The 114,133-nt window shown below is 69.2% G+C and carries 105 protein-coding genes, 2 pseudogenes and 1 riboswitch (2 of these 108 running past the window's edge); of the genes and pseudogenes, 63 read left to right on the top strand and 44 right to left on the bottom strand.

Annotation, left to right across the window (positions count from 1 at the left end):
• Positions 1-432: the 3' end of a L,D-transpeptidase family protein gene (locus tag AS181_RS06255; RefSeq protein ID WP_058250724.1), read on the top strand. It extends 543 nt beyond the left edge of the window; only the last 432 of its 975 coding nucleotides appear in the window; its start codon lies beyond the left edge, outside the window; its stop codon occupies positions 430-432.
• Here the strand turns inward: AS181_RS06255 and AS181_RS06250 are convergent.
• Positions 420-659, bottom strand: a complete 240-nt coding sequence (locus tag AS181_RS06250) for a hypothetical protein (RefSeq protein ID WP_058250723.1) — start codon at positions 657-659, stop codon at positions 420-422. The two genes, AS181_RS06255 and AS181_RS06250, sit on opposite strands and share 13 nt — an antisense overlap.
• Positions 660-827: 168 nt before the next feature.
• Positions 828-1,475 (bottom strand): response regulator, encoded by a 648-nt coding sequence (locus AS181_RS06245; RefSeq protein WP_058250890.1) that lies wholly within the window; start codon positions 1,473-1,475, stop codon positions 828-830.
• A gap of 171 nt (positions 1,476-1,646) precedes the next feature.
• Here AS181_RS06245 and AS181_RS06240 point away from each other — a divergent pair, with 171 nt between their 5' ends.
• A complete protein-coding gene (locus tag AS181_RS06240; RefSeq protein ID WP_058250889.1) occupies positions 1,647-3,365 on the top strand; it encodes a sensor histidine kinase in 1,719 nt (572 codons plus the stop codon).
• A gap of 367 nt (positions 3,366-3,732) precedes the next feature.
• Here AS181_RS06240 and AS181_RS06235 read toward each other — a convergent pair whose 3' ends face one another.
• From AS181_RS06235 to glpX, 4 genes are all read right to left on the bottom strand, one after another.
• Positions 3,733-4,419 carry a PIG-L deacetylase family protein gene (locus tag AS181_RS06235; protein WP_058250722.1) on the bottom strand — a complete coding sequence of 229 codons (687 nt, stop codon included), beginning with the start codon at positions 4,417-4,419 and terminating at the stop codon, positions 3,733-3,735.
• Positions 4,420-4,424: 5 nt separating this feature from the next.
• Positions 4,425-5,849 carry a class II fumarate hydratase gene (locus tag AS181_RS06230; RefSeq protein WP_058250721.1) on the bottom strand — a complete coding sequence of 475 codons (1,425 nt, stop codon included), beginning with the start codon at positions 5,847-5,849 and terminating at the stop codon, positions 4,425-4,427.
• A gap of 8 nt (positions 5,850-5,857) precedes the next feature.
• Entirely contained in the window at positions 5,858-7,555 is a 1,698-nt protein-coding gene (locus tag AS181_RS06225; protein ID WP_058250888.1) for a fumarate hydratase, read from the bottom strand.
• 89 nt (positions 7,556-7,644) lie between these two features.
• Positions 7,645-8,640, bottom strand: a complete 996-nt coding sequence (gene glpX / locus AS181_RS06220) for a class II fructose-bisphosphatase (RefSeq protein ID WP_058250720.1) — start codon at positions 8,638-8,640, stop codon at positions 7,645-7,647.
• 135 nt (positions 8,641-8,775) lie between these two features.
• Here glpX and AS181_RS06215 point away from each other — a divergent pair, with 135 nt between their 5' ends.
• A complete protein-coding gene (locus AS181_RS06215; RefSeq protein WP_058250887.1) occupies positions 8,776-9,357 on the top strand; it encodes a DUF4245 domain-containing protein in 582 nt (193 codons plus the stop codon).
• Between the two features lie 57 nt (positions 9,358-9,414).
• Positions 9,415-9,744, top strand: coding sequence for a hypothetical protein (locus tag AS181_RS06210; RefSeq protein WP_058250719.1), 330 nt, complete (start codon positions 9,415-9,417; stop codon positions 9,742-9,744).
• Between the two features lie 6 nt (positions 9,745-9,750).
• Here AS181_RS06210 and AS181_RS06205 read toward each other — a convergent pair whose 3' ends face one another.
• From AS181_RS06205 to AS181_RS06195, 3 genes are read right to left on the bottom strand one after another with little or no spacing between them, the layout of a single operon-like run.
• Entirely contained in the window at positions 9,751-9,993 is a 243-nt protein-coding gene (locus AS181_RS06205; protein ID WP_058250718.1) for an exodeoxyribonuclease VII small subunit, read from the bottom strand.
• Positions 9,990-11,276 (bottom strand): exodeoxyribonuclease VII large subunit, encoded by a 1,287-nt coding sequence (gene xseA, locus AS181_RS06200; RefSeq protein ID WP_058250717.1) that lies wholly within the window; start codon positions 11,274-11,276, stop codon positions 9,990-9,992. Before xseA ends, AS181_RS06205 begins: the two co-directional genes overlap by 4 nt.
• Complete coding sequence (locus AS181_RS06195) at positions 11,273-11,968, bottom strand: lipid droplet-associated protein (protein WP_058250716.1); 696 nt, start codon at positions 11,966-11,968, stop codon at positions 11,273-11,275. Before AS181_RS06195 ends, xseA begins: the two co-directional genes overlap by 4 nt.
• A gap of 52 nt (positions 11,969-12,020) precedes the next feature.
• Here AS181_RS06195 and AS181_RS06190 point away from each other — a divergent pair, with 52 nt between their 5' ends.
• Complete coding sequence (locus tag AS181_RS06190; RefSeq protein WP_058250715.1) at positions 12,021-12,974, top strand: 4-hydroxy-3-methylbut-2-enyl diphosphate reductase; 954 nt, start codon at positions 12,021-12,023, stop codon at positions 12,972-12,974.
• 28 nt (positions 12,975-13,002) lie between these two features.
• On the opposite strand, the gene mycP is transcribed toward AS181_RS06190, so the two are convergent.
• Positions 13,003-14,400, bottom strand: coding sequence for a type VII secretion-associated serine protease mycosin (gene mycP, locus AS181_RS06185; RefSeq protein WP_058250714.1), 1,398 nt, complete (start codon positions 14,398-14,400; stop codon positions 13,003-13,005).
• Positions 14,400-15,953: a type VII secretion integral membrane protein EccD gene (eccD, locus tag AS181_RS06180; RefSeq protein ID WP_058250713.1), complete on the bottom strand. Its 1,554-nt coding sequence runs from the start codon at positions 15,951-15,953 to the stop codon at positions 14,400-14,402. Before eccD ends, mycP begins: the two co-directional genes overlap by 1 nt.
• A 97-nt stretch (positions 15,954-16,050) precedes the next feature.
• On the opposite strand from eccD, the gene eccCa reads away from it, so the two are divergent.
• The 12 genes from eccCa (at position 16,051) to AS181_RS06120 (ending at position 31,050) form a co-directional block, all read left to right on the top strand.
• Positions 16,051-20,130 carry a type VII secretion protein EccCa gene (eccCa, locus tag AS181_RS06175; RefSeq protein WP_058250712.1) on the top strand — a complete coding sequence of 1,360 codons (4,080 nt, stop codon included), beginning with the start codon at positions 16,051-16,053 and terminating at the stop codon, positions 20,128-20,130.
• A gap of 16 nt (positions 20,131-20,146) precedes the next feature.
• Positions 20,147-21,493, top strand: a complete 1,347-nt coding sequence (locus tag AS181_RS06170) for a type VII secretion-associated protein (protein WP_058250711.1) — start codon at positions 20,147-20,149, stop codon at positions 21,491-21,493.
• Positions 21,494-21,670: 177 nt separating this feature from the next.
• Entirely contained in the window at positions 21,671-22,114 is a 444-nt protein-coding gene (gene rplM / locus AS181_RS06165) for a 50S ribosomal protein L13 (RefSeq protein ID WP_058250710.1), read from the top strand.
• Complete coding sequence (rpsI, locus tag AS181_RS06160) at positions 22,111-22,632, top strand: 30S ribosomal protein S9 (protein WP_065629913.1); 522 nt, start codon at positions 22,111-22,113, stop codon at positions 22,630-22,632. The genes rplM and rpsI overlap by 4 nt, the downstream gene beginning before the upstream one ends.
• A 2-nt stretch (positions 22,633-22,634) precedes the next feature.
• The gene (gene glmM, locus AS181_RS06155; RefSeq protein WP_058250709.1) at positions 22,635-23,981 is read left to right on the top strand and encodes a phosphoglucosamine mutase; all 1,347 of its coding nucleotides are present in this window, start codon (positions 22,635-22,637) and stop codon (positions 23,979-23,981) included.
• Entirely contained in the window at positions 23,978-24,682 is a 705-nt protein-coding gene (locus tag AS181_RS06150; RefSeq protein WP_058250708.1) for an HAD family hydrolase, read from the top strand. Before glmM ends, AS181_RS06150 begins: the two co-directional genes overlap by 4 nt.
• Before the next feature lie 164 nt (positions 24,683-24,846).
• A complete protein-coding gene (locus AS181_RS06145) occupies positions 24,847-25,227 on the top strand; it encodes a hypothetical protein (protein ID WP_058250707.1) in 381 nt (126 codons plus the stop codon).
• On the top strand, positions 25,224-26,351 hold the full coding sequence (locus AS181_RS06140; RefSeq protein ID WP_058250706.1) for a hypothetical protein: 1,128 nt from the start codon (positions 25,224-25,226) through the stop codon (positions 26,349-26,351). Before AS181_RS06145 ends, AS181_RS06140 begins: the two co-directional genes overlap by 4 nt.
• On the top strand, positions 26,348-26,608 hold the full coding sequence (locus tag AS181_RS06135) for a hypothetical protein (RefSeq protein ID WP_058250705.1): 261 nt from the start codon (positions 26,348-26,350) through the stop codon (positions 26,606-26,608). The genes AS181_RS06140 and AS181_RS06135 overlap by 4 nt, the downstream gene beginning before the upstream one ends.
• A 10-nt stretch (positions 26,609-26,618) precedes the next feature.
• Entirely contained in the window at positions 26,619-27,608 is a 990-nt protein-coding gene (locus AS181_RS06130) for an alpha/beta hydrolase (protein WP_058250704.1), read from the top strand.
• 100 nt (positions 27,609-27,708) lie between these two features.
• Positions 27,709-29,571: a glutamine--fructose-6-phosphate transaminase (isomerizing) gene (gene glmS / locus AS181_RS06125; protein WP_058250703.1), complete on the top strand. Its 1,863-nt coding sequence runs from the start codon at positions 27,709-27,711 to the stop codon at positions 29,569-29,571.
• 9 nt (positions 29,572-29,580) lie between these two features.
• Positions 29,581-31,050, top strand: coding sequence for an NAD(P)H-hydrate dehydratase (locus tag AS181_RS06120; RefSeq protein ID WP_058250702.1), 1,470 nt, complete (start codon positions 29,581-29,583; stop codon positions 31,048-31,050).
• Here the strand turns inward: AS181_RS06120 and AS181_RS06115 are convergent.
• Positions 30,998-31,537 (bottom strand): hypothetical protein, encoded by a 540-nt coding sequence (locus tag AS181_RS06115; protein WP_231742303.1) that lies wholly within the window; start codon positions 31,535-31,537, stop codon positions 30,998-31,000. The genes AS181_RS06120 and AS181_RS06115 overlap by 53 nt on opposite strands.
• 126 nt (positions 31,538-31,663) lie before the next feature.
• Here AS181_RS06115 and alr point away from each other — a divergent pair, with 126 nt between their 5' ends.
• From alr to groL, 8 genes are all read left to right on the top strand, one after another.
• The gene (gene alr, locus AS181_RS06110; RefSeq protein WP_058250701.1) at positions 31,664-32,830 is read left to right on the top strand and encodes an alanine racemase; all 1,167 of its coding nucleotides are present in this window, start codon (positions 31,664-31,666) and stop codon (positions 32,828-32,830) included.
• Positions 32,827-33,963: an alpha/beta fold hydrolase gene (locus AS181_RS06105; RefSeq protein ID WP_058250700.1), complete on the top strand. Its 1,137-nt coding sequence runs from the start codon at positions 32,827-32,829 to the stop codon at positions 33,961-33,963. Before alr ends, AS181_RS06105 begins: the two co-directional genes overlap by 4 nt.
• The gene (gene tsaE / locus AS181_RS06100) at positions 33,960-34,436 is read left to right on the top strand and encodes a tRNA (adenosine(37)-N6)-threonylcarbamoyltransferase complex ATPase subunit type 1 TsaE (protein ID WP_058250699.1); all 477 of its coding nucleotides are present in this window, start codon (positions 33,960-33,962) and stop codon (positions 34,434-34,436) included. The genes AS181_RS06105 and tsaE overlap by 4 nt, the downstream gene beginning before the upstream one ends.
• A complete protein-coding gene (gene tsaB / locus AS181_RS06095) occupies positions 34,433-35,137 on the top strand; it encodes a tRNA (adenosine(37)-N6)-threonylcarbamoyltransferase complex dimerization subunit type 1 TsaB (RefSeq protein WP_058250884.1) in 705 nt (234 codons plus the stop codon). Before tsaE ends, tsaB begins: the two co-directional genes overlap by 4 nt.
• Positions 35,134-35,643 carry a ribosomal protein S18-alanine N-acetyltransferase gene (rimI, locus tag AS181_RS06090; protein WP_058250698.1) on the top strand — a complete coding sequence of 170 codons (510 nt, stop codon included), beginning with the start codon at positions 35,134-35,136 and terminating at the stop codon, positions 35,641-35,643. Before tsaB ends, rimI begins: the two co-directional genes overlap by 4 nt.
• Positions 35,640-36,686 (top strand): tRNA (adenosine(37)-N6)-threonylcarbamoyltransferase complex transferase subunit TsaD, encoded by a 1,047-nt coding sequence (gene tsaD, locus AS181_RS06085; RefSeq protein WP_058250697.1) that lies wholly within the window; start codon positions 35,640-35,642, stop codon positions 36,684-36,686. Before rimI ends, tsaD begins: the two co-directional genes overlap by 4 nt.
• 195 nt (positions 36,687-36,881) lie before the next feature.
• On the top strand, positions 36,882-37,181 hold the full coding sequence (groES, locus tag AS181_RS06080; protein WP_004019185.1) for a co-chaperone GroES: 300 nt from the start codon (positions 36,882-36,884) through the stop codon (positions 37,179-37,181).
• Between the two features lie 132 nt (positions 37,182-37,313).
• Positions 37,314-38,930 carry a chaperonin GroEL gene (groL, locus tag AS181_RS06075; RefSeq protein WP_058250696.1) on the top strand — a complete coding sequence of 539 codons (1,617 nt, stop codon included), beginning with the start codon at positions 37,314-37,316 and terminating at the stop codon, positions 38,928-38,930.
• 99 nt (positions 38,931-39,029) lie between these two features.
• Here the strand turns inward: groL and AS181_RS06070 are convergent, their stop codons facing one another.
• A complete protein-coding gene (locus tag AS181_RS06070; RefSeq protein WP_010841865.1) occupies positions 39,030-39,326 on the bottom strand; it encodes a WhiB family transcriptional regulator in 297 nt (98 codons plus the stop codon).
• A 416-nt stretch (positions 39,327-39,742) separates the two neighbouring features.
• Between AS181_RS06070 and AS181_RS06065 the strand changes: the two genes are divergently transcribed.
• The 3 genes from AS181_RS06065 to AS181_RS06055 all read left to right on the top strand — a co-directional run bounded on the left by AS181_RS06065 (position 39,743) and on the right by AS181_RS06055 (position 42,522).
• Positions 39,743-40,702 carry a hypothetical protein gene (locus tag AS181_RS06065; RefSeq protein ID WP_058250695.1) on the top strand — a complete coding sequence of 320 codons (960 nt, stop codon included), beginning with the start codon at positions 39,743-39,745 and terminating at the stop codon, positions 40,700-40,702.
• Positions 40,703-40,877: 175 nt separating this feature from the next.
• Positions 40,878-41,465, top strand: coding sequence for a sigma-70 family RNA polymerase sigma factor (locus AS181_RS06060; protein ID WP_010841867.1), 588 nt, complete (start codon positions 40,878-40,880; stop codon positions 41,463-41,465).
• Entirely contained in the window at positions 41,449-42,522 is a 1,074-nt protein-coding gene (locus AS181_RS06055; protein WP_058250694.1) for an anti-sigma-D factor RsdA, read from the top strand. Before AS181_RS06060 ends, AS181_RS06055 begins: the two co-directional genes overlap by 17 nt.
• A gap of 136 nt (positions 42,523-42,658) precedes the next feature.
• On the opposite strand, the gene AS181_RS06050 is transcribed toward AS181_RS06055, so the two are convergent.
• Positions 42,659-43,048: a DUF5319 domain-containing protein gene (locus AS181_RS06050; RefSeq protein ID WP_058250883.1), complete on the bottom strand. Its 390-nt coding sequence runs from the start codon at positions 43,046-43,048 to the stop codon at positions 42,659-42,661.
• Between the two features lie 146 nt (positions 43,049-43,194).
• On the opposite strand from AS181_RS06050, the gene guaB reads away from it, so the two are divergent.
• From guaB to AS181_RS06030, 4 genes are all read left to right on the top strand, one after another.
• Entirely contained in the window at positions 43,195-44,706 is a 1,512-nt protein-coding gene (gene guaB / locus AS181_RS06045) for an IMP dehydrogenase (protein ID WP_058250693.1), read from the top strand.
• A gap of 87 nt (positions 44,707-44,793) precedes the next feature.
• Positions 44,794-45,951, top strand: coding sequence for a GuaB3 family IMP dehydrogenase-related protein (locus tag AS181_RS06040; RefSeq protein ID WP_058250882.1), 1,158 nt, complete (start codon positions 44,794-44,796; stop codon positions 45,949-45,951).
• A gap of 226 nt (positions 45,952-46,177) precedes the next feature.
• Complete coding sequence (locus AS181_RS06035; RefSeq protein ID WP_078112082.1) at positions 46,178-47,965, top strand: FAD-dependent oxidoreductase; 1,788 nt, start codon at positions 46,178-46,180, stop codon at positions 47,963-47,965.
• A 95-nt stretch (positions 47,966-48,060) separates the two neighbouring features.
• Positions 48,061-48,996 (top strand): epimerase, encoded by a 936-nt coding sequence (locus tag AS181_RS06030; protein ID WP_058250691.1) that lies wholly within the window; start codon positions 48,061-48,063, stop codon positions 48,994-48,996.
• Positions 48,997-49,005: 9 nt separating this feature from the next.
• Here AS181_RS06030 and AS181_RS06025 read toward each other — a convergent pair whose 3' ends face one another.
• From AS181_RS06025 to AS181_RS06015, 3 genes are read right to left on the bottom strand one after another with little or no spacing between them, the layout of a single operon-like run.
• A complete protein-coding gene (locus AS181_RS06025) occupies positions 49,006-49,608 on the bottom strand; it encodes an energy-coupling factor transporter transmembrane component T family protein (RefSeq protein WP_058250690.1) in 603 nt (200 codons plus the stop codon).
• Positions 49,605-50,279: an energy-coupling factor ABC transporter ATP-binding protein gene (locus AS181_RS06020; protein ID WP_058250689.1), complete on the bottom strand. Its 675-nt coding sequence runs from the start codon at positions 50,277-50,279 to the stop codon at positions 49,605-49,607. The genes AS181_RS06025 and AS181_RS06020 overlap by 4 nt, the downstream gene beginning before the upstream one ends.
• A gap of 23 nt (positions 50,280-50,302) precedes the next feature.
• Positions 50,303-50,941 (bottom strand): biotin transporter BioY, encoded by a 639-nt coding sequence (locus AS181_RS06015; RefSeq protein WP_058250881.1) that lies wholly within the window; start codon positions 50,939-50,941, stop codon positions 50,303-50,305.
• Positions 50,942-51,038: 97 nt separating this feature from the next.
• Between AS181_RS06015 and guaA the strand changes: the two genes are divergently transcribed.
• A complete protein-coding gene (guaA, locus tag AS181_RS06010) occupies positions 51,039-52,649 on the top strand; it encodes a glutamine-hydrolyzing GMP synthase (protein ID WP_442902776.1) in 1,611 nt (536 codons plus the stop codon).
• A gap of 60 nt (positions 52,650-52,709) precedes the next feature.
• Here guaA and AS181_RS06005 read toward each other — a convergent pair whose 3' ends face one another.
• Both AS181_RS06005 and AS181_RS06000 read right to left on the bottom strand, forming a co-directional pair.
• Positions 52,710-52,940 carry a hypothetical protein gene (locus tag AS181_RS06005; protein ID WP_058250687.1) on the bottom strand — a complete coding sequence of 77 codons (231 nt, stop codon included), beginning with the start codon at positions 52,938-52,940 and terminating at the stop codon, positions 52,710-52,712.
• The gene (locus AS181_RS06000) at positions 52,937-54,475 is read right to left on the bottom strand and encodes a PspC domain-containing protein (protein WP_058250686.1); all 1,539 of its coding nucleotides are present in this window, start codon (positions 54,473-54,475) and stop codon (positions 52,937-52,939) included. The genes AS181_RS06005 and AS181_RS06000 overlap by 4 nt, the downstream gene beginning before the upstream one ends.
• 172 nt (positions 54,476-54,647) lie before the next feature.
• Here AS181_RS06000 and AS181_RS05995 point away from each other — a divergent pair, with 172 nt between their 5' ends.
• A complete protein-coding gene (locus AS181_RS05995; protein ID WP_058250685.1) occupies positions 54,648-55,916 on the top strand; it encodes an ATP-binding protein in 1,269 nt (422 codons plus the stop codon).
• Positions 55,913-56,638: a LuxR C-terminal-related transcriptional regulator gene (locus AS181_RS05990; protein ID WP_058250684.1), complete on the top strand. Its 726-nt coding sequence runs from the start codon at positions 55,913-55,915 to the stop codon at positions 56,636-56,638. Before AS181_RS05995 ends, AS181_RS05990 begins: the two co-directional genes overlap by 4 nt.
• Positions 56,639-56,654: 16 nt before the next feature.
• Here AS181_RS05990 and AS181_RS05985 read toward each other — a convergent pair whose 3' ends face one another.
• Positions 56,655-57,914, bottom strand: a complete 1,260-nt coding sequence (locus AS181_RS05985; protein ID WP_058250683.1) for a serine/threonine-protein kinase — start codon at positions 57,912-57,914, stop codon at positions 56,655-56,657.
• 78 nt (positions 57,915-57,992) lie between these two features.
• Between AS181_RS05985 and AS181_RS05980 the strand changes: the two genes are divergently transcribed.
• The 4 genes from AS181_RS05980 to AS181_RS05965 all read left to right on the top strand — a co-directional run bounded on the left by AS181_RS05980 (position 57,993) and on the right by AS181_RS05965 (position 63,109).
• Complete coding sequence (locus tag AS181_RS05980) at positions 57,993-59,018, top strand: Rv2578c family radical SAM protein (RefSeq protein WP_058250682.1); 1,026 nt, start codon at positions 57,993-57,995, stop codon at positions 59,016-59,018.
• A 257-nt stretch (positions 59,019-59,275) separates the two neighbouring features.
• Complete coding sequence (locus AS181_RS05975) at positions 59,276-60,124, top strand: hypothetical protein (protein ID WP_175404281.1); 849 nt, start codon at positions 59,276-59,278, stop codon at positions 60,122-60,124.
• Positions 60,124-61,797: a DNA polymerase Y family protein gene (locus AS181_RS05970; protein ID WP_058250680.1), complete on the top strand. Its 1,674-nt coding sequence runs from the start codon at positions 60,124-60,126 to the stop codon at positions 61,795-61,797. The genes AS181_RS05975 and AS181_RS05970 overlap by 1 nt, the downstream gene beginning before the upstream one ends.
• 82 nt (positions 61,798-61,879) lie before the next feature.
• Positions 61,880-63,109, top strand: a complete 1,230-nt coding sequence (locus AS181_RS05965; RefSeq protein WP_058250679.1) for a UPF0158 family protein — start codon at positions 61,880-61,882, stop codon at positions 63,107-63,109.
• Between the two features lies 1 nt (position 63,110).
• On the opposite strand, the gene AS181_RS05960 is transcribed toward AS181_RS05965, so the two are convergent.
• The 3 genes from AS181_RS05960 to AS181_RS05950 form a co-directional block, all read right to left on the bottom strand.
• Entirely contained in the window at positions 63,111-64,193 is a 1,083-nt protein-coding gene (locus AS181_RS05960) for an alanine racemase (RefSeq protein ID WP_058250678.1), read from the bottom strand.
• Entirely contained in the window at positions 64,190-66,133 is a 1,944-nt protein-coding gene (locus tag AS181_RS05955) for an SDR family oxidoreductase (protein ID WP_058250677.1), read from the bottom strand. Before AS181_RS05955 ends, AS181_RS05960 begins: the two co-directional genes overlap by 4 nt.
• Positions 66,134-66,289: 156 nt before the next feature.
• On the bottom strand, positions 66,290-68,242 hold the full coding sequence (locus tag AS181_RS05950; protein ID WP_058250676.1) for a heavy metal translocating P-type ATPase: 1,953 nt from the start codon (positions 68,240-68,242) through the stop codon (positions 66,290-66,292).
• Between the two features lie 278 nt (positions 68,243-68,520).
• Between AS181_RS05950 and AS181_RS05945 the strand changes: the two genes are divergently transcribed.
• The 4 genes and pseudogenes from AS181_RS05945 to AS181_RS05930 all read left to right on the top strand — a co-directional run bounded on the left by AS181_RS05945 (position 68,521) and on the right by AS181_RS05930 (position 73,333).
• Positions 68,521-68,883 carry an ArsR/SmtB family transcription factor gene (locus AS181_RS05945; protein ID WP_058250675.1) on the top strand — a complete coding sequence of 121 codons (363 nt, stop codon included), beginning with the start codon at positions 68,521-68,523 and terminating at the stop codon, positions 68,881-68,883.
• 24 nt (positions 68,884-68,907) lie between these two features.
• A pseudogene (locus AS181_RS05940) lies at positions 68,908-69,708 on the top strand (enoyl-CoA hydratase).
• 46 nt (positions 69,709-69,754) lie between these two features.
• Complete coding sequence (locus AS181_RS05935) at positions 69,755-73,042, top strand: error-prone DNA polymerase (RefSeq protein WP_058250674.1); 3,288 nt, start codon at positions 69,755-69,757, stop codon at positions 73,040-73,042.
• Between the two features lie 63 nt (positions 73,043-73,105).
• Positions 73,106-73,333, top strand: coding sequence for a DUF167 domain-containing protein (locus AS181_RS05930; RefSeq protein ID WP_058250673.1), 228 nt, complete (start codon positions 73,106-73,108; stop codon positions 73,331-73,333).
• On the opposite strand, the gene AS181_RS05925 is transcribed toward AS181_RS05930, so the two are convergent.
• Both AS181_RS05925 and AS181_RS05920 read right to left on the bottom strand, forming a co-directional pair.
• Positions 73,334-73,798 (bottom strand): tRNA (cytidine(34)-2'-O)-methyltransferase, encoded by a 465-nt coding sequence (locus tag AS181_RS05925; protein WP_058250672.1) that lies wholly within the window; start codon positions 73,796-73,798, stop codon positions 73,334-73,336.
• Positions 73,799-73,853: 55 nt separating this feature from the next.
• A complete protein-coding gene (locus AS181_RS05920; RefSeq protein ID WP_058250880.1) occupies positions 73,854-74,786 on the bottom strand; it encodes a serine/threonine dehydratase in 933 nt (310 codons plus the stop codon).
• A 40-nt stretch (positions 74,787-74,826) separates the two neighbouring features.
• On the opposite strand from AS181_RS05920, the gene AS181_RS05915 reads away from it, so the two are divergent.
• From AS181_RS05915 to AS181_RS05905, 3 genes are all read left to right on the top strand, one after another.
• Positions 74,827-75,702: a bifunctional methylenetetrahydrofolate dehydrogenase/methenyltetrahydrofolate cyclohydrolase gene (locus tag AS181_RS05915; protein ID WP_175404280.1), complete on the top strand. Its 876-nt coding sequence runs from the start codon at positions 74,827-74,829 to the stop codon at positions 75,700-75,702.
• Between the two features lie 101 nt (positions 75,703-75,803).
• Positions 75,804-76,076, top strand: coding sequence for a DUF3017 domain-containing protein (locus tag AS181_RS05910; protein ID WP_058250878.1), 273 nt, complete (start codon positions 75,804-75,806; stop codon positions 76,074-76,076).
• Between the two features lie 168 nt (positions 76,077-76,244).
• Positions 76,245-77,810 carry an Hsp70 family protein gene (locus AS181_RS05905; RefSeq protein ID WP_058250671.1) on the top strand — a complete coding sequence of 522 codons (1,566 nt, stop codon included), beginning with the start codon at positions 76,245-76,247 and terminating at the stop codon, positions 77,808-77,810.
• 32 nt (positions 77,811-77,842) lie between these two features.
• Here the strand turns inward: AS181_RS05905 and metX are convergent, their stop codons facing one another.
• Together metX and AS181_RS05895 are read right to left on the bottom strand one after the other, a co-directional pair.
• Positions 77,843-78,997 (bottom strand): homoserine O-acetyltransferase MetX, encoded by a 1,155-nt coding sequence (gene metX, locus AS181_RS05900; RefSeq protein WP_058250670.1) that lies wholly within the window; start codon positions 78,995-78,997, stop codon positions 77,843-77,845.
• 16 nt (positions 78,998-79,013) lie between these two features.
• Positions 79,014-80,348: a bifunctional o-acetylhomoserine/o-acetylserine sulfhydrylase gene (locus AS181_RS05895; RefSeq protein WP_058250669.1), complete on the bottom strand. Its 1,335-nt coding sequence runs from the start codon at positions 80,346-80,348 to the stop codon at positions 79,014-79,016.
• A gap of 62 nt (positions 80,349-80,410) precedes the next feature.
• Positions 80,411-80,531: riboswitch (SAM riboswitch) on the bottom strand.
• Positions 80,532-80,799: 268 nt separating this feature from the next.
• Here AS181_RS05895 and AS181_RS05890 point away from each other — a divergent pair.
• Both AS181_RS05890 and AS181_RS05885 read left to right on the top strand, forming a co-directional pair.
• On the top strand, positions 80,800-82,500 hold the full coding sequence (locus AS181_RS05890) for a cutinase family protein (protein WP_068971755.1): 1,701 nt from the start codon (positions 80,800-80,802) through the stop codon (positions 82,498-82,500).
• A 91-nt stretch (positions 82,501-82,591) separates the two neighbouring features.
• On the top strand, positions 82,592-83,869 hold the full coding sequence (locus AS181_RS05885) for an MFS transporter (RefSeq protein ID WP_058250668.1): 1,278 nt from the start codon (positions 82,592-82,594) through the stop codon (positions 83,867-83,869).
• 78 nt (positions 83,870-83,947) lie between these two features.
• On the opposite strand, the gene bfr is transcribed toward AS181_RS05885, so the two are convergent.
• Both bfr and AS181_RS05875 read right to left on the bottom strand, forming a co-directional pair.
• On the bottom strand, positions 83,948-84,433 hold the full coding sequence (gene bfr / locus AS181_RS05880; RefSeq protein WP_058250877.1) for a bacterioferritin: 486 nt from the start codon (positions 84,431-84,433) through the stop codon (positions 83,948-83,950).
• Positions 84,434-84,533: 100 nt separating this feature from the next.
• Entirely contained in the window at positions 84,534-84,716 is a 183-nt protein-coding gene (locus tag AS181_RS05875; protein ID WP_058250667.1) for a (2Fe-2S)-binding protein, read from the bottom strand.
• Between the two features lie 149 nt (positions 84,717-84,865).
• Between AS181_RS05875 and AS181_RS05870 the strand changes: the two genes are divergently transcribed.
• The 3 genes from AS181_RS05870 to AS181_RS05860 are packed head-to-tail and all read left to right on the top strand — an operon-like array spanning position 84,866 to position 87,931.
• On the top strand, positions 84,866-85,702 hold the full coding sequence (locus AS181_RS05870) for an exodeoxyribonuclease III (protein ID WP_058250666.1): 837 nt from the start codon (positions 84,866-84,868) through the stop codon (positions 85,700-85,702).
• 23 nt (positions 85,703-85,725) lie between these two features.
• The gene (gene trpS / locus AS181_RS05865) at positions 85,726-86,781 is read left to right on the top strand and encodes a tryptophan--tRNA ligase (protein WP_058250876.1); all 1,056 of its coding nucleotides are present in this window, start codon (positions 85,726-85,728) and stop codon (positions 86,779-86,781) included.
• A gap of 49 nt (positions 86,782-86,830) precedes the next feature.
• Entirely contained in the window at positions 86,831-87,931 is a 1,101-nt protein-coding gene (locus tag AS181_RS05860; RefSeq protein ID WP_058250665.1) for a YhjD/YihY/BrkB family envelope integrity protein, read from the top strand.
• A gap of 21 nt (positions 87,932-87,952) precedes the next feature.
• Here the strand turns inward: AS181_RS05860 and AS181_RS05855 are convergent, their stop codons facing one another.
• The 4 genes from AS181_RS05855 to AS181_RS05840 form a co-directional block, all read right to left on the bottom strand.
• Complete coding sequence (locus AS181_RS05855; RefSeq protein ID WP_058250875.1) at positions 87,953-89,242, bottom strand: D-alanyl-D-alanine carboxypeptidase family protein; 1,290 nt, start codon at positions 89,240-89,242, stop codon at positions 87,953-87,955.
• A 10-nt stretch (positions 89,243-89,252) separates the two neighbouring features.
• Positions 89,253-90,032 carry a type 1 glutamine amidotransferase gene (locus AS181_RS05850; RefSeq protein WP_058250664.1) on the bottom strand — a complete coding sequence of 260 codons (780 nt, stop codon included), beginning with the start codon at positions 90,030-90,032 and terminating at the stop codon, positions 89,253-89,255.
• 73 nt (positions 90,033-90,105) lie between these two features.
• The gene (locus AS181_RS05845) at positions 90,106-90,585 is read right to left on the bottom strand and encodes a hypothetical protein (RefSeq protein WP_223258988.1); all 480 of its coding nucleotides are present in this window, start codon (positions 90,583-90,585) and stop codon (positions 90,106-90,108) included.
• 47 nt (positions 90,586-90,632) lie between these two features.
• Positions 90,633-91,838 carry a cytochrome P450 gene (locus AS181_RS05840; protein WP_058250663.1) on the bottom strand — a complete coding sequence of 402 codons (1,206 nt, stop codon included), beginning with the start codon at positions 91,836-91,838 and terminating at the stop codon, positions 90,633-90,635.
• A 164-nt stretch (positions 91,839-92,002) separates the two neighbouring features.
• On the opposite strand from AS181_RS05840, the gene AS181_RS05835 reads away from it, so the two are divergent.
• Positions 92,003-92,581, top strand: coding sequence for a TetR/AcrR family transcriptional regulator (locus AS181_RS05835; RefSeq protein WP_058250662.1), 579 nt, complete (start codon positions 92,003-92,005; stop codon positions 92,579-92,581).
• Between the two features lie 42 nt (positions 92,582-92,623).
• On the opposite strand, the gene AS181_RS05830 is transcribed toward AS181_RS05835, so the two are convergent.
• From AS181_RS05830 to sdhC, 4 genes are read right to left on the bottom strand one after another with little or no spacing between them, the layout of a single operon-like run.
• The gene (locus tag AS181_RS05830) at positions 92,624-93,412 is read right to left on the bottom strand and encodes a succinate dehydrogenase iron-sulfur subunit (protein ID WP_058250661.1); all 789 of its coding nucleotides are present in this window, start codon (positions 93,410-93,412) and stop codon (positions 92,624-92,626) included.
• On the bottom strand, positions 93,412-95,166 hold the full coding sequence (gene sdhA, locus AS181_RS05825) for a succinate dehydrogenase flavoprotein subunit (RefSeq protein ID WP_058250660.1): 1,755 nt from the start codon (positions 95,164-95,166) through the stop codon (positions 93,412-93,414). The genes AS181_RS05830 and sdhA overlap by 1 nt, the downstream gene beginning before the upstream one ends.
• Before the next feature lie 14 nt (positions 95,167-95,180).
• The gene (locus tag AS181_RS05820) at positions 95,181-95,636 is read right to left on the bottom strand and encodes a succinate dehydrogenase hydrophobic membrane anchor subunit (RefSeq protein WP_058250659.1); all 456 of its coding nucleotides are present in this window, start codon (positions 95,634-95,636) and stop codon (positions 95,181-95,183) included.
• A 12-nt stretch (positions 95,637-95,648) separates the two neighbouring features.
• Complete coding sequence (gene sdhC, locus AS181_RS05815) at positions 95,649-96,053, bottom strand: succinate dehydrogenase, cytochrome b556 subunit (RefSeq protein ID WP_058250873.1); 405 nt, start codon at positions 96,051-96,053, stop codon at positions 95,649-95,651.
• A 224-nt stretch (positions 96,054-96,277) separates the two neighbouring features.
• On the opposite strand from sdhC, the gene AS181_RS05810 reads away from it, so the two are divergent.
• The 3 genes from AS181_RS05810 to AS181_RS05800 are packed head-to-tail and all read left to right on the top strand — an operon-like array spanning position 96,278 to position 99,143.
• Positions 96,278-96,682, top strand: coding sequence for a cytidine deaminase (locus AS181_RS05810; protein WP_058250658.1), 405 nt, complete (start codon positions 96,278-96,280; stop codon positions 96,680-96,682).
• On the top strand, positions 96,679-98,016 hold the full coding sequence (locus AS181_RS05805; protein WP_058250657.1) for a thymidine phosphorylase: 1,338 nt from the start codon (positions 96,679-96,681) through the stop codon (positions 98,014-98,016). Before AS181_RS05810 ends, AS181_RS05805 begins: the two co-directional genes overlap by 4 nt.
• Positions 98,013-99,143 (top strand): adenosine deaminase, encoded by a 1,131-nt coding sequence (locus AS181_RS05800; protein WP_058250656.1) that lies wholly within the window; start codon positions 98,013-98,015, stop codon positions 99,141-99,143. The genes AS181_RS05805 and AS181_RS05800 overlap by 4 nt, the downstream gene beginning before the upstream one ends.
• A gap of 44 nt (positions 99,144-99,187) precedes the next feature.
• Here the strand turns inward: AS181_RS05800 and AS181_RS05795 are convergent, their stop codons facing one another.
• The 3 genes from AS181_RS05795 to AS181_RS05785 form a co-directional block, all read right to left on the bottom strand.
• Positions 99,188-100,465: a hypothetical protein gene (locus AS181_RS05795; protein ID WP_058250655.1), complete on the bottom strand. Its 1,278-nt coding sequence runs from the start codon at positions 100,463-100,465 to the stop codon at positions 99,188-99,190.
• 124 nt (positions 100,466-100,589) lie between these two features.
• Positions 100,590-101,549, bottom strand: a complete 960-nt coding sequence (locus AS181_RS05790; protein ID WP_058250654.1) for a C40 family peptidase — start codon at positions 101,547-101,549, stop codon at positions 100,590-100,592.
• Positions 101,546-101,920, bottom strand: coding sequence for a type VII secretion target (locus AS181_RS05785; RefSeq protein ID WP_058250872.1), 375 nt, complete (start codon positions 101,918-101,920; stop codon positions 101,546-101,548). Before AS181_RS05785 ends, AS181_RS05790 begins: the two co-directional genes overlap by 4 nt.
• A 119-nt stretch (positions 101,921-102,039) precedes the next feature.
• Here AS181_RS05785 and upp point away from each other — a divergent pair, with 119 nt between their 5' ends.
• The 3 genes and pseudogenes from upp to AS181_RS05775 all read left to right on the top strand — a co-directional run bounded on the left by upp (position 102,040) and on the right by AS181_RS05775 (position 105,008).
• The gene (gene upp / locus AS181_RS05780; RefSeq protein WP_058250653.1) at positions 102,040-102,669 is read left to right on the top strand and encodes a uracil phosphoribosyltransferase; all 630 of its coding nucleotides are present in this window, start codon (positions 102,040-102,042) and stop codon (positions 102,667-102,669) included.
• A gap of 254 nt (positions 102,670-102,923) precedes the next feature.
• A pseudogene (locus tag AS181_RS24510) lies at positions 102,924-103,635 on the top strand (integrase core domain-containing protein); the annotation flags it as partial.
• A 113-nt stretch (positions 103,636-103,748) separates the two neighbouring features.
• Positions 103,749-105,008 carry an HNH endonuclease signature motif containing protein gene (locus AS181_RS05775; protein WP_058250652.1) on the top strand — a complete coding sequence of 420 codons (1,260 nt, stop codon included), beginning with the start codon at positions 103,749-103,751 and terminating at the stop codon, positions 105,006-105,008.
• A 364-nt stretch (positions 105,009-105,372) separates the two neighbouring features.
• Here AS181_RS05775 and AS181_RS05770 read toward each other — a convergent pair whose 3' ends face one another.
• Both AS181_RS05770 and AS181_RS05765 read right to left on the bottom strand, forming a co-directional pair.
• A complete protein-coding gene (locus AS181_RS05770) occupies positions 105,373-106,038 on the bottom strand; it encodes a hypothetical protein (RefSeq protein WP_058250651.1) in 666 nt (221 codons plus the stop codon).
• Between the two features lie 40 nt (positions 106,039-106,078).
• Entirely contained in the window at positions 106,079-106,882 is an 804-nt protein-coding gene (locus AS181_RS05765) for a purine-nucleoside phosphorylase (RefSeq protein ID WP_058250650.1), read from the bottom strand.
• A 101-nt stretch (positions 106,883-106,983) separates the two neighbouring features.
• Between AS181_RS05765 and AS181_RS05760 the strand changes: the two genes are divergently transcribed.
• Both AS181_RS05760 and AS181_RS05755 read left to right on the top strand, forming a co-directional pair.
• Entirely contained in the window at positions 106,984-107,682 is a 699-nt protein-coding gene (locus tag AS181_RS05760; protein WP_058250649.1) for an enoyl-CoA hydratase/isomerase family protein, read from the top strand.
• The gene (locus tag AS181_RS05755; protein WP_058250648.1) at positions 107,682-108,881 is read left to right on the top strand and encodes an amidohydrolase; all 1,200 of its coding nucleotides are present in this window, start codon (positions 107,682-107,684) and stop codon (positions 108,879-108,881) included. Before AS181_RS05760 ends, AS181_RS05755 begins: the two co-directional genes overlap by 1 nt.
• Positions 108,882-108,892: 11 nt before the next feature.
• On the opposite strand, the gene AS181_RS05750 is transcribed toward AS181_RS05755, so the two are convergent.
• Positions 108,893-109,372, bottom strand: a complete 480-nt coding sequence (locus AS181_RS05750; RefSeq protein WP_004021668.1) for a gamma-glutamylcyclotransferase — start codon at positions 109,370-109,372, stop codon at positions 108,893-108,895.
• A gap of 243 nt (positions 109,373-109,615) precedes the next feature.
• Between AS181_RS05750 and AS181_RS05745 the strand changes: the two genes are divergently transcribed.
• From AS181_RS05745 to AS181_RS05735, 3 genes are all read left to right on the top strand, one after another.
• On the top strand, positions 109,616-111,019 hold the full coding sequence (locus AS181_RS05745) for an NAD(P)H-quinone dehydrogenase (protein ID WP_058250647.1): 1,404 nt from the start codon (positions 109,616-109,618) through the stop codon (positions 111,017-111,019).
• A gap of 109 nt (positions 111,020-111,128) precedes the next feature.
• Positions 111,129-112,532, top strand: coding sequence for a hypothetical protein (locus AS181_RS05740; RefSeq protein WP_058250646.1), 1,404 nt, complete (start codon positions 111,129-111,131; stop codon positions 112,530-112,532).
• Positions 112,529-112,978 carry a hypothetical protein gene (locus AS181_RS05735; RefSeq protein ID WP_231742301.1) on the top strand — a complete coding sequence of 150 codons (450 nt, stop codon included), beginning with the start codon at positions 112,529-112,531 and terminating at the stop codon, positions 112,976-112,978. The genes AS181_RS05740 and AS181_RS05735 overlap by 4 nt, the downstream gene beginning before the upstream one ends.
• Positions 112,979-113,000: 22 nt before the next feature.
• Here AS181_RS05735 and glpK read toward each other — a convergent pair whose 3' ends face one another.
• Positions 113,001-114,133: the 3' portion of a glycerol kinase GlpK gene (gene glpK, locus AS181_RS05730; protein WP_058250645.1), read on the bottom strand. It continues 355 nt past the right edge of the window; the window shows 1,133 of its 1,488 coding nt (coding positions 356-1,488); its start codon lies beyond the right edge, outside the window — the gene reads right to left on this strand; the stop codon is at positions 113,001-113,003.

The following is a 114,133-nucleotide window of genomic DNA, read 5'->3' as shown; positions in this document are numbered from 1 at the left end:
ACGCACGTGCGTCAGCCGCAGAGCCCCGGCGGGGACAGTGAGAACCTCTACAACTCCGGCCCGGTCTACGACTACGCGGTCAACATCGCGCACAACCCGCAACGCACCCCGGGGCGGGCGTCGGCGATGTTCCTCCACGTGACCAACGGTGAACCGACCATGGGCTGCGTCGCGATCGAACGCGAGCTGATGAAACAGATCCTCGTGTGGCTCGATCCGGCCAAGAACCCGAAGATCACCATCGGTGTCAACCAGGGTGCACCCGCAGGCGACGCGCCCGGAGCAACCCCTCAAACCGCTCCGGGCACGACGCCGGGGACGACGCCTCCCACCACCTCGGGCGTTCCGGGTGCCGACGTCCTGACCGGTCTGCTCTCGCAGCTCGTCGGCGTGGTTCCGGCCCTGTTCGGGCTCGGCGGTCAGGCGGGCTGATCGGTCCGGCCGGGCCGGGCGCGAACGTCGGACAAACTCATCCGGGCACATCGGCAGCCGGGGCACCACGTGGCCTCGGTGCTGATGTGCCACCCGTTGACCCGGGCGAGATCGTCCAGATCGGACTGGCGGAGCGGCGTACGGATCGCGAACGCGCGTCCGCAACTGCCGCAGTGCCGGTCGGAGGGGGAAGTCCCGGTTTCCACGAATGCGGAAACAACTGTCATCTCGATGGACCTTCTCTGTCACTTGTTCGGGCGTCGGGCCGCACTCGTCCGAGAGCCCTCCCTGTTCGGACGAGCGACCATTTCAGTGTCAGCTTATGTGATGTAGATCTCAAGAGTCGAATGACACATCGTTCGATCGACCCCCCGCGTGGCCCCCCGCGCGGCGCGTCAGCGTCGTCGGTCGCGGTTCGCGGTCTTCGCCGCGTACACCGCCGCCTGGGTCCGGCGCTCCATGCCGAGCCTGCCGAGCAGTCGCGAGACGTAGTTCTTGACGGTCTTCTCGGCGAGATGCATCCGCGCGGCGATCTGCCTGTTGGTCAGGCCCTCGCCGAGTAGGGCCAGCAGCGTCCGATCCTGCTCGCTGAGTCCGTCGTCCGCCGGTTCCGCGGCGTCCTGCCGGGCGCGTAACCGATCCATCAAGGCTGCCGCGGCGCGATTGTCGAGCAGAGACCGGCCGGCGCCCACCTCGGCGATCGCCTGCGCCAGTTCCATCCCGGTGATGTCCTTGATCACGTAACCGCTGGCCCCGGCCAGGATGGCGTCCATCATCGCCTCGTCGTCGGTCAGTGAGGTCAGCATGAGGCAACGCAGGCCGTCCACTCTGCTGAGGAGCTCACGGCACAATTCGATGCCGTTGCCGTCCGGAAGCCGGACGTCGAGCACGGCGACATCCGGAGACACCGCGGGAATGCGCGCGAGCGCCTGCGCGACGGTGGCGGCCTCGCCGACGACCTCCACGTCGGAAACGGAGTCGAGCAACTCGACGAGTCCCCGTCGGACGACTTCGTGGTCGTCCACCAGGAAAACCCTGATCATGCCGTCTCCCTCCGGATCGGACACCTGAATCGGATTGTAGGACGGGCCGGACGAATTAGACGAATGTGTGCAGGTCTAATTAAATGTCATCGCTCGTGTCCCACCCCGAGCGAAACCGCGTTCGAACCCGAAGTGCAGCACCCGGAAATGAACCTGACTATGATCCGGTACATGGTTTCCGAATTCTCGGAACTGGATCCGAGATCGCTCGAATTGCAGAAAGCGCTGTCGCAGATGCGTTTGCGCGAACTGCTCGACGAGGTCTCCGACCGGATCAGCCTGATCGCCGACGTACGCGATCAGACCGACGGGCTCCTGCAGGCGATGTTGGTCGTCAGTTCCGGACTCGATCTGGAAACCACTCTCGAATCGATCGTGGCGTCGGCGATCCGTCTCGTCGACGCCGAGTACGGGGCGCTGGGCGTGCTCGGGAGCGGGCATCACCTGTCCGCGTTCCTCTCCCAGGGCATCGACGCCGAGACCCGGGTACTGATCGGCGACCTGCCCACCGGTGGCGGCGTCCTCGGTCAGCTCATCGACCAGCCCGAGCTCCTGCGGTTGTCCGATTTGTCCGAGCACCCCGAATCGGCGGGTTTCCCGGCCAACCACCCGCCGATGACGAGTTTCCTCGGCACGCCGATCCGGGTCCGCGACGAGGTCTTCGGCAATCTCTATCTGACCGAGAAGAAAAACGGCGGCGTCTTCACCGAGGACGACGAGGTGGTCATCCAGGCGCTGGCGTCGGCTGCCGGGATCGCGATCGACAACGCCCGGCTCTACGCGCAGGCGCAGAACCAGCTGGCCTGGATCGAGGCCAACCGGGACGTGATGACCGAGTTGCTGACCGGCGCCGATCATCAAGACGTCCTCGAGCAGATCGCGCGGAAGGTGCTGACCCTGGCCGATGCCGACCTGGTCTTCATCGCCGAGCCCCACGACACCGAAGAACCCGTGGAACTGATCGACGAACTGGTGATCACGGTCGCCGAGGGAGAAGACGGACACGTCTTCCGCGGCCAGAGCATCCCCATCACCGGGTCCACCTCGGGGACGGCGTTCGTCCAGCGCCGGCCCGTGCTCCGGAATCACCTGGAGTACGAGGTCGGCGATTCGACGCGCTACGGGCCGGTCATGGCCGCCCCGCTGCGCACCGTCGATTCCACACGGGGAGTGCTGATCGCCATGCGGGCCGACGGGCGGGAGCCGTTCGCCCGGGATCTGCTGGGACTGAGCGCGGACTTCGCCGACCAGGCCGCACTCGCGATGCAGTTGGCCACCGCGACGATGCAGGCCCACCACATGCGCGTGCTCGAAGACCGCGAGCGTATCGCGCGCGACCTCCACGATCATGTGATCCAGCGGATCTTCGCCGAGGGGCTCAGCCTACAGGCGACGCTGCAGCGCACCCACTCACCCGATATCCGGTCGCGGCTCACCCGCTCGATCAACAACCTCCAGGACATCGTCCAGGAGGTGCGCTCGACCATCTTCGACCTGCAGACGGAGGACATGACCGTCACTCGGTTGCGCCAGCGTGTGCAGGAGGTCATCGACCAGCAGATCGACGACCTGCCGATCCAGATGCACGTGCGGACCTCGGGTCCGCTGTCCGTGGTCGATCGCCCATTGGCCGAGAATGTCGTCGCGGTGATACGCGAGGCGGTCAGCAACGTCGTGAAGCACGCCCGGGCCACGACGGTGACGGTGTCGATCACGGTCGCCGACGAGCTGGTCGTCCAGGTCATCGACAACGGCATCGGGCTGCCGGCGGACGTGACTCCGAGCGGTCTGGCCAACCTCGCGCTCCGGGCCGAGAAGGCCGGCGGAACGTTCACGACGACCCCGCCGCCGGGCGGCGGTCTCGCGCTGCGGTGGTCGGCGCAGCTCTAGTGACACACCACTAGGGGGCGTCCGCCTCGGCCGGTAGTCGCCATGCCGACATGCGTTCGGTCAGCCAGGCGACCGTTTGGAGTCCGGTGAGCACGCCGAAGAGCACGAGCAGCCACACGGACAATCCGATGATCGCGCAGACGGCGAATGCGGCGAGGAAAGCGACGAGAACGGCCGTGAGAGTGATGACGGTCCCCCTGGGAGAGCTTGCTCCGACTGTGTGCGGAGAAATTGACCCTCACACCATCCACCGACGTCGCGCCCGCCGGGAGGGGCCGAAGGTCACCGATCCGAGGGGCCAAGGAAACGTCGGGTCGTCGCCGCTGCCGCTGCCGCCGCTGCTGATGCGCGGTGAGTCGTGCCGGCCTCAGGCGGGCCGACCCCGTTTGAGCTCGAAGCCGGTCACATGACGGGCATCGCCGTCCCGCGGCGCGGTCGCCATCTCGATCTGCGCCCGCGCCTGGTCGAGGACCGGGGTGTCCGGATCGAGGACGGAGAGGTAGCGGTCGTGGGCGGCGAGTGCTCGAACGGCCGCGTCGAGTTGTTCCTCGACCTCGACGCCGTGGGTCGCCGCCGGACCGTTCTCGAACAACCACGACGGCGGGGCTTCCAGGGCGTCGTAGGCCTCGACGACCGCCGCGGCGAACTCCATGTGGTCGCGCTGGTTGGGCATGCCCGGCGCCCACTCGGGCCCACCGAAGAGCGAGACGATCACCTGCGGACGCACCCGTTCGACGGTCTCCGTGATCTTGTCCCGCAACTCCGGCACGTTGCGGATGTCACTGTCGGGGAACCCCCAGAACTCCACCTCGTCGACGCCGACGATCGACGCGGACGCGCGCTGCTCCGCTTCCCGCAGGGGGCCGCACTCGGCGGGTGGCAGACCTTCGATGCCCCGCTCGCCGCTCGAGGCCAGCGCGTAGACGACTCGCTTGCCCTCGCCGGTCCAGCGGGCGACGGCCGCCGCCATCCCGTACTCGGGGTCGTCGGGGTGGGCGACGAGCACGAGTGCGGTCTGCCAGTCGGTGGGGAAGGGGAGCAGCTGCGCCGTCACGGTTCTCAGCGCTCCCGGTCGAGATTGGCCATCTTCAGCACGTCGAGCCGGGCGTCCAGTTCGTCCTCGGTCAGCTTCTCGCCGACCAGGCCACGTTCGAGGACGGTCTCGCGGATGGTCTTGCCCTCCTTCAGTGCCTGCTTGGCGACGGCCGCTGCCTCCTCGTAGCCGATGGCGCTGTTGAGGGGGGTGACGATCGACGGCGAACTCTCCGCGAGCGTGCGCAACCGCTCGGTGTTGGCCTGCAGACCGGTAATACAGCGGTCGGCGAACAACCGCGAGACGTTCGCGAGCAGCTTGAGGGACTCGAGGACGTTGCGCGCCATCATCGGGATGTAGACGTTGAGTTCGAAGGCGCCGTTGCCGCCGCCCCAGGTGACCGCGGCGTCGTTGCCGATGACCTGCGCCGCCACCTGCGTGACAGCTTCGGGCAGAACGGGATTGACCTTGCCCGGCATGATGGAGCTGCCCGGCTGCAGGTCGGGGAGCAGGATCTCGCCGAGCCCGGTGAGCGGACCCGAGCCCATCCAGCGGACGTCGTTGGCGATCTTGGTCAGCGACACCGCGATCGTCTTCAACTGGCCGGAGAGTTCGACGAGCCCGTCACGGGCCGCCTGCGCCTCGAAGTTGTCCTTCGCGAGGGTGAGTGACTCGACGCCGGTGAGCGACACGAGTTCGGCGACCACCTTGGTACCGAAGCCATCTGGCGCATTGAGGCCGGTGCCGACCGCGGTACCGCCGATGGGCAGTTCGCCGACGCGCGGGAGGGCGGCGGTGATGCGCTCGATGCCGGCCTCGACCTGACGCGCGTAACCGCCGAACTCCTGTCCGAGCGTGACCGGTACCGCGTCCATCAGATGCGTGCGCCCGCTCTTGACGACCTCACGCCATTCGGTTGCCTTGTCGGCCAACGTCTTCTGCAGATGTTCGAGCGCCGGGATCAGGTCGGTGACGGCGGCCTCGGTGGCGGCGACGTGCGTCGCCGTCGGGAAGGTGTCGTTGGACGACTGGGACATGTTGACGTGGTCGTTCGGATGCACCTCGACGCCGTTGGACTTGGCGATCGACGCGATGACCTCGTTGGTGTTCATGTTCGAGCTGGTGCCCGAACCGGTCTGGAACACGTCGATCGGGAACTGGTCGTCGTGGCGTCCGTCCGCGATCTCGGTGGCCGCGGCGACGATCGCGTCGGCCTTCTCCTTGTCGAGGAGACCGAGGTCGGCGTTGACGGTGGCGCAGGCCGCCTTCAGCAGTCCCATCGCCCGGATCTGCGTCCGTTCGAGGGGGCGTCCGCTGATCGGGAAGTTCTCCACGGCACGTTGCGTCTGTGCCCGCCACAGGGCGTCGACGGGTACCCGGACCTCGCCCATGGTGTCGTGCTCGATGCGGTACTGCTCGCCCTGCGCGTCGGTCTGTGTTTCCTCGGTCATCGGCGTGCCTACTCCTTCGATCGAATCCTTATGCCGCTCAGCGGGACGTTGACGGCCCCACTCGGGTCGGTGAAAAAGTCGTTGCCCTTGTCGTCAACGACGATGAAGGCGGGAAAATTCTCCACCTCGATCTTCCACACGGCCTCCATGCCGAGTTCGGGATACTCGATGATCTCCTGGCTCTTGATGCAGTCGAGCGCGAGACGTGCCGCGGGCCCGCCGATGGAGCCGAGGTAGAAACCGCCGTGCGCGCCGCACGCCTCGGTGACCTGCTTGGATCGATTCCCCTTGGCCAGCATGACCATCGAGCCCCCGGCGGCCTGGAACTGCTCGACATAGCTGTCCATCCGGCCGGCCGTCGTCGGACCGAACGATCCGGAGGCCATGCCCTCGGGGGTCTTCGCCGGCCCCGCGTAGTAGACCGGGTGGTCGCGCAGGTAGTCGGGCATCGGCTCGCCGGCGTCGAGGCGTTCCTTGATCTTGGCGTGGGCGATGTCGCGCGCGACGACCAGCGGTCCGGTCAGCGACAGGCGCGTCTTGACCGGATACTCCGAGAGCTGCGCGAGGATCTCCGGCATCGGGCGGTTGAGGTCGACCTCGACCACCTCGCCGCCCGAGATGTCCTCGGCCACACCGGCTGCGGGCATATAGCGGGCCGGATCGGTCTCGAGCTGCTCGAGGAAGACGCCGTCGGCGGTGATCTTGCCGAGGGCCTGACGGTCGGCCGAGCACGAGACCGCGATCGCCACCGGGCACGACGCTCCATGGCGGGGCAACCGGACCACGCGCACGTCGTGGCAGAAGTACTTGCCGCCGAACTGCGCCCCGATGCCGAACGACTGGGTGAGCCGGAAGACCTCGTCCTCGAGCTCGAGATCGCGGAAACCGTGCGCCGACATCGATCCCTGCGTGGGCAGGTTGTCGAGGTAGTGCGCCGACGCGTACTTGGCGGTCTTGAGCGCGAATTCGGCTGAGGTGCCGCCGATCACGACGGCCAGGTGGTATGGCGGGCAGGCCGCGGTGCCCAGTGAGCGGATCTTCTCGTCGAGGAACTTCAGGATGCTCGTCGGGTTCAGGATCGCCTTCGTCTCCTGGAACAGGAACGACTTGTTGGCGCTGCCACCGCCCTTGGCCATGAACAGGAACTTGTACTCCGGACCGTTGGGCCCCTGCTCGGTGGCGTAGATCTCGATCTGGGCGGGCAGGTTCGAGCCGGTGTTCTTCTCCTCGTACGTCGTCAGCGGGGCGAGCTGCGAGTACCGCAGGTTGAGCTGCGTGTAGGCGTCGTAGACACCGCGGGAGATGGCTTCGGCGTCGTCGGTGCCGGTCAGGACCCCTTCGCTCTTCTTGCCCATCACGATGGCGGTGCCGGTGTCCTGGCACATCGGCAGCACGCCGCCGGCGGAGATGTTGACGTTCTTCAGCAGGTCAAGGGCGACGAACCGGTCGTTGCCCGAGGCGTCCGGGTCGTCGATGATCTTGCGCAACTGCGCGAGATGAGCCGGGCGGAGATAGTGGCTGATGTCGTGCATGGCCTCCGCGGTGAGCCTCCGGATGGCCTCCGGGTCGACCTTCAGGAAGGTCCGACCGTCGACGGAGAACGTGGACACACCCTCGGTCGTGATCAACCGGTACGGGGTCTCGTCGGCGCCGGTCGGGAGCAGATCGGAGTAGAGAAACTCGGGGGCTGAGGCTGGTTTACTCACGGACCGCATCGTATCGCCCACGACATCGGCCCCACGCCAGAGGTTGACTCGTGAAGTCACCGGTGTTGGTGTGGGGCCGATGTCGTGTCTCAGAGATCGATTCGGGAGTAGCCGCGAAGCTTGGCCGGCTTGTGGACGGCCTCGATGCGGCGGACGGTGCCGGACTTCGAGCGCATCACCAGCGACCGGGTCGTCGCGCCATTGGGCCGGTAGGTGACGCCGCGCAGCATGTCGCCGTTGGTGACCCCGGTGGCGCAGAAGAAGGCGTTCTCGCCGCTGACCAGGATGTCGTTGGTCAGCACCCGGTCCAGGTCGTGGCCGGCATCGATGGCCTTCTGACGCTCGTCGTCGTTGCGCGGCCACAGCTTGCCCTGGATCTCGCCGCCCATGCACTTCATCGCGACGGCGGTGATGATGCCCTCGGGAGTGCCACCGACGCCCATCAGCATGTCGACGGTGGAGTAGTCGTCGGCGGCGGCGACCGCACCGGCGACGTCACCGTCGGAGATGAGGCGGATCTTGGCGCCGGCCTGCCGGATCTCACCGATGAGATCGGCATGACGAGGACGGTCGAGGACGATCACGGTCAGATCGGCGACGTCGATGCCCTTCGCCTTCGCGACCGAGTTGATGTTCCACTCGACGGACTCGTTGATGTTGATGGCGCCCTTGGCCTCGGGTCCGACAGCGATCTTGTCCATGTAGAAGACCGCCGACGGGTCGTACATCGTGCCGCGCTCGCTGACCGCGATCACCGAGATCGAGTTGGGGCGGCCCTCCGCCATCAGCGTGGTGCCGTCGATGGGATCCACGGCGACGTCACAGTCGGGGCCTTCGCCGTTGCCCACCTCTTCGCCGTTGTAGAGCATCGGCGCCTCGTCCTTCTCGCCCTCTCCGATGACCACGACACCGCGCATCGAGACCGACGACAACAGTTCGCGCATCGCGTCGACCGCCGCGCCGTCGCCGCCGTTCTTGTCGCCACGACCGACCCAACGACCGGCCGCGAGTGCAGCCGACTCGGTCACGCGGACCAACTCCATCGCGAGGTTGCGGTCCGGGGCCTGATGGGTGCTGACGGTCATGGGCAATCGACTCCTCTGTTCGGCGCGGGTCGACTCCAGCGGCGCCGAGTGATGGTGGCGGTGGTCTCGACCACCATCCTTGCATGTCACACCGGGCATTCGGTCAGTGACCCTGCTGGTGGGATACTCGGCGCCATGGCTGACAAACCCCGCATTCTGAACAACGGCAAGGACATGTTCTGGTCGTTGGTCCCGTTGCTCGCGCTGTGTGCGCTGGTGGCGATCGCGTCGGGGAACTGCTCGATCGGGGCCTCCAAGGACGTGGCCGACAGCAAGCTGCCGCCGTTCGACGTGGTCAGCGCATTGAACGCCGACGCCGCCCAGCTCCCGTTCCCGATCCGCCGCCCGCCTACGCCGGAGGGCTGGCGGCCCAACTCCGGTTCGTCGGACGCGATCGAGGGGCACCGGGTCAGCACGGTGGGATGGCTCAGCAGCGACGGCGCCTACGTCCAGCTCAGTCAGTCCGATGCGCCCGAGGACGTGTTCGTCCCCTACCTCGGCGGCGGCAGCGGGGGTGATTTCGCCGACATCTCCGGTACCGGTACGCGCCAGGCGGGCGGGCGGCAGTGGGTGACCTACGAGACGTCGGCGGGCAAGCGGTTCTGGATCACGGACCTGGGCAAGGTACGCATCGCGGTCCTGTCACGCGGCAGCGACGCCGACATCGAGACGATCGCGTCGTCGGTCGTCGCCCAGCAGCCGCTGCAATTGGGGTAGCGCACTACTCGTGAGAACCCGGCCCGCGGTTCCTAGCGTCTTCGGCAGGAGGCGCTCATGGATGGGGGATCGGGGTTCGGCTTGCACCTCGTGTGGGCCAGGCTCGTGCTCGTCGCGGTCCTCGTGCTGCTCGTGGTGACCGTTCCGGTGCAACAGGCGGGCGCCATCGATGCGCCGACCGACCCGCGATCCGGGGCCGCGACTGCATCCGGTCTTCCGTACATCGTCGGGCCGCCTCCGGATTCCGCTGTGGGGCGGCCGCTTTCCTCCTCATCGAGGGGTGGGGAGGATCGTCGGCCGGTCCTCGCGCGGGCCGGTGCGCGACCGACCGCCGAGCACACGCGCATCAGTGTTCTCGACCGCGAGGCGCTCACCCGGTTCGACTGATCGGTCTCAGTCGTCCTCGGGGTCGTCGGGATCGGAGCCGGTGCTGATGACCGCCTCGATGCGCTCGCGGGCACCGCGCAGGTGCTCCTCGCAGCGGGTCGCGAGGGCCTCGCCACGCTCCCAGAGCGCCAGCGAGGCGTCGAGGTCGAGTCCGCCGTGCTCGAGGGCGGTGACGATCTCGGCGAGTTCGTCGCGTGCTTCCTCGTATCCGAGTTCCTCGATCGGAGTGGATGATTCGTCGGTGCTCACGCATTTCCTCCGTGTTCCGGCATGGTCGTGGGTTCGTCGACCCGGGCGGTTGCGGCGCCGTCGGCGACCCGGATGCGCAGGGGTGCACCCGGCGGCAGGTCCGCGAGCGTGCCGACCACATGGGGTGGGTCGGTGTCGGTGCGCTGTACCACCGCGTAGCCGCGGGCCAGGGTCTGCGCGGGACCGAGTGTTGACAGGCGCGCACCGAGATGGTCGGTACGTCGTTCCTCGGAGTCGATGTGGCGCAACACATCTCGGCGCAGGGCGCGGACCAGCTCAGCCACCTGCCCGGCTTCGGAGTCCACGAGCACCCCGGGACGGGCGAGCACCGGCCGCGCCCGCAACGCGGCGACGACGCCGGACTCGCGGCGCACCCAGTTGCGCAGGGCCTGCGCGCTGCGTCGCCGCAGATCCGCGATGCCCGCGAGTTCGGCCTCGACGTCGGGAACGACCCGCTTCGCCGCATCCGTCGGAGTGGCGGCGCGCAGATCCGCGACGAGATCGAGCAGTGGATTGTCCGGTTCGTGCCCGATCGCGCTGACGACCGGGGTCCGGCACCGCGACACCGCGCGCAGCAACGCCTCGTCGGAGAACGGGAGCAGGTCTTCGACGCTGCCCCCGCCGCGCGCGATGATGATGACCTCGACATCGGGGTGGGCATCGAGATCGGCGAGGTGGGTCAGGATGCGGGCGACCGCCGTCGGCCCCTGCACGGGGGCCTCGCGGATGTCGAAGCGCACGTTCGACCATCGAGCGGTCGCGACGCTCACGACGTCGTGCTGCGCTGCGCTCGCGCGGCCACTGATCAGGCCGACGGCGCGCGGCAGGAACGGCAGCGGCCGTTTGAGCCGTGAATCGAAGAGGCCCTCGGCGGCCATGAGCTGCCGCAGCCGTTCGATGCGCAGCAACAGCTCGCCGATGCCCACGGCCCGGATCTCGCTGACCCGCAGCGACACCGTGCCGCGCCCGGTGTAGTAACTCGGCCGGCCCAGGACCACCACGGAGCTGCCGTCCGTCAGCGGGACCTCGGTGCGTGCCAGCAGGTCGGGGCTGCACGTCACCGAGATCGAGATGTCGGCAGCGGGATCGCGCAGGGTGAGGAACGCGGTGCGGGTCCCCGGCCGCCGGCTGATCTGGGTGACCTGTCCCTCGACCCAGATCTGTCCGAGCCGATGGATCCAGTCGGCGATCTTGGTGTTCACCGTCCGGACCGGCCAGGGATGCTCGGCCGAGTTCGGTGACGAGGAACGTCGCGGTGTGTCGCTCGTGTCGGCCCCGGTCACGCTTCGGTGGAGCGCTTGTTCTGCGCGGCGATCCGGTTCTCGAGCATCGTCACGAACGGCGCGCGGTCGCGGCGGGATTTCTCATAGTCGACGAGTGCGATCAGGTCCTCGACGGCGACCGACCGCAGGCGGGCCCGGAGTTGCGCGAGGGTGAGGGTGTCGTAGTCGATGAGCTCGACGATCTCGGGCCCCGAGCCGTCGGCGGAACCCACCGCCTCGGTGCCCGGCACCTCGGCCGCGACGACCTCGTCGGGTGTCGAGCTGTACAGCGCGAACCGCCCGGCATCGGCGCGCGGCGGTGCGGCGAGATCGGCGTCGGCGGCCGCCTCCTCGATCTCCTCGTCGATGGTCGTGGGCGACGGGGTCGTCGCGGCGGCCTTCGGCTTCTCGTCCTGCACAGACGTGTCGGTGATCGCCGCGGGCGCGACCGGGTCGGGACCCGCTGCGTCGTCCTCGTCGAAACGTGCCCACTCGGGCTGTTCGTCGGGCCGGTCGAAGAGCATCTCCAGGGCGGCGTCGCCTTTGATGGCCAGTTCGGCGATGTTCTGTTGCGCTCGCATACCGGCCTGGAGGGTCTGGCTGATGGCGGTCATCGGCAACGTGATGAGCAGCGCCGGGAGTTTGCGTGTCTCCTCGAGGGCGGTGACGATCAGACCTGCGGCTATCCGGGCGGGGTACGGTGCGCGATCCATGCCAACACTCTGCCATCACGGGCAACGCCGCGTAACCCGTACCCTGGGAAGCATGTCTGAGACGAAGCGTGTCCTGCTCGCCGAACCCCGCGGCTACTGCGCTGGTGTCGACCGTGCGGTGGAGACGGTCGAGCGTGCCCTCGACAAGCACGGCGCTCCCGTCTACGTGCGCAAGGAGATCGTGCACAACCGGCACGTCGTGGAGACCCTGGCCGAGCGCGGGGCGATCTTCGTCGGCGAGACCGACGAGGTGCCCGAGGGTGCGTTGGTCGTGTTCTCCGCGCACGGGGTGTCCCCGCTGGTGCACCAGACCGCCGCCGAGCGCAACCTGCGCACCATCGACGCCACGTGTCCGCTGGTCACGAAGGTTCACCAGGAGGCGAAGCGGTTCGCGCGCGACGACTACGACATCCTCCTGATCGGCCATGAGGGCCACGAAGAGGTCGAGGGCACCGCCGGCGAGGCCCCACAGCACATCCAGCTCGTCGACGGTCCCGACAGCGTGGACGCGGTCGAGGTCCGTGACGAGTCGAAGCTGGTCTGGTTGTCGCAGACCACCCTGTCCGTCGACGAGACCATGGAGACGGTCCGTCGACTCCGCGAGAAGTTCCCGCTGCTCAACGACCCGCCCAGCGACGACATCTGCTACGCCACCCAGAACCGGCAGGTGGCGGTCAAGGCGATGGCTCCCGAATGCGACCTGGTGATCGTCGTCGGATCGCAGAACTCCTCGAACTCGGTGCGCCTCGTCGAGGTGGCCCTGCAGGCCGGCGCGAAGGCAGGCCACCTGGTCGATTACGCCCGTGAGATCGACGACTCGTGGCTCGACGGTGTGACGACGGTCGGGGTCACCTCTGGCGCGTCGGTGCCCGAGGTGCTGGTCCGCGGGGTTCTCGACTACCTGGCCGAACGCGGCTACGGCACGGTCGAGACGGTCAACACGGCCAACGAGACGCTGACCTTCGCGCTCCCGCGCGAGCTGCGCCCCGCACGTTCGTCCAGCTGACCTCGGGCCACGATCCGGCGTCGACAGATCAGAACTCGTCCGGGTCGAGCTTGCGCACCCGTCGGTGGGGTAGTGCGATCGCGAGGACGGCGGCGATGACGATCGCCGCGACGGCGCTGCCGATGATCGCGACGTTGCGCGCGGAATCGTCCGGTGGCTGCGCCACGGGAGGTGCGGCGATGGGCGCCGAGGCCCGGTCCTGCTGCTGATCGGCCGGCACTTCGGCGGTCAGGGCGGCGACCGGATCGATGACACCGTGTCCGATCCGCTGATCGCGCCCGGTTCCCGGGGAGTGGGCGGTGGCGATGATGCGGTCCATCACCTCGCGCGCGGTCAGATCCGGGAAGCGGGCCCGGATCAGCGCGGCGGTGCCCGCGACGTACGGCGCGGCGAAACTCGTGCCGATCAAGGGCACCGGCCCGCCGTCGCTCTGCTGGGCCGACGCCAGCCGGTTCGAACCGCGCTTGCTGTTCAGGCTCACGATGTCGGTGCCCGGCGCCGCGACGCTCACCCACGGGCCGTGCAGGCTGAAGTCGCTCGGCGAGCCGGTGTCGGCGTCCACCGAGCCGACCGTCAGCACGTACGGCGAGTACCAGGCGGGACTGGCGACGGTCGCGACCGACCGCCATCCGTCGGGGTCGTCGGCGGCGGGAGCCGGATTCTGGTTCTGGCAGGCGCCGTCGCGCGTCAGGTTGCCGGCTGCCACGACGACCACGACGTTCCGGTCGTAGGCGTGCCGGATGGCCGCACCGAGCGCCCGGTCGTCGACCGAATCCGCCGCCGACGCGCACGCCACCTCGGAGATGTTGATGACGGTGGCGCGGAGATCGACCGCGCGCACGATGGCGTGCGCCAGCGTCCGGACGGACCCGTAACCCGAGCCGACCACCGGCGCGGCGTCGTCCCGGGCGCGGTCGTTCTTCTTCTGGAAAGCGCTGCTGGACTGGCGGATCGCGATGATCGATGCCGCGGGCGCGACGCCGGCGAACGCGTCGGCGGTGCTGGGCCGGGCGGCGATGATCCCGGCGACCAGGGTGCCGTGGGCGTCGCAGTCGTCGAGTCCGTTGCCGCCCGAGACGTAATCGCCACCGGCGACGACGCGACCGAGCCGCGGATGGGGCGTCACCCCGGTGTCGATGACGGCCACCCGCTGACCCTGTCCGCGACTGAACCGCCACGCCTCCGGGAGATTCATCATCGCCTGCGCCGCGGTCGGTTTCGTCACGGTGCGCGTCAGTTCCGGGATGTTGCACAGGTGCCGCTGCTCGGTCGGTTCGAGCGGGGCGACCGGGGCCGACCGGACGAGGGCGCCGGGATCGATCCGAGGCGGGGTCACCGCCGCAGCGGGCGTCGCCGAGGCCCCGACGAGTGCCGCGACGAGGGTCGTCGCGAATACTCCGGCACCACGGACACGGTTGTCGCGCATCAGATCTCGCGGACCATTCGGTACAGGTCGAGCAGCCACAACAGCAGGGGCACGATCAGGGCGACGAGGATGTACTCGCCGATCTCGGCCCACCGACGCATCACGGGTGAGAAGTCCTGGTTCGGTGCGACGACCCCGAAGACGAGGGCGCCGATCACCACGAGGATGCCGAGGGCGAAACCGATCACCGGCCACTGGTCGTCGCCGAACGCGAGACCGGTGATCAGGGTGATCACCACGAGCGATCCGCCGATGACGAGGATTCCCGCCTGGAACAGGTCGCTGTGGGAGCGGCCCCGCAGACACAGCACGACGCCGATGATCGCGGCGTAGACGGCGTTGCGCCATTCGAACCCGGCGAGCGGGGCGGCGGTGAGCACGGCCGCGATGGCGGTGACGATCGTGAGCCCGCCGACGATGCCGGTCAGGTACGCGTTGGCGAGGTAGGAACGACGTTCCAGCGCATCGGCTTTGGGAAGGGCGGTCGCGCCGATCGCCCCGATGCCCTCGATGGCCGGTCGCGGTTCGATGTCCTTGACGTCGATGGCGGCACCCGCGGTCGGCACCGGGGGCAGCGGCAGTTTCGCGAGCAGGATCGTCGTGCGGGGAGCCAGACCGATGCACAGCAGACCGACCGCGGCGATGACGGCGGCGACATCGGCCACCGGCGCATCGATGAGGAGTCGCGCCCCACAACCGGTGGCGCCGAGCAGCGCCGCGCTGGTCACGGCGCTGTGTGCGGTCGCCCCGGCCGCGGTCATGCGATAACTGACGACCGCGGCGACGAGTGCGAACGCGAAGCCCAGGGTGAGGTGTGCGGCGCCGTATGACCCGGGCGTCACGATCATCCCGGTCACGAAGGCCATCGGTGCGGCACACAGGGACAGCACCGTCGAACTCTGCTCGTCGCGGTAGTAGCGGGACACGATCGTCGAGGCGGTGACGAATCCGACGACCGCCAGCCCGGACAACCCGGCGAACCACAGGGCGCCGGTGCCGGAGCGGACCGCGGCCAGGGACGCCGCCGCCGCGATCGCGGCGACGAGTGCCAGTGCGTAACCGACCTTCCGGGCGGACGCCGCGGTCCAGTCGACGAACTGCGATTCGTTCAATCGGGCGACAGCGTCGACCACATCGTCGAACAGCACCGGGGACTCCCCGGTTCGCGTGGAGGTCAACAGCAGCAGGTCGCCGTCACGGATACCCGACTCCGACAGCGACCGGTGCAGGGGCAGTGGGTCCTGTCCGACGAGCGCGAGCGTCCACTTGTTCTGCCGGTCGTGCGGTCGGCCGGGATTGCGGGCGTCGGCATCCGGGTCGTCGGGGTCCGACCTCGAGGGATTGCGCGATTCGATCTGGGCGACAAGGTCACCGATGAGTCCGGCGATGGGGATGCCGGCCGGCAGTCCGACGTCGAGCTGGGTGTTGCCGCCCAGTACGGACACCCGTACGAGTTGCGGCTCGACGGCCCCCTCACCCCGCCGGCGATCCCCGGTGTCCGCGTCGGCAGCGGTGGCCGGGTACCCCGGTGCGAATCCGTCCACAGACGACATCAGGTCAATCCTCCCCCTAGATTCAGCAGCTAACATAGCCAACCGCGGCGGGTTCGACCGCCCGGGGATACACAGCGCGACATGTCAGGGGGGACGTGTGGTCACGACGACGGAGGGCTTTGTGCGTCGCCCGCGCATCACGCCCCCACGCACGCCCGGAGGCGAGGTCAACATCCAGGCGCCGCCGGATGTGCCGCGGGTGGTGCCCGGCGGCCTCCTGATGAAACTGCTGCCGGTGGTGATGGTCGTCGCCGTCGTCGGCATGGTGGCACTGATGGTCGTCACCGGTGGGCGCAACATCCTGACCAACCCGCTGTTCATGATGTTCCCGCTGATGATGCTGATGTCGATGTTCGGCATGTTCGCCGCCGGCGGCCGTGGCGGGGGCAAACGCGCCGGAGAACTCAACGAGGAACGCAAGGACTACTTCCGCTATCTCGGCCAGCTGCGCGGCCAGGTCTTCGAGACCGTCGACAACCAGCGCGCGGCACGCACCTGGAGCCACCCGGACCCGCGTGCGCTGCTCGACGTGATCGGCAGCAGGCGCATGTGGGAACGCCGCCCCAGCGACGCCGACTTCGCCCATGTGCGCGTCGGGGTGGGTGTCCAGCGACTCGCCACGCGGCTCATGCCGCCGGAGACCGGGCCCCTCGAGGACATCGAGCCGGTGTCGATGGTGGCCCTGCGCCGGTTCGTGCGCACGCACTCCGCGGTGTACCGCCTGCCCACCTCGATCTCGCTGCGCGGCTTCCCCGCCATCAACATCGAGGGTGCGCGGCAGGAGACCCGCGAACTCATCCGGTCGATGGTCGTGGAGCTGTGTGCGTTCCACGGTCCCGATCATCTGCACATCGGCATCGTGACCGGTGATCCGGCGGGGGAGGCCTGGGACTGGGCGAAATGGCTTCCGCACGTGGGACATCCGACGCTGCGCGACGGCGTCGGGGCGATGCGGATGATCTATCCGACGCTGGCGGACCTCGAGAACTCGATGGCCGCGGACCTCCTCGAGCGCGGCCGGTTCAGCCGGTCGGCGCCGCCGAACGCCAACCGCGCACACCTCGTGGTGATCATCGACGACGGTTACGTCGCCGGCGACGAGCGGATCATCAACGACGCCGGCATGGAAGGCGTCACGATCCTCGACCTGACCGCGCCGCCGGACGGTCTCGCGGTGCGGCGCGGGCTGCAACTCGTCGTGCGCGGGGGCAAGGTCTCCGCGCGCAGTGCCGCCGGCGTCGAGGAGTTCGCCGACATGGACTCGCTGACGATTCCCGAGGCGGAGGCGATCGCCCGGCGCATGGCGCGCTACCGGCTGGCCACCGCGGCGACGCTGGCCCACCTCGAGTCCGAAGCGACCTCGGCCGACCCCGGCCTGCCCGCGCTGCTGGGCATCGACGACGCAGCACGCTTCGATCCGGCGACGGCCTGGCGTGGTCGTACCGGCCGGGAGCGCCTGCGCGTGCCGATCGGTTACACGCCGACCGGCGCGCCCGTGGAGATCGACATCAAGGAGAGCGCACACGGCGGCATGGGTCCGCACGGGCTGTGCATCGGCGCCACCGGATCGGGGAAGTCGGAGTTCCTGCGCACGCTGGTCCTGGCGATGCTGGCGACTCATTCGCCGTCGGAGCTGAATCTCGTGCTCGTCGACTTCAAGGGCGGCGCGACGTTCCTGGGCCTGGAATCCGCGCCGCACGTCGCCGCGATCATCACGAACCTCGAGCAGGAACTCTCGATGGTCGACCGGATGAAGGACGCGCTCTCGGGCGAGATGAACCGGCGCCAGGAGGTGTTGCGGGCGGCGGGCAACTACGCGAACGTCGCCGACTACGAGCGCGCCCGCGCCTCGGGGGTGCGCCTCGATCCGCTGCCGGCACTGTTCATCGTCGTCGACGAGTTCTCCGAACTGCTCTCGCAGAAGCCCGATTTCGCCGAACTGTTCGTCGCCATCGGTCGTCTGGGTCGCTCGCTGCACATCCATCTGCTGCTCGCCTCGCAGCGGCTGGAAGAAGGCAAACTCCGGGGCCTGGACTCGCACCTGTCGTATCGGATCGGCCTGAAGACGTTCTCCGCCAACGAGTCCCGCTCGGTTCTCGGTGTTCCCGACGCCTATCACCTGCCGAGCGTCCCGGGTTCGGCGTACCTCAAGTGCGATTCGGCGGACCCGATCAGGTTCAACACCTCCTACGTGTCGGGGGCCTACTACTCGCCGACGGTCACCGAGTCGGTCGATCCGACGACCACGGCGTCATCGCGTCGCGGAAACCTCAAGGTCTTCACCGCACTTCCGGTGCCGCTGGACGAGGGCGCGTCGCGTTCGCTGCTCGACCAGGCCGAGAGCCTGCTCGACGAGGAACCGCCGGCACCCGAGGCGCCCACCGAGTTCGAGCCGGTCTCGGCGCAGGTGCCCACGCTCATGGAGACCATCGTCGAACGCATGGAACACGCGGGCCCGCCGGCCCACCGCGTGTGGCTGCCGCCACTGGACGACTCGCCCACCGTGGAACATCTTCTCGGCGAGCGGGACTGGTCCCACCCGGCGGTGCCGGGGAGTCTCAGCGTTCCGATCGGCGTCGTCGACCGGCCCTACGACCAGCGACGCGACCCGCTCGTCATCGACCTCGCGGGGGCCGCGGGCAACGTGGCGGTGGTCGGCGGTCCGCAGTCGGGCAAGTCGACGACGCTGCGCACGATCATCATGTCGGCCGCCGCGTCCCACACGCCCGAACAGGTGCAGTTCTACTGTCTGGACTTCGGCGGCGGCAGTCTGGCCGGTCTCGCCGGGCTCCCGCATGTCGGCTCGGTCGCCTCGCGCGGCGACATGGACGCGGTCCGCCGTACGGTCGCCGAGGTGGCGGCCGTGGTCCGCTCGCGCGAACTGCTGTTCACCCGGCTGGGCATCGAGGCGATGCGCGACTACCGGTCCCGCCGGGAAGCGTGGTTCCGGTCCGGCGTCACCTCGCCGGCGTCGGACCCGCTCGCGCAGGACCGGTTCGGCGACGTGTTCCTCGTCCTCGACGGCATGAACGTGCTGCGTACCGAACTGGAATCGCTCGAGGAACAGATCACCGCGATCGTGGCCCAGGGGTTGAGCTATGGCGTCCACGTCATGGTCACCGCGTCCCGATGGGCCGAGGTGCGCCCGGCGGTCCGCGATCTCATGGGTACCCGGATCGAGCTGCGGCTGGGCGACCCGATGGATTCCGACATGGGTCGTCGCGCCGCCGCGCTGGTCCCGCAGAACCGACCCGGCCGCGGCCTGACCGGGCAGGAGCTGCACATGCTGATCGCGCTGCCCCGGCTCGATTCGGTCAGCAGTGCCGAGTCGTTGCCCGCGGGCGTCGCCCAGTCGGTCGAGAAGCTCACCGCCGCCTATCCGGGCCGCTCGGCGATGGCCGTGCGCAAGCTGAGCACCGAGATCGACTACGCATCGGTGCAGCGCGCGGTTGCCGCCGCCGGGCTGACGCTGGCACCCAATCAGGTGGCGATCGGTGTCGGTGAGCTCGAACTCGCCCCGGTGGTCCTCGATTTCACCGCCCAACCGCATTTCATGGCGTTCGCCGACGTCGAACACGGCAAGACCAACCTGCTGCGGACGATCGTCACCGGGCTGGTCGCGGGTGCCACACCCGAGCAGGTGCGCATCGTCTTCGTCGACTACCGCCGCACGATGCTGGGGATCATCGACGGCGATCATCTTGCCGGCTACGCGAGTTCGCCCGACCGCGCGGCGTCGATGATGACGGAGCTGGCGGCGTATCTGAAGAACCGGATGCCGCCTGAGGACGTGACGGTCCAGCAACTGCGGGACCGCACCTGGCTCGAGGGCCAGCCCGAGGTGTACGTGGTGGTCGACGACTACGACATGGTCGTCACCTCGACCGGCAATCCGATGCTGCCGATCGTCGAACTGGCCTCCCATGCGCGCGACATCGGGCTGCACATCGTGCTCGCCCGACGTTCCGGCGGCCTCGGTCGGGCGATGTTCGATCCGCTGATCGCGCGCCTCAAGGACCTGTCGTCGGACATCCTGCTGATGAGCGGCGACCGGGACGAGGGATTCATCACCGGCCGGTCGAGGCTGCAGACGCTGGTGCCCGGCCGCGGCGAACTGGTGTCGCGCGTCCGGCCGCAGGAGATGATCCAGGTCGCCCATCTCCCGATCGGCGACTAGGGGTGGGTCGGGCCGGATGACACAGCCGGGCGAGGTGCAACCGATCGGCGACGGGAACCGTCCGACGGTGGTCGATCTCGCGTTCGGGACGCCGCTGGTCCATGACCCGGAGCGCGGGCTGCGCCGGGTGGATCGCGATGTGCGGCCGCTGCTCGAGTCGGTGGACCAGATGAGTGTCGTGGCCGACGGTCGGCGCGAACACCTGCGCCAGGTGTGGCGACGGGTCTTCGCCGGCCTCGACTTGCCCGCGGGCCGACCCCTCGTCGTCGGGCACCCGAGCACCTGGGGACCCCGTCGGGCATCGACGCTCGCCGACCTCGGCGACGGCCGCGCGCCGGTGGCACTCCTACCGCGGGCGGTGCTCGTCGCGCGCAGTCACGCCGATCTCACCGTGCGGCGGTGCGCCGTCGTCGAGACCACACATCTCCCGCGCCCGCCCGCCGATCCCGGCCACCCGCGACCGGCGTGGTGGGACGTGCAGATCGTCGGGCGCGGTCCGGACGGCTGGGTGATCGAGCGCTCCGGGCTCATTCGTCCCGGTGCCGACCGTGCGCCGCGCTCCTCGTCGAACGCGGACGGCCTCGACGTCATCGACGACTCGGTCGAGGCGGTGTTCGTCGACGGGGACCGCCCGGACGAGGTGTCCGCGGCGATCGGCGTCATCGCCGGGCACGCGGTCGCGGGACGCGTGGTCGCCGTCGACCGCGAGCTCGTGGTCCGGCTCGGCCACCGCACCGGCGGTGCGGACGAGGACACGATGGCCCCGGGCGCCGATCCCGGACCCTCGCTCCCGGTCGGCGCCACCCGGCGCCGGTCGGGGACGCTGCTCGCCGCGGCGGTGATGGCGATCCTGGTCGTGAGCGGTGCGATCGGGGTGGGACTCTGGCAGCGCGGCACCGCACCGGACGCGGCGTCGACGGAGGTCGGCCTCGGGCGTGCGACGCTGGCGGTGCCCGGCGACTGGCGGCAGTCCGAACAGCGGACCCCGAGCGGTTCGGCCGACGACCCCTCGACCACTCGCGCGGTGTTCGTCGATCCCGACGACGGCCGGCGCATCATCGCCGTCCTCACCGAGGTGCGCGCCGGCTCCACCCGGGAATCGGTCGCGGGGAGCCTGCGCAACCGGATCGAGCAGCGCGGCGACGACGTCGTCACCGAGTTCTCCGCCGCCACCCGGTTCGGCGGGCGGGACGTGATCGGCTACCGCGAGTCACCGGCCTCGGGCGGCGCGATCCGCTGGTACGTCGTGGTCGACGATGGTCTGCAGGTCTCGATCGGCTGTCAGGCGGGTACCGCGGCCGAATCCGCCGACGACGAGTGCGCGGCGGCGGTGCGGTCGGTTCGGGTGTCGCCGTCGTCGTGAGGCCGAGTCCGTTTTGACCCTGACCAGCGCGGTCGCGTAGCCTGGGTCGCTGGTGCTCGGCGCCTGGCGCACAGCTGTGTGTCCAGGTCAGCGGAGGCCCGGGTCCCCACTGGTCGCCGGGAACAATCTCTGCCGTGCACCCGACCAGCATCCATTCGACAAGAGTTGAGGACAACTGTGCCTACCTACACCCCGAAGGCCGGTGACATCACGCGTACGTGGCATGTCATCGACGCCGAGAACGTGGTGCTCGGCCGGCTGGCCGTGCAGGTCGCGAACCTGCTTCGCGGCAAGCACAAGCCGACCTACGCCCCGCACATGGACGGCGGCGACTTCGTCGTCATCATCAACGCGGAAAAGGTCGCGCTGACCAGCAACAAGGCTGATCGCAAGCTGAACTACACCCACTCGGGGCACCCCGGTGGCCTGAAGTCCCGCACCACCACCGAGCTGCTCGCGACCTACCCCGAGCGGGTCATCGAGAAGGCCGTCAAGGGCATGCTGCCGTCGACCAAGCTCGGCCGCGCCATGGCCTCGAAGCTGAAGGTCTACGCCGGCCCGAACCATCCGCACGCGGCCCAGCGCCCCGTCCCCTTCGAGATCAAGCAGGTGGCCCAGTGAGCAACGAGAACATCAACGACGCCGTCGAGGCCGTCGACGAGGCTGCCGTCGAGGTCGTGGAGGCCGTCGAGGTCGCCGCTGACGACTACGACGCCGCTGTCGTCGAAGAGGTCCGCGAGCCGGTCGTCATCGACCGTCCGATCCAGACCGTCGGCCGCCGCAAGGAGGCCGTCGTCCGCGTTCGCCTGGCGCCGGGTTCCGGTGAGTTCACCCTCAACGGCCGTTCGCTGGAGGACTACTTCCCCAACAAGGTGCACCAGCAGCTGATCAAGGCCCCGCTGGTCACCGTCGAGCGCACCGAGTCGTTCGACATCTACGCCAAGCTCGTCGGCGGCGGCCCCTCGGGCCAGGCCGGCGCGCTGCGTCTCGCCATCGCGCGTGCGCTCATCGAGGTCACCCCGGAGGATCGTCCCGCCCTGAAGAAGGCCGGCTTCCTCACCCGTGACCCGCGTGCGGTCGAGCGCAAGAAGTACGGCCTCAAGAAGGCCCGCAAGGCGTCGCAGTACTCCAAGCGCTGATCTTGGCACGCCTTTTCGGAACCGACGGCGTCCGAGGCCTGGCCAACGACGAGCTCACCCCCGAGCTCGCGTTGCGCCTGGCCTCGGCCGCCGCGGTCGTTTTTGCAGAGAGTTCGGCGACCGAGTCGCACCGGCGTTCGCGCGCGGTCGTCGGTCGTGATCCGCGGGCATCCGGCGAGATGCTGGAAGCCGCGGTGTGTGCGGGGCTCGCCGCCACCGGAGTCGACGCCATCTGTGTCGGCACCGTGCCGACCCCGGCGGTCGCATTCCTGACCGCGGACTACCACGCCGACTTCGGCGTGATGATCTCCGCGTCGCACAACCCCATGCCCGACAACGGGATCAAGTTCTTCTCCGGCGGCGGGCACAAGCTCGACGACGCTGTCGAGGACCGCATCGAAGCGACCATGGACGGCGAGTTCATCCGCCCGATCGGGGCTGCGGTGGGCCGGATCGTCGCTGCGCCGGACGCCGGCGACCGCTACCGGCGCCACCTCGCACAGGCCGTCGACACCCGCCTCGACGGATTGACCGTGGTCGTCGACTGCGCGCACGGCGCGGCGTCGGAGCTCGCTCCGCAGGCCTACGCCGACGCCGGGGCGACGGTGATCGCGATCCACGCCGAGCCGGACGGCCTCAACATCAACGCCGACTGCGGGTCCACCCACATGGACAAGTTGCAGGCGGCCGTGCTCGAGCACGGAGCCGACCTCGGACTCGCTCACGACGGTGACGCAGACCGTTGTCTCGCAGTCGATTCCACGGGTCAGATCGTCGACGGCGATGCCATCATGGCCGTGCTGGCGACGTCCCTGAAAGACCAGGGCAAGCTCCACGACGATGTGCTCGTCGCGACCGTCATGAGCAATCTCGGACTGCACATCGCCATGCGCGAGGCCGGGATCACCGTGCACACCACCGGAGTCGGGGACCGGTACGTCCTCGAGGAACTGCGGCGGGGCGGTTATTCGATCGGCGGGGAACAGTCCGGTCACATCGTCGTCCCGGGTTCGGGCACGACGGGTGACGGCATCCTGACCGGGCTGATGCTGATGGCGCGGATGGCCGCCACGTCGACGCGGCTCGCCGACCTGGCCGGCATCGTGACGGTGCTGCCGCAGGAGCTCATCAACGTGCGCGTGGGCGACAAACACGCAGTGGCGCAATCGCAATCGGTGAAAGAAGCGGTCGTGGCCGCCGAAGCCGAGCTGGGGGAGACCGGTCGCGTCCTGCTGCGTCCGTCGGGAACCGAGCAGCTCGTCCGCGTGATGGTCGAAGCCGCGACCGCCGATCAGGCGCTGGCGGTGGCCGGCCGTCTGGCCGACGTCGTCCAGGGGGCCGGGGCATGACCGGTTCGGTTCCGCGCGCGGTCCTGTTCGACTTCTCCGGCACCCTGTTCCGCTTCGAGGCGCGCGACGAGTGGTTCGCCGACCTGCGCGACGACACCGGTGCCGAGTTCGACCGCGACCGTCAGGCGGACATCATCCGGCGCATGGTCGCACCCGTCGGTCTGCCCGACGGCGTCGTCGGTGCCGACCAGGACGCCTGGGAACGTCGCGATCTCGACCCGGCGCTGCATCGGACCGGTTACCTGGCGTTGCTGCGCACGGTCGGGATGAGCAATGTCGACCACGCGAACGCTCTCTACAACCGGGTGCTCGACCCGGCCTCCTGGGTTCCGTTCGCCGACACCGTCGCGGTGCTGCAGAAGCTCGGTGCGGTAGGGGTTCCGGTCGGCATCGTCAGCAACATCGCCTTCGACCTGCGCAAGGTGCTGGCCCTGCACGGCGTCGAGGACCTTGTCTCGGCGTTCGCGCTGTCCTACGAGGTCGGGGCGATCAAACCCGACCCCCGGATCTTCCACGCCGCGCTTGATCCGCTGGGTGTGCCGGCCGACGAGGTGCTGATGGTCGGGGACAGCGAGACCGCCGACGGCGGGGCGCGCGCCCTCGGCTGCGCGTTCGCGCTGGTCCACGACGTCCCGGCCGCCGACCGGCCCACCGCTCTGCTCGACGCCGTGACCTCGCACGGCATCGAACTGCCCGACTGACCGCTCGCCTGATGGCGCACTGGCGCCTCGCCCCTCCGTACGCGACAATTCCCTGCGTGTCCGGAGAAGTCCCGGGAACCGGCGGCCGCTGCCGTGCGTCCAAGAATGCAAGGCCGCTCGGAAGATCGCGGTGAACTGGCGGACGCGCGTCGGGGAGGGGTGACATGAACGGCGACGGTGCGGACGGTGTCGGGTCGCGCCCGATCTCGATGGACACCGCCCAGGTGTCCGCGGTGTCGGCGTACTACCGCAGGTCCTCGCTGGTGTTGTCGGCGGTCGCCGACGATCTGGCCGCACACGACTTCGGGACCTGGGCTCGGGAGTCGATCGCAGGAGACGGGAACCCGGTCGCCTTCGGGCCGTCGGCCGCGGCGTACGCCGAGATGAGCGCGACCCTGTCGCGCCGGTTACGGGTGCAGGCCACGGCCGCTGCGGCGCTCGCGGACACTCTCCGCAACAGTGCGCTGACCATGGCGGACGGGGATCGGCGCGTGGCGGACGAGATCTCGCGAGCGCTGCCGCCTTCGGGGGTGGACGGCCGGTGAGACGAGGCGTGGACTCGTTGTCGGTGCTCAGGTCCGACGCCCGGGGTGGCGTCGAGGCGTTGATCGAACTCGTGTCGGCCGGTCGTCTGATGGGGGTCGCCGCCCCCGACGATGCCACCCTCCGCAACGGACTCCGCGTGGTCGACGGATTCGACATCGCGGCCTTGTCCGCGGACAGTCGCGCCCTGGTGTCGGCGCACCGGGCCGTGTCCGAACAACTCCACCATCTCCCCGAACAGCAGGTCCGCCTCGACGACGGCTGGAACAGCGAGTCCGCGACTGTCGCCCTCACGACGGTCATCGACCATCAGCGTCGCGCCGAATCGGACCTGCACATTCTGCGCACCCTCACCGACGCCACCTCGGCCGCGGCGTCGGGCATCGACCGCCTGCTGCGCACCTTCTATCTGACCGTCGCCCGGTTGTCGGCACCGACCGCGGCCGGGGTGCCGCCGGCGGAACTGCCGCAGGCGGTGCTCACCGGTCGCGTGCCGATCGGGGTGGCGGTCGAGGACATCTCGTCCCGGCTGGCCCTGTTCAGCACCTCGCAGGAGACGACGACCCGCGGGATCGCCGGAATCCTCGACCTCCTGAACCGGTCCGTCGACGGCATCGACGACGAGTCCTATCCGGTCGACGCCGGGCCCCCGGACGCCGTCCCGGTCGTGTCGCCGGGATCACCGTCGGCGGCGGCACCGGCTCAGACCGTCGCCGCGCCCGCATCGGGACCCCAGACCTGGATGGCCGAATCGACCACCGATGCCCGGCCGGCGGAAACCGGGGCGGCGACCGCCGCGGCACGATCAGAGCCCCCGGTGTCGGTGTCAGGTGCGGCCGCGTCCGAGCCCCCGGCGTCCGTACGGTCGTCGGAGCCCGACGAGTCGGCGCGCGCACCCCGCGACGACGGCGTCGACGTCCCGTTCCGGCTGGGCGGCGCCGAGGGACACGACGCGCCCGTCGCGTCAGGGCCGACGGCCTCGGCCACCGTCGAGGCGGCAACCGGGGCGGTCGCCGAAACCGAAGCCGCGGAACCGAATCGGTCGAAACAGAATCGGTCGGGGCCGGAACCGGAGGCATCGCCGGACCGATCGTCGGGTGATCTGGCGTTGGCGGGTGACCAGTGAACCTCGCCGACCAGATCGAGGCCCTCGCCCGCACCGCGACCGCCGGCGTCGCGGAGGCGTCACACGTGTTCTCCGCTCGACAGCGGGACCTCGAACTCGCCATGGACGAGCATCGCCGCAACGCGGTGCGGTCGGAGACGCAGCAGCTCCGGGACGAGCTCGAGAACGCCGCCGACGCCGCGGACGCCACCCCGGGCATCATGTTGCCGGCCGACGTGGCCGACGCCAGTCCCCATCTGCCGCCGCGCAACACATAGGCTGTCTGCTGTGCCAGGCAAGAAGCAGCAGAAGCCGACGCAGTCGCCCGCGAAGCTGATGAAGGTGCTCGCCCGACGCGGCCCCCATCGCGTGTTGCGCGGCGACCTCGGGATCGTCGGGACCCCGGGTGTCGTGTTCACTCCCGCCGAGGGCGAACGACTCCCCGCCATCGCGTTCGGGCACGGGTGGATGACGTCGGTCGAGCGCTACCGCGACCTGTGCCACCACCTCGCGTCCTGGGGCATCGTCGTCGCCGTCCCGGCGGGTCAGCGAGGCCTGCTCGCGTCCGACGACACGATGGCCGCCCAGCTCCGTTCAGCGCTGTCGATCGTGACCCGGGTCCCACTCGGCTTCGGCGAGATCACCGTCGACCCGCGCAAGATCGGGTTCGCCGGCCACGGCTTCGGTGCCGCCGCAGCGGTATTGGCCGCGTCGGAGGGCGTGCTGCACGGTCAGCCGCAACCGCCGGCGCGGGGGGTGGTCGCTCTGTTCCCGGCGCCGACGACTGCGCAACTCCTGCCCGCGGCCCGCCGGGTGAGTGCTCCGGGACTCATCGTGTCGGCGATCGGCGAACTCGACACCATCGACGGCAACGCCCTGCCGCTGGCACAGGCGTACGGGTCGGAGTCGGCCGCCGATCCCCGTCCCGGTGTGGTGCTGCGTACCCCGCCGGCCGCGACCTCCCGCGGGCTGATCGAGCACCGATCGATCAAATCACTCCTCGGCGGCAACGGCGCCGACAAGAAGACGCACACCGCCGCACGCGCCCTGACCACGGGATTCCTGCTGCACACCCTCGACGACGACAGCCGGTACGAGGCCTTCGCCGACTCCGACACCGAGCTCGGCAAGGTGCCCGCGGTGGACCTCGACGATCCGCCGGAGATCCAGGACAAGATCGCCAAGTTGCTCGGCGCGAAAGAACGCAAACGCCGCCGCGCGGCGAGTCCGGTGCCGTCCCGGGCCCCGAACGCGGTGGTGCCCGACACCATCGAGTGACGTCCGTGCCGCGGCACCCGACGGCGGCCTGCTGTGACCCCCGCTCGGCACCCGACGCGCCGCGCTGCCGCTCGCGCGTCCGCAGGTACCCTGACTAGCTATGTGTGGAATCGTGGGATACGTGGGGCGGCGCGATGCCCTGGACATCGTCGTCGACGCGTTGCGGCGGATGGAATACCGCGGGTACGACTCGGCGGGCGTCGCAATCCTCGACGGCGAGGGAAGCACCGCGATCCAGAAGAAGGCACTCCGGCTGGAGAACCTCGAGAAGCAGATCGCCACGGTCGGGCGCGAGTCGCTGTCGGGCACGACCGGGATCGGACACACGCGGTGGGCCACGCACGGCAAGCCGACCGATCGGAACGCGCATCCGCACGCCAGTGACGACGGCAAGCTCGCCGTCGTCCACAACGGCATCATCGAGAACTACGCCGAGCTACGCGCCGAACTCGAGGACGACGGCATCGAGTTCGTGTCCGAGACCGACACCGAGACCGCCGTGCACCTCGTGTCGAAGTACTACGCGTTCGGGCCGACCGCCGGCGACTTCGTGGCTAGCGCGTATGCGGCGCTGCGTCGCCTCGAAGGTGCGTTCACGCTCGTGTTCACCCATGCCGACCACGCGGACACCATCGTCGCCGCGCGGCGGTCGACCCCGCTCGTGGTGGGTGTCGGGCAGGGCGAGATGTTCCTCGCGTCGGATGTCACGGCCTTCATCGAACACACCCGGGACGCGGTCGAGCTCGGCCAGGACGAGGTCGTGGTGATCACCGCCGACTCGTACACGGTCACCGACTTCGACGAGAACGCCCGGGACGGCAAGCCGTTCCACATCGACTGGGATCTCGCGGCCGCGGAGAAGGGCGGCTACGACTTCTTCATGCTCAAGGAGATCGCCGAGCAGCCGCGCGCGATCGCCGACACCCTCCTCGGGCACCTGCAGAACGGTCGCATCGTGCTCGACGAGCAACGCCTGACCGACGACGATCTGCGCGACGTCGACAAGGTGTTCGTGGTGGCCTGCGGCACCGCCTACCACGCCGGGCTGCTCGCCAAGTACGCGATCGAGCACTGGACGCGCCTCCCGGTCGAGATCGAACTCGCCAGTGAGTTCCGCTACCGCGACCCGGTTCTCGACCGGTCGACCCTGGTGGTGGCCATCTCGCAGTCCGGTGAGACCGCCGACACGCTCGAGGCGGTCCGGCACGCGAAGGACCAGAAGGCACGCGTCCTCGCGATCTGCAACACCAACGGGGCACAGATCCCCCGGGAATCCGACGCGGTTCTCTACACCCACGCGGGCCCCGAGATCGGCGTCGCGTCGACGAAGTGCTTCCTCGCGCAGATCGTCGCCGCCTATCTCGTGGGGCTCGCGCTTGCGCAGGCACGCGGCACGAAGTACGCCGACGAGGTCGCCCGCGAGTTCGCGGCCATCGAGGCGATGACCGACTCGGTCGCGCAGGTGTTGGACACGATGGAACCGGTCCGGGAGCTGGCGCGTTCGCTGGCGCACCACAACACGGTGCTGTTCATCGGCCGGCATGTCGGGTATCCGGTGGCGCTCGAGGGCGCTCTCAAACTCAAGGAACTCGCGTACATGCACGCCGAGGGGTTCGCGGCCGGCGAGCTCAAGCACGGGCCGATCGCGCTGATCGAGGACGGGCTCCCGGTGATCACGGTCATGCCCTCGCCGGACGGCCGCGCCGTGCTGCACTCGAAGATGGTCAGCAACATCCGCGAGATCCAGGCCCGCGGAGCCCGCACGATCGTCATCGCCGAGCCCGACGACGCGGCCGCCCGTGCCGTCGCCGACGAGTTCATCCCCATCCCGAAGACGCCGACGCTCCTGCAACCGCTGGTCTCGACCGTGCCGCTGCAGGTGTTCGCGGCGAGCGTCGCGCAGGCCCGTGGCTACGACGTCGACAAACCGCGGAACCTGGCCAAGTCGGTGACCGTCGAATAGCGGTTCCGCATGCCGATCCGGTACCTGACGGCCGATGAGGTCCGCGCCGCCGAGCGGGCGACGGGGAACCTGCTCACCGACGGCGTCCTGATGCGCCGGGCGTCGCACGGCGTCGCCCGGGTGATCGCGGCAGAGCTGAGCCGGACCGGCGGATGTTATGGACGGCCGGTCGGGCTGGTCGTCGGTGCGGGGGACAACGGCGGCGACGCGCTGTTCGCCGGTGCCGAGCTGTGCCGCCGCGGCGTGCGGGTCGACGCGGTCCTGCTCGCCCCGGACCGCGCCCACGCCGCCGGGCTGCGGGCATTCCGCGCCGCCGGCGGACGGATCGGCGAGCGGCTACCCGACGGCCTCGAGGTGATCGTCGACGGCGTGGTCGGACTCGGTGGCCGGGGGCCGCTGCGGGCGAACGCCGCCGAGGTCTTCGCGGGTGTCGATCCGGACACCGCGGTCGTCGCGGTGGATCTGCCGTCGGGTGTCGACGCCGACACCGGTGAGGTCCACGATCCGGCGGTCCGTGCCGACATCACCGTCACCTTCGGCTTCCGTCGCCGCGCGCACCTGCTCGCCGCCCCACAGTGCGGGCGGGTCGTCCTCGTCGACATCGGCCTCGATGACGCCGGCCTCGGCGACCCCGCCGATTCGGCGCTCGCCACCTTGACCGACGACGAGATCGATTGGCCGACACCGGGTCCCGGGGACGACAAGTACACGCAGGGGGTGGTCGGGGTGATCGCCGGGTCGCATCGGTACCCCGGTGCGGCCGTCCTCGCCACCGGCGCGGCGGTGACTGCGACCTCCGGAATGACCCGGTTCGTCGGCTCCGCCCACGCCGAGGTGGTGGCGCAGTGGCCGGAGGTCGTCGCCACGCCCGACCTCGCCGGTGCCGGACGCGTGCAGGCGTGGGTCCTCGGCCCCGGCATGGGTACCGACGATGCGGCCGCGACGACCCTGCGCACTGTCCTGGACACCGATCTGCCGGTCCTGGCCGACGCCGACGCGCTCACCCTGATCGCCCGCGACCCCGGGCTCGTCGACGGGCGGACGGCACCGACGCTGCTGACCCCGCACGCCGGCGAATTCGCCCGCTTGACCGGTACCGAACTGGGCGCCGACCGTCTGACCGCCGTCTCCGGTCTCGCTGCACGGTGGGGCGTCACGGTGCTGCTGAAGGGACGTATCACGCTGGTCGCCGACCCGACGGGTCACGTCCTGGGCAACGACGCCGGGTCGTCGTGGGCGGCGACCGCCGGGGCCGGCGACGTCCTGTCGGGGATCGCCGGGGCCCTGCTCGCCGCCGGGAGGTCGCCGCTGGTCGCCGGTGCGTCGGCGGCGCGCGTCCACGCCCGGGCGGCGCAGCTCGCGAGTGGCGGCGCGCCGATCGGGGCGTCGACGCTGCTGGGGGCGCTGCGGCCGGCGATCCGTGAGTTCACCACGCCGCCAGCACGAACGCGAGCGGGTACAGCGCCGTCAGCACGCTGAACGCGGTGACCGACGACAGCACGATCGCGTCGGCGATGACGCCCGGGCGCCGAAAGGCGCCGTGCCTGACCCGCTGGACGAATGACACGACGAGACCTGCGCAGGCGGCGATCGTCGCGAGTACTCCGACGCCGAAGGCGACGAGAGCCGCGACCCCGTACCCGTCGGCGGGTTCGCCCGCCATGGCGTGCCCGAGGGCGAGCAGGAAGAGCACCGCGGCCGTGGCGAACGCCACCCACCCGATCGTGTTGGCGGCCCACGACGTGAGCGATGCGCGCAGGCCCGGCCGACCCGGGCGCGCGGGCGGGACGATCGGGTCGACGGGCACGAAGCCGGCGGGCACGAAGCCGGCGGGCACGAAGCCGGCGAGGTCGTGGGCTGGGCGCAGGCGGACCGGGGCGAGAACGGCGGGGTCCTGCGGATTCGAGTTCGTGTACATGGTGACTTCCGGTGGATGCGGCGGTTCGGGATCAGCGTCGGGGTCCACTCAACCGTCCTCCCCGACGCCGCGCATCGGTGTGACTACTCAGACCATCTCCGCAGAACGACGCGCACCTCACGCCGGAGGCAGCCGGGACGAGCCGCACCCGGCGATCTGGGACAATGGTCGACGATGACTTCCCCTGCTCTGACCGCGACCGTGGATCTCGGCGCGATCGCCCACAACGTCGGCGTGCTGCGCGCCGCTTCGGGCGCTGACGTGATGGCGGTCGTGAAGGCCGACGCCTACGGCCATGGCGCCCTGCCGGTGGCCCGCGCCGTGCTCGCCGCCGGCGCCGCCGAACTCGGGGTCGCGCACCTCACCGAGGCCGCCGCGCTTCGCGCCGCCGGCATCGACGCCCCGATCACCGCGTGGCTGCACACGCCGGGAGCCGACTTCGCCGGAGCGATCGTCGACGGCATCGACATCGCACTCTCGTCGATCTCCCAGCTCGACGCGGTGATCGCGGCGGCACACCGCACCGGCCGGTCCGCGGTCGTCACCGCGAAGGTGGACACCGGCCTCAATCGCAGCGGCGTTGCGGTGGACGAGTGGGCGGATTTCGCCGAGCGGGTGGCGAAGGCGCACGTCGACGGCTCGGTGACCCTGCGTGCGGCGATGTGCCACCTCGCGCGCGGCGACGAACCCGAGCACCCGCTGAACGACGCGCAGGCGCAGCGACTCGACGCCGCGGTCGCCGACCTGGCCCGCCTCGGCGCTGCACCGCAGGTGGTCCACATCGCCAATTCGCCTGCCGCGCTGACCCGTCCGGATCTCGCCCGCGACCTGGTACGGCCGGGGGTCGCCGTCTACGGCCGGACCCCGGTACCGGCACGCGGCGACTTCGGGCTGATCCCGGCGATGACCCTGACCGCGACCATCGCGCTCGTGAAGAAGGTCGCCGCGGGGCAGGGTGTGTCCTACAGCGAGACGTGGATCGCGCCGCGCGACACGGTGGTGGCCGTGGTCGCCGCGGGGTACGCCGACGGCGTGCCGCGCCTGCTGTCGGGCCGGATCCGGGTCCGGATCGGCGAGCGGATGTTCGACGGGGTGGGCCGGATCTGCATGGATCAGCTGGTCGTCGACCTCGGACCCGACGGCGCGGGTGTCCGCGAGGGCGACCAGGCCGAACTGTTCGGCACCGGCGCCTCGGGCGGCCCCACCGCGAAGGACTGGGCGGACGCGATCGGCACCATTGACTACGAGATCGTCTCCCAGGTCGGGACGCGCGTGGTCCGTCGTTACCTCGGCGAGAGGCAGGTCGGGCTCGCCGCCGAGACAACGGAGACCGGACAGTGAGCGAGGCAGCAGTGGTGGAATCCGACCGGGTCGGACTGCTGGCCGGGGTGGCGGGGATCGCCGCCCTGGGCGGCATGGCAGCCGTCGGGGCAGCGCGCAACATCGCCCGCAAGAGCGTGGTGGGCCGGCCGGACCCGCACGCCGATGTCGATCTCACCGCGCTCTACCGCGAGCGGGGGACCACGGTCACCGCCGATGACGGCCTGGATCTCGCGGTGCGGATCGTCGACCTCGGGACGGTGTCGGAAGGCTCCGTGCCCGACCTCACGATCGTGTTCGTGCACGGCTTCAGCCTCCGGCTGTCGAGCTGGCATTTCCAGCGCGAGCAACTCGCCGCCGAGTGGCACGATCGCAACTACCGGCTGGTGTTCTTCGATCACCGGGGGCACGGGGAGAGCGACCCGGCCCCGACCGAGACCTGCACGATCGCGCAGCTGGCCGACGACGCGGCAGCGGTGATCCGTGCCACCGTACCCATGGGACCCGTTGTGCTCGTGGGTCATTCGATGGGCGGGATGACGCTGATGGGGCTCGCGCGCCGGCACCCGGCATTGTTCTCGTCGCACGGTCCGGTCGCCGGGGTGGCGCTGGTGGCGACGGCGTCGCGCGGTGTCACCGACGCCGGACTCGGTGAGGGACTGCGCAATCCGGTGGTGGATGCCTTCCGGATGAGTGTGCGCCGCGCGCCGCGCCTGGTCCAGGCGGGCCGCGGCCTGACCCGCGCCGCCCTCGAACCGGTGCTGGTCGCGGCGAGTTTCGGGCCGACGTTCTACAGTCCGGCCCTCGGCGCCGCGGTGGACACGATGATCCAGAGCACGCCGATCGAGACCATCGTGAACTTTCTGCACGCCTTGGAGATCCACGACGAGTCGACCGCCCTGCCGGTGGTCGCCCAGGTGCCGACCACGGTCGTGTGCGGAGACCGGGACCGGCTCACACCATTACGCAACTCGGTCCGGATGTACTCCCAACTGGGCGCCGATTCCCGCCTGGTCGTCGCCAAGGGCTCCGGCCACATGGTCCAGATGGAGGAGCCCCGGCTCGTCAGCGACGCGATCGCCGAACTGGTGGATCGCGCGCGGATCGCTCTGCCGGCCCCCCGTCGGCGCTGGTGGAAGCGAGGCCGCCGATGAGCGGCGTGGGTCCCCGCGGTACGCGCGACCTCCCCGAGGTCGATGACACCGAGGCCTTCGGCGCCGAGCTGGCGTCGACCCTGTCCGCAGGTGACGTGGTCATCCTCGACGGTCCGTTGGGCGCGGGAAAGACGGCGCTGGCCCGCGGGATCGGTGCCGGTCTCGGCGTCGAGGGACGGGTGACCTCGCCGACGTTCATCATCGCCCGCGAGCACCGGCCGGGCCGGCCCGACCGCCCGGGGATGGTCCACGTCGACGCCTATCGGCTCGGCGGTACGGGAAGCGGGTCCGGGATGCTCGACGAACTCGATGCCCTGGACCTGGACTCCGACCTGGACGAGGCGGTCGTCGTCGTCGAGTGGGGCGAAGGTGTGGCCGAGCGGCTCGCCGACCGGCATCTGGTCGTGCGGCTGCGACGGGACACCGAAACCGATGTGCGACACGCCGAGTGGGAGTGGGTGAGCGCGGAATGAGTCAGGGTCTGGTGCTGGCGGTCGACACCGCCACCGATTCGGTGGTGGCCGGAGTGGCCGAACTGCGCGACGGTGAGGTGCGCGTGCTGGCCGAACGGGTGGTCGCCGACCACCGACGGCACGCGGAACTGCTCACCACCCTGGTCGCCGAGTGTCTTGCCGAATCCGGCACGGCCCGAACCGAACTGACCGCGGTGGTCGTCGGCTGCGGGCCCGGGCCGTTCACCGGACTCCGGGTGGGGATGGCGACCGGCGCCGCCTTCGCCGACGGGCTGGGGATACCGGCGTATGGCGTGTGCTCCCTCGATGCGCTTGCCGTCGACGCCGGTCCGGACGACGCAGGATCGCGGGCTCTGGTGGTGACCGACGCGCGCCGGCGCGAGGTCTACTGGGCGCTCTACGAGGGTGGCCGCCGTGTGCGCGGCCCCGAGGTGACCGCGCCCGCGGTGGTCGCCGAGGAGCTCGCCCCCGATGTCGCCGGGGGGCGGATCGGTGCGGTGGCGGGTTCTGCGGCCCACCTCGAACTCGCCGGCTGGACCGGTGATCCACCCGCGACCGGCGTGCCGACCGTACGCGGGGTGGTCATGGCGGCTGCCGCCGACATCGTCGCGGGCGCCGAACCCGAACCCCTTGTGCCGCTGTATCTACGACGCCCCGACGCGGTCGAGCAGAAGGCCCGTCGGGCGGGTGCGGCGCGATGACCACACCGGAGCTGGTCATCGACGCGCTCACCTTCGGTGACATCCCGCGCTGCGCCGCGCTGGAACGGCGGATGTTCGCCGACGACTCACCCTGGCCCGCCGCGGCTTTCCGCGCCGAACTCAACGCCCCGTACAACACCTATTTCGCGGCTCGGGAGCGCCTCGGCGCCGACGTCATCGGTTACGCCGGGATCTCCACGCTCGGGCAACCCGACGCCTGGGAGTGCGAGATCCACACCATCGCCGTCGATCCGGACCATCGGGGACGGGGAGTGGGCCGGGCGCTGCTCGAGGCCATGCTCGCCGTCGCGGACGAGAACGACGCCGCGGTGTTCCTGGAGGTACGCACCGACAACGAGGTGGCGATCGGGCTGTACTCACATCACGGGTTCAGCACCGCGGGTATTCGCCGCAACTACTATCAGCCGTCCGGCGCGGATGCCTACACGATGTTGCGGCTCCCGGTGTCGGGCCGGCCGCTCGAACCGGAGGAGGGCCCGGCGTGATCGTTCTCGGCATCGAAAGCTCCTGCGACGAAACGGGTGTCGGCATCGTCCGGTGGACGCCGGGCGACGGCGACACACCCGGATTCGCGACGATGCTGGCCGACGAGGTCGCGTCGAGCGTGGACGAACACGCCCGGTTCGGCGGCGTGGTCCCCGAGATCGCCTCCCGAGCGCACCTGGAGGCGATCGTCCCCACGATGCGTCGGGCGCGGGAGGCGGCCGGGATCGACCGCCCCGACGCCATCGCGGTCACCATCGGGCCGGGACTCGCCGGCGCGTTGCTCGTCGGGGTGGCCGCGGCGAAGGCCTACGCACTCGCCTGGGACGTGCCGCTGTACGCGATGAACCATCTCGGCGGGCACGTCGCGGTGGACACCCTCGAGCACGGACCGATGCCGGAGTGCGTCGCACTGCTGGTCTCCGGTGGACATACGCACCTGCTGCACGTCACCGATCTCGCCGAGCCCATCGTCGAACTGGGCACCACGGTCGACGACGCGGCCGGGGAGGCCTTCGACAAGGTCGCCCGCCTGCTCGATCTCGGTTTTCCCGGGGGGCCGGCGCTGGACCGCGTCGCCCGTGAGGGTGACCCGGGTGCGATCGCCTTCCCACGCGGTATGACCGGTCCCCGCGACTCGCGGCACGACTTCTCCTTCAGCGGACTCAAGACCGCGGTCGCACGGTATGTCGAGAAATGCGTGCGCGACGGTGTGGAGGCACCGGTGGCGGACGTCGCGGCCTCGTTCCAGGAGGCGGTGGCGGACGTGCTGACGATGAAGGCAGTCCGGGCCTGCGGTGACCTCGGGGTGGACACCCTGGTCCTCGGCGGCGGTGCCACCGCCAATTCGCGCATCCGATCGCTGGCGGAGGAACGCTGCGCGGCGGCCGGGATCGACCTGCGGGTTCCGAAGCCGCGCCTGTGCACCGACAACGGCGTCATGATCGCGACGCTCGGCGCTCATGTGATCGGCGGGGGCGCGGCGCCCTCGCCGCTGACCGTGGCGTCGGACCCGGCGATGTCGGTGCGTGTCAGTCAGCTGTAGCGGACGGAGCCCGGCCGTCTTCGCGGGGAGCGAACACGGCCGGGTTTTTGCAGCCTCCACCCTTGAGTGCTGGCACTCGCATGTATAGAGTGCTAGATGGCGCTGACCGAAGCCTCGGACACCCGCGACGACGGGGTTTTGCAGGGCCGTGAACGTGCAGATTCTTTCTCAGTACGAAAGTTGAGGACTCACATCGTGGCGAGCGTGAACATCAAGCCGCTTGAGGACAAGATCCTGGTGCAGGCCGTCGAGGCCGAGACGACCACCGCGTCGGGCCTGGTCATCCCGGACTCCGCCAAAGAGAAGCCGCAGGAAGGCACCGTCATCGCTGTCGGCGAGGGTCGGGTCACCGAGCAGGGCAACCGCGTCCCCGTGGACGTCAAGGAAGGTGACACCGTCATCTACAGCAAGTACGGCGGCACCGAGATCAAGTACGCCGGCGAGGAGTACCTGATCCTCTCGGCGCGCGACGTCCTCGCCGTCATCGGCAAGTAGGACCGGCACCGAACTCCGGCCGAGTTAGACCCCGCGAGCCTTCATCGCGTCTCACATCGCCCCGGCGCCCCGTGCAGGGGTACCGGGGCGATGTGCGTTACGCCGACAGGCTCCCGTTGCAGAAAGTGATTCATGGCCAAGCAGATTGAATTCAACGAAACCGCGCGCCGGGCGCTCGAGCGAGGCATCGACCAGCTCGCCGACACCGTGAAGGTCACCCTCGGCCCGCGCGGACGGCACGTGGTCCTCGCCAAGGCGTTCGGCGGACCGAGTGTCACCAACGACGGCGTCACCATCGCGCGCGACATCGAGCTCGACGATCCGTTCGAGAACCTCGGCGCGCAATTGGTGAAGTCCGTCGCCACCAAGACCAACGACGTGGCGGGCGACGGCACCACCACCGCGACCGTGCTGGCACAGGCGATGGTCAAGGCCGGCCTGCGCAACGTCGCCGCCGGGTCCAACCCGATCGCTCTCGGGCAGGGCATCAGCAAGGCTGCCGATGCGCTGAGCGAGGCCCTGCTCGCCGCTGCGACCCCCGTCGCCGGTGAACAGGCCATCGCCCAGATCGCCACCGTGTCCTCCCGCGACGAGGAGATCGGCGAGATGGTCGGCAAGGCGATGACCGCGGTCGGCGCCGATGGTGTCGTGACCGTCGAGGAGAGCTCGGGGCTGAGCACCGACCTCGAGATCACCGAGGGCGTCCAGTTCGACAAGGGCTTCCTCTCGCCCTACTTCGTCACCGATCTCGACAGCCAGGAAGCGGTTCTCGAGGACGCGCTGGTCCTGCTCTACCGCGACAAGATCAGCTCCCTGCCGGACTTCCTGCCGCTGCTGGAGAAGGTCGTCGAAGCAGGCAAGTCGCTGCTGATCATCGCCGAGGATGTCGAGGGCGAGCCGCTGTCGACCCTCGTCGTGAACTCGATCCGCAAGACGATCCGCGCCGTCGCCGTCAAGGCGCCGTTCTTCGGCGACCGCCGCAAGGCCTTCCTCGAAGACCTCGCGATCGTCACCGGCGGAACCGTCGTCTCCTCCGACATCGGCCTGAGCCTGCCGACGGTCGGTCTCGACGTGCTCGGCTCGGTCCGTCGCGTCGTCGTCACCAAGGACGCCACCACCCTCGTCGAGGGTGCCGGCACCAAGGACGCGATCGCGGACCGTTCGGCGCAGCTGCGACGGGAGATCGAGCAGTCCGACTCCGACTGGGACAAGGAGAAGCTCGCCGAGCGTCTGGCGAAGCTCTCCGGTGGTGTCGCGGTGATCCGCGTGGGTGCGGCCACCGAGACCGCGCTCAAGGAGCGCAAGCACCGCGTCGAGGACGCCGTCGCGGCGGCCAAGGCCGCCGTCGAGGAGGGGATCATCCCCGGTGGTGGCTCGGCCATCGTGCAGGCGTCGAAGAAGCTCGACGCCCTCGCCGAGTCCCTGACCGGTGACGAGGCCCTGGGTGTGCGGGTCGTCCGCGACTCCGCGCGGGCGCCGCTCTACTGGATCGCCGCGAACGCTGGACTCGACGGTGCGGTCGTGGTCGACAAGGTCGCCGGTGGGGCCGAGGGCTCGGGGTTCAACGCCGCGAGCCTGTCCTACGGCGACCTGGTCGCCGAAGGCATCATCGACCCGGTGAAGGTCACCCGGTCGGCGGTCGTCAACGCCGCGTCGGTGGCCCGCATGGTGCTGACGACCGAGACGGCGATCACCGATCAGCCGGCCGACGAACCGGCCGGTCACGCGGGACACGGGCACGCGCACTGACGTAACTCCGCGCAGTTCGACGAACACGAGAGCCGGGCATCCTCGCAGGGATGCCCGGCTCTCGCGGTCGTGGTCTGGTCGGGTTCGACGCCCCTGGCCTCAGCTGGCCATCCGGCGGCCGACGCCCCGCTTCATCAAGATGCTGCGCTCGGATTCGGACAGTCCGCCCCAGATGCCGTACGGCTCCGCCACCGCGAGTGCGTGCTCCCGGCATTGCGCGATGACCGGGCACTGGTGGCACATCTCTTTGGCGCGTCGCTCACGCTGCGCTCGGGCGCGGCCGCGTTCGCCGTCCGGATGGAAGAACATCGACGAGTCGACGCCGCGGCAGAGTCCTGACATCTGCCAGTCCCAGATGTCAGCGTTGGGGCCGGGGAGATGATTGGGCTGAGGCATGACAGCTACTCCTTGTCGTGGGCCGCACCGGGGTGCTTCGGTGGGAAACGTCGATTTCCTGCAACGCTGAACTCACATTAAGCGGGCCTGAGAAATTGCGTCAATAGCCCTGAAATGGGACCGGATTGCTGCGAAAGTCTCAGAAATGTTAACGGCGGGTTAGGTGATCGCGGTTGGATAGCACAGCGCGGATGCGTCGTTGCGGTGCCCCCTGATCCGGGGTGACCGACCCGGTGTGACCTGCAATGATGACTGCCGGGTCCAGGTGTCTGTCCAGTGCGTCGGACGTAGGGGTGTGGTGACGTCGATCGAACCGATTTACACGGCGGAAATCTTCCGATGATGCACCCGTGATCTGTCCAGAGAATTAACGTTGGGAATCGTTCGTTAAATTCATGCAAACCGAAAAAGATCGAGTGACCAAGAACACCTCCTCGACGCTCGACAAAGCCGTTGAGCTGCGTCGACACCCCTCGATGCGACCTTCGGTGGTCCCGCTGCTGCATGCGTGGGCCGCGGCGGTCTCCGCCGGCGGGGACGGGAACTACGCCCGCGCGCTCACCGAGCTCGCGTCCCTCGAACGGGTCGCCGGTGTGCGAGCGCGGGGATTCGCGCCCACCGACCCCCACCTCGCCGTGCTGTCTCTGTGTCAGAGCACGCGGGCCTCGCTGATCCGCCAGGCCGGGCGACACCACATCTCGCATGGGGTCGACGGTCGAGCCCTCCTCACCGTCGGAATCTCCGGCGCCCGGGCCGAGCCGGGTGCACCGGGCCCCGGGCCACGCGAGGTCTCGCTCATCCGAGCGGCGGTCGCGGACGGACTCGTCGGGCTCGCGGCCGACAATCTGGGTCTGCTGCGGTTCGATGCGTCCCGTCGGCTGCTCGACCGGGCGCGAACGGTCCTCGATCCCACGGACGAGCGGCCGGTCGGGGCGAACCCCGAACAGTGGTCCTGGCGGCCGGCGGACGCGGACTGGATGACGGCCACGCGCTGCCGCCTGCGCTGGGAATGGGTGAGCGCCGAACTCGGTCTGTACCGCGGTGACGTGGCGTCCGGGCTCGAACACGCCCGAGCGGGGGCACTGCTGGTGCGGGAGATGCACGACGCGGCGACTCCGGTCCCGGCCCGCCATCGAGTGAAGACCGCGTTGATCGCCGCGGCTGCCGCCGCGGGCGCGGGGGATCGGGGTGGCACCGCGAACGCGGCGCGGGACGTCGTCGCCGACGCTCGCGACGAGGCCCTCCTGCCCCTGGAGTGGGCGGCGATGAGCCTGCTGCTGGGCACCGGAGCCGCGTCCGGCGACGAGGCCGTTCACCACCGCCGGCTCCGCGCCACGCTGATCGGCAAGGGCATGGCGCTGATGCCGGACGGTTGATCGCTAAGGTGTGTTGGGGTCTGCCACGTCGTCGCCGCCGGAGACGTCGCCGGAACGCGCTCTCCAGCCGCGTGCCACGACGATCGCCACCGGCGGCGTCACCGTGCCGGGGCCCGGACCAGGACCGGCAATTAGACCGGTTGGCCGACTTGTAACACGGGGATTCCTACGCGCGATGAAGTTGACAGGTGGTGAGTTGAACGACGCCGTTCGGGCCGCGGGCCAAGGCGATCGGGCAGCTCTCACGTCAGTTCTCGAAAGCGTGCAGGAACCGATCCTGCGCTACTGCCGAGGACGCATCGGGGTAGGGGAACGGCATCTGTTCTCCGCCGACGACATCGCGCAGGAGGCATTGATGGCGGTGATGACCGCGTTGCCACGGTACCGTGACCAGGGCAAACCGTTCATGGCCTTCGTCTACGGCATCGCCTCGCACAAGGTCGCCGACGCCATGCGGGTGGCGGCACGGGTGAAGTCGGACCCGGTCGAGGAGATCCCCGAGGTCTCACACGTCACCGGTGGCCCCGAGCAGTTCGCGATCGATGCCGACGGCAGCAGGCGGATGAGAGCCCTGCTGGGCATCCTCCCCGAGAAACAACGCGAGGTACTGGTCCTGCGGTTGATCGTCGGGATGTCGGCGGAGGAGACCGCGCAGGCGATCGGCAGCACCGCGGGAGCAGTACGAGTCGCCCAGCATCGAGCGCTGGCGAAATTGAAAGACGAGTTGAGACGGACAGGAGGTCACGATGAGCGGACAGTCTGATTGGCGTAGACGCCGTGTCGCCGGTGGTGACCAGCCGAATCGACCCGGTCAGCCGCCGGCGCACCGTCGCGCGCCCGGTTCGAGCGGCCCGGCGCCCGCCGGGCCCGGACCCCGCCCGGTTGACCCGTTCTCCTCGGACGCGGAGTCCGGACTCGACGCGTTCGATCTCTCCGCTTCCGATGACGCGCTCGATCTCTCCGAACTGAACTTCGACGAGAACTTCCTCGACGCGCTGACCCGCGATGTGCCGGTGCCGACCCGCGACGCGGCCGAGTATCAGCTGGCCGAGATGCTGTCGGGCTGGCGGTCGGAGATCGTGTCCACCCCCGAGCCCGAGCTGCTGTCCGTCGACGACGTCGAGCGGGCAATCGGGACCAGCGAGCGCGCGAGTCGCGGCCGCCGCATGGTCCGTCACCTGCGCGTCGTGTCGGGTGCCGCCGCGATCGTCATCGTTGCGGCTGCCGGCCTGACCGTGCTCTCCGAGGGCTCGCAACCCGGCGACCCGCTGTGGGGCATCAAACAGGTCGTGTTCGCCGAGGCCGCGTCGCAGACGCAGGCGGCCCACGACGTCCGGAACAACCTCGAGCGTGCCGAGGCCGCGATCGCCGCCGGTGATCCGGGTGCGGCGGCCAGCCTGCTGGCCGAGGCGCAGGAGCGCATGGGTCCGATGGACAACGAGATGCGTGACGAGATGACGGACTGGATGAACCGCATCCGCGCGGGTGCGGGTCTGCCGACCGAGACCACCGATCCCGCACCGTCGACCGGTGCGGAACAGCCCGGGACGATCGACCCGACCCGGCCCGATCTCCGGAACTCCGAGGACCAGCCCTCACCCGACGCGTCGACGCCTCCGGGCGGCGGGACGGATGAACCGACCACGCCGTCCGAGCAGACGAGCGAACCGCAGGAGCCGTCGTCGGTCCCGCCCTCGAGCGAGCCGGCAGAACCGTCGACGCCGTCGTCGAGCACGAAGGTCACCCGTTTCCCGGCCGAGTTCCCCGAGATCCCGTGGACGCCGCCGCCCGGCGTGGACGCCGGTCGGCCGATCGGCTGACGCGACCGCACCATCGCCGGCCCCAACGGTCGTTGGAGATCATGAGCGAGGCCCCGCACCGGATCGATCGGTGCGGGGCCTCGCTCATTGGTGGTGCCGGAGAGTCGGCGACAGTTACCGCCGCGTCCGTGGAGGATCAGCGCTCGTCGTCGAGATGACTACGGGCGTCGGCGTAACCGCGGCAGTAATCCCACGTGACGTAGGCGTCCGGACGGGGATCCACCGCGGGCTCGTGCGGCCGGACGGTGCCGTCGATGAGAAGCTGGATCAGGTTGGCGCGCAACATGTCCCAGTCGTGGTAGTGGTCCTCGCGGCAGTCCTCACACACGACGACCAGGCCGCGTACACCGCGATTGGCCAGTAGGGCCTCGTAGAGTGCGAGATCGGCGAGGTCTTCTTCGACCGCGAGCCGCTCGTTCTCGTCCAACGGGATACCCGGCTCCACGCTGTCCAATGCGGATGCGGGATCGCTGGGATCGTCGGCGAACGGATCCGGCGGGAGGCCGGGTGGCAGGTGGTCACGCACCACACCACCGTAGCCGATCCGCGGGTGCGCGCGCCGCAGGCGTTCACCGGTCGAGCGCACCTGTTGAGAGTGGGTCGGGCGACCTCATCGGCGCGAAGACTCCTGTGTGACGATCGCCGCAACAAGGGACTCGATACCATGGTCCGATGACTGCTGTTCGTACCGGTGGAGACGATCCCGGCAAGGTCGCGATGCTCGGCCTGACCTTCGACGACGTCCTGTTGCTGCCCTCGGCGTCGGACGTGATACCCAGCGAGGTCGACACCTCGTCGCGGGTGACCAAGAACGTGACGCTGCGTGTCCCGCTGGTGAGTTCGGCGATGGACACCGTGACCGAGTCCCGGATGGCGATCGCGATGGCGCGCGCCGGGGGTATGGGTGTCCTCCACCGCAATCTGTCGATCGAGGAGCAGGCCGGCCAGGTCGAGACCGTCAAGCGGTCCGAGGCGGGCATGGTCACCGATCCGGTGACGTGCACCCCCACGCACACGCTCGCCGAGGTGGACGCCATGTGCGCGCGCTACCGCATCTCCGGTCTGCCCGTTGTCGACGACAAGGGTGAGCTCGTCGGCATCATCACCAACCGCGACATGCGGTTCGAGGTCGACCAGAGCCGTCCGGTCGCCGAGGTGATGACCAAGGCCCCGCTCATCACCGCCCAGGAGGGCGTCTCCGCAGAGGCCGCACTGGGACTGCTCCGCCGGCACAAGATCGAGAAGCTGCCGATCGTCGACGGCAACGGTCGCCTGACCGGACTCATCACCGTCAAGGACTTCGTCAAGACCGAACAGCATCCGCTGGCGACCAAGGACTCCGACGGACGGTTGCTCGTCGGGGCGGCCGTCGGCACCGGTGACCCGCAGTGGGACCGGGCGATGGCGTTGGCCGACGCCGGGGCCGACGTGATCATCGTCGACACCGCCCACGCGCACAACCGGCTCGTGCTCGACATGGTGGCCAAGTTGAAGGCCGAGGTCGGCGATCGGGTGGACGTGGTCGGCGGCAACGTCGCGACCCGCGAGGCCGCGCAGGCCCTCGTCGACGCCGGCGCCGATGCGGTGAAGGTCGGCGTCGGACCGGGCTCGATCTGCACCACCCGCGTCGTGGCGGGTGTCGGTGCCCCGCAGATCACCGCCATCCTCGAAGCCGTGGCGGTCTGTCAGAAGGCGGGAGTGCCCGTGATCGCCGACGGTGGTCTGCAGTACTCCGGCGACATCGCCAAGGCCCTCGCGGCGGGGGCGTCGACCGCGATGCTCGGTTCGCTCCTCGCCGGCACCGCCGAGGCCCCCGGCGAGCTGGTCCTGGTCAACGGCAAGCAGTTCAAGAGCTACCGCGGCATGGGTTCGCTGGGTGCGATGCAGGGTCGCGGACAGGCGAAGTCGTACTCCAAGGACCGCTACTTCCAGGACGACGTCCTCAAAGAGGAGAAGCTGGTTCCCGAGGGCATCGAGGGACGGGTGCCGTTCCGCGGTCCGCTGTCGCAGGTGATACATCAGCTCGTCGGCGGCCTTCGTGCCGCGATGGGCTACACCGGCGCGTCGACGATCCCGGATCTGCAGACCGCGCGGTTCGTCCAGATCACCGCGGCCGGCCTGAAGGAATCCCACCCGCACGACATCACGCTGACCGCAGAGGCACCCAACTACTATTCCCGCTGAACTCCCCGAGGTCGTTCCCGCCGGACTCGTCCGGGGGGCCAGGCCGTAGGGTCGTTGTGCAGCTGAACTCCGCAGAAAGGCGCAGTGGTGCGTGACCTCGTCGAAATCGGCATGGGCCGGACAGCCCGACGGACCTACGAGCTGGGGGACATCAGCATCGTCCCGTCCCGTCGGACCCGTTCGTCCAAGGACGTCTCCACCGCATGGCAGATCGATGCCTACCGGTTCTCCTCGCCGATCCTGAGCCACCCGACGGATGCCCTGGTGTCGCCGTCGGTCGCGATCGAACTGGGCAAGCTCGGCGCGCTCGGCGTCCTGAACGGTGAGGGGCTGTGGGCCCGTCACCGCGACGTCGAGGCGAAGATCGCCGAACTCGTCGCCATCGCGGCGGAGGACCCGGATCCCTATGCGGCGGTTCGACACCTGCAGCAACTCCACTCGGCCCCGCTCGACAGCGGGTTGCTCGGCGAGGCCGTGGCCCAGGTCCGCGACGCGGGGGTCACCACGGCCGTCCGCGTCAGCCCGCAGCACGCACCCGAGCTGACCCCGGCGCTGCTGGCCGCCGGGGTGGAGATCCTGGTGGTGCACGGCACGATCATCTCGGCGGAGCACGTGGCGCAGGTCGATGCCGACGGCACGCAGCGGGAACCGCTGAACCTGAAGACCTTCATCGCCGATCTCGACGTACCGGTCATCGCGGGCGGCGTGCACGACCACCGCACCGCGCTGCACCTGATGCGGACGGGTGCCGCGGGCGTGATCGTCGGCTACGGTTCCGCCGCGGGAGCCACCACGACGGGCGAGGTGCTCGGCATCGGTGTGCCGATGGCCACCGCCATCGCCGACGCCGCCGCCGCGCGTCGCGACTACCTGGACGAGACCGGCGGCCGCTATGTCCACGTCATCGCCGACGGCGACATCCACAGCTCGGGCGACATCGTCAAGGCGATCGCCTGTGGAGCCGACGCCGCGGTCCTCGGGACCTCGCTCGCCGCAACGAGTTCCGCGCCCGGCAACGGGTGGTACTGGCCGTCGGCCGCTGCTCACCCCGACACCCCGCGCGGCGCCCTCCTGCAGGTCGCCGCGGGCGAGGACCGACCGAGTCTCGAGCGGGTCCTCTACGGCCCCTCCGACGACCCGTACGGCGAGCTGAACGTCGTCGGCGCACTGCGTCGGGCCATGGCGAAGGCCGGTTACTGCGACCTCAAGGAATTCCAGCGCGTGGGGTTGTCCGTCCGCGGCTGAGCTGAGGAGCGCCCGGAGCTTGCGGAACGGCAGCGGCCCCTCCGCTCCCTGGGGAGCGCTCGGAGCTTGCGGGACGGCAGCGGCCCCTCCGCTCCCTGGGGAGCGCTCGGAGCTTGCGGGACGGCAGCGGCCCCTCCGCTCCCTGAGGAGCGCCCGGAGCTTGCGGAGGGTGCGTCACGAAGGGTTAGGGTGACCTGGGTCTCTTTATGTGACAAGGCGCGTTAGTATGTTCGGCATGGGATTCGACAAGTCGACCGAACGCGCCACCGACTTCGACGTTCTGATCGTCGGCTCCGGGTTCGGCGGCAGCGTGAGTGCGCTGCGGCTCGTGGAGAAGGGGTACCGCGTCGGCGTGGTCGAGGCCGGTCGTCGGTTCGAGGACGAGGACTTCGCCAAGACCAGCTGGCGCCTCAACCGGTGGTTGTGGGCACCGAAGCTGGGCCTGTACGGCATCCAGCGGATCCACGCCCTGAAAGACGTGATGATCCTCGCCGGGGCGGGCGTCGGCGGCGGCTCGCTCAACTACGCCAACACGCTCTACAAGCCCCCGACGCCGTTCTTCACCGATCCCCAGTGGAATCACATCACCGACTGGGAGGACGAGCTCAGCCCGTACTACGACCAGGCCCGGCGGATGCTCGGCGTGGTCACCAACCCGACGGTCACCGCGTCCGACCGCGTGGTCGCCGAAGTCGCCGCCGAGATGGGTGTCGGGGACACGGTGACCCCGACGCCGGTCGGTGTGTTCTTCGGTGCGAAGACGGGTCTGTCCGGGGCGCCCGGCGAGACCGTCGCCGACCCGTACTTCGGCGGTGCGGGTCCGGACCGGACCGCCTGCACCGAGTGCGGCGCGTGCATGACCGGGTGCCGGGTGGGTGCCAAGAACACCCTGCTGAAGAACTATCTCGGCCTCGCGGAACGCCACGGCGCCACCATCATCGACCGGACCACGGTGGACTCGCTCCGGCAGCGCGCCGACGGTGTCTGGGAGGTGGGCACGCATCACTCGTCGTCGTGGGGTCCGCTCGGACGCCGTCGACGCACGATCACGGCGGGTCAGGTCATCCTGGCGGCCGGCACGTTCAACACCCAACGACTGCTGCACCACGCGAAACTCGGTACGCTGCCGCAGATCTCGGACGCGATGGGTCGGCTCACGCGCACCAACTCGGAGTCGATACTGGGTGCGATGGGGTCGCGGATCGATCCGGAGAACGACTACTCGCGCGGCGTCGCGATCACTTCGTCGTTCTATCCCGAGCCGAACACGCACATCGAACCGGTGCGATACGGCAAGGGCTCCAACGCGATCGCGTACCTGCAGACCCTGCTCACCGACGGCGGGTCCCGGCGCAATCGGTTCGGGCAGTTCCTGCGTCAGGTCGCCCGCAACCCGTTCCTGCTGGTGCGGTTGCTCGTGGTGCGACAGTGGAGCGAGCGGACCGTGATCGCCCTGGTCATGCAGAACAACAACAACTCGCTGACCACCTTCGTCCGCAAGCGCGGACCGGTGCGGTACGTCACCAGCAAGCAGGGCCACGGCGAGCCGAACCCGACGTGGATTCCGAAGGGCAACGAGGCAACTCGCCGGATCGCGGCGAAACTCGACGGCGGCGTCGCCGGCGGGACCTGGGGCGACATCGTCAACATGCCGCTGACCGCGCACTATCTCGGCGGCTGCGCGATCTCCGACGACCCGGACAACGGCGTCATCGATCCCTACCAGCGCGTGTGGAACTACCCGACGTTGCACATCGCCGACGGCGCGTCGGTGTCGGCGAACCTCGGCGTCAATCCGTCGCTGACGATCTGCGCGCAGGCGGAACGCGCGGCGGCACTGTGGCCGAACAAGGGCGAACAGGACCGGCGTCCTGCGCAGGGCGACCCGTACCGCCGCATCGAGCCGACGACGCCGGCGTCCCCGGTGGTGCCGGCCGACGCACCCGGCGCCCTGCGGCTGCCGATCACCCCGGTCGTCCCCGCCACTCCACTCACGGCACAACGCATCTCGTAGCGCCGGTGCGCCGTCACGCGCACTGTGACCACGAAATCCCGGTCGGAGGCGTCGGCGGGTAGTGTCGTCGTCCAGTGCCGAACGGGGGGAGACGCATGTCGGGTACAGAGCCGCTGACCGTGGTGTTGGCGGGCGGAAGTGGCTCGCTGGGAACGCATCTGGCGACCGATCTCGCCGAGCGTGGATACCATCCGGTCATCCTGACGCGGCGGGTCGATCCGTCGTCGCCGTTCGAGCAGGTGGTCTGGGACGGCAGGACCCAGGGCGACTGGGTCGAGACGCTGGCCGCAGATCGTCCGACGGCGGTGGTCAACCTCGCGGGCAAACTCGTGGATTGCCGCCCCACGGACGCCAACATCGCCGCACTGCGGAACAGTCGGGTCGACGCGACGCGAGCACTCGTCACCGCATCGCGCGAACGCACGACGCCGATCTCGTACTGGCTGCAGTCCAGCACGACCGCGATCTGGAGCGACGCGGGTGAACTGTGGTGCACCGAATCGACGCCGATCCCGGTGGGCCTCCCGCAGATGACCGGTGTGGCGCAGCCCTGGGAGGAGGCGGTGGACGGCGCGAACACCGACCATCTGACCGTGCTGCGCACCTCGATCGTGCTCGATGCGGATTCGCCGGCCATCCGACGCCTCGTGGGCCTGACCAGGTTCGGACTCGGCGGGCGGGTCGGCGACGGCCGGCAATGGTTCAGCTGGATTCACATCGACGACTGGCTCGCGATCGCCCGCGCGGCGCTGCGGGTCGACGGCGCGGTGTCGCTGCCCGACGGTGTCGTCGTGGCGGCCAGTCCGAATCCGGTGCGCAACTCCGAACTTATGGCGATGCTGCGCGCGGAGATCGGACGGCCGCCCGCGCCGCCGACGCCCGCGTGGTTGCTGAAGCTCGGTGCGGTGGTGCTGCGCACGGACCCGGCCCTCGGACTCACGGGGCGCCGCGCGCGGTCTGATGTACTGGCCGACGCCGGTTTCGAATTCCGCTTCCCACGGCTCGAGGACGCACTCTCCGATCTGCTCTGAGAGGTCGCCTCAGTCCAGTCCGCGCGCGGTGAGGGTGTCGGCGAAACCGTCGGCGGTGCGCAGGGCGGCGAGGACAACCGGCGCGACGAGGATGCGTGGACCGGGCCGGAGCCCGCGAGCCTTGCGTGCCTCGTCGACCTCCCGCACCACCTCGACCATCAGCGGGATCGCCCGAATGGTCAGCGCCAGCGCGAGGGCGATGAGGTCCACGCGCACCCCGAGCCGTCTCAGGGGGCCGAGCGCACGGACGATCGTGTCGAGCATGTCCGTCGTGCGGGTGGTCAGCGAGACGGCCGCGGCGAGTGCGACCGACAGCGCGAGGACGCCGCAGACGATTACCGCCCGCCGCCAGTCGGTGAAGACGACCTGGAACGCGAAGATGAACAGCAGCAACCACATCAGTGGCCGCAGCTGCCGCCACGCCTCGCGCGGCCCGATCCCCGCCAGCGCGTAGACGACCGCGACCCCGGCCGTCGCGATGCCGAGGGCGGTGAGCGACCGGACCGTCAGCGACAGCACCAGGATCACCACGCCCATCGCGACGAACTTGACGCCTGCGGGCAGTCGGTGCAGCAGCGTGTTGCCGGGACGGTAGACGCCGAGGACGTTCACGACATCATCCCGCGGTAGGCGGCCAGCGCAGGCCGAGGTTCGTCGTCGACGACGACCCGCCCCTCGTCGATGACGATGACGCGGTCGAAGTCGGCCAGGATGTCGAGATCGTGGCTGACGACGACGAGTTGCTCGTCGAGGGTCGCGAACACGTCGGTGAGCATGCGGGTGTTGCGCAGGTCGAGCAGGGTGGTGGGTTCGTCGGCGACGATGATCGCGGGGTCGGTCACGAACACCGACGCCAGGGCGAGGAGCTGCTTCTGCCCGCCGGAGAGCCGCTGGGCCGGATGGTCCGCGTGGTCGGCGAGGCCGAATCGGGCGAGCACCTCGCCGGCACGCTCGGCGCGCGCGGACTTGTCGAGATCGGTTCGACGAAGCGACAGTTCGATGTCCTCGCGGACCGTCGGCATGATGATTTGACGGTCGGGGTCGGAGAAGATGAAGCCCACCCGGCGTCGGACCTCACGCTTGTTCTTCGCGACCGATAGCCCGTCGACGATGACGGTCCCGGAGTCGGGCACGACGAGCGCGTTGATCATCCGCGCCAGCGTCGACTTGCCGCTGCCGTTGGCGCCGACGATCCCGATCCGGTTCTCCGACAACGTCAGTGAGACCTCGCGCAGGACGACCCGGTCGCCGTAGGCGTGGGTGACATCGGTGAATTCGATCATCGCCGCTGGGGTGGGGCGGCTTCTCAGCCGGCCACGGTGCCGGATCGGCGCGCGCGCAACGGTTCGATGAGGCCCGGCCGGCCGCGGTGGACCTGGGCCGCGACCAGGGCCGCGATGACGCACTTGGCGATGTCGCCGGGGATGAACGAACCGTTGGTCGCGATGGCCGCCCACAGTGTCAGGTCGGTCCGCACCAGCAGGCCGAGCACCCCGCAGGCGTAGAGGACGACGATGCCGCCGAGCGCGTTGATGCCGATGCCCCACAGCACGCGATATTTCCCGGAGCCCGTCTTCCCGCCGGTCGAGACCATGAGTGCGGTCAGCACCCCGATGACGATGACCGCCGGGAGGAACCCGATGAAGTATCCGGCCGTCGGGGAGGACAGCGCGGTGAGGCCGTTGCGTCCGCCCGAGAGGATCGGGAGTCCGGCGATCGCCAGCACCATGAAGATGACCACGGCCAGCGTGCCCTTCCGCGGGCCGAGGACCGCCCCGGCGAGGATGACCCCGAGCGACTGGAACGTGATCGGCACACCGCTGGTGCCGATGTTGATGGTCCCGGGCAGGCCGAGCGCGGCGATCAGCGCGGCGAACACGGCGGCCTGGGTGAGGTCGCCGATGCTCAGCGACCAGCGGTTGGGGGATTTCGGCGATGCAGTCATGTCGATTCCGGAGTATTTCACGCGGCGGCGGCGCAGCCGCACCCACCGGGCGGGGTGACCAGGTATCGACGCCGGTCCGCCCACTAGACTCGGCCCGGTGACAGACACTTCTTCTGCGAACTCGTCCTCTCCCGAGGATTTCCTCGAGGGCCCGCGGCCGGTGCTCGTCGTCGACTTCGGCGCGCAGTACGCGCAGCTGATCGCGCGTCGGGTGCGGGAAGCGCGGATCTACTCGGAGGTGATCTCGCACGAGGCGCCGATCGCGGAGATCCAGGAGAAGGATCCGGTCGCGATCATCCTGTCGGGCGGACCGTCGTCGGTGTACGCGGAGGACGCGCCGGACCTCGATCCCGCCCTCTTCGACCTCGACGTCCCGGTCTTCGGCATCTGCTACGGCTTCCAGGCGATGGCGGACAAGCTGGGCGGCGAGGTGGCCAACACCGGCGGGCGCGAGTTCGGCCGGACGACGTTCACGACCAACGGCGAAGGCGTTCTCCACCAAGGTCTCTCGGACACCCAGCCGGTCTGGATGAGCCACAACGACGCCGTCCAGTCCCCGCCGGAGGGGTTCACCGTCACCGGGTCGACGCCCGGCGCGCCGGTCGCATCCTTCGAGAACCTGAAGCGCCGGATGGCCGGTGTGCAGTACCACCCCGAGGTGCTGCACACACCGCACGGCCAGCAGATCCTCACCCGTTTCCTGTACGAGATCGCCGGTCTCGAGGCCACCTGGACGGCGGCCAACATCGCCGACGCGCTGATCGACGCGGTCGCCGACCAGATCGGTGACGGGCGGGCCATCTGCGGGCTCTCCGGCGGCGTGGATTCCGCGGTGGCCGCCGCGCTGGTGCAGCGCGCCATCGGCGATCGTCTGACCTGTGTCTTCGTCGACCACGGTCTTCTGCGCGCCGGAGAACGCGAACAGGTACAGCACGATTTCGTCGGGGCGACCGGGGCGAAGCTGGTGACGGTCGACGCCGCCGACACCTTCTTGCGTGAGCTGTCCGGCGTCAGCGACCCCGAGACCAAGCGCAAGATCATCGGCCGCGAGTTCATCCGGTCGTTCGAGGGTGCGGTCAGCGAGGTCCTCGGCGAGGAGGCCGAGGCGGGGGAGAAGGTCGACTTCCTCGTCCAGGGCACGTTGTACCCCGACGTCGTCGAGTCCGGCGGCGGCAGCGGCACCGCGAACATCAAAAGTCATCACAACGTCGGCGGTCTGCCCGACGACCTCGAGTTCAGTCTCGTGGAACCGCTGCGTCTGCTGTTCAAGGACGAGGTGCGTGCGGTCGGCCGCGAACTGGGGCTGCCCGAGGAGATCGTCGCCCGCCAGCCGTTCCCCGGGCCCGGCCTGGCGATCCGCATCGTCGGCGAGGTGACCGGCGACCGACTGGAGACGCTGCGCAAGGCCGACCTGATCGCGCGCGAGGAACTGACCGCCGCCGGCCTCGACTCGCAGATCTGGCAGTGTCCGGTCGTGTTGCTGGCCGACGTGCGCAGTGTGGGCGTGCAGGGAGACGGCCGCACCTACGGCCACCCGATCGTGCTGCGCCCGGTGTCGAGCGAGGACGCGATGACCGCGGACTGGACGCGTGTGCCCTACGAGGTCCTCGAGATCATCTCCACCCGCATCACCAACGAGGTCGCCGAGGTCAACCGGGTGGTGCTCGACGTGACGAGCAAGCCGCCGGGCACCATCGAGTGGGAATGAGCTGACGAGAGCGGCCGGTGGCGTCTGCCACCGGCCGCTCTCGTCTGCGCGTGCCGGGTCTCAGCGCCGGGAACGCGTGCCGGACACGATCAGCACGAGTCCGACCAGCAGCCCGATCCCGACGACGACCCATCCGAGGTCGGCGGCGTCGGGAAGCGCCGGCCCGTCGGCGAGCCCCCACCCGGCCACGGCAAGGGCGGCGAGTCCGAGCAGCCCCAGACCGGGAGCGCGATGGGTGGCGCCACAACCTCGGTCGTCATCGGTGCCGGAAGCGTTCATCTCAGTGCTCATCGCAGGACCTCTACCTCTCCCAATCCGGTGCGGGCCTCGATCTGCAGGACCGGGCCATCGGTGCCGTCACGTCCGCCGTCGAGCCCGGTGGGGCAGTTGTAGTCGCCGACACCGGTCTGGCAGTCGGCACGCACGTTCATCGTCTCCGGCACGTGGACCGTGATCTTGCCGACCCCGCTCTCGAGTCGTACGGTCCGGTCGGCGGTGAGTTCGACCGCGCGCAGGTCCAGGGCCATCTCGCCGATGCCGAGTGAGTACTCGGCCTGGATGTCGTTCTCGGTCAACGGCTTCCACTCGCGGTCACCGACCCCGCCGGGCGGCAGCGGGCCGGACAGGCCGTTGACCCCGGAGATCACGGTGGTGACGATGACCGCGGCACCGAGAGAGACCGCGATGGGCGCCAGGCCCGTGCTGTGCTCGCCGGTGCGACGCTTGACGACGGCCGCGACGAGGAGTCCGGCTCCGATCACGGCGAGGGAGAGCGACAGGATGTGGGGGACGGTGAACCACTCGACACCCATCTGGTGCAGGCCCGCACCGATCGCACCCACGATGGTCGCCAGACCGACCACGATCAGGGTCAGCGGTGAGCGACGGTGCCGACGGACGGCCGGTTCGGCCGGGCGGGTCGGCTCGGGCAGATCCCAGGCGAACCGCGCCGCTCCCAACGGATCCCACGCGGGTGGACTCGCCTCGAAGTCGGCATCGAGTTCTCGACTGCTCTGGGTCTGCACGTCGCTCGACCCTCCGCTCCCTGAGGTGTGAGGAGCGTCAGCGCCCCTCTCTCCGCTCCCTGAGGTGTGAGGAGCGTTAGCGACGAGCCTCGAAGGGTCCTCTGACAGTTCGACGCCCGGCGCTGGGGTGGCCGGGTGTTCGGTGGCCGGATCCCCGCCGATCGCGGATGTGTCCGGTGCTTTGGTCATGGATACTCCTGGGGTCTGGGGGCCGTCCGTGGGGGTGACCGCGCCGGGGGCCGGGTGGCTCATCGCGCGCGGCACCCACCGTTCGAACTGCCCGGCCGCCGGTGGCGGGACGACGATGTCGGTGACCGCCGCGGTGTCGATGCTGGTACCGGCCGCTGGAGTCGGGGTCCGCAGGTACAGCAGGTACCAGCCGCCGAGCATCAGGATCGCGCCGACGAGCCCGCCCGAGCCCCAGGTGCGATTGGGGCCGAATGAGGTGACGATGACGATCGCGAGCACGACCAGCAGGATCACCTGCGGATTCCCCAGGCCGTGCATCGAGTTGTGCGACGCGGTGTGACCGGCCCGGGGGGAATCGACACGGAGCGCATCGGCGCGGGCGCGTCCGGCGCCCGGGAACGCGACCCAGGCCGCGAGGTAGAGGATGAGTCCGCTGCCGCCGAAGAAGGCGGCCACCACGAACGCGACCTTCACCAGAGTCGGGTCGACGCGATACCGGGCGGCGATGCCGGTGCACACGCCGGCAATCGTCCGATCGTCGGGCCGATACGGACGGGTCGCCCACAGGCCCTGGATCTGCTGCTGGAACTCCTTGGTGTCCATGACGATCATCGTGCCGCCCGTCCGGCCCCGGACACATCGGGTGATCCCCTGAATTGTCCCCCGGAGAATCCCGAGGCCCGGGGGCGGCGGAGCGGACACACCCTGAGATCGCGGCGCATGAACCGGGGTTGACCCCGATGTCGCGAAGCCGATCGCATGGGACGATCGAGGAGTGAGTCGAATGGAGGTCGAGCCGGTCCCGAAACTGGTGCGCCGCGACGGCGGCCGCGTCGTCGCCGGTGTCGCCGGCGGATTGGCCGATCATCTCGGGGTCGAGGTCTTCCGCGTGCGGATCGTCTTCGTGGTCCTGGCCGCGCTGGCCGGCGCCGGGGTCGCCGCCTACGGGCTGCTGTGGTTCTTCTGCCCGCAGGGCGACGACACCGCGTCACCGGCACCGGGAGAGCGTCGTCAATCCCTCGGTCTGGCGATGGTCGGGCTGGTGGCCATGGGCGTGGTCGGATTCGCGGCGTCGGGGACCCCGGCGGAGTACCTCATCCCGTTCGTCTTCATCGCGTTGGGCGCCGCCCTCGTGTGGCGCGAATTCGATACATCCCCGCGCGCACCCCGCACCCCACTGCGCACCTGGACGCGGTTGATCGGCGGCGTCGCGCTCGTTGTCGGCGGCCTCGTGGTCGTGGTGGTGGCCGGGGATCGCAGCTTCGGCGGTCTCAATTCCACGATCCTCGCGGTCGGGGCGACCCTGATCGGCGTCGTCCTGTTGACCGTGCCCCTGTGGATGCGGATGCTGCGCACCATCAACGAGGAGCGCTCGGCCCGCATTCGCAACGCCGAGCGCGAGGAGATCGCCTCGCATCTGCACGACTCGGTCCTGCAGACCCTGGCCCTGATCCAGAAGAAGGCGGGCCGCCCCGAGGAGGTGGCACGCCTGGCCCGGAGTCAGGAACGCGAGCTGCGGGCCTGGCTGTTCGGCGACCCGGCCACCGAACGCGGCTCGCTCGCGGCCGCACTCCGGAGTGTCGGCGCCGAGGTCGAGGACGCCTACGGTATCGAGGTGGAGATCATCACCGTCGGCGATCTGCGTCCGGACAACACCCGGGACGCCAAACGCTGGTCGGCTCTCGTGGGGGCCACCCGCGAGGCGCTGGTCAACGCCGCCAAGCACTCCGGTGAACGCACCGTGGACGTGTACGGCGAGATCACCGACGACGAGGTCGAGGTGTATGTCCGTGACCGGGGAATCGGTTTCGACCCCGACGCCGTCGACGACGACCGCCAGGGCATCTCCCGGTCGATCCGCGCACGTGTGGAGAGGATGGGCGGCCGCGTGCGGATCACGTCGACCCCCGGGCGCGGGACGAACGTGGGTCTGATGATGCCGCGTGGTGACGGGGGATCGGGATCGATCGACGAGAGAGCGGACGACACCCGACGCTCTGCCGAGGTGACCGTCGACGCGGTCGCCCCGACCGACAACAGGAAGGCACGATGACGCCGAGTTCCCCGAGTTCCGACCCGACCGGCCCCGGTCCGGTGACCTTCTATCTCGTCGACGACCATGCGGTCTTCCGCTCCGGGGTCCGTGCCGAACTGGCCGACGAGCCGGGCCTGCGCGTCGTCGGCGAGGCGGGCACCGTACCCGAGGCAATCGACGGGATCGTGGCGGCGGCTCCCGATGTGGTCCTGCTCGACGTGCACATGCCGGCCGGCGGCGGGGTGGCGGTCCTGCGCGGGGTGCTCGATCGACTCGGATCGAACGGAACGGGTTCGAATGCAACGGGTTCGACACCGCCGGTCTTCCTGGCCCTGAGTGTGTCGGACGCGGCCGAGGATGTCATCGCGACCATCCGGGCCGGTGCCCGCGGTTACGTGACCAAGACGATCGCGGGCCCGGAACTCGCCGACGCGGTCCGCCGGGTCGCCGACGGCGACGCGGTGTTCAGCCCACGTCTCGCGGGTTTCGTCCTCGACTCGTTCACCGGAAAATCCTCGGCACCCGAACCGCCGCTCGACCCCGAACTCGACTCGCTGACCAGGCGCGAACTGGAGGTGTTGCGCCTGCTGGCGCGCGGGTACACCTATCGGGAGATCGCCGAGGAGCTGTTCATCTCGATCAAGACGGTCGAGACACATGCGTCGAACGTTTTGCGGAAGACCCAGCAGTCCAACCGCAATGCCCTCACCCGATGGGCGGCCACCCGTCACATCGGCTGACCGCAGCGGCGCCGGCTCAGCGCAACAGCGCGATCGCGAGTACGACGACGACCGCGAGCACGGCGAAGAACACGAAGATCGACACCGCCAGTGCCGTGCTCGACGTGCCCGGCGCCGGCGGACCGGGGTTCGGTTGCCGGGATTCGGACGAGTACTGCTGGGAGGCAGGCGGTCTCGGCGTCGACGAATGTGGTTGCGGCGTCGACATCAGGGTCGGGGACATGCCGCGACGTGTGTCCGGAAGGTCGCGGGAGCCGCGATCGGCGGACATCGTCGGGGCGTAGGGGGGCAGGGTGGCACCGGCCGGACGATGCGAACCGGTCGTCGACGACCGGCCGCCGCGCTGTGACCAGGTCGGCGTGCCCGCTCCGGGCCGGGTGATGAGGCCGGTCAGGACCTGGTCGCGGGTGCCTCGGGAACCGGCCGCGAACGAGGTGAGCATGTCTCGTGCCTGACTCATCGTCGGGCGTTTGGTCGGGCTCGGTTCCAGGAGGCGCAGCAGGATCGGCTCGAGCTCGGCGGCATTCTGCATGGGATTGATGCGTGCGCGTGCGACCTTGTGTAGCAGCGCGATCGAGTTGTCGTCGACACCGAAGGGCGGCTGACCCTCCACCATCGTGTAGACGGTCGCGCCCAGCGAGTAGACGTCCGAGGCCTCCTGCGGATCGGCGCCGCGCGCGACCTCGGGAGCGAAATACGCAGGCGTTCCGGTGATCACGCCGGTCTGGGTGAGAGTGACATCGTCCTTCGCCCGCGAGATCCCGAAGTCGGTGATCTTGACCAGGCCGGTCTGCCGTCCGCCCTCGGCGATGAGGATGTTGCCGGGCTTGATGTCGCGGTGCACGATCCCCGCGGCGTGGGCCTCGACCATCGCATCGGCCACCTGGGCGCCGATCTGGGCAGCCTCGGCGGGCGCGAGAGTCTTTGTGGTGTGCAAGATCTGGGCCACACTGCGGGAGGGTAGGTATTCCATGACCAGCCAGGGCTCACCCCGGTCGAGGGCGACGTCGTGCATGGCGATCGCATTGCGGTGGGAGAGCTTCGCGGCGATCCGCCCCTCCCGCATGGCCCGCTTGCGCACGTTGTCGGCGGAGTCCTCGGTGAGGCCCTCGGTGGAGACGACCTGCTTGACGGCGACGTCACGGTCGAGGAGCTGGTCGCGGGCGAGCCACACGGTTCCCATGCCGCCGCCGCCGATGCGCGACTTCAGACGGTACCGGCCGGCCACCAGGTACTGGGGACCCGGCGCATGGTGGGTTCCGGCGGTCGTCGACATACGGAGATGATAGCGGCGAGGTCGACGCCGCGGGCACCGCACTTGACAGCCATCTCGTACGTATGTTCGACTCCCATCATGCGATGGTCGGATCAGGCGGTCGAGGTCGACGACGGGTCGCTCCCGGGGCTGAGCCGCTCGGGTCTGGTGCGGTCGGTGCGTACGCCCGATTTCGAGGGTGTCACATTCCACGAGGTGCTGGCCAAGAGTGCGCTCAACCGCGTGCCGGAGGCCTCGCAGCTCCCGTTTCAGTTCACGGTCAACACCTTTCGCGGGTGCACGCATGCCTGCCGCTACTGTTTCGCCCGTCCGACGCACGAGTACCTCGACCTCGACGCGGGCACCGATTTCGACACCCAGGTCGTGGTGAAGCTCAACGTCGCGGCGGTGTTGCGCAAGGAACTCAAACGCCGGTCGTGGACCCGGGAGACGGTGGCGCTGGGCACCAACACGGACCCGTATCAGCGTGCCGAGGGGCGGTACCGACTCATGCCGGGCGTGATCTCCGCGCTCGCCGAGTCCCGGACGCCGTTCTCCATCCTGACCAAGGGCACCTTGATCCGTCGGGATCTTCCGCTGTTGCGTCAGGCTGCGGGGGAGGTCTCGGTCAGCGTCGGGATCTCGCTGGCGATCCTCGATCAGGACCTGCAGAAGAAGATCGAACCGGGGACGCCGTCGCCCCAGGCGCGGCTGTCGGTGATCCGCGATCTCGCCGATGCCGGCATCGCGCCGCATGTGATGGTGGCCCCCGTCATCCCGTACCTCACGGATTCGACCGCGCATCTCGACTCGTTGCTCGAGGCACTCGCCGAGGCGGGCGCGTCTGGTGTGACCGCGTTCCCGATGCATCTGCGATCCTCGACCAAGCCGTGGTTCCTCGAGTGGCTGGCGGAGGAGCATCCGGCGCTCATCCGCCGGTACCGGGGGCTCTACGGGCGTGGCGCCTATGTCACCCCGGAGTACTCCTCGTGGCTGCGTGACCGGATGAAGCCGCTCGTGCACCGGCATGGCCTGGCCGGTTCCGGCGGTCTCCGGCAATCGGGTCCCGACTCGCCGGCGACGGTGGCCGCGCCCGAGCTGCAGCACGCCCTCACCCTGTTCTGACCCGTGCCGTCCTGACCGCGCCCCTGAGCTGGGCTGTTTTCGGCGTGGATGCAAACATCCTGTGCTGCGCAACGGCTTTCGGCTTCGGTTGACGCTTGTCGGTGGTTGGTTCTACTCTCGAACAATCGAAACAGTGTTCGAATGATCGGCGGACGAGGGGCCTCCTCGGGATCGTTCGGGAACTGTGTCGAGAACCCTGATGGCGCGCACCTTCCCGGCTCGCTCGAGAACTACTCATGTCGACTGGAGGGTGCCGGATGGATGTCTCTGCTGGTGTGGCCGTGACCGATGCCGTGACCGATACGGCGGCCGGTGGCCGGGCCGACGAGCTGGCGGGTTTGCGCCGGCGGATGGCGGCCATGTCCGGTCGGCCCGACCAGCGGGTGGTCGAGGTCCGAGACCGGTCGGTGGGTGTCCTTCCCGTGCCGGAATCGTTGTCGGACATCTTGCCGCACAACGGTATTCCGCGAGGGTCGGTGGCCCGGCTCGACGGCGCCCGTTCGGTGCTGATCGCGATGATCGCTTCGGTGACCCGTGCGGGTGGACAGGTGGGGATCGTCGGGTTGCCCCGGTTGAGTCTGCTGCCCGCGGCGGAGATGGGCGCCGACCTGTCCCGCATCGCCACCATCCCCGATCCCGGTCCCGACCCGGTCGAGGTGGCAGCGGTGCTGCTCGACGGTATGGACCTGGTGATCCTGGACCTGGGGAGCGGTGGCGAGGGTGCTCGCCCGCGGAACGAGATGGTGGCCCCCTCGCGTGCCCGGGTGGTCATGGGCCGCGTGCGCAAGCAGTCGTCGGTGCTGCTGGTGACCGGTGGTGCATGGCCGGGTGCGCAACTGGCCCTCGAGGCCCGTGTCCTCACCTACCGGCACAGTCCGGGCCTGCCCGGCCGGTCTGCTCCCGCCTCCCGCGCGGCCGGTCTCGACTCCGCACGCAGCGGCTACGGCCGCATCGGCGGGATGCGGCTGGAGGTCACGGTGTCGGGCCGCGGCCGGCGATCCGAGAGCACCGAGGTCGAACTCCGGGCGACGGGCCACGGTGCCGATCGCACGGTCGAGATGGTCGCGGCGGCGACCGTCTCCCCGGTGCTCGCGGTGGCGAACTGATGCCCTCCGGAGAGCAGGGGTCCCGGCGTATCCTCGCGCTCTGGTGCCCGGACTGGCCGGCGATGGCCGCGGCGGCCGAGGCGGATCTGCCCCCGCTGCATCCGGTCGCGGTGCTGTCGGCGAATCGGGTGGTGGCCTGTTCGGCCTCGGCACGGGCCGCCGGTGTGCGGCGGGGAATGCGGAAGCGACAGGCGCAGGCGGCGTGCACGGAGATGACCGTGGTCGCCGCCGACGAGAACCGGGACGGACGGCTGTTCGAACCGGTGGTCGCCGCGGTCGCCGAGGTGATCCCCGCCCTCGAAGTGCTCCGGCCGGGTCTCCTGGTGATCGCCGGCGACCGTGCCGCCCGCTACTTCGGCGGGATGGAGGCCCTCGCGGAGGAGCTCGTCGACGTGGTGTCGGCGTGCGGCATCGAGTCGCAGGTCGGCATCGCCGACGAGATCTTCACCGCCGTCCTCGCCGCCCGGAACGGGCATCAGGTGGAGCCCGGGGGTGACCGGGAGTACCTCGCCGGCCGCCCCGTCGCCGACCTCGCCGTCGAACCCAGCATGAGCGATCCGTCCCGTGCCGATCTCGTGGAGTTGCTGCGCCGGTTGGGGATCGGCACGATCGGCGCCTTCGCCGACATGTCCGTCACCGACGTCGCCACCCGGTTCGCCCGGGATGCGGTCGTCGCGCACCGGCTGGCCAATGCGCTGCCGGGGCGTGTCCCGTCGTCACGTGGTGTGCCGGCCGAACTCGACGTCGACCACACCTGCGACCCGCCGGTCGACCGCATCGACGTCGCGGCGTTCATCGGTCGCACCCTCGCCGACGTGCTGCACCGACGCCTGCGTGATGCCGCGGTGGCCTGCACGCGACTCACCATCATCGCGACCACCGAACGCGGACAACAGCATTCGCGAACCTGGCGATGTGCCCAACCGCTGACGCCGGAGACGACCGCGGATCGTGTCCGATGGCAACTCGAGGGGTGGCTGACCGGCGCGGCGCGGCCCACCTCCCCGCGGGTCGAGCCGCGCGCAGCGAGGAGCAGTGCCCGACCCGACTCGCCGATCGTCCGGCTGCGGCTCGAACCGGTCGAGGTCGTCGAGGCCGGGGCCCTGCACTATCAGCTCACCGACGATCTCTCCCGTGGCGGGCTGGCCGGTGAACCGGATGTGGAGGAGCGCGCCCGGCGTTCGCTGGTGCGGATACAGGGGCTGCTGGGCGGGGATGCGGTCCGTATTCCCGTGCTGAGCGGTGGTCGTGGACCCGCCGAACGGATCACCATGGTCTCACTGGGCGACGAGCCGGCTCCGCGCCGGGATCCGTCGGCGCCATGGCCCGGACGCCTGCCACAACCCAGCCCGACGGTGCTGGTGGAGACCGCGATCCACGTGCTCGACGCCGTGGGGCAACCGGTGAAGGTGACCGATCGCGGGGCCTTCACCGCCGAACCGGTGACCGTCGCGCTGGCCTCGTCCCGGGCGCGCCGGTCGAGTTGGGGCCTGTGCTGGTGGGCCGGGCCCTGGCCGGTCGGAGGCGCCGACCTGCCCGCCGGGGCCTCGGTGCCGACCGGAGCCGCCGAGACCGGACTGACCGCGCGGGCGCAGGTGCTGCTCGACGATTCGCGCGCCCTGCTGCTGTGTTACCGCGCCGGGGAGTGGATCGTCGAAGGTGTCTACGAGTGACTGCGTCCCGCGGAGTGGCTTCGAGAAGAAACGCCGCGACCGAAAGCGTGCGCGTTCGCCTCTGAGATGCCACTCTCGACGCATGGCACGTACCTGGTTGTCGGTGACAGTGGAACTGCTCGGTGGTCGCGGCGTTGAGTTGTGGCCCTGGCCCGGAAGGGTTTTCGCGGTCGGACCGGCGCACACGTTCAAGGATCTGGCGACCGCCATCGATGACGCGTTCGCTCGATGGGATCGTTCCCATCTGTCACTTTTCACCCTGGACGACGGCAGGGTGGTCGCCGACGCCGCGCTCGGTGCCGACCTGGCCGGTGGTATCGGCGGCCCGATCTCCGAGCCCGTGGACATCGCCACGGCCAAGGTCGCCGCGTTCGCAGCGACCGGTTCCGAGTTCCAGTACACCTTCGATCTAGGCGACGAGTGGACCCATCGGTGCGTCGTGGGAGATCTGAAGGTCGACCCGGTGGACGTGTTGGGCATCAAGCCGACAGCGCCGCTGGCGTACTTCGGTTGGGGCGACATCCCGGATCAGTACGGTCGACGGACGGCCGATGGGGACGACGAGACGCCACCACGCCCCACCGTTCCTCATCCGATGCTCGTCGGCCAGTGGCCCGCGCAGAAGGAGATACGTGAACTCGATCTGGGCGAGGTACGCGGGTCGATCGCGTCGTCGGATGCCGATCGTTTCCTGGATGCCGTCATCGGATGCGATCTGCACGACGCACTCCAGCAGGTCGGCCCCGGGGTACCGATGGCACTGCAGAAGCGCCGCGAGCGAGCCGAACCGGTGGCTGTGTCGATCGTCGAACAACTCAAACGACGGGGAGAGGCCGGCGACGCCGAACTCGCCGAGGAACTGCTCGCGAGCCTGCGCGGGGAACCCGCGCCGGGACGGCCGATCGCGGTGGATCTCGAGATGCTCAGCGACGAGATGGAGGGTGATCCGAACCGGTCCACCGGCGGACTCATCGACCTGAGCACCGGCTTCGTGTACAACGACGAGATGCTCGACCCGGGCGTGCTCGATGAGGAGATCGACGTCGAGGAGGACCCGGACCGCTGGCTGCGCTTCGACTGCATCGGTTCGCGCGACAGCTGGCGGGACATGGCCGATTTCGCCACGCGCACCACCGATCCCGACCTGCGAAACCGTCTGGAGCGCGCGATCGAGGGACGAGGTGCGTTCCGCAGGTTCCGGGACGTCGTCCACGAAGCGGGTGTGAGTCAGCAGTGGTATGCGTTCTCCACCGACCGCAAGTTCGGACGGGCACGCAAATTCCTGGTCCGTGAAGGCATCCGACCGATCTGACTCAACTGTTGTGCCCCCGCGCGATGACCGGCCACCGGCTGTCCGAGCCGTCGATCGCCACCAGTTCGTCGACGAGATTGACCGCAGTGCAGACGTGGTTCGGCACCACCCGGATCACGTCGCCCAACCGGGGGGCTGACGTCGATTCCGCCGGGAACTCCACCACCGCGTGATGTTCGGACAACTGCACGACGCGGGCGTCGGGGTGATCGAGGAGGCGTCCGTGGCCGGTCGCCCAGGCGGCTCGGTCGGCGCCGAGGATCTTGCTGCCGGCGTCGAGGACGATCCGTCCGGGTTCGCTCCGCACCACGGTTGCCACCGCGGTCAGAGCGACGTCGTCGAATCCGCAGGTGCCGATCTCGACCTGCTGGGCGTCGCTGAGGGGATACACGCCCGGACGGATCTCGGTGAGCACGCCCGCATACGTGGGGTCGCCGACGAATTCGACGGTGGGTGTGGATCCGCCGCTGCGCACCCGCGGATCGATGCCCTGCGCTCGGAGACTCTCCGCCGCCGTACGCAGTGCCGCCACCTCCTGTTCCGCGGCCCGCCGGCGGGTGTCGCCGACGCCGTAGCCGTGGCCGGGGAAGGTGAAGACGCCGACGACGTCGAGCCCCGCTGACACGCCCGCCGCCGCGACGCCTCCGGCGTCCCCGGGTGCGGTCCCGGTGCGGTGTTGCCCGGAGTCGACCTCGACGAGTGCCTCGACCCGCTGCCCGCCGAGCAGCGCCCCGAGATGCCGTGCGCCCTCCGCCGAGTCGACACCCACCCGTAGCGACACCCGGTCTGCGAGGGCGCGTAACCGGGCGGCTTTCGCCGGGGTCGGCCAGATGGGATAGGCGATGAAGATGTCGGTGCACGAGGTGATGTCGGCGGCGTCGGCGAAGGCCTCGGCCTCGCCGATGGTGGCCACCGCCAGCCCCGTGGCACCGGAATCGATCTGCATCCGCGCGATCTCGGCGCATTTGTGGGTCTTCGCATGCGGCCGGAAGTCGACGCCCGCCGATCGCGCGCGGTCGGCGAGCACCGCGAGGTTGCGCGTCATGCGGTCGACGTCGACCTCGAGATACGGGGTGTCGATCACGCGTCCCGCCCGCCGGCGTCACGATCCGAACGGCCCAGCGCCGCCGCCGATTCGCCGAAGACCAGGTACTCCTGGTGCAGGATGCGGGTGGTCAGTCCGGGGGTGACGCGGTGCCCGATCTCGGCGACGAGCCCGACCAGCGAGTCGACGCGCTTGGGTCGATCGATGATCGCGTGCAGCACGCGCGCCGCGGCCCGGTCGACGTTCCAGGTCCCGGGCTGGTTGTCGTAGGCCTCGGTGGGCGCGATCATCCGCGTCTTCACGAGGGGGAGACGGACATTGGAGAAGGTCACGTGGTCGGACACCGTTTCGGTGCCGGTGACGTCGCTGAAGGCCTCCAGAGCGGCTTTTGACGCCGCGTAGGCACCGAACCGCGGGCCACGCGACTGCACCGCGATCGAGGTCACGTTCACCACATGACCCGCCTGCCGGGCGATCATGTGCGGCAGCAGTCCGAGGACGAGGTTCACCGCGCCGAAGTAGTTGACCGCCATCACCCGGTGGTAGTCGTGAGACCGATCCACCGAGTTGATCGTGGCACGACGGATCGACCGGCCGGCATTGTTGACCAGGACGTCCACGTGACCGTGCGCGGCGAGCACGGTCTTGACGAGCGCATTGACCGATTCCTCGTCGGTGATGTCGCACTGGTATGCGGTCACCTGACCGGGCGGGATGCCCTTCTTGCTCGTCGTCGAGTTCAATTCCTCGGTCGCCGATTCCAGTTCGTCGGCGTTGCGGGCGACGATGAGGACGTTGGCCCCGCGTGCGACGCACATCCGTGCGGTGGCCTTGCCGATCCCGCTCGACCCGCCGGTGATGAGAACGTTCTTGCCGACGAGCGGCCCGCGCGGATCGGTGCGCCGGTTGCGTGACCGGTCGAGGTGTCGTGACCAGTAGGTCCACAGGCGCGGGGCGTAGTCGGCGAAGTCGGGCACGGTGATGCCGAGGTCACCCATGACCGCCACGGTGGTGTCGGCGCGGAAGTCGACCGGCAGCGTCACCGCGTCGAGTACTGCCCCGGGGATCCCCTGCTGGGCGGCTACGAGGTTGCGTCCGACGCGCGCGATCCCCATGCCGGACAACGTCATCACGGGTTCCACCGCAGCCCGTGGGATGGCGTCGAACCCCTTCGGCGCCTTGAACGCCGGTGCCAGCGCGTTGTACATCTCGGTGGTGGTGAGCGACTTCGGGTCGCTGAGATGGAACACCAAACCGCTGCGCGTGGGGTTCACGCCGAGGAGGGCGACCATCGCGGCGGCGACGTAATCGACCGGCACGATGTTGAGCGTCCCGAGATCGGGCATCGGCAGTCGCAGCATCGAGGGCAGTCGGCCGAGCGTCGCGAGGTGGCCGAAGAAGTAGTAGGGACCGTCGATCTTGTCCATCTCGCCGGTGCGCGAGTCGCCGACCACGATCGACGGCCGGTAGACGCGCCAGCGGAGTCCCTCGCGTTCGCGCACGACACGTTCGGCCTCGAACTTGGTGCGATGGTAGGCAGTCGGAAAGCCCTGTCCGACTTCGAAGTCCATCTCGGTGAACCGCCCGCGGTGGTCACCGGCCACGGCGATCGAGGAGACGTGGTGGAACAGCGCATCGTGCGCGATCGCGAAGTCGGCGGCGCGCGAGGTCCCGACGACGTTGGCGGCGCGCTGTGACTCCGCATCGGCGGCCATGTCGTAGATCGCCGCGAGGTGGATGACGTGATCGATCGCGGGGACGGTGTCCGGTGCGATACCGAGTCCGGGTGCGGTCAGGTCGCCGACCACGGGTGTCACGCGGTCGCCCGCGTCGAGGTCGTCGAGCATGGCGACGAACGCCGCGCGCGAGGTCTCGCGTACCAGTGCGTGGATGGTGGCGTCGGGAGCGACGGTCAGGAGACGTTCGAGTACGCGTCGCCCGATGAACCCGCTGCCCCCGGTGATGAAGTAGCTCGTCATGGAAGAGATCCCATCAGATGGGCGGGCCGACGGCCCGCTGGCTGTCCACGGCCCGCGGGCCGCGGATCTGTCTGGTACTCAGGGTGACACTAACTTGCGGCGATGGCAATGACTACGCGCGCGGCGTCGCGCGCCCGTACGCGTCGATCGTGCGTCTCATTCCGTCGACTGTGCGTTCGACCCCGTCGATTGTGCACCGCGATCGCCCGACCAGGCCGACTTCCGCAACAGGCGGGCGCCGTTGAGCGCGACGAGCACGGTCGAACCCTCGTGCCCGGCCACGGCCAGGGGGAGTGGCAGGGTGCCGATGAGATCCCAGGTCACGAGGGTGAGGATCACGGTGGCGGCGATGCACAGATTGGCGATGACGTAACGGCGGGCGAGGCGGGACAGCCGTATCAGCGCGGGGACCGCGGTGAGGTCGTCACGCACGATGATCGCGTCGGCGGTCTGGACGGCGAGGTCCGCACCGCGACGACCCATCGCGATGCCGGTCCCGGCCGCCATGAGTGCCGGTGCGTCGTTGATGCCGTCGCCGACCACGAGCACGTGTCCCTCGATCTCGCCGACGATCCGGACCTTGTCCTCCGGCAGCAGGTCGGCGTGTACCTCGCGGATTCCGGTCCGGTCGGCGACGTCCGCGGCGACCGATGGCCGGTCGCCGGTCAGCAGCAGGACCGAACCCGACGTGACGTCGCCGATAAGCCGCACCGCCTCGGCGGCGTCGTCCCGCAGGCGATCGACGAGTTCGATCCGGCCGATCTCCCGCCCGTCGACGAGTACGCCGACCACCGTCCCGGTCGAACCGGCGACGGTGCGCTCGACGGTGACGCGGCGCCCGCCGACCGCCCCCGTCACCCCGCGTCCGGGAAGCGCCCGGAAACCCTCCACCGATTCGACGTCCAGTCCGCGGTCGGCGGCGGCGGTGACGATCGCGCGACCGAGGGGATGCTCGCTGGGGTACTCGACCGCGGCGGCCAGCGCCAACACCTGCGACGGGTCGTGACCGTCGAGCGCCGCCACGTCGACGACCTGCGGGCGTCCCTCGGTGAGGGTGCCGGTCTTGTCGAACGCGACGACCGAGGTCCGTCCCACCGACTCCATCACCGCGGCGGACTTGACCAGGACGCCGTGCCGACCGGCATTGGCGATCGACGCGAGCAGCGGCGGCATCGTCGACAGGACGACGGCGCAGGGCGAGGCGACGATCATGAACACGATGGCACGAAGCAGCGCCTCGTCGAAAGTATTGCCGAACAACATCACCGGGATGCCCAGCACCAGCAGGGTGGCGACGACGACGATGACGGAGTACGTCTGCTCGACCTTCTCGATGAAGAGCTGGGTCGGTGCCTTCGTCTCGGATGCCTCGGCCACGAGCGTCGCGATGCGGGCGATGGCCGACTCCGACGCCGGACGGGCGACCTCGACGATCAGCGCGCCGGTGCCGTTGACGGTGCCGGACAGCACGTCGTCGCCCGCCGCCCGCACGATCGGGACCGACTCGCCGGTCACGGCCTGCTGATCGACCTCGCTGCGGCCGTCGACGACGACGCCGTCCGCGCCCACCCGTTCGCCCGGACGGACGAGGATACGCTGGCCGACTTCGAGTTCGCGGCAGTCGATCTCGCGTGTCGTGCCGTCGGGCGCATACAGGGTGGCACGTTCGGGGGCCAGTCCGAGCAGGGCGGTCACCGAATCGGCGGTGCGCTGGGTGACGACGACCTCCAGAGCTCCCGAGGTCGCGAAGATCACGATCAGCAGCGCGCCGTCGAAGACCTGCCCGATCGACGCGGCGGCGACGGCGGCGACGATCATCAGCAGATCGACGTCGAGTCGTCGTCCCCGCAGTTCCTGCAGGCCCGATCGGGTCGGTTCCCATCCGCCGGCCAGATAGCACGCGAGATACGCGGTCCACCAGGACCATTCGGGCGCCTGGCTGATCTGGAGCAACCAACCCGCGAGAAAAAGCGCCAGCGCGAGGCCCGCCCAGCGCACCTCGGGTAGCCGAAGTCCCGTCCGGAAGATCGACGGCGGGGTGGTCCCGCGGTCTGCTCCCGTAAGCGTCGAGTCGCGGGCCGTTCGTTCCGTCGTCTCCGCCGTACCCATCGTGTCTCCCGTCTGTCGTCGGCCCTTCTGCTGGTTGAGCCGGCACCGAGTCGAAGCCACTCGCCGGCAGCCACCCTCCTGCTGGTCGAGCCGGCACCGAGCGCGAGCGAGGCGCCGAGTCGAAGCCACTCACCGACAGCCACCCTCCTGCTGGTTGAGCCGGCACCGAGCGCGAGCGAGGCGCCGAGTCGAAGCCACTCGCCGACAGCCACCTCTTAGACAGTAACAGTTCATATGAAGATGTTTTCATGTGATGTCCAGCCGGTAGCATCCGCTGCATGGGACACGGCATCGACGAAGGGATGCGGCCGGTTGCGCGGCTCGATCCGGAATCTGCCGTGCACGTCGCCACCACCCTGCAGGCGCTGGCGACCCCGAGCCGGTTGCTCATCCTCACCGAGTTGCGGTCCGGACCGCGCTCGGTGACCGATCTCGCCGACGCCGTCGGCATGGAGCAATCCGCGGTCTCCCATCAGCTCCGGTTGCTCCGCAACCTCGGCCTGGTCACCGGCACCCGGTCGGGTCGGTCGATCAGTTACAGCCTCTATGACAGCCATGTCGCCCAGCTGCTCGACGAGGCGGTCTACCACAGCGAACACTTGCGGCTCGGGCTCGCCGAGCGTCCGCAATCGGCGGGTTGATCCGACGTCACCGAAAGGCATCGCATGACCAGTGACCACACGGCCACGTCGGGAGAACCGCTTCTGTGGATCGAGCAATCCGGGCGGGTGCGGACGTTGGTCCTCAACCGTCCGTAGGTCCGGAATGCGCTCAGCTTTGACCTGATCGTCGCTCTCCGTTCCGAATTGGCGAACGCGGATCACGACGATGACGTCGACGTCGTCATCCTCACCGGCGCGGGCTCGGCATTCTGCGCCGGCCTGGACCTGGCCGAGTTGGGCTCGTCGACCGACAGTGCTCGACTGCTCGATCATGCGGACGTACCTGTCGGGCATCCGTGGCGCCCCATCTCGAAGCCGATCATCGGCGCCGTCAACGGTGTCGCCGCCACCGGTGGTCTGGAGTTCGCCCTCGCGTGCGATGTCCTGATCGCGTCCGAACGGGCCCGCTTCGTCGACACCCATTCGCGGGTCGGGGTGCTGCCGGGCTGGGGTCTGACGTCCCGATTGCCGGCAGCGGTCGGCCGGGGTTTCGCGCGCCGCATGAGCCTGTCCGGGGAGTTCGTCGATGCCCAGACGGCGCTGCGGGTCGGTTTGGTGACCGAGGTGGTGGCCCACGATCAGCTGATGGCCTCGGCGATGGAACTCGCGGTGTCCATGGCCGGGAGTGACCAGCTCGCGGTGCGGACCATGCTCGACTCGTATCGGCGTGCCGAGCAGCATCTCGTCGGCCCGGCGCTCGACGTGGAGAACGACACGTCGGTCGAGTGGATGTCAGGTTTCGACCCCGCTCGGGTGGCCGATCGTCGGTCCGGCATCGTCGAGCGGGGCCGGGCCAACAGCTGACCCCTCCCCGCTGTCGCATCGAACTTGTGTTCGATAGGCTTGGCGGGTGGGCTGGGATCAAGGACCACCGACGTGGTCGGAGATGGAACGGGTGCTCGCCGGCCGAGCGCCCGGCAGTGCCGACCGGCCCGGCACCGAGTTCGGTCCCGACCTCAGCGAATGGGCGCCGTTCCCCGGGGATGGCGGCGACAGTCCGGCCTGGTCGCGCAAACGCGGCGCCTACCAGGCCGAGGACATCGCGCGCGGCTCGTCGGCGGTGCCCTACGCCGAACTGCACGCCCACAGTTCGTACAGCTTCCTCGATGGTGCGTCGATGCCGGAGGAGCTGGTGGAGGAGGCGCAACGGCTCGGACTCCGCGCACTGGCCGTCACCGATCACGACGGGTTCTACGGCATCGTGCGCTTCGCCGAGGCGGCCCGTGAGTTCGGCATGCCGACCGTCTTCGGTGCCGAGCTGTCACTGGAACCCGACATCGCGCGGACAGGCCAGAACGATCCACCGGGCGAGCATCTGCTGGTCCTCGCCCGGGACGGTGAGGGCTACCGCCGTCTGTCACGGACCATCGCCGACGCGCACATGGTCGCGGGGGAGAAGGGCCTGCTCCGTTACGACCGCGAAGCCCTCGCCGCGGCCGGCGGCGGGCACTGGCTCATCCTCACCGGATGCCGGAAGGGTGCCCTCCGACGAGCACTCGATCGCGGCGGCGTCCCGGCCGCCGAGCAGGCGCTGCGAGAACTGATCGAGACCTACGGCCACGACAACATCGTCGTCGAGCTGACCGCGCAGGGCATGGCCGACGACGACGAACGCAACGCGGTGCTCGCCGGCCTCGCCGCCGGGGCAGGCGTGCCGACCGTGGCCACCACCGGCGCCCACTTCGCCGCGCCCCGGCGCCGACGGCTGGCGATGGCGATGGCCGCCGTCCGGGCCCGCACCGACATCGACACCATCTCGGGGTGGATGCCCGGCGTTGCCGGATCACATCTGCGCAGCGGCGACGAGATGGCGCGGCTGCTGCCCGCACATCCCGATGCCATCGACAACGCGGTGGGCATCGCCGCGGACTGCGCATTCCACCTGGGCCTCATCGCACCGCAGTTGCCACCCTTCGACGTCCCCGACGGGTACACCGAGGCGAGTTGGTTGCGCGAACTCACCATGACCCGGGCACGCCGCCGGTACGGCACCCCCGCCGAACATCCGCAGGCCTACCGGCAGATCGAGCACGAACTCGCCATCATCGAGACGCTCACGTTCCCCGGCTACTTCCTGGTGGTCGCCGACATCGTCGATTACTGCAAGGCCAACGACATCCTCTGCCAGGGCCGGGGGAGCGCGGCCAACTCGGCCGTCTGTTACGCCCTCGGCATCACCAACGTCGACCCGGTCGCCAACACGCTGCTCTTCGAACGGTTCCTGGCCCCCGAGCGCGACGGCCCGCCCGACATCGACATCGACATCGAATCCGACCGACGCGAGGAGGCCATCCAGTACGTCTACCGCCGCTACACCCGGGAGCGCAGCGCGCAGGTCGCCAACGTCATCACCTACCGGGGGAAGTCGGCGATCCGGGACATGGCCCGGGCGCTCGGGTACGCGCCCGGTCAGCAGGACGCCTGGGCCAAGATGCCTGACACCGCTCCCGCCGACGTCGCCGAACTCGCCGGCGAGATCCTCGGCATGCCAAGGCATCTGGGTATCCACTCCGGCGGCATGGTGATCTGCGACCGGCCGATCGCCGATGTCTGCCCCACGGAGTGGGCGCGGATGGAGAACCGCAGCGTGCTGCAGTGGGACAAGGACGACTGCGCCGCCATCGGACTGGTCAAGTTCGACATGCTGGGTCTCGGCATGCTCTCCGCCCTGCACTATGCGATCGACCTGGTCGCCGAACACAAGGGGATCGACGTCGACCTCGCCACCCTCGACCTCGCTGAACCCGCCGTGTACGAGATGCTCTGTCGCGCCGACTCGGTCGGCGTGTTCCAAGTGGAGTCCCGTGCGCAGATGGCCACCCTCCCGCGGCTGAAACCGCGCTGCTTCTACGATCTCGTCGTCGAGGTGGCCCTGATCCGGCCCGGCCCCATCCAGGGCGGCTCGGTGCATCCGTTCATCAAGCGGCGCAACGGAGAAGAGCCGGTGACGGTCGAGCATCCGTCGATGAGCAGGGCGCTCGAACGCACCCTGGGGGTGCCGCTGTTCCAGGAGCAGCTGATGCAGTTGGCCGTCGACGTGGCCGGGTTCGACGCCTCCGAGGCCGACCAGTTGCGCCGGGCGATGGGTTCCAAACGGTCGCCGGAGAAGATGGAACGCCTGCGGCAACGTTTCTACGAGGGCATGGAGAACCTGCACGGCATCACCGGGGACACCGCCGACCGCATCTTCGAGAAGATGGCCGCGTTCGCCAATTTCGGCTTCCCGGAGAGTCATTCGCAGAGCTTCGCGTCCCTGGTGTTCTACTCGTCGTGGTTCAAGCTGCATCACCCGGCGGCGTTCTGCGCCGCGCTGCTACGGGCGCAACCGATGGGTTTCTACTCACCGCAGACCCTGGTGGCCGACGCCCGACGGCACGGTGTCGCGGTCCATCGCCCCGACATCAATGCCTCACTCGCGCACGCCACTCTGGAGAACGAGGGTCTCGATGTCCGGTTGGGTCTCGACGGTGTACGCGGGGTCGGGGAGGAGGCGGCGCAGCGCATCGTCGACCGCCGGTCCGACGGTCCCTACCTCGACATCACCGATCTCTCCCGGCGCGCCCGGCTGACGACCAAGGAACTCGAGGGGCTCGCCGGTGCCGGCGCCTTCGACGGGTTCGGCCTCAGCCGGCGTCAGGCCCTGTGGGAGGCCGGGGCCGCCGCGACGGTGCGCGACGATCAGCTGGCCCTGGAATCGGCGCAGGCGACCCCCACCCTTCCGGGTCTCTCCGACGTCGAGCTGGCGGCCACCGACGCCTGGGCCACGGGGATCACCCCCACGTCGTATCCGACGCAGTTCCTGCGTCCCCGGCTCGACGCGATGGGAGTGCTGGCCGCCGATCGCCTGCTGTCGGTGCCCGACGGTTCGCGCGTGTTGGTCGGTGGCGCGGTGACCCATCGGCAGCGTCCCGCCACCGCGTCCGGGGTGACCTTCATCAACCTCGAGGACGAGACCGGGATGGTCAACGTGGTGTGTTCGGTCGGTTTGTGGGCGCGGTACCGTGTACTCGCTCAGACGGCACCCGCTCTGCTGATCCGCGGCCGGGTGCAGAACGCCGAAGGCGCTGTGACCGTCGTCGCAGATCGACTGCAGCGCATGGATCTTCGGGTGGGGAGCAGATCCCGGGACTGGCAGTAGTCCTCCGGCGGACGCGCCGGGATGTCCGAGCCGGATCGGTGTTCACGAAGAACAGGAAGAGTCATGCCGCAACAGGTCGTGGTGACCGTCAAACCGAAGAGCAGCAAGGGCCCGTTGGTCGAGACGGGTCCCGGCGGCGCGATCACCGTCTACGTCCGCGAGCCGGCCACCGAGGGCCGGGCGAACAAGGCCGTCTCCGAACTGCTCGCCGCCCACCTCGGGGTCCCGAAGAGCAAGATCGCGCTCATCGGCGGTGCCACGGCACGCATCAAGCGCTACCGCGTCGGCTGATCACACCGCGCCGGCGAAACCGTGCTGACGCCACGCCTCGTAGACGACGATGCTCGCGGCGTTGGCGAGGTTGTGGGAACGACGTCCGGCGAGCATCGGGATGCGGACCCGGTCGGTCACCTCGGGTTCGTCGAGGACCTCCGCCGGTAACCCGGTCGGCTCGGGGCCGAACAGCAACACGTCGCCCGGCTGGTAGTCGACGTCGGTGTGATAGCGCTCGGCATGGGCGGTGAACGCGAAGACCCGTTCCGGCTTCAGCGTCGTCCAGGCGGTCACCAGGTTCGGATGCACGGTGACGTTGGCCATCTCGTGATAGTCGAGTCCCGCGCGCTTCACCTGCGCGTCGGACATCGAGAACCCCAGCGGTTCGATGAGGTGCAGTTCGCACCCCGTGTTGGCGGCCAGCCGGATCGCGTTGCCGGTGTTCGGCGGGATGCACGGCTGGTAGAACATGATTCGGAACATGATGGTGTCAGCGTAGTCGGTGACGACCGTCGCAGATGTCGCGCGATCGCGCCGGTCACACGGCGAGCGCGGTGTTGGCCCCGCAGAGCACGATGCACAGCGTCGAATCGGGTTGCGGCCGAACAGCTCCCGAGACCACACCGGCGACCGCGGTGGCGGTGCCGTGTTCGACGAGGATGCGGTGGGTGTCCCAGAGCATCCGTCGCGCCGCGATGATCTGTTCGTCGGTCACCAGGACGCTCCCGACCGCCGGGTTCCCGGCGACGGCGTTCCAACAGAGCCCGCCGACGCTGGTGGCGCCGAGCGAGTCCGCGGCGATGCTCTCGAGTTCGACGGGTACGGGAGTTCTCGCGGCGAGGGCCTGATGCAGACATGACGCGCCGAGTGGTTCGACGCCGACGATGCGGTCGCCCGGGCGCAGCGTCGCCGCGAGGCCCGCCAGAAGCCCGCCCCCGCCCACACAGACGACGGTCGTGAGCGGTCCGGGCACGTCGTCGATCATCTCGAGACCGATGGTGCCGGCGCCGGCGACGACATCGGGGAGATCGTAGGCGTGCAGCGCGAGCGCTCCGGTCTGCTCTGCCAGCGCGACGGCGGCGTCGGCGGCCTCGGAATAGCGCCGTCCCATGAGGTGGACGCGCGCTCCCGCGGCGCGCAGCGCGTCGATCTTGACCGGCGGCGCGGTCTCGGGGATCACCACGGTGACCGGCACGCCGACGATCCGCGCCGCGATTGTCGCGCCGATCGCGGCGTTGCCGCCGGAGGCGACGAGCACACCGGCGTCGGTCAGCAATCCCTGGTCTTGGGCGTGCAGCGTCGCCCAGAGGCTGCCGCGCGGTTTGAAACACCCGCCGACTTGGGCGTACTCGAGTTTGAGAACCACCTCGACCGGCCCGTGGACGGTGTCGATGGTCGTGCGTAGTGTCGGCGTGCGACGGAGGTGGGGTGCGATCGCCGCGCGGGCGAGGTCGACGTCGCTGCGCACCACGGTCACCGTTCCGACAGTAGCGCCGTGGAAGAATGTCGGCGTGACCGCGATACGACTCGATGGCAAGACCACGCGCGACGAGATCTTCGCTGATCTGGCCGAGCGGGTGGAGAAGCTCAGGCTGGCGGGTATCACGCCTGGTCTGGGTACCGTTCTGGTCGGCGACGATCCGGGTTCGCACTCCTATGTCAAGGGAAAGCACGCCGATTGCGCCCGGATCGGCGTTGCCTCCATCCGCAAGGACCTGCCGGCCGATGCCACCACCGAGCAGCTCAACGCGGCGATCGACGAGCTCAACGCCGATCCGGCCTGCACGGGCTACATCGTGCAGTTGCCGCTGCCCAAGCATCTTGACGAGAATGCCGCCCTCGAGCGGATCGACCCGCTGAAAGACGCCGATGGACTCCACCCGATCAACCTCGGGCGGTTGGTGCTGGGCAAGGAGTCGACGCTGCCGTGCACCCCGCGCGGGGTCATCCACCTCCTGCGACGCTACGACGTCCCGCTGGCCGGCGCCCGGGTCACGGTGGTCGGGCGCGGGGTCACCATCGGCCGGCCCATCGGGCTGCTCCTGACCCGGCGGAGTGAGAACGCCACGGTCACGCTGTGCCACACCGGCACCACGGATCTGGCGTCGGAGATCGCCCGGGCCGACATCGTGATCGCCGCGGCCGGCGTGCCGCACCTCATCACCGCGGACATGGTGAAGCCCGGCGCCGCGGTGGTCGACGTGGGTGTCAGCCGTACTGACGAGGGTCGTCTCGCCGGCGACGTTCATCCCGATGTCTGGGAGGTCGCGGGCCACGTCTCGCCGAACCCCGGTGGTGTGGGTCCGCTGACGCGGGCGTTCCTGCTGGTCAACGTGGTCGAACGTGCTGAGCAGATGCTCGCCTCGGGGAGTGGTAGCGACGCGTGACCCGAGAGGAGCACCAGAGTGAGTCCGCTCACTCCGAACCGCCCGGCGCCGCGGACGCCCGTCCCGGACACCGGGGGCGTCGTGCCGCCGACTCCTCCCGGTTGCGGGCAGTGCTCATCCAGCTCCCGTACCTGCTGGTGATGTTGGGTGTGCTGGCCGCCGCGCTGCTCGTGATGTTCGATCGCTGGCGGCGTGGGTCCTTCGTCTTCGGGGCGGCTCTGCTCGTCGGAGCCGTACTCCGTGCCTTCATCCCCTCCTCGCAGGCAGGCCTGTTGCAGGTCAGGGGCAAATCGTTCGACGTGACGGCGATGGCCACGGTCGGCGGCGTGATGCTGTGGCTGGCGGCGTCGATCGACTCTTTGGGCACGGATTGATTACAATAGAGACCTGAGCGTGACCTGGCGGACCAGTCATGCGCTCAACCAGGCAATTTTCCGCTGCTCTGCGCAGACACACCGACCGCTGGAGTTTGTATCACCGCATCACCAACCGACGGCACCGTGAATGAAGTGACGTCCATGGGCGTGTCAGCAGGGGCTGGCATGATTCACTACGTCCTCTTGACGCGTGACGATCTCGGTCGCAGTGTGGTCGATTCCCGCGTGATCGACGTGGATCCCACCGACGGCCTCGATTCCGCCGGCCGGGTCAACGCCGGGATCGACGTGATGCTCAGCGCCGCCCGCGAGACCGGGACGCGAGTGGGCCCGATCGGGGTCGCCGCACGCACGGGGAGCCAGCGTCGGCAATTGCGTTCACGGGGCAGCGGACCCCGGCGTCAGGTCCGTCTCGCCGGCGAGGACGAGGCCGTGCTGGCCTACCTGACCGACACCGGGGAGATCGACCGTTTCTCGTCTGCCGTCGTCGTCGACTGCGGCGACACCGGCATGTCGCTCTACACCGTCGATCCCCGCGAGGGTCGCATCGGCGACGCCGAGCACTCGACCGTGCTGAGCGGTCGTCGTCTCGACCGGTCCATCGTCGACCAGCTGACCGCCGACAATCCCGTCCTGGGCGACGCCACTCGGACGCGGGCGGAGCGCAGCGAGTTGCGCAGCGCGTGCCGGACCGCGAAAGAAGAGATCGCCTACGGCGGCGTCGCGGCCGCCGAGTCGGTCGTCGCGGTCTCGGCGAACACCGGTCGTGTGGCGCTGTCCGCGACCCAGGTCGAGCAGGCGATCGCGCCGATGATCGGTGATGCGAAAGAAGTGTTCGCCCGCTATGTAGCGGCCGTCAGGTCACGCGGCGTACGACCGGACGCGGTGGTGTTCATCGGCGGACTCGCCAACCTCCCCGCGGTGCGCGCGATCGCGGCAGAGCATGAGCTCGAGGTCGTGAACCCGACGGCGCCGGAGCTGGTCGTGGCCACCGGCGCAGCCTTGCTGGCCCTCCAGAGTTATTCGGGCGCAGCGCGTCTGGCGTTCATCGGGGGCAAGCGGCAGCGCGAGTGGCTTTCCGCGACCCCAATTGCGGTTGCCGGGGCGGTCATCGCGGCCACATTGATGACGATCTACGCGGTGAGCTCGTCGTTCGCCGACCGTCCGGCCGTCGAGCCGCAGCCGTCGGTCAGCAGTGTGCCCCCCGCGGCGGCGACCAGCGAGGAGGAGCCGCCGTCCACCGCGCGGCCCACCTCCCAGCCGATCACCCGAATCCCGGCCGAACCCGTCGAGCCCACCGTCGTCACTCCCGTTCCGACGCAACGGCCCGCGCCCGAGACCGGCTGGAACGACCCGCCGGCATGGGCGACGACGGAGTTGCCGCCGACGCGGCCGTCCACGAGTACCAGCACCCGCACCCTCTCGCCGTTCCCGTGGCCGGACCTGACCTTCCCGCCCGGTTCGACACCGACGATCCCGCCGGACCTGCTGCCCCCGGGTATGCGTCCGCCGAGTGTGGCGCCCACTCCGCCGCCGCCCACGTACTCGACGTCGACGTTGCGCTCCGCGCCCAGCGGCCCGCCGCGGCCGAGCAGCACCCGCGCCACCGGGTCGACTGAGATTCCGGGTGTAGCCGAACCGGGGAAATCCGTTGACGGGGAGTCGGGCTCACCGGTGACCCCGGTACCTCGGTCCGGCAGCCCGGTCCCGTCGGTGCCGGCGCCGCGCTGACAGGACGCCGCCGACAGCTGGGTTACGGTCCGTCAGGCGTCGCGACGCGCGAGTTCGACAGTGCGCTTGAGTAGATCGCTGATGGCATCGAATTCGGTGAGGAATCCGTCGTGGCCGGTCTCGGAGTTGACGACCTGGAGCCCGCCGACGCAGTTGCCCAGCTCGTCGGCGAGTTCGACCTGCAGCCGGATCGGGTAGAGACGATCGGAGTCGATCCCCCCGACGATCACCGGAACGCGGCAATTGTTGAGCGCCTTGGCGACTCCGCCGCGACCACGGCCGACGTCGTGGTGGTTGAGGACCTCGGTGAGGACGACGTAGCTGGCCGGGTCGAAGCGGGACATCAGCTTCGACGCCTGGTGGTCGAGATAGCTTTGCACGGCGTAGCGCCCGCCGGTCAGGGGATTCTCGTCGCCCTGGGCGTCGTTGCCGAAGCGGGAGTCGAGCTCCGGCTCGCTGCGGTACATGAGGTGGGCGATCCGACGCGCGATCCCCATGCCCTGCAACGGAATGCGGCCGGTGCCGTGGTAGTCGCCGCCGCACCAGTCCGGGTCGGCCTTGATCGCGGCGATCTGTGCGGACTGGATACCGATCTGATCCGCGGTCGCGCGGGCGCCGACGGCGAGCACGAGGGCGCTGCGGACGCGGTCGGGGTACTCGATGGCCCACTCGAGCGCGCGGGCGCCGCCCATCGAACCGCCGAGAACCGCACCGACGCTGCGGATTCCGAGGCGGTCCAGCAGTGCCACCTCGGCGCGGACCTGGTCGAGCACGGTGATCTGTGGGAAGCGTGAGCCCCAGGGCCGACCGTCGGGGGCGATGGAGCCCGGACCCGTCGAGCCCTTGCATCCGCCCAGGACGTTGGCGGAGATGACGCACCATTCGTCGGTGTCGATGGCCTGTCCCGGGCCGATCAGCCCGTCCCACCATCCGGCCGAGTCGTGGTCGGCGTCGGCGGGTCCGGTGACGTGCGAGTCGCCGGTCAGTGCGTGGAGCGTGAGGATGACGTTGTCGCGGGACGGCGACAACGTCCCCCAGCGCTGGAACGCCAGGGTGACGTCGTCGATCCGTGCTCCGCTGTCGAGAGGCAACGAGCCGATGGGAATGCCGACGAGTTCCCCGTCCGGGAGGGTCTCCCAGTCGGGCTGATCAGATGCTGTCGCATTCAGGTCGATACTCACCGACAAAGCTGCCTCACCTGTTTCACTTGGCCGCCGCGAATCCCTGTTCGAGATCGGCCAAGATGTCGTCGATTCCCTCGATGCCCACGGCGAGCCGGACCAGTCCCGGGGCCACGCCCGCGGCGAGCTGCTCCTCGGGGGTGAGCTGGCTGTGTGTGGTCGAGGCGGGGTGGATGACCAGCGACCGCACATCGCCGATGTTGGCGACGTGGCTGTGCAGGCTGAGCGCGTCCACGAACTTCTTGCCGGCGTCCACTCCGCCCTGGATCTCGAAGGCGATGATCGCACCCTGACCCTTCGGGGCCAATTCCTGACCGCGCTTGTACCAGGGCGAGGACTCCAGACCCGCGTACGCCACGGACTCGACCTGCGGGTGTGCATCGAGGAAGGCGGCGACCTTCTGCGCGTTGGCGACGTGGCGCTCGATGCGCAGACTCAGCGTCTCCAGGCCCTGTGCCAACAGGAACGCGTTGAACGGGGAGATCGCCGCGCCGGTGTCACGCAACCACTGCACGCGTGCCTTGAGTGCGAAGGCGGGCGCGCCCAGGTCGGCGAAGACAGCACCGTGGTAGCTCGGGTCCGGCGTGGTGAAACCGGGGAACAGGTCCTTCCCGTCGCGCTGGACCCGCCAGTCGAAGGTGCCGCCGTCGACGATGACGCCGCCGATCGCGGTGCCGTGACCGCCGATGTACTTCGTCGCCGAGTGCACGACGATGTCGGCGCCGTGGGCCAGCGGGCTGATCAGGTACGGGGTGGCGACGGTGTTGTCGATGATGAGGGGTACGCCGTTGCGGTGCGCGACCTCCGCGATCCCCGAGATGTCGAGGATCTCGTTGTTGGGGTTGGAGATCGACTCACCGAAGAACGCGCGGGTGTTGTCCTTGACCGCGGCCTGCCACGACGCCGGATCCTCGGGGTCCTCGACGAAGCTCACCTCGACCCCGAGCTTGGGCAGTGTGTAGTGGAAGAGGTTGTACGTGCCGCCGTACAGGCGGGGGCTCGACACCACGTGCCCGCCGGTCTCGACGGCGTTGAGGATCGCGTAGGTCTCGGCGGCCTGTCCCGATGCGACGAGCAGCGCGGCGACGCCGCCCTCGAGCGCGGCGATCCGCTGCTCGACGGCATCCTGCGTGGGATTCATGATGCGTGTGTAGATGTTGCCCGGTTCGGCGAGCCCGAAGAGATTGGCCGCGTGCTGGGTGTCGTTGAAGACATACGACGTCGTCTGGTAGATCGGCAGCGCACGGGCGTTGGTCACCGCGTCCGCGGACTGCCCGACGTGGATCTGCTTCGTCTCGAAGCTCCAGTTCTCGCTGGGATCGTTGCTGTCGAGGGTGCCGTCAGGGACATCAGACATGGCGATTCATCACTTTCTACGGTCGGCAGGGCCAACTCGACCCTGTTGGGGTCCGACCTTCGGACCCGCGCTTGCCGGGGATCGCCACTGCGATCCCGCAACCCGGTCATCACCCGGAGCACCCCACCGCGGAAGGAGGGTTGCCGATCAGCCAGCCGGGGCTTCGCACTGATACTCATGACCTGGCGACAAGGATATAACACGGATGTGAGCGCCCGAGAACCGTCCCGGTCACGCCGCGCCCAACCCTTGAGAAGTGCACCGGAAGGGTGCCGGTGGCTGTCCTCCGACCGAGTGAAATCGGGTGTGGTCAGATACGAAACCACTGGTCAAGGTAGTTAGCGACGCTCAGCGTGCTGTCGGTTCCGCGATCGCGGATCTAGAGTTCGGGACAGCCCCGGCTGCACCGGAATGCTCCGCTCAGGTGGTCCGGGTTCGCACAGGAGCGCTCATGGCCGTGATGGCTCATCTCCGGACCCGACGCGTCGCTCTGTTGGCCGCCTCGATGTCGACGTTGTCGACCCTCGCCGCATTCGGCTTCACCGGGGTGGCGGCGGCGACAGCCGGCGGGCCCTCGTGCAGCGGTGCCGTCGTGGTGGTCGGGGGGACCGTCGACGCTGAGTCGCTATTGCTCGAGGGCGTCAAGGAGCGTTACCGCGAGCAGGGCTATGAGGTGATCAACGCGCCCTACCCGGCGACCATATGGCCGCTCGGAGCGACGGGGTACGACCGCAGTACCGAACAGGGGATCGCATCGACGGCGTCCGCGATCTCGTCGTATCGAGAAGCGTGCGGGTCCGAGGCGCCGGTGGTGGTGACGGGCTATTCGCAAGGGGCGCGCATCGCTGGAGACGTGCTCGCCGGTATCGGCAACGGCCGGAAGTTCGATGTCGCGAACACGCCCGACGATCCCAGCGACGACGTCGTGATCTCCGACGTCGGGGTGTCGGGCGAGCTGTATTCGGATCCGCGGCAGGCCGGTGACAAGACCGGGCGAGGTATCGAGCTGTCGCTGATCGGGATCATTCCCGGACTGACCATGTCGGGGCCACGTGGTGCCGGCAGCACGGACGCCGGCTTCGGGACGGTCAGCGACCGGGTCGTGTCGGTGTGCATCGAGGGCGACCCGATCTGCGACCTGCCCGATCCCGTCTACGACCCGATCGGCGCCATCGACGGCATCCTCGGCTACCAGGTCAAGCATTTCCTGTATCCAGAGGAGATGTCGGGCAACCCGCTGCAGCCGGGATACACGTGGGCGAAACGTCCGGTCGAATGTGCGGACGGCGTCTGTATGGTCGCTGCGGACTCCGCACTCGCCGAACTCGTCCAGGGCTGGGCTCGCAACCTCGGCTACCAGGGCGCCATCGGCGATTTCCTGTCGGATCGCCCGACCATCGGGCTTCCGTTCGGCATCGAACTGGCGAATCTGCAGCCGGTGGTCCGGCTGGTGCAGGGCTTGCTGCCGCCACTCCCACGTCTCGGGTACGGCGCATACCTACCCGACATCTTCGTCTTCGAGGACATCCTGCAGGGCATCGTCACCGCGACACCGGCTCGGTTCGTGCGCGGTGTCAGCGCCCTGGCTGCCAGCGTGCGCAGCATCGTCCTGCTGCCGGTCAACTTCGTCCGATACTGGGCGGGCGCGCTCATCGGGCCGGTGGCGTCGGAGGGCGGCGCCGTCACGATTCTCGCGGCGGACACGTCGCACCTGCGATCGTCCACGTTCGCGCGACTGGCAGCCGTACCCGACGAGTCCGTGGGGCCGGTCCGCGCTGAAGAAGTGGGCGGGTCCGGCCCCTCGTCCGAGCCGTCGGCGGCCCGGGGTGCCGAACCGGATGCCACCGACCCGTCACCGGCCGAGCAGCCCCCGGTGGGCCACACGACCGACACGTCGTCGGGGGCCGACACGGGCACCGATACCGAGACCGATACGCCCGACGCGGACCCCGCGCCTGCCCCGCCTCGCGACGACGACTCGCCGGCCGCCACCGATCCCTCGGGAAGCGATGTCAAGACGTCTGGAACCGACGGCCACGGGGGAGAGGACGGCGAGAAGGCCGGCTCGTCCGACACGGCTTCGGACCCGGACGGGCCTTCCGCAGACCCGTCCGACCCCGACAGCGATGCGGGCTCCGAAGCCGGCGACTGACACCCCGCGCGATGCTGAGGACACTGCGTGTGTGAATGAACTCACCACCGGCTGAGGAATCAGCGCTGACGGGCGCGGGTTGGCATCGACCGTGCCTGATGCTCTCTCGACGACCGAAGCCCCGGCCGACCCCTCACTGACGGGTCCGTCCACCGCCGGGGAACTCCGCAGCCCCGCGCGGGCCGAATCGGCCGAGGTGTCCCGCCGGGTGCGTCGGTGGACGATCCTCGCCCTTGCGCTGGGTGGATTCGGGATCGGGACGACCGAGTTCGTCGCCATGGGCCTCCTGCCCAACATCGCCGGATCTCTGGGTGTCTCGGAACCGACTGCCGGACATGTCATCTCGGCCTACGCGATGGGTGTGGTGGTGGGTGCGCCGCTGATCGCGGCGCTCACCGCGCGGATGTCCCGTCGGACGCTTCTGATCGGCTTGATGGTGGCGTTCACGGTCGGCAACCTCGCGACCGTCCTCGCACCGGATTACGGTTTGCTGCTGGTGGCGAGATTCGTCGCCGGCCTCCCGCACGGCGCCTACTTCGGTGTCGCGGCTCTGGTCGCCGCTCATCTGGCCGGCCCGCGCAACCGTGGCAAGGCCGTGGGACAGGTGATGCTCGGTCTGTCCGTCGCGAACGTCCTCGGCGTACCGGCGGCCGCCTGGCTCGGTGAGACGCTCGGCTGGCGGTCCGCGTTCGCGATCGTGGTCGTGATCGGAATCGCCACCGTCGTCGCGCTGATCCGGGTGCTTCCCACGCTCAGCGGGGTGAAGACCACCGACCCGCTCACCGAGCTCGGTGCACTCAAGCGGTCCCAGGTCTGGTTCACACTGGTCATCGGAACCGTCGGGTTCGGTGGGATGTTCGCGTTCTACACGTATCTCAACTCCGCGCTGACCACCGACACCGGGCTGTCGGTGTCGGTCGTGCCGTTCGCCCTGATGTTGTACGGACTGGGAATGGTGACCGGCAACTTCGTCGGCGGTTATGTCGCGGACCGCAGCGTGGCGGTGGCGATCCTCGGCGGACTCACCGCCACCGCACTCTCCCTCGGCGCTTTTGCGGTGCTGGCCGAGAATGCTTGGGCGGCATTGATCCTCACCTACCTCGTGGCGCTCACGGGATCGATGATGCTACCCGCGCTGCAGACCAGGCTGATGGATGTGGCGGCCGATGCACAGACCCTGGCCGCGGCCCTGAACCATTCCGCGCTCAACATCGCCAACGCGGCCGGAGCGCTGCTCGGTGGCGTGGTGGTCGGTGCCGGCTACGGATACCTGGCGCCGTCGGTGGTCGGGGTGATGCTCGCGGTGGCGGGTATCGCGGTCACCGTCGTGGCCCTCGCGACCGCGCGGCACCAGCCCGTCGGGTCCTGAACGAGCGCGGCCGTTCTACCTACGACGAGGGCCGACCGGATAAGTCCGGTCGGCCCTCGTGTCGTCGAGTCGGTGCAATCAGCCGTTCGTGGGCGGTGTGGCGATCGTCTTCGACAGGTAGAGCTGCTCGCCGAGCTTGTTGATCAGCTCGAGTTGCGTCTCGAGATAGTCGATGTGTTCCTCTTCGTCGGCGAGGATCTGCTCCAAGAGGTTGGCGCTGGTGATGTCGCCCTTGGACCGGCACATCGCGATTCCGGGGCGGAGTCGTTCCACCACCTCGACCTCGATCGACATGTCCGACTCGAACTGCTCCCGGATCGACTGCCCAATACGCAGCGGCAGCAGGCGCTGATAGTTGGGCAGGGCGTCGAGGAACAGGATGCGATCGGTCAGGACCTCGGCGTGAGTCATCTCCTCGATCGACTCGGCCCGTGTCTTCGCGGCGATCTCGGTGAGACCCCAGCTCTGCTGCATCTTCGCGTGCAGGAAGTACTGGTTGATCGCGGTCAGCTCACTCGTGAGCTGTTCGTTGAGGAGGTCGATGACCTCGGGGTCGCCACGCATCTGTCCGCCTCCCATTTCCCGTGTATGTCCGTTCGAACCGTAACACGACAAAACCCCCCGCGCGTCGTCTCGCGCGAGGTTCGTCGGGTCGGAGGTCAGGTCATGCAGCGGTCGTCGCGGTTGACGCCCTTTCGCTCAGGATGGTGTGCAGTTCGTCCAGGCAGGTCCCGCAGCCTTCGCCCGCGCCGCAGCGGTCGCTGATCGCGTCGACCGTGTACGCGCCCGCATCGCAGTGCGCATGGACCTCGTCCACGGTGACGGCGCGGCATATGCAAACGAACATCTCGGAAACTCACCTTCGTGCCTGGATTAGGCAATGCTTACATATTTTAGGGTGTCCGCACAAGGGTTGCCTTACCTTTTATCGACGCTGTCCGAGTGGCGCGATCACGGCCGATGGGCTGTCGGACCGCCGCCGTAGGATGTGGCCCCGTGCCACTCACGATCTCCACGGTGAACGTCAACGGAATCCGCGCAGCGGTCAAACATCGATCGGAGGCCAACCGCGGCCTGCTGCCCTGGCTCGACACATCTGGACCGGATGTGGTCCTGCTGCAGGAGGTCCGCGCGAGCGAGGAACTCGCCCGCGACGCGCTGGCGCCGGTGCTCGACACCGGATGGCATCTGACGATGAGCGAGTCCTCGGTGAAGGGTCACGCGGGCGTCGGTGTGCTGACACGTAGCGCGCCGTCGGCGGTGCGCGTCGGATTCGGGAGCGCGGAGTTCGACGACCTCGGCCGCTATCTCGAAGTCGACGTCGACACCGACCTGGGACCGCTGACCGCGGGAAGCCTGTACCTGCCGAAGGGTGCCGCGCTCTCCGACGCCGAGAAGGACATCGCCAAGCACGACGAGAAGGTCCGTTTCATGCGTGAGTTCGGCGCATACCTGGATCGGTTGGTCCGTCGACGCCGCCACGTCGTCGTGGGTGGCGACTGGAACATCGCGCCCGCCGAAGCCGACATCAAGAACTGGAAGGGCAATCTCAAGAGCCCCGGCTTCCTACCGCACGAACGGGCCTGGGTGGCCGACCTGCTCGCCGCCGGGTGGCGCGACGTCATGCGCGAACTCTTCCCCGACGACGCCGGGCCCTACTCGTGGTGGTCGTGGCGCGGTAAGGCCTTCGACAACGATTCCGGATGGCGGATCGACTATCAGCTCACCAACAAGATGCTGGCCGGCCGGGCGACCAAGGCCGAGGTGGAACGTGCGGCGGCCTACGACCTCCGCTGGTCCGACCACGCTCCGGTCACCGTGCGGTACGAGTGACCGGGTCTGACAAACTGGGCGTCATGACCAGCGACGTAGAGCGCAACGGAGAGCCCGCGGCCGAGTCGATGCCGACCCGTCCGCGTGTGCTGTCCGGTATCCAGCCGACGAGTGACTCCTTCCACCTCGGGAACTATCTCGGTGCGGTCCGGCAGTGGGTGGCCTTGCAGGACGACTTCGAGGCGTTCTACTTCATCCCGGACATGCACGCACTCACGGTGCCGTTCGACCCCAAGGTCCTCGCCGAACGCACCCGCCTGAGCGTCGCGCAATTGCTCGCCGTCGGTGTGGACCCCGAGCGGTCGACGATCTATGTGCAGTCCCACATCCCCGAGATCGCCCAGCTGACGTGGGTCCTGTCGTGCATCACCGGTTTCGGCGAGGCCAGCCGGATGACCCAGTTCAAGGACAAGTCGGCCAAGCAGGGCGTCGACGCGGCGGGCGTCGGCCTGTTCACCTACCCCATCCTGATGGCCGCGGACATCCTCGCCTTTCAGGTCGATCGGGTTCCGGTCGGGGAGGACCAGCGGCAGCATCTCGAACTCACCCGCGACCTCGCCCAGCGATTCAACTCCCGGTTCGGCAAGGTGCTGAAGGTGCCCCAGGCGCACATCGTCGCCGAGTTCGCCAAGATCTACGACCTGCAGAACCCGACGGCCAAGATGAGCAAATCCGCCGAGACCGACAAAGGTCTGATCAATCTGCTCGACGATCCGAAACGTTCGGCGAAGAAGATCCGGTCGGCTGTCACCGATACCGGTTCGGAGATCCGGTTCGATGTCGTCGATAAGCCTGGTGTCTCCAACCTGCTGACCATCCAGTCGGCCCTGTCCGGTGTCGGCGTCGACGATCTGGTCGCCAAATACGAGGGCAAGGGATACGGCGACCTGAAGGTCGACACCGCGGAGGTGCTGACCGAGTTCGTCACCCCGCTGCGCGGGCGGGTCGAGGAGTACCTGTCCGATCCGGCCGAACTCGACGCCATCCTGGCTCGGGGCGCGGCCCGCGCGCGTGCCATCGCCTCCGAGACGCTGGCGTCGGTCTATGACAAGGTGGGGTTCCTGGCGCCTGGCCGGTGAGACCGCATCCGCCGGACGCCGTCCCGCGATCCGACCAGGAAGGCGATCCATGACCTCCGCGCGCGACTCGGCGAGATCACCGGTGGACACGGCGAAATCGGCGGTGGACAAAGGGATGACGACCGTCGACAAGGGCAAGTCGGCCTTCGCCGCGGCGCGGGAGAAGTGGCCCGCCGTCGAGCACCTGGTGCAGACCGTCGAACGCTACAACGACCGGCGCGGAAACGTGTATGCGGCGGCCATCAGCTTCAACGGCATCCTCGCGCTCGTCCCGATCATCATGGTGGTGTTCTCGGTCGCCGCGTTCGTGTTGGCGAATCAGCCACAGCTGCTCGAAGACCTGCAACAGGCGGTTGTCGACGCCGCGCCCGGCAAGATGGGCGAGCAGCTCAGTGAGGTCATCGATTCGGCGATCTCCTCCCGCGCCGCGGTAGGGATCGTCGGTCTGATCGGTGCCGCCTTCACCGGGATCGGGTGGATCTCCGGCGTCCGGGTGGCCTTCACCGAGATGTACGGGGGTCGCGTCGACCGCAACCCCGTGCTGTCGAAGGTGTGGGATCTCCTCACGTTCGCATTGCTGGGCATGGCCTTCGCCGTGACGATGGCGCTGACGACGCTGGGCAACAGCGGGCTCACCACCACGATGCTCTCCTGGGTGGGCCTCGACGACGCGTCATGGGCCCCGGTCGTGGTGCGGGCCGTCGCCATCGTCGTGTCGGTGTTCGCCAGCTGGCTGCTCTTCACCTTCGTGCTGGCGCGGCTACCGCTGGTGCCGCTGCCGATGACGCACGCCATGAAGGCCGGGCTGGTCATCGCGATCGCGTTCGAGCTGATGAAATCCCTTGGCGGGCTGTATCTCCAATCGGTCCTGGGTTCGCCGGCCGGGGTGGCGTTCGGTCCGATCTTCGGTGTGTTCGTCTTCGCGTACCTCGCGTCGCGGATCGTGCTGTATGCCACCGCGTGGTGCGCGACCGACCCCATCAACAGCAAGTACCAGGTGGTGGAAGAACCGGACGCGGAACTGCACCGGCCGGTCCAGATCTCGCCGACGGTCGAGGTGAGCCCGGCGCCCCGGCCCGGCGCCCTCGCGGCCGCCGTCGGACTGGGCGCAGTCGCGGCCGCGCTGATCGGAGCGCGTCGGCGGCGTTGACCTCCGGCGCTGGTCGTCTGATCAGCGGCGTCCGGCGAGCTTCAACCCGATGAGCAGGAGGATGACCGCCGCGAGTGCGGCCACGAGCCCGATGAGGATCTGGACGGAGGTCGACGACGCCTGGTCGGAACCTGTTGCGACGGCGCGGTTCTCGGTCCGCGTCGGCGCTGGTGTCGAGGACGGTCCGGACGCGGCCGACGGCTCGACGAGGCGGCCCACCGAGATGGCGGGGTCGGTTCGGAATCCGTAGTCGAACATCGCCTTCGCCTGGTCCCAGTACAGATCCCCGTCGACGGACAGGCCGAACATCTGCACGATGATCACCGTCCGGCCGTCGCGTTCGGCGGCACCCACGAACGTCTTCCGTGCGTCGTCGGTGTAACCGGTCTTGCCGCCGAGCATTCCCGGATACCCATCGACGAGGAGGCGGTTGGTGCTGTACATGTCGTAGGGCGGATGATCTCTGTCGCCGGGCACATCTGGACGCCGCGGGTAGCCCGGGAAACGGAACGTGGGCATCGCGATGATCTCGCGAAAGGTCGGCTCGGTCATCGCGGCCCGGAACAGCAGCGCCAGATCGTAGGGCGAGGAGGACATCCCGGCGGCGTCCAGTCCGGACGGGCTGGCAGCACGCGTGTCCGTCGCGCCCAGCTGCGCGGCCCGGTCATTCATCTTCTCAAGTGTCGCGTCGATGCCGCCGAGCTGACGCGCGAGCGCATGCGCGCAGTCGTTGCCGGACACCAACAACAGTCCGGTGAGCACGTCGCGAACGGTGTAGACACCACCGGGCCCCATGCCACAGGAGTCGCCTTCGGTGCTCCAGTCCTCGACGGTGGGCACGACCGGCGCGGCGAGGTCGAGTTCGTCGAGTGCGACCAGTGCGAGCAGCACCTTGATCGTCGACGCGGGCCGGTAACGGCCGTGGGGATCCTTGGCGGCGATGACTTGTCCGGACTCGAGATCGGCGATCAACCAACCCGCGGAGGTCAGCAGTGGCGGAACGGGACCGGCCGACGGATCGGCGATGACCCCGCAACCGGCGAGTTGGTCACCGCCGACGGCCGGTGCGGGAACAGGAAGGGGAGTGGGGGTCGTCGAACCCGGTGCGACGACCTCGGATTCGTCGACGGCCGGAGGCGTGGCGACTTTGTGCGGGCAGTGATCGGTGACCGGCGTGGTGATCGCCGGAGGCGGTACGGTCGGCAGCGGGACGGCCACGGCCGGGCCGACGCGAAGGACGAGGCCGAGCACTCCGACGGTCAGCACGGCGACGAGCGCGCACGCGGTACGACGAGTCCACGTCGGGGTCATCGGCCGCACGTTACCAGCGGGGCCGTGCGCTGCCGACGACATCGTGCAACCAGCGCCGCATCACTGCCTCCGCCGTCGGCACGGTCACTTTCTCGGCGGCCGCGGCGTCGATCGGGAAGCGGTCGGTGGCCGACTCACCCAGGACCTCGGCCACCGCGGACCGTGATTCCTGGTGTGACAGCCACCCCCTGACGAGATCGCCGCCGGCTTCGAGGTGGAACTGCACTCCGTAGCAGTTGTCCACGCGGAACAACTGATTGACGCAGGCGTCGGAGGACGCGAGCAGGGTGGCCCCGGGTGGCAGGGTGAACGTGTCGAAATGCCACTGGACTGTGTCGATGTCGCGTGGTGCGGGTGCGATGACCGCCCCGCCCCACACCGGGTCGGCCATCCCTGCGTCGTTGAGACGCACCCGGCGTACACCGAGTTCCGGTATGTCGCTCGTGTGCACCTCGCCACCGAGAGCCGCTGCCAGCATCTGCGCGCCCAGACAGACACCCCAGATGGGCACACCGCGTTCACGGGCACGGCGGAGCAGGTCGATCTCGTCGGCGATCCACGGGATGCGGTCCGCGTCACCGACTCCCATCGCTCCGCCGAGAACGAGGATGGCGTCGAAATCCGCTGGATCGACGGTCGCGGGTTCGCGCCAGATCCGCAGGGTGGCCGTCTCGGTGATCGCGTGCAGGGCGGGTCCGTAGGCGCCGGGTGGTTCGGACTCCGCGTGCCGGATCTCCAAGACCCGCAACCGCTCCCGCGGGCGCTCGACCGGCTGTGTTCTGGTGCTCATGACGAGTGCAAGAGTACGGTCTCGGTGGCGATTCCTCTCGCCGACGCGGGGTCGGAACCCACGCCGGGCTGCGTCAACCGGAATGACATGAACTCGTCGGACGGGACCCGTGCGCGGTGTGGTCGGCGACCCGTTCACCGTCGACGGTGATCTCGCACCGGGCGAACCGCCCGCCGGACTGGAACAGCGCGTCGACCGGTGCCTCGGCCGCGGCCCGCGTGTACACCAACGACGCCTTGAACTTGCCGTCTGGATCTCGTTGCGACAGCGGCACTTCGGACTGTGTGCGGAGTCTTCCGTCTGCGTCCGTCCACGCTGCGGCGCCGTTGTGCTCGTGGTCGGAGATCAGCGTGATCGTGATGCGTTGCGTGTCGGTGGTGGGTGCTGCCGCGGCCGGTGCGAACACCAGGAGGCACGCGAGCGCACTCACCGCGAGTGTCAGCAGCAGCCGGAACAGAAGGGCGCGGGCCATGAAGTACTCCGTTCGATGGGCGATCACCGGTCCGGCGACGGGCCGGGTTCCTCGGTCTTCCTTCGACGCATCGGACGGCATATCGGTTCCATCGCGCTGCTGAGCGAGCGGAAGTCGGGATTCTGCTGTCAGCGGGTGATCGTCAGCGGCAGCGTGGTGAAACGACGGACGAGAACCCCGGGCTCCCACGCCGTCTGCGTCAGATCGACCCGGAAAGCGGTCGTGGAGCGCAGCAGATGCTCGACCGCGAGGCGCGCCTGCAAGCGTGCCAATGTCGCCCCGACACACAGGTGCAGGCCCTTGCCGAACGCCAGGTGCGACCGCCGCGCCGCCGGATCGAGATCGATCGCGCCGGGATCGTCGAAATGCGCGGGATCCCGATTGGCGGCACCCCACATCAGGAACACATGTGACCCCGCCGGCAATGCGGAGTCGCCCAGCGTCGTGTCGGCGACCACGTGCCGGAAATGCCCACGAAACGGGGTCTCGAGCCGAAGGGCCTCCTCCACGAACACCGGGATGAGCCCGGGGTCGCTGCGTAACCGTTCGACGACGTCGGGATGGCGGTCCAACAGCCAGACGGCACTGTTGAGCAGGCTCGTGGTCGACTCGGCCCCGGCGGCGACCAGTTGGAACAGGATCATCACCGCGGTCTCGTGATCGAGACCGCCCTCGGCGACGCGGCGTGCCACCTCGACCAGCGCGGTCGGCCCGCTCGCTTCGCTCCCGGCGCCGGTGTCATTGTCTGCGTTGCTCATCGCCGCCGACAGATAAGCCGTCAGCTCACCGACCGCCGCGGTTGCCGTCGTCAGCTGGTCCGGCGTGATGACGCCGTCGATCAGGACGTTCGTCGCGATCGCCCACCGGGTCAGCGTGGCACGGTCGGCGACCGGCAATCCGATCACCGCCGTGGCGACCTCCATCGGAATCCGTTGCGCGACAGCGCTCACCCAATCGATCCGGCCACCACGGAGATCGTCGGCCCATGCCTCCGTGATGTATCGACGAATGGTCGGTTCGAGCTCGCGGGTACGTGCCGGAGACACCGACCGCATGGCGAGCTTCCGATGATCGCGGTGCCTGGCCCCGTCGGCGGTGGCGAGGACGTGCATAGCGTCGCCCAGGCCGGCGACCGGGAACTCCGAGACCGTGCCGTCGCCGTGCCACACCATCGTGGCGGTCAGGTTCGACGAGAAGTCCTCCGGGCGTCGGACCGCGTCGGCGATCAGGTCCCAGGAGCCGACGGCGAAGAACGATGAATCCCCGATTCGCTGCACGGGCGAACCGGTGTGCAGACGCGAGTAGAAGGTCGTGGGATCGGCGGTGGTGTCCATGGAGTCCAGCGTGGGCGACCCCGGGCCGTCGACGCACGCATATCCCCGAAGTCGAGATCGGTGAGAAGTCACAGCACCATCCGGTGTCTCAGGCTAGCCTCGTGAACAGCTGGAACGTCCTTCATCGACAGGATGGTTCGTCTCACCATGAGAACGGGGGAGCGATGGCCCGGGACTGGCTGGTCGACGGAGACCGGCACGATGCTGCACGCGAGCGTCTGATCGCGCACGCGGCGGCCCTCATCGCACGCCGTGGCCTCGACGGGTTCGACCTCGACGAGCTCGGTCGTCGGGCGCACTGTTCGAGGGCGACGATCTACCGCCATGCCGGCGGTCGGTCCGCGCTGATCGAGTCCGTGCTGGCCACCACGTCGGCACCGGTGCTCGCCGCCATCCGTGCGACCGTCGCGGATCTCACCGGGCCCGATCGCGCCCAGACGGCGATCATCGAGACCCTGCGCGCACTACGCGGCGACCGGGTCATCCGGCAGTTCCTCCGGCCCGACAACCTCATCGGCGCGACGCCAACCGTCCTGTCGTCCCCCGCGGTGCACGCGGTGGCCGCCGATCTGGTCGGCGTCGACCCCGATGATCCCGCGGATGCACGGTTCCTCATCCGTTCCGTTCTCGCCCTGCTGCTCTGGCCCGCCGAACCCGACGAGGAGGCGCGGAGCGCGGAATCGATCGTCGCCGGCATCTTCCGTCGGGACCCCGGCACCGACGACGACGGCCCGCACCCCTGAGGGTGCGGGCCGTTGCCGGGCTGCAGAGAAAGTTCGAATCGGCTAGCGCGAGAACATGAGTGCGCGCTTGACCTCCGAGATCGCCTGGGTGACCTGAATGCCACGCGGGCACGCGTCGGTGCAGTTGAACGTGGTGCGGCAACGCCACACACCGTCGACGTCGTTGAGGATGTCGAGTCGCTCGACGGCCCCCTCGTCGCGGCTGTCGAAGATGAACCGGTGCGCGTTGACGATCGCGGCGGGACCGAAGTACGAACCCTCGGTCCAGAAGACCGGGCAGCTCGTCGTACAGCAGGCGCACAGGATGCACTTGGTGGTGTCGTCGAACCGGGCGCGGTCGGCCTGGCTCTGGATGCGTTCGCGGGTCGGCTCGTTGCCCGAGGTGATCAGGAACGGCTTGATCGCGCGGAACGCGTCGAAGAACGGTTCCATGTCGACCACGAGATCCTTCTCCACCGGCAGGCCGCGGATCGGCTCGATGGTGATCGTGATCTCCTTGGACTTGTCCTTCGGGAGCATGTCCTTCATCAGCAGCTTGCAGGCGAGACGGTTGACGCCGTTGATCCGCATCGCGTCCGACCCGCACACGCCGTGGGCGCAACTACGACGGAACGTGAGCGTCCCGTCCAGGTAGCCCTTCACGTACAGGAGCAGGTTGAGCAGGCGGTCGGTCGGCAGCGCCGGGACGCGGAAGCTCTCGAAGCCCTGGGCGTCGGGATTCTCCGGGTTGAAGCGGAAGATCTTGAGCGTCACCATGGTGGCCTCGTCGGGCACCGGAGGCAACGGCGGATCGTCGGAAGACGGTGCGGGCTTGTCCAGAACAGATGTCATCAGTACTTACGCTCCATCGGCTCGTAGCGGGTTTCCACGACCGGCTTGTACTCCAACTCGATGTCTGAAAGGAGGTCAGTGCCCTTTTTGTAGGCCATGGTGTGCCGCTTGTAGTTGACGTCGTCACGATCCGGGTAGTCCTCGCGTGCGTGACCGCCGCGCGACTCCTTGCGGTTCAGGGCTCCGGCCACCGTCACCTCCGCCATCTCCAGCAGGAAGCCGAGTTCGATGGCCTCGAGGAGATCGCTGTTGAAGCGCTTGCCCTTGTCATGGACTCGGATGTGGGCGTAGCGCTCCTTGAACCGGTGGATGTCGGTCAGGGCCTGCTTGAGGGTCTCCTCGGTGCGGAACACCGAGGCGTTCGCGTCCATCGAGGCCTGCAGCTCGGTACGGATGTCGGCGACGCGCTCGTGTCCGTGGTCGCTGAGCAGCAGCTCGAGCCACGAGTCGACCATCTCGGTGGGCGTCTCGGGGAGCTCGGCGAACTCGGCCGAGTTCGCGTAGTCCGCGGCCGCGATTCCCGCGCGTCGTCCGAAGACGTTGATGTCGAGCAGCGAGTTGGTGCCCAGCCGGTTGGCTCCGTGGACCGACACGCACGCACACTCGCCGGCGGCGTACAGGCCGTGGACGACCTCGTCGTTGTTGCGCAGCACCTGACCGTTGATGTTGGTCGGGATGCCGCCCATGACGTAGTGACAGGTGGGGAACACCGGCACGTACTCGGTGACCGGGTCGACGCCGAGGTAGGTACGGGCGAACTCGGTGATGTCGGGGAGCTTCTCGTTGAGGACGTCCTCGCCGAGGTGGGTCACGTCGATGTAGACGTAGTCCTTGTTCGGGCCGGCACCGCGACCTTCGAGCACCTCGAGCACCATCGACCGGGCCACGATGTCGCGCGGCGCGAGGTCCTTGATGGTGGGGGCGTAGCGCTCCATGAAACGCTCGCCGTCGGCGTTGCGCAGGATGCCGCCCTCACCGCGGACCGCCTCCGAGATGAGGATGCCGAGCCCCGCGAGACCCGTCGGATGGAACTGGTGGAACTCCATGTCCTCGAGGGGCAGGCCCTTGCGGAAGATGATGCCCATGCCGTCGCCGGTCAGCGTGTGCGCGTTCGAGGTCGTCTTGTACATACGGCCCGAGCCGCCGGTGGCGAACACGATCGACTTGGCGTGGAAGACGTGGATCTCGCCGGTCGCGAGCTCGTAGGCGACGACACCGGTCGCGACCTGCTCGCCCTTCTCGTTCTCCGTGAGGCAGATGTCGAGGGCGTAGAACTCGTTGAAGAACTCGACGTCGTGCTTGACGCAGTTCTGGTAGAGCGTCTGCAGGATCATGTGGCCGGTGCGGTCGGCGGCGTAGCAGGCCCGCCGGACCGGGGACTTGCCGTGATCGCGGGTGTGGCCGCCGAAGCGTCGCTGATCGATCTTGCCCTCGGGTGTCCGGTTGAAGGGCAGGCCCATCTTCTCGAGATCGAGCACCGCGTCGATGGCCTCCTTGGCCATGATCTCGACGGCATCCTGATCGGCGAGGTAGTCACCACCCTTGACGGTGTCGAAGGTGTGCCACTCCCAGTTGTCTTCCTCGACGTTGGCGAGTGCCGCACACATGCCGCCCTGGGCCGCGCCGGTGTGGCTGCGGGTCGGGTACAGCTTGGTCAGCACCGCGGTGCGGGCCCGAGGGGCGGCTTCGATCGCCGCGCGCATGCCTGCGCCGCCGGCGCCCACGATGACGACGTCGTAGCGATGTTCCTGCATGTTGTGGGTCTCCTTTAGCCGACGCTGTTGACGTCGAAGGTCAGGAGGGCGTAGGTGCCCATCGTGAGGACGAGGATCATCGACACGGCGAGCAGCACGTTCAGCCAGAAACGGGTCGAGTCCTTGCGGGAGTAGTCGGCGATGACGGTGCGCACACCGTTGCCGCCGTGCAGTTGGGCCAGCCACAGCATGGTGAGGTCCCAGATCTGCCAGAAGGGTGAGCTCCACCGCGCGGCGACGAACGAGGAGTCGATGCGGTGCACGCCGCCGTCCCAGGCCAGCATGATGAACATGTGGCCGATCGTCAGGACGACGAGCAGCAGCCCGGAGAACCGCATGAACAGCCATGCGTTCTTCTCGAAGTTGCCGCCCTTGGGCTTGCGGGGCGAGCGCGGGTTGTCCAGGCTCGCGGGACGGTCGTGCTGAGTACCGAGGGTCTTGGCGACACCGGTGGCTTCCGAGGTGGTCATCTCTGGTGTCTCCTACAGGTGGCTGAACATGATCTGCAGCAGGCGGACCGTGCCGGCACCGAAGACGATGACGAACAGGGTCATGGCCACCCACAGCATCTGTCGCTGGTACTTGGGTCCCTTGGACCAGAAGTCCACGAGGATCAGGCGCACACCGTTGAAGGCGTGGAACAGGACGCACGCGACCAGGGCGATCTCCATGAGACCGATGATCGGCGTCTTGTAGGTCTCGATGATCTCGTCGTACTGATTGGGGTCGACTCGGATGACCGCGGTGTCGAGCACGTGTACGAAGAGGAAGAAGAAGATCGTGACGCCGGTGATGCGGTGCAGGACCCACGACCACATGCCGGGATCGCCGCGATAAAGAGATCGTCTGCGCACCGGGTCGGGTGCGACTTCGGTCGAGGTGCTCATCGGGAAAGTGGCCTCCAACATCGTCGATGGACGCGTCGAATCGGCATGCTCCGACTCGACCATGGACCCATACGAAGAGACTCTAAACCCATGCACATTCCGGTGGTAAATTGCCCGAACCGATCTGGGCGACAAGACATTACGACTTAGGTTTGCCTTACCCAAGCTTTGCGGTGATGAAATCCGGATGAACGGCCGATGACGCCGGGCGACAGGAGATCCACGTGGTTACAGAAATCGATTGGGATGTGTTGCGGGACAAGGCCAGATCGATGATCGGTCGTGCTTACGCACCCTACTCCCGGTACCCGGTGGGCGCCGCCGGGATCACAGCCGAGGGCGGTGTCGTCGCCGGTTGCAATGTGGAAAATGTCTCATATGGCCTGGGTATCTGCGCCGAGGTCGCACTGGTCGCGGCCCTGGTGAACGACGGAGGCGGAGCGCTGCGGGCGGTCAGCGTCTGCGACGCCCGCGGGGCGGTTCTGATGCCGTGCGGACGGTGCCGACAGGTCCTGCTCGAACACGGCGGGCGCGAGCTCCTCGTCGACCACCCCGGTGGTCCCCGGATGCTCGCCGAGCTGCTTCCCGATGCCTTCGGACCCGACGATCTCGAGGCGGTCCGTTCATGACGGTCGACGCCCGGGAGATCATCCACGCGGTGTCGGTGATCGCCACCAAGCGGGGCGGACACGAACTCGCCGACGCACAGATCGCGTGGATGGTCGACGGCTACACCCGCGGCGAGGTGGCGGCGGAACAGATGTCGGCATTGCTGATGGCCATATATCTGCGCGGGATGAATCGCCGTGAGATCGCGTCCTGGACGCACGCGATGATCGACAGCGGGCGCCGGATGGACCTGTCCGGTCTGCAGCGGGACGGGCGGCCGCTGGCCACCGTGGACAAACACTCCACCGGCGGCGTCGGGGACAAGATCACCCTCCCGCTCACGCCGCTCGTCGCGTCGTTCGGTGTCGCGGTGCCGCAGCTGTCCGGTCGGGGGCTCGGTCACACCGGTGGGACGCTCGACAAGCTGGAGTCCATCCCGGGGTGGCGGGCCGAGGTGAGCACGTCCGACATGCTCGACCAGCTCGAGCGGGTCGGCGCGGTCATCTGTGCCGCAGGCGCCGACCTGGCACCCGCCGATCGCAAGCTCTACGCCCTGCGCGATGTCACGGGCACGGTCGAGTCCATTCCGCTGCTGGCGTCGTCGATCATGAGCAAGAAGATCGCCGAGGGCACCGGTGCGCTGGTCCTTGACGTCAAGACCGGGTCGGGTGCCTTCCTGCCCGACGAGGACGACGCGCGCGAACTGGCGTCGACCATGGTCGAACTCGGTCACGACGCCGGTGTCGACACCCGTGCGGTCATCACCGACATGGGTACACCGCTCGGACTCGCGATCGGCAACGCCGTTGAGGTGGCCGAGTCGGTGGAGGTACTCGCCGGCGGCGGACCCGCCGACGTCGTCGAACTGACCCTGGCCCTCGCCCGGGAGATGCTCGACGCCGCCGGGCTCGTCGACGCCGACCCCGCAACCCATCTCGCCGACGGCCGGGCGATGGACACGTGGCGGGCGATGATCGCGGCGCAAGGTGGCGACCCCGATGCGCCCCTACCGACGGCGCGCCACCACGACACCGTGACCGCGTCGGGCGACGGCATCGTCACCGAGATGGACGCGCGCGCGGTCGGCGACGCCGCGTGGCGCCTCGGCGGCGGCCGATCGAAGCCGGGGGAGGCGGTCGCGGCAGAGGCGGGAGTGACCATCCATGCGAAGCCCGGTGATCGTGTCCTAGCCGGTCAACCGTTGTTCACCCTCCACACGCAGGATGAGGACCGGATCCCCGGCGCCCGCTCCTGCCTGGCCGGGGCGACGACGGTGGGGCCCGACTCCGCCGAACACGCGGGCGGCGCGCTCACCCGTCCACTGATCATCGACCGCGTTAGGTTTCCATCATGACGACGCTGACCCCGGCGAACATCTCCCTCGCCCCGAAGGTGCTCCTCCACGACCACCTCGACGGCGGACTCCGGCCCGCGACGGTCCTCGAGTTGGCCCACGAGGTGGGGTACGACGGCCTCCCGGCGGACGAGAACGGCAGGCCGATCGACGACGCCGACTCGCTCGGGCAGTGGTTCCGACGTGCGGCCGACAGCGGCTCGCTCGAGCGCTACCTCGAGACCTTCTCGCATACGGTCGCGGTGATGCAGACCGTCGGCGGGTTGGAACGCGTCGCGCGCGAGTGCGTGGAGGACCTCGCCGCCGACGGGGTCGTGTACGCCGAGGTGCGTTATGCGCCCGAACAGCATCTCGAAGGCGGGCTGACCCTCGACGAGGTCGTCGAAGCGGTGCTGCGGGGCTTCGCCGAGGGCGAGGCGGTCGCGGCCGAGCGGGGCCGGACGATCACCGTGCGGTGCCTGGTCACCGCGATGCGCCACGCCGCCCGGTCACGCGAGATCGCCGAACTCGCGGTCCGCTACCGGGACCGGGGTGTCGTCGGTTTCGACATCGCCGGCGCCGAGGCGGGGCATCCGCCGACCCGCCATCTCGACGCCTTCGAATACATGCGGGCCAACTGTGCGCCCTTCACCATCCACGCCGGCGAGGCATTCGGGCTGCCGTCGATCCACGAGGCCATCGGCTTCTGCGGGACGGACCGGTTGGGTCACGGCGTCCGCGTCTTCGACGACATCGAACTCCCGGAGGGGGTCGATCTCGCGGCGCACTCGTTCGCGGGTGCGCGGCTGGGTCAGGTGGCGAACATCGTGCGGGACAAGCGGATTCCGCTGGAGCTGTGCCCGAGTTCGAATGTGCAGACCGGGGCGGTCGGTTCACTCGCCGAGCATCCGTTCAACGTGTTGGCGCGCCTACGGTTCCGGGTGACGGTGAACACCGACAACCGATTGATGTCCGACACCACCATGAGCAAGGAATTCGGCCTGCTCGCCGATCGGTTCGGCTACGGCTGGGCGGATTTCGAACGGTTCACGGTGAACGCGATGAAGTCGGCGTTCATCCACTTCGACGAGCGGCTGGCGTTCATCGACGACGTGATCAAGCCCGGCTACGCGGTGCTGCTCGGCTGAGCAGCACCGTCGCGGCCGGTTATGGGCGGAGAGGACTGCGCCCGTCAGCCCTTCTTGGTGAGCCGGGCCTCGAAGTCGTGCTCGAGCGCGCGCCACGCCTCGGCCTCGTTGTCGAACGGACCGCTGGGCGCCATGCGCTTGGGGTCGGGGTTGACGGTGTAGTCGACGAACCATCCCAGCGGGGTGGTGGTGCCGAGGGCCTCGGAGACCGTGCTGTCACCGGCGTAGTCGGCTGCGTCGGTGAAGAGTTCGACGGCGAGGTCGAGCTGGTCGCGATCCATTCGGCGGGGGCCGTCGGCGATGTCGTCGGCAAGACCCGGCAGGACGTAGACGTTGTCGTCGATGACGTCGAACTCGAGTGATCCGTTGGTCGCCTCGGTGCGGACCTCGTCGAACGTGGACAGGTCGGCGAGGTCATGCGTGTTGTCGTCGGCGAGGAACCGCGAGAGCGAGCGCGCCGAGGTGAACACGAAGATCTTGCCCTTGGTGCCGAGGAACACCGGGTCGTCTCCGAGATAGCACCGCAGTGTCAGGTACTCGTTCGCGCTGGTGACGATCTTGATCGGGTCGATGCCGACCGACGCCCAGAAATCGTCGTCGTCGTAGTCGTCCTCGTCGTCCTCTTCGAGGTCATCGTCGTCGGCGGCGTCCGAGGACTCGGAGTCGGGGGCACCGACGATCTCGATGTCATCGTCGGTCGGCTCGTCCTCGTCCTCGGCGGACGCGGCGGCCTCGAGTTCGGCCTCGGCGGTCTCGACGGCCTTGGCGTCCACCTTCGGTGTGCTGATGACACCGTCGATGGCATCGAGCACGTCATCCCAGTGCTTGGCGATGAGCCGGCCGATGCGCACCCAGAGGTCGGTGCCCTCGCGGCCGTCGAAGTTGCGTGTGCCGGTGGTGACGGCGCCCAGGATCGGGTTGCCGTTGAAGAACTTGGTGACCGGTGTCAGTTCGCAGACCTCACCGAGGATGCGCACGATCTCGAGTGCGTCTTCGAGTTCGGCGATGACCTCGGCGGTGGGGTCCTCCGCGGCGAGCTCGGGTACGCCGACGAGGTCGTAGCTGTGGCGCTCGTCGGGGACCAGTTCATCGGCCTGCAGGCCGACCACGGTCGACCACGCCGGATGCTCGACGAGATCGTTGTCCTCGTTGGTGCGGATGAACGCGGCGAGCTCGGCGACAGAGGGCAGGACGTACAGGTCCTCGTCCAGTCCGAGGAAGGCCTCCCATTCGTCATCGCCCTCACGCCAGCGGGGTGCCCACAGGGTGAAGCTGTTTCCGTCGGTGAGTCCGAGCTCAATCGGGACGATGTCTCCGGCCATGGGGACACAGCCTAGCGATTGTCGGCGGCGGATCCAGTAGTGCCCCCACAGACGGTCGGTGGTGTGCCGACGACTTTTCGATGAACTCCTGACTCGCCCGCGGGTGCGACCATCGGCGCGGCTCTCATCGTGGACGGAAGAATCCTTCGAATGCCTGGTCGAGGTTCGAGGTTCGCACCGGCGAGACGCCTACGGGGTCACCGGCTTCGATCATTTGACCATTGCCGATGTACATCGCCACGTGGCCGGACCACACCGCGAGGTCTCCGGGCTGCAGCTGCGCCTGGGACACCTGATACCCGGCGGTGTCCTGCTCCTGGGCGAGGCGGGGGAGTTCGAGCCCGGCCTGCCGGTAGGCCCACTGTGTGAAGCCGCTGCAGTCGAATCCGTCGGGCGTCGTCCCGCCCCAGACATAGGGCACCCCGCGTTGACTCAGCGCGGCCCGCACCGCGGTCGCCGCGCGTTCGTTCGGAGCGTGGGCGACCGAGCCGTCGGGCAGCGTGATGGGGACGCCGCCGGGCGTGGGGACGGGCGACAGTCTGGCGGCGTCGCCGCCTGCGACTCCGACCATCTCGGCCGGCGCCGTGCGGCGGGCCAGGGCGGCCATCGCCTCGGTGTCGGAGCCGAGCTCGGCGCGAGCACGGCCGATGATCTCCACGCCGCGGCTCAGATGCTCGACGGCGATCGGCAGTACGGCGAGAAGGACTGCCGGAGTGGCCAATCCGCCGTTGAGGCCTCGGACATGCCGTTCCAGGGAGTCCACGAGGCCGTTCAGCGCGGTCGACGCCATGTGGACGGTACGGCCGGCGCTCTCGACGAGCCGGCCGAACTCGGCGGCGCATTCGGTGAGTTCGGTGAGTCGGCGCTGGTTCGCCGCGGTCGCGGCTGCGGCTCCGGCGGCCCCGGCTCCGTCCCACCGCGTGCGGACGGACTCGGCGGCCGACGTCGACCGCTGGCGCACCGACTCGACGGTGCCCGCTACGGTCCGGACCCGTTCGGCGGGGTTGCCCGGTGCCAGGATGCCGGTCCCCAGCGCGGCGATCAGTTGCCGCAGTGGCTCGATGAGGAGTTCGACGGGGATCACAGCGTCAGCTCACCGGCCGTCGCGATCCGGTCGGCGGCGGCGCAGTCGCAGTCGGCGTACGACGTTGCGGCCGAGCTCGTCGTGAGTCCGAGGCGTTCCTCGCGCGCCGTGGCGGCCTCGATGGTGCGACGGTACAGGTCGAGGAACTCGACGACGGCGGTGAGGAACTCGATGCCGATAAGGCCGAAGGTGATGGCGAGTTCGACCACGGCGGCGTCGTCGCTGCCGGTCCCGCCCTCGAGCATCCGGGCATTGGTGCGGTGGGTGCCGGAGAACTCGTGCAGCGCAGACGAATCGGCGACCAGTCGGCCAGCGGGGTCCGGGCCTGGCCGGGTGGGTGCGGGATGGGGGTGAGGGGAGGACGGGCTCATGGGTTTCTGACGCGGCGCGGCCCTGTTGGGTTCCATCGGATTCTCGCGGCGACCCAGACCGGCGTGGTGGAGCTCGCCCAAGCGGCACGCGAGCGCCGGGGAGGAAATAGGGTGTCGGCATGGAGTCCCTGATCGTCGACCATCCCCTCGCAGCCGCGCGTCTGACCACGATGCGCGACGAGACCACCGACAACGCCGGATTCCGGGCTGCGCTGTCCGACCTCACCCAGATGCTGATCTACGAGGCGCTTGCCGGTGCGCCGCGCGCCGACGTCGCGATCAACACGCCGATGACCGCGCACACGGGATCGAGGCTGGCATCCCCGCCTCTCCTGGTCCCGGTCCTGCGGGCCGGCCTCGGGATGGTCGAGCAGGCGCACGCGATGGTGCCCGAGGCGCATGTCGGTTTCGTGGGCCTCGCCCGCGACGAGGAGACCGCACAACCCGTGCCGTACCTGGAGTCGCTGCCGGAGGACCTGTCGGGACGGCCGGTGTTCGTCCTCGACCCCATGCTCGCCACCGGCGGCTCCATGCTCCACACCATCGAGTTGCTGGTCGCCCGCAATGCCACCGACATCACCGCCGTGTGTGTCGTCGCCGCACCTGAAGGGGTTGCGGCGCTGGAGAATTCCGGTCACCCGTGCCGGCTCGTCGTGGCTGCCGTGGACGACGGGCTTAACGAGGTCAACTACATCGTGCCCGGTCTCGGTGACGCGGGCGACCGGCAGTTCGGTCCGAGGTATTCGTGAGGATGGCTGAACCTCGCGCGGCACGTCGCTGAGACAAGCCACACGTCGTCATTCAAGGGCCCTCATGACCCGCCCTGATGTTCTTTTCGCCGAACGCTGCCGTCTGGTACTGGCAGGATGCTTCGTCGATCACCGATCACGGACGGCCGCTGCGGTGGGCCGCCGAACGGTTTGAATGCTCGAGCGACGGCCGAGAAACGGGCCGACGGCTACCGTGTTCACGGCGAAGCCGGCATGACAGCTCACTCCAGCCGCCCCACCTGTCACCCAACGAACCCCGGTGCGACGTGAACGTCGAATCATCAAGCTATGCCTATCTCCCCGCCGGGACGCAGCTCCTATTGCCACGCATCTACTGCTGCGAGATCGACCGTCGAGGCGGTGCTGCGCCGATATGGGATGCCACTGTTGCGACACCTCGCCCAGGCCACCGCGCTGCCGGTACGCCGAACCCCACCGCGCCGCTTAGATCACGGCGCTCCCGGAGGCTTTCATATCGTCGACGACCACACTCGGCTGCGTACTCCGAGATCCTCACCGACGAACGCACAGAGACCGATACGCAATTCTGGGGCCCGGGCACACGCCTTTTCCATGCGCACGGCATCACGGACAAGAGTTTGATGACCGACTACGGCGGCAGTTGCCGCCCAGGGCTTTCCGCGCATGCCCTCGGCCATGAGATCGCGCATCAGAGACCCGTCTGTACCGGCCACAGACCACAACAGAGTTGAACGCTTCCACCGGTTGCTCGCCTCGGAAAGGGCCTACGCGAGGTCTACACCACTGAGGCCGCCCGAGCGGCGACCTACGACGACTGGCTGCACGACTACGAAAACCACCGAATCCACACCGGTATCGGCGGATTCGCCCGAACGCCTACGCGTCCACAACTTCACCGGGGCTACAGCGAGTCCGCGGCAAGAACACCGTTGGAAGAACGAATTCCGAAACGGGTGTGACTGAAGTTCACCACTGTCATCGATCCACGCACTGCAAACGCACAGTGGACGAAAAGCGCTGTACAGTCATTGGTTTCGTAATTTCTGGGCTTGTGGAGTTTTCTCGTAATCGAATGGATGTTCCTGTACCTTGGAGTCATGTCAGAGCTAGCCACTCTCCTCGATCAACTCATCGAGACCACCCCACCCGCCGACGACCCCACCGGCAGAGCAACATTCGACGCCCTCGACACATGGCGCCTGATCCGCAACCTTGCTGATCATCAGATCGTCACCCACGCAGCGCAACTCGACGAACTCGGCGTCGCGCAGAAAGCCGGCAGTACCACCAAGAAGTTGCTGATCGAAAGCGGCCACGCACCTGCCGCTGCTCTTCGCACCGTGCGAAGTGTCAACGCCCTACCGACGCTGCCCTTGGTGGCGCGTCACGCGGCCGACGGGAGACTGGCTGGCGAGATCGTCGACGCCATCGTGCGCGGGGTGAACGAGATCGAGAAACGTTGTCACGAAGGGCTTTCCGACGACGATCGCACCCGGCATGAGAGCGAGCTCGTCGCCCAGGCGCTGTCGGGCGCGACACCGACTGAAGTACTCAAGCACGCTCGAGCCATCGGCAACACACTCTGCGACGACTCTGACACCGGTGTACCGGCGGCCGACGACCCATCGCTGAACTCGGTCAACGCACACACCACCGACGACGGCCGCGTCGAGGTCCGTGCCGATCTCACCCAGGTGGTCGGCGAGAAGTTCCTGGCCATGATTGACGAACGCTCCTGCCCAAAACCCGAACCCGACGGAGCCGAGGATCGTCGCACCGCCGAGCAACGCCGCGCCGACGCTTTCGAGTTGATCCTCGACCAAGCCGCGATCGGCGCGACCATAGATACCGTTGGTTCCCCGCGCACGCAACTGATGCTGACGATCCCCGCGACCGGAGAGCTGGCGACGCTGCCGTGGACCGGATCGGTCAGCCAAGCGACCGCGAAACAGGTGTCGTGCGATGGCTCTCTGACCGAGATCATTCTCGACGCTGAGGGCGTACCGCTTCAGATGGGTCACACCCACCGGTTGTATCCGGCACACCTCCGCAAGGCGATCATCGTGCGCGACGCCTGCTGCATCAAATGCGGTGCACAACCGTCACATACCCAGGTCCACCACATCAAGTCGTGGGCCGACGGCGGACCCACCGACCTCGACAACGGCTGCCTGCTCTGCCAACGCTGCCACACCCAGGTCCACCACCACGGCTGGGACATCGTCATCGGTTACGACCGACATCCCTGGCTCGTCCCACCCGCGACCATCGATCCGCGGCGCCGACCACTGCCCGCTTACAACCGACGCACCATGCGACTCGACGACGCCGCCTGACCGCTGCCGCCACAGACCACCAGACGTTCGCGCAGCACCTTCGCACCCGGGCCACACCCGGGACCGCACCTGTCCCTTGACAACTCAACAGTGTCACCCCAGCGGCAACCGCCCGTACGAGACCGGAACTCGTCGTCGTGGGTGGAAGGCGACTGCCGAGCGCCGAATGAGGGCCCGGACCTGGGCCAGTGCTGCCGGGTGTTCCAAACTGCCGGGGACGGTGGTCGACTGTGCCTCAGGCGAACTGGCGGCACGTCCAAGCGGGGGCGGCAACGTCGGCGTGGCAACGGTCGTCCCGTCACGCACGCTTCGAATTACGGTGACCGGGCTGCGCCGAACCGCGGTCAGCGAGGTGCGGCGGGTCTCAGCCGGGCAGCGACCAGTACGCGAGCATCGGCTCCTCGGTGAGCACGGCGCCGCCGTCGACGATGGTGAGACTTGTCGGCGAGACGAGGTAACGCACCGAGCCGTTGCGCGCCTCGAAGGTGTCGCCGGTGCGGGTCGGGAACTGGAGTTCGATCCCGCCCTCGGGTGCGGCGCCCTTGTAGTACAAGCGGCCCGTCTGGGTGCCCACCTGGCAGATCACCACGCGCGACCGGGCGGTCTGTCCGACGGCCACGGCGGGGTCGTCGGCGGCGTTGCAGCGGGGACCGCTGGTGAATCCCTGCCAGTCCGCGCCGGCGACGGTGGAGGTCGGCCGGACCGCGGGCGGCGTCGTCGTGGTGGTGGTCGCGGTGGTGGGGGTCGTCGTCTCCGCGGGGCGGGTGACGGTACTCGTGAAGGTCGACGCCGACGGTTGTCCGCCGTCCGCGCTGTCGCGGTCCGCGGACTCGTCGTCCGCGGGGATCAGGAGCAGCGCCGCGAGGACGCCCACCACCACCAGCAGCACGCCCGCGCCGATCGCCACCAGCACCGCCGGCGACGACCACGGGGACCGCGGCGGGCCAGGTGGCACCGGGCCCTGCGGGTAACCGCCCGACGGATAGCCACCCTGGGGATAGCCGCTTGGACCGCTCGGTGGATAGGTCATCTCGCTCCTTCGGTTCGGCCGGCCGCGGTTCCGTTCGGTCCTACAGTTCGCCGATGATCCGGGCCAACAGCTCGCCCATCCGGGTTGCCGACGCGCGGCCGACCTCCAGGACCTCTGCGTGGCTCAGGTGTTCGCCGGTCATGCCGGCCGCGAGGTTGGTGACCAGGGAGATGCCGAGCACATCGAGTCCGGCGGCGCGCGCCGCGATGGTCTCGTGCACGGTCGACATCCCGACCAGGTCCGCACCCATCGTCCGCAGCATCCGGATCTCGGCGGGGGTCTCGTAGTGCGGGCCGGGGAGCCCGGCGTAGACCCCCTCGGCGAGGCCCGGGTCGATGCCGCGCGCGATCTGTCGCAGCCGCGGTGAATAGGCATCGACCAGGTCGACGAACTGGGCGCCGACCAACGGGGAGCGGGCCGTGAGATTCAGATGATCCGAGATGAGCACGGGTTGCCCGACCGACATGTCCTCGCGCAGACCGCCCGCCGCGTTGGTGAGCACGACGGTGTGGACACCGGCCGCGGCTGCGGTGCGGACCGGGTGGACCACGCGAGCGAGGTCGTGGCCCTCGTAGGCGTGAATACGTCCCAGCATCAACAGGACTCGTCGATCACCGATCCGCACGGAGTGGACCACGCCGCCGTGGCCGGCGGCCTTGGGCGGGACGAATCCCGGGATCGACGCCATCGGCAACGAGCGGATGGGCCGCCCGAAGGCGTCGGCGGCGGGTGACCATCCCGACCCGAGGATCACGGCCACATCGTGTGTAGCGGCGTCGGTCTCGGCAGCGATCGTGGCCGCGGCGACGATGGCCGCGGCGTCGGGGTCGGCGGTGGGCTCCATGCGCCAACCCTAAACCGTTCCCAGGCCCACACGGCCGCTCGTCGCAGCGCGCCGACCGATCGGGTCGGTGGCGACGAGACCGGGAGCGATAAGGTCGGGACATGCCATTTCTGAACGGTGACGGGGAGGTCGTCGAGCTCCATCTCGGAGCGCGCGGTGAGGAGATCAGCGAGTCCAATCCGGAGAACCGCTTCCGGACCGACTGGTTGGACGAGGTCGATGCACTGCTGGACCAGGTGGTCGCCGACCCGACACGACCGCTGGTGATCACCGCCACCGGGAAGTTCTTCTCCAACGGCCTGGACACCGACCACATCTTCGCCGCTCCCGACCAGCTGCCCGGTTACCTCGACCGCGTGCACGCCCTGTACGCGAAGGTGCTCACCCTGCCCGTCCCGACGGTCAGCGCCGTCAACGGACACGCCTTCGGCGCCGGAGCGATGCTCGCGTTGTGCGCCGACCACGTCCTGATGCGCACCGAACGCGGCTTCTGGTCGCTGCCCGAAGCCGCTCTCACCATGCCGTTCACCCGTGGGATGGCCACGTTGCTGCGCACCCGACTGACCGATCGCACCGCCACCGAGGCGATGTACACCAGCAGGCGGTACGGCGCCGACGACGCGGTGCGTGCGGGAATCGTCGACGAGGCCGTCGACGCCGAGCACCTCGTGAAGCGGGCCACCGAGATCGCGGCCGCCCGCTCCGCGACCGCCGGACCCAACCTGGCGCTGATCAAGCGCGGACTCCGTGGCCCCCTGCTCGACGACCTCGCACGTCAGACCCCGCCCGGAGTCTTCTGATGTCGGCCGCGGGAGCGGACTTCGCCGCGGCGGACGATCCCATCGACGCCTGGCTCGCCGAGCACGGCGGCGATCTCATCGCGTGGCGCCGGCAGATCCATGCGCATCCGGAACTGTCCCGGCAAGAGGTCCGCACCACCGAGCTGGTGATGAGCGAGCTCACCGCTGCCGGACTCACCCCGCGCCGGCTGCCGCTGGGCACCGGAGTGGTGTGCGACCTCGGTCCCGCCGGTGAGCCCCGCATCGCGCTGCGCGCGGACATGGATGCCCTGCCGGTGACCGAACACACCGGCCTGCCGTTCACCTCGGCGGTGGAGGGCGCGTCGCACTCGTGCGGTCACGACGCGCACACGGCCATCCTGATCGGCGTCGCGAAGCTCCTCGCCGCGGCCGAACCACTTCCGGTCGGCGTGCGTCTGATCTTCCAGGCCGCCGAGGAGGTCATGCCCGGCGGAGCCCTCGACGCCATCGAGGCGGGCGTCACCACCGGTCTCGGCCGCATCTTCGCCTTGCACTGCGACCCTCGCCTGCCGGTCGGCACGGTCGGCCTGCGGTCCGGCCCGTTGACGTCCGCGGCCGACCACATCGATCTGCAACTGCACTCGGCCGGCGGGCACACGTCGCGGCCGCACCTCACCGGGGATCTCATCTACGCGATGGGCACGGTGATCACCGGCCTGCCCGGGGTGCTGTCGCGACGGATCGACCCGCGTTCGGGCACGGTGATGGTGTGGGGCGCGGCGAATGCCGGCAGCGCCGCCAACGCCATCCCGCAGGAGGGTCGCATGCGCGGCACGGTCCGCACCGGCGATCACGCCACCTGGGCCCAGCTCGAGCCGCTGGTCCGCAGCGTCGTCGGCGAGCTGCTGGCACCGCTCGGCGTCCGTTACGACCTCTCGTACTTCCGCGGGGTGCCGCCGGTCGTCAACGACGAGGTCGCGGTCGGGATGTTCGAACGGTCGGTCGCCGCGATCGGGCCCAACGCGATCGCGGACACCCCGCAGTCACCCGGCGGCGAGGATTTCTCCTGGTATCTCGAACACGTGCCGGGAGCGATGGCCCGCCTCGGCGTGTGGGACGGATTCGGACCGCAGGTCGATCTGCACGCGCCCAACTTCGATCTCGACGAACGTGCCCTCGCCATCGGTGTGCGCGCGCTCGCCGGGATCGTGCTGAACGCGACCAGCGCCGCCGGCTAGGACACCTCGTTCTATTCCGCGGGCCCCGGTCCGGGTCCGACATTGCGCGACTCGCGCAACCGGAGGTCCTGCACATACTCCGCGGGTGCGCCGGCGATCTCCGCCGCCTCGGCCATGACGCCGAGGTAGCGCGCCGAGGGCAACCCGCCCTCGAAGGCGTCGAGGACGTACAACCAGGCCAGTACCGGGCCGTCGGCGGTGTCGACGCGGGCGCGGATCTTGCGGTGGATGCCGAGCTCGGAACCCTCCCACCGGTCGAGCAGATCCTCGTCCTCGGTGGTGACGTCGTAGAGAACCACGAACACCCGGGCGTCGGGGTCGTCGCGGTCCTCGGTGACCGTGGCCAGGGACCCCTCCCACCCGATGTCGCCGCCGCCGAACGTCAGACGCCAGCCGCGGAGCCATCCGGTGCCCGACATCGGGGAGTGCGGCGCGCGCTCGGCCATCTGCTCGGGATGCATGTTGGATCCATAGGCGGCGTAGATGGGCACGGATGGAGCCTAGATGGTCTCCGCCGAGTCCGGAAGGCGACACCGTGGCCCGGCCCCGGTGTGCGACCACGTTCACAACGACGGACCCGCCCGACTAGTTTGGTAGGCGGCGCGAACGGGGTCGACCGTCTCGCGCGACCCGAGGAGCGTGTCACCCCGCGTTCCCGTCGAGCCACGACACACAGCCGGGCGCAGCTTCCCCACGAAGGACGCGGCGAGCCGGCGTGGAGAACAGGAGTCACAGTGACCAGGATCGTCATCATCGGCGGCGGACCCGCGGGTTACGAGGCGGCGCTCGCGGCGGCCGCCTACGGGGCCGACATCACGGTGATCGATTCGGACGGGATCGGCGGTGCCTGCGTGTTGTGGGACTGCGTCCCGTCCAAGACGTTCATCGCGTCCACCGGCATCCGCACCGAGGTCCGTCGCGCCGTCGATCTGGGTATCAACATCAAGACCGACGACACCTCCGTCACATTGCCGCAGATCCACCAGCGGGTCCGCGACCTCGCGTTCGCCCAGTCCGCGGACATCCGCTCACGACTCATCAGCGAAGGCGTGACGCTTGTTTCCGGTACCGCAGTTCTCGACGAGCGGCAGGTCGGCGTCTCGACGCATACCGTCGTCGCGACGCTCGCCGACGGAACCACCGAACGCTACGACGGCGATGTGGTCCTGCTGGCGACCGGCGCGTCGCCCCGCGTGCTGCCCGACGCCCAGCCCGACGGCGAGCGCATCCTCACCTGGCGTCAGCTCTACGACCTCGAGGAGCTGCCCGAACACCTCGTCGTCATCGGTTCCGGCGTCACCGGCGCCGAGTTCGTCCACGCCTACACCGAACTGGGCGTCAAGGTGACGCTCGTGTCGAGCCGCGACCGGGTCCTCCCGCACGAGGACGAGGACGCCGCGCTGGTGCTCGAGGACGCACTCGCCGAACGCGGCGTCGAGCTGGTCAAGCACGCCCGCGCCGACAAGGTCGAGCGGCACGGCGATTCGGTCACCGCGCATCTGGCCGACGGCTCGACCGTGACCGGCAGTCACGTGCTGATGACCGTCGGTTCGGTCCCCAACACCACCGATCTCGGACTCGATCGTGCCGGGGTCGCGGTCGGCAAGGGCGGTTACATCGAGGTCGACCGGGTGTCCCGCACGTCGGTCGCGGGGATCTATGCGGCCGGCGACTGCACCGGGCTGTTCCCGCTGGCATCGGTGGCCGCCATGCAGGGCCGCATCGCGATGTACCACGCACTCGGCGAGGGCGTGAGCCCGATCAAGCTGAAAACCGTTGCGTCCGCGATCTTCACGCGTCCGGAGATCGCCACGGTGGGGGTGTCGCAGAACGCCATCGACACCGGTGAGTACCCGGCGCGCACCGTGATGCTGCCGTTGGCCACCAACCCGCGCGCCAAGATGAGCGGTCTGCGCCGGGGCTTCGTGAAGATCTTCTGCCGGCCGGCCACCGGTGTGGTCATCGGCGGTGTCGTGGTGGCGCCGAACGCCTCCGAACTGATCCTGCCCATCGCCCTCGCGGTGCAGAACAAGCTCACCGTCGGTGATCTGGCCCAGACGTTCTCGGTGTACCCGTCGCTGACCGGGTCCATCACCGAGGCGGCGCGGCAGCTGGTTCGGCACGACGACCTGGACTGAGCGCCGCCCGCCCGCTGTGCACAGCCGGTGCCGGTGTGCGCCGCCGGGTGCGTCGTCACGGTAGGGTCGGACGAATTCGTTCGTCCCGGCCGGCGACCAAGGGGGTGTCGTGAGCTCGCCGCAGCAGTCCTACAACACCTACGGCAGTCGCAATGACCGCGCGTTCGCTCGCGGTCGCACGCAGTGGGCGGGCATGAGCATCGACGAGATCCTCGACGTCCTGAGCACGATGGAACCCGGTCGTGCCGGCGGTGACGTCAACACGATCCTGCAGGCGATCGAGTCCGTCCGGCGCGCGGCCGAACGGATGCACGCGATGTTCGGCGACGGCATGCTCGGTCAGGCTTCCGACGCGGCGCTGGAGGCGGGCCGGTCGCTGTCGGCCGATCTGGCGACGACCTCGGAGACCGCCGGTCAGATCGGGGATGCGCTGGCCGGCGCGACGGGCATCCTCGGGTCGGCTCGCGGGCAGGAGGGACGGTTGCGTGAGCTACAGCAGCACATCCGTGACAATCCCGAGGACGCGCCGGCGGTCCGGCACGAGGTCGACCGGGCGATGACGGGCGCCTACTCCTCGCCGATGATCGGGCTGCAGCGCTCCCTGCCGAACGACCCGTCCGGGGCGAACGGGGTGACCGCAGGACTCGGCGGCGGGCCGACCGCAGGCGGTTCCGGGGCCGCGGGCTCCGGGCCGGACGCTCCCCGCGGTCAGGCCGCCAACACCGTCGACGCCGGCGACTTCGGGCGTGCCACTCCGACTGCCGGGCCGGTGCCGGTCGCTGCGGGCGGTCCACCGCCCGGTGGCGGCGGACCCGGTGCGTCGTCGACGCCGCCAGGGCCTGCGGGTCCGGGCGGCGGACCATCCGGTCGTGGCAACACCGACGGCCCCGACGGGTTGGTGCGTGGTGGTCGGGCGACGCCCGAGTCGACGACCCGCGGCGCCGCGGCTCCGGGAACGCGCCGGTCGGAGGGCGCCGACGGGATCGGCGAGAACAGCGGATCCGGTTCCGGTGCCGGTGCGCCGGCGAGTGGAGGCGCCGGGGTCCCGGTCGCGATGCCCGCTCCCGGCTTGCTCCCACCCGCATCGGCGCCGACGCCGACCCCGGGCGCCGGCGGCTCACCGACGCCGGCGACCCCCGCCACCGCCGGGCCGGTTGCCCAGCGCCCGACGGGGATGCCGCTCGCCGGGGCACCGGGCGGCGGACGGCGGCCCGGCGCCGACGACGACAGCCACCGGGCCGCGCCGTATCTGCACACACGGGAACACGGCGCGCAGCTCGTCGGCGACATGCCGCTCGTCGGTCCGCCCGTCATCGGCGACTGGATCCGGCAGGCCTCCCCGGCGGTCGACGACGCCGCGCCGGCCGGGCCGGATCAGGCCTTGTCCCTGCGGCCCGCGGCACCCGGCGACGCCGTCTCCCGGACCCCCGTCGACGGTGCGGCGCAGGAGGTCTCGGACGACACCGATGCACCGTCGGGCGGTTCGGCCACGTCGAAACCGGAGACCGTGTGAACGCCGGGCTGAAGCGTGTCGACCGGTTACCGGGCGGCGTCGCCCGCCTCGTCGACTCGGTGCCCGACGAAGACCTCACGGCGTGTCTGCACCTGATCGTCGCGACCGTCCTGGACGTCACGGCGGTCTCGACGCCCGAGATCCGGGAGGCGATCAGTCAGTGGCGGCGGCAGGGCGGTGCGTCGACGGCCGGCATCGCACGTCTGCGGCTCGTCGCGGCACAGCACGACTTCGACGCCTTCGCGCATCAGCGTCGTGGCGACGTGGACGCCCAGCGCGACAGCTTCCGCCGCGCCCGCGCCGTCGACTGCCTGGTGACCGCGATGTCGACGCCCGCCGCTGGTGAGTCGCTGCGCGATGCGCTCCGCGAATCGGCCTATGAGGCCGCCGCGGCGCTCGGCGGCACCGCCGGTGTGGTCGCCATCCTCGCCGACCACGTGATGTGAGACGGCGGCGCCGTCGCGCCGGTCAGGTCAGGCCGAAGCTGTGCTCGACGGCTCGGTTCCATCCCGCGTAGAGGCGGTCGCGGTCGTCGGCGGCCATCACAGGCTCCCACCGGCGGTCTTCGGCCCAGTTGGCGCGGATGTCGTCCTCACTCTCCCAGAAACCGACGGCCAGGCCGGCCGCATAGGCCGCGCCCAGAGCGGTCGTCTCGTTCACGACCGGCCGCACGACGGGTACGTCGAGGATGTCGGCCTGGAACTGCATGAGCAGTTCGTTCACGACCATTCCGCCGTCGACCTTGAGCGTCGACAGTTCGACCCCGGAGTCGGCCTGCATCGCCTCGATGACCTCCCGCGTCTGAAAGGCGCTGGCTTCCAGTGCGGCTCGGGCGATGTGGCACTTGTCGGCGAACCGGGTGAGACCCACGATGACGCCGCGGGCATCGGGGCGCCAGCGCGGCGCGAAGAGTCCGGAGAACGCCGGCACGAAGTAGACGCCGCCGTTGTCGTCGGCCCCGGCCGCCAGTTTCTCGACGTCAGATGCCTGCGGGATCAGGCCGAGGTTGTCACGCAGCCACTGGATGAGCGAACCGGTCACCGCGATCGAACCCTCGAGCGCATAGCGGGCCGGCTCGTCGCCGATGCGGTAGCAGACGGTGGTGAGCAGTCCGTGCTCACTGAAGACCGGCTCGGTACCGGTGTTGAGAAGCAGGAAGTTCCCGGTGCCGTAGGTGTTCTTGGCCTCGCCGGGGTCCAGGCAGGCCTGGCCGAACGTCGCTGCCTGCTGGTCCCCGAGGATGCCCGCCAGCGGCACGCCCGGTAGCGGTCCGTTGCCGCGAAGGGCGCCGAAATCGCCCGAGGAGCTGCGGATCTCGGGCAGCATGGCCATCGGGATGCCCATCTCGGCGCAGATGTCGGGATCCCACTGCTGAGTCCGGAGGTCCATGAGCATCGTCCGCGAGGCGTTCGTGACGTCGGTGACGTGCTGGCCGCCGTCGACGCCGCCGGTCATGTTCCACGCCATCCAGGAATCCATGGTGCCGAAGCACAATTCACCGTTCTCGGCGCGTTCTCGGAGGCCGTCCACGGAGTCGAGCAGCCAGCGGGCCTTGGGGCCGGCGAAGTAGGTCGACAACGGCAGGCCGGAGCGATCGCGGA

The sequence above is a fragment of the Gordonia sp. SGD-V-85 genome (assembly GCF_001456905.1).
Taxonomy (GTDB): Bacteria; Actinomycetota; Actinomycetes; order Mycobacteriales; family Mycobacteriaceae; genus Gordonia; species Gordonia hongkongensis.
This window is presented reverse-complemented; position numbering and strand designations above follow the sequence as displayed.

What these genes read in the sequence shown, in the direction of transcription:
- AS181_RS06060 (WP_010841867.1), top strand. Translation starts at nt 40,878, where the DNA reads ATGAAGTTGACAGGTGGTGAGTTGAACGACGCCGTTCGGGCCGCGGGC.
- AS181_RS05895 (WP_058250669.1), bottom strand. Translation starts at nt 80,348, where the DNA reads ATGTCTGATGTCCCTGACGGCACCCTCGACAGCAACGATCCCAGCGAG.
- AS181_RS06150 (WP_058250708.1), top strand. Translation starts at nt 23,978, where the DNA reads ATGACCGGTTCGGTTCCGCGCGCGGTCCTGTTCGACTTCTCCGGCACC.
- AS181_RS05905 (WP_058250671.1), top strand. Translation starts at nt 76,245, where the DNA reads ATGATTCACTACGTCCTCTTGACGCGTGACGATCTCGGTCGCAGTGTG.
- AS181_RS06190 (WP_058250715.1), top strand. Translation starts at nt 12,021, where the DNA reads ATGTCTGAGACGAAGCGTGTCCTGCTCGCCGAACCCCGCGGCTACTGC.
- AS181_RS06210 (WP_058250719.1), top strand. Translation starts at nt 9,415, where the DNA reads ATGGATGGGGGATCGGGGTTCGGCTTGCACCTCGTGTGGGCCAGGCTC.
- AS181_RS05765 (WP_058250650.1), bottom strand. Translation starts at nt 106,882, where the DNA reads ATGGAGCCCACCGCCGACCCCGACGCCGCGGCCATCGTCGCCGCGGCC.
- eccD (WP_058250713.1), bottom strand. Translation starts at nt 15,953, where the DNA reads ATGTCGTCTGTGGACGGATTCGCACCGGGGTACCCGGCCACCGCTGCC.
- AS181_RS05925 (WP_058250672.1), bottom strand. Translation starts at nt 73,798, where the DNA reads ATGTTCCGAATCATGTTCTACCAGCCGTGCATCCCGCCGAACACCGGC.
- AS181_RS06245 (WP_058250890.1), bottom strand. Translation starts at nt 1,475, where the DNA reads ATGATCAGGGTTTTCCTGGTGGACGACCACGAAGTCGTCCGACGGGGA.
- trpS (WP_058250876.1), top strand. Translation starts at nt 85,726, where the DNA reads ATGACCAGCGACGTAGAGCGCAACGGAGAGCCCGCGGCCGAGTCGATG.
- AS181_RS05930 (WP_058250673.1), top strand. Translation starts at nt 73,106, where the DNA reads ATGCCGCAACAGGTCGTGGTGACCGTCAAACCGAAGAGCAGCAAGGGC.
- AS181_RS06055 (WP_058250694.1), top strand. Translation starts at nt 41,449, where the DNA reads ATGAGCGGACAGTCTGATTGGCGTAGACGCCGTGTCGCCGGTGGTGAC.
- AS181_RS05760 (WP_058250649.1), top strand. Translation starts at nt 106,984, where the DNA reads ATGCCATTTCTGAACGGTGACGGGGAGGTCGTCGAGCTCCATCTCGGA.
- AS181_RS05830 (WP_058250661.1), bottom strand. Translation starts at nt 93,412, where the DNA reads ATGACATCTGTTCTGGACAAGCCCGCACCGTCTTCCGACGATCCGCCG.
- AS181_RS05855 (WP_058250875.1), bottom strand. Translation starts at nt 89,242, where the DNA reads ATGACCCCGACGTGGACTCGTCGTACCGCGTGCGCGCTCGTCGCCGTG.
- AS181_RS05795 (WP_058250655.1), bottom strand. Translation starts at nt 100,465, where the DNA reads ATGGCCGGAGACATCGTCCCGATTGAGCTCGGACTCACCGACGGAAAC.
- AS181_RS05970 (WP_058250680.1), top strand. Translation starts at nt 60,124, where the DNA reads ATGCCCTCCGGAGAGCAGGGGTCCCGGCGTATCCTCGCGCTCTGGTGC.
- AS181_RS05985 (WP_058250683.1), bottom strand. Translation starts at nt 57,914, where the DNA reads ATGTCGACGACCGCCGGAACCCACCATGCGCCGGGTCCCCAGTACCTG.
- guaB (WP_058250693.1), top strand. Translation starts at nt 43,195, where the DNA reads ATGACTGCTGTTCGTACCGGTGGAGACGATCCCGGCAAGGTCGCGATG.
- AS181_RS06005 (WP_058250687.1), bottom strand. Translation starts at nt 52,940, where the DNA reads ATGAGCACTGAGATGAACGCTTCCGGCACCGATGACGACCGAGGTTGT.
- AS181_RS05945 (WP_058250675.1), top strand. Translation starts at nt 68,521, where the DNA reads ATGGGACACGGCATCGACGAAGGGATGCGGCCGGTTGCGCGGCTCGAT.
- AS181_RS05980 (WP_058250682.1), top strand. Translation starts at nt 57,993, where the DNA reads ATGCGATGGTCGGATCAGGCGGTCGAGGTCGACGACGGGTCGCTCCCG.
- AS181_RS05835 (WP_058250662.1), top strand. Translation starts at nt 92,003, where the DNA reads ATGGCCCGGGACTGGCTGGTCGACGGAGACCGGCACGATGCTGCACGC.
- AS181_RS05975 (WP_175404281.1), top strand. Translation starts at nt 59,276, where the DNA reads ATGGATGTCTCTGCTGGTGTGGCCGTGACCGATGCCGTGACCGATACG.
- tsaB (WP_058250884.1), top strand. Translation starts at nt 34,433, where the DNA reads ATGAGTCAGGGTCTGGTGCTGGCGGTCGACACCGCCACCGATTCGGTG.
- AS181_RS06145 (WP_058250707.1), top strand. Translation starts at nt 24,847, where the DNA reads ATGAACGGCGACGGTGCGGACGGTGTCGGGTCGCGCCCGATCTCGATG.
- mycP (WP_058250714.1), bottom strand. Translation starts at nt 14,400, where the DNA reads ATGCGCGACAACCGTGTCCGTGGTGCCGGAGTATTCGCGACGACCCTC.
- AS181_RS05875 (WP_058250667.1), bottom strand. Translation starts at nt 84,716, where the DNA reads ATGTTCGTTTGCATATGCCGCGCCGTCACCGTGGACGAGGTCCATGCG.
- AS181_RS05965 (WP_058250679.1), top strand. Translation starts at nt 61,880, where the DNA reads ATGGCACGTACCTGGTTGTCGGTGACAGTGGAACTGCTCGGTGGTCGC.
- groL (WP_058250696.1), top strand. Translation starts at nt 37,314, where the DNA reads ATGGCCAAGCAGATTGAATTCAACGAAACCGCGCGCCGGGCGCTCGAG.
- AS181_RS06215 (WP_058250887.1), top strand. Translation starts at nt 8,776, where the DNA reads ATGGCTGACAAACCCCGCATTCTGAACAACGGCAAGGACATGTTCTGG.
- sdhC (WP_058250873.1), bottom strand. Translation starts at nt 96,053, where the DNA reads ATGAGCACCTCGACCGAAGTCGCACCCGACCCGGTGCGCAGACGATCT.
- tsaE (WP_058250699.1), top strand. Translation starts at nt 33,960, where the DNA reads ATGAGCGGCGTGGGTCCCCGCGGTACGCGCGACCTCCCCGAGGTCGAT.
- AS181_RS05770 (WP_058250651.1), bottom strand. Translation starts at nt 106,038, where the DNA reads ATGACCTATCCACCGAGCGGTCCAAGCGGCTATCCCCAGGGTGGCTAT.
- AS181_RS06250 (WP_058250723.1), bottom strand. Translation starts at nt 659, where the DNA reads ATGACAGTTGTTTCCGCATTCGTGGAAACCGGGACTTCCCCCTCCGAC.
- bfr (WP_058250877.1), bottom strand. Translation starts at nt 84,433, where the DNA reads ATGCGTGGCGACCCCGAGGTCATCGACCTCCTCAACGAACAGCTCACG.
- rimI (WP_058250698.1), top strand. Translation starts at nt 35,134, where the DNA reads ATGACCACACCGGAGCTGGTCATCGACGCGCTCACCTTCGGTGACATC.
- AS181_RS05995 (WP_058250685.1), top strand. Translation starts at nt 54,648, where the DNA reads ATGGAGGTCGAGCCGGTCCCGAAACTGGTGCGCCGCGACGGCGGCCGC.
- AS181_RS05860 (WP_058250665.1), top strand. Translation starts at nt 86,831, where the DNA reads ATGACCTCCGCGCGCGACTCGGCGAGATCACCGGTGGACACGGCGAAA.
- AS181_RS05890 (WP_068971755.1), top strand. Translation starts at nt 80,800, where the DNA reads ATGGCCGTGATGGCTCATCTCCGGACCCGACGCGTCGCTCTGTTGGCC.
- glpX (WP_058250720.1), bottom strand. Translation starts at nt 8,640, where the DNA reads ATGACCGTCAGCACCCATCAGGCCCCGGACCGCAACCTCGCGATGGAG.
- AS181_RS05775 (WP_058250652.1), top strand. Translation starts at nt 103,749, where the DNA reads ATGTTCCTGTACCTTGGAGTCATGTCAGAGCTAGCCACTCTCCTCGAT.
- AS181_RS05840 (WP_058250663.1), bottom strand. Translation starts at nt 91,838, where the DNA reads ATGGACACCACCGCCGATCCCACGACCTTCTACTCGCGTCTGCACACC.
- alr (WP_058250701.1), top strand. Translation starts at nt 31,664, where the DNA reads ATGACTTCCCCTGCTCTGACCGCGACCGTGGATCTCGGCGCGATCGCC.
- AS181_RS05850 (WP_058250664.1), bottom strand. Translation starts at nt 90,032, where the DNA reads ATGAGCACCAGAACACAGCCGGTCGAGCGCCCGCGGGAGCGGTTGCGG.
- AS181_RS06020 (WP_058250689.1), bottom strand. Translation starts at nt 50,279, where the DNA reads ATGATCGAATTCACCGATGTCACCCACGCCTACGGCGACCGGGTCGTC.
- AS181_RS06230 (WP_058250721.1), bottom strand. Translation starts at nt 5,849, where the DNA reads ATGACCGAGGAAACACAGACCGACGCGCAGGGCGAGCAGTACCGCATC.
- AS181_RS05845 (WP_223258988.1), bottom strand. Translation starts at nt 90,585, where the DNA reads ATGCCGTCCGATGCGTCGAAGGAAGACCGAGGAACCCGGCCCGTCGCC.
- glmS (WP_058250703.1), top strand. Translation starts at nt 27,709, where the DNA reads ATGTGTGGAATCGTGGGATACGTGGGGCGGCGCGATGCCCTGGACATC.
- AS181_RS06195 (WP_058250716.1), bottom strand. Translation starts at nt 11,968, where the DNA reads ATGGATCGCGCACCGTACCCCGCCCGGATAGCCGCAGGTCTGATCGTC.
- AS181_RS06170 (WP_058250711.1), top strand. Translation starts at nt 20,147, where the DNA reads ATGACACAGCCGGGCGAGGTGCAACCGATCGGCGACGGGAACCGTCCG.
- upp (WP_058250653.1), top strand. Translation starts at nt 102,040, where the DNA reads ATGGAGTCCCTGATCGTCGACCATCCCCTCGCAGCCGCGCGTCTGACC.
- AS181_RS06000 (WP_058250686.1), bottom strand. Translation starts at nt 54,475, where the DNA reads ATGATCGTCATGGACACCAAGGAGTTCCAGCAGCAGATCCAGGGCCTG.
- AS181_RS05805 (WP_058250657.1), top strand. Translation starts at nt 96,679, where the DNA reads ATGACGGTCGACGCCCGGGAGATCATCCACGCGGTGTCGGTGATCGCC.
- AS181_RS05820 (WP_058250659.1), bottom strand. Translation starts at nt 95,636, where the DNA reads ATGACCACCTCGGAAGCCACCGGTGTCGCCAAGACCCTCGGTACTCAG.
- AS181_RS06240 (WP_058250889.1), top strand. Translation starts at nt 1,647, where the DNA reads ATGGTTTCCGAATTCTCGGAACTGGATCCGAGATCGCTCGAATTGCAG.
- AS181_RS06120 (WP_058250702.1), top strand. Translation starts at nt 29,581, where the DNA reads ATGCCGATCCGGTACCTGACGGCCGATGAGGTCCGCGCCGCCGAGCGG.
- AS181_RS06030 (WP_058250691.1), top strand. Translation starts at nt 48,061, where the DNA reads ATGTCGGGTACAGAGCCGCTGACCGTGGTGTTGGCGGGCGGAAGTGGC.
- AS181_RS06035 (WP_078112082.1), top strand. Translation starts at nt 46,178, where the DNA reads ATGTTCGGCATGGGATTCGACAAGTCGACCGAACGCGCCACCGACTTC.
- sdhA (WP_058250660.1), bottom strand. Translation starts at nt 95,166, where the DNA reads ATGCAGGAACATCGCTACGACGTCGTCATCGTGGGCGCCGGCGGCGCA.
- AS181_RS06015 (WP_058250881.1), bottom strand. Translation starts at nt 50,941, where the DNA reads ATGACTGCATCGCCGAAATCCCCCAACCGCTGGTCGCTGAGCATCGGC.
- AS181_RS05950 (WP_058250676.1), bottom strand. Translation starts at nt 68,242, where the DNA reads ATGGGTACGGCGGAGACGACGGAACGAACGGCCCGCGACTCGACGCTT.
- AS181_RS06070 (WP_010841865.1), bottom strand. Translation starts at nt 39,326, where the DNA reads ATGCCTCAGCCCAATCATCTCCCCGGCCCCAACGCTGACATCTGGGAC.
- AS181_RS05800 (WP_058250656.1), top strand. Translation starts at nt 98,013, where the DNA reads ATGACGACGCTGACCCCGGCGAACATCTCCCTCGCCCCGAAGGTGCTC.
- AS181_RS05990 (WP_058250684.1), top strand. Translation starts at nt 55,913, where the DNA reads ATGACGCCGAGTTCCCCGAGTTCCGACCCGACCGGCCCCGGTCCGGTG.
- AS181_RS05955 (WP_058250677.1), bottom strand. Translation starts at nt 66,133, where the DNA reads ATGACGAGCTACTTCATCACCGGGGGCAGCGGGTTCATCGGGCGACGC.
- AS181_RS05785 (WP_058250872.1), bottom strand. Translation starts at nt 101,920, where the DNA reads ATGAGCCCGTCCTCCCCTCACCCCCATCCCGCACCCACCCGGCCAGGC.
- AS181_RS05755 (WP_058250648.1), top strand. Translation starts at nt 107,682, where the DNA reads ATGTCGGCCGCGGGAGCGGACTTCGCCGCGGCGGACGATCCCATCGAC.